The following is a 115,343-nucleotide window of genomic DNA, read 5'->3' on the forward strand; positions in this document are numbered from 1 at the left end:
TCGGCTGAGGCTTCGCCGACGAGGACGATGTCGGGGTAGGAGGACACGACTGCGCGCAATTCCCTCATCACCTCGTGGGCGAGCGGCCGATCGCGATCGTGCTGATGGATTTGTCTGGTATAGCCGCGCCAGCCCAATCGCACAGGATTGTCGGGCCAGCGCCGATCCTTTCCGAGCCAGTTGATGGCGTCGAGCCGGAATCCCTGCACGCCACGATCGATCCAGAATCGCACGATGTCGAACATCTTGGCGCGCAACGTAGGGTTATGCCAATTCAGATCCGGCTGGCTCGCCAGGAAGGAATGCAGATAGTACTGGTGGGCCACGGGATCCCACGTCCATGACGATCCGCCGAAGCGCGCGTTCCAATTACTGGGACGGCGTCCGAATCCTTTGCCGTCCGCCCAATAGTACCAGTCTCGTTCAGGCGCCGAGCGAGAGGCGCGGGCTTTTTGAAACCACGGATGTTGATCAGACGTGTGGTTGAGGACGAGATCCATGATGACTCTGATGCCACGCCGCCTGGCCTCGGTGACGAGTCGATCGAAGTCGGCGAGGGTGCCGAAGCGCGGGTCCACATTGCAGTAGTCGGCCACGTCGTAGCCGAAATCCTTCATGGGGGAAGGATAGATCGGCGACAGCCAGATGGCATCGATCCCTAACGAATCCGTCGTTCCGTCGTTCAGGTAATCGAGTCGGGAGATGATGCCGGGGATATCGCCGATGCCGTCTCCGTTGGAGTCCTGAAAGCTCCAGGGATAAATTTGGTACACGATGGCAGTTCGCCACCAAGGCGGATTGGCAGTCATACAGGCGTTTCTGGTTGAGACGATGACGGGGCAGGACAGTATAGGCCTCTGTCGTCAAATTGCAATGACGCAATGACGGACACATTATCGTAGTACCGAACTCAGTGCAGTCCAGGTCTGCGGTCCGACCATGCCATCCGGCTCGATGCCGTGTTTCTGTTGAAATCTGGTAACGGCGATGTCGGTCGCTGGTCCGTATTGACCATCGAGGGGGATGCGATAGCCCGCGCGTCGCAAGGCCCGTTGAACGGTGGAGACGTCTTGGCCCATGAGAGGAGGTCGCTGGAGCGAGAGGTGTCGAGCGAGTCGCGCCGTCGGCGCGACGCGACGGAGCGCCCTGTAGGTCGCTGGTCCGACAGTGCCATCAGTCTGGAGTCCGTGGACACGTTGAAACGACCGGATCGCAGCTTCCATGTTGCGTCCGAAAATACCATCTACACGAATAGGCAACTCATGGCGGCGCAGCAGTTTCTGCAGTTGCACGACTTTCGGTCCTCGGAGCGCCGGATGCTCCAATCGCAATGTGGTAAAGGAGCCTTTTGAAATGGATGCGCGTGAGGATTCGGTCTTGCCGGAAACGGTATGGATTGGGGCAGGCGAGGCGCTCTGTGCAGTTTCGGCCTTGGCCGATGACCGTTGTGTGTTCCTGTGCGCCAGGACCAAGAGACGCCGCTCTAACTCGTCGTGGTTGTCGGTCTTGGTCTTCGTCTCCTGGACTAGCGATTGATTGACGGATTGTAGCTCTGCGAGCTCAAGGGTCATCCGTTGCCGTTCATCCATTGCGTCGTCGAGGTCGGCCCGCAATGTCTCAATTTGGGATTGAAGGGCCGGCGGCCAGTAATCGCAGCCGTTGAGCCAGAGCAACGCCGGCATCGCGAGCATCATAACTCCCTTTCTTACGGTCGGAGCGAACGTCTGTGTTGTTTGCATTGATACAATCTCCTTCCGATGTTCTCGTTCTTGAGCGCGGGCGTCTTCCCACAACCATGGACGATGGTTGTGGGGATTGCGTCGCCCCCGGTGTCTGTCGGGCATGTCACAGGGCTTCTTCCGGTACGGGACCCGATTGCATGAATGCCCGGTCATGGTCTGGCGCGTTGATGCCAGGGATGATCACCCGCTTCAGAATGGCGATGGCCTGGCGGATGAATCTCATAGCCTGATGCTCGTCCTTGTCGAGGATGTCGGCAGCATGTCTCAAGAGGGCAGCCGCACGTGTGAGCGACAGGCTTGTCGCGTGCGAAGCTGGCGCGATGGATTGATGGGTCGGAGGGAAGGCCGTGGTTTGGGCCAGCTGAGATGTCGCATAGGCCGATGCAGGAAGGGAAGAGATGTCAGGCGTCGGCTTGCACCCTTTCTGTGAAAAGAGCCATACACCTATGACGAGCAGCGGAGTGATAAGAAGCAGTCGGCGCCATGATGGTGTGGTGAAGGTGAGCATCGCTCTTTCATTTCCTGTCTGGCTCAATGAGGTGTTCAGCTATCCTGGGTTCCCACCTGCGGATTCTCTGTTGTGCGAGATGCAGGCCGTTTAGAAGACATGGACAGAAAGATGTCGCAGCGGCTTGTTTTTTCTGCCACGGACGGACCATCGACGTTTGTGTCTCCACCTGAACAAGAGCCACAAGAGCAGCGCCGCGACCGGTATCGTCAATTCCAGCATGGCCTCACTTTCGCTACGCAGCAGGAGGCGGCGTGGCCCAACTGTCTGGATCGGCTCGATCCAGTACGTCCAAGAGATCCACTTGCACGATGACATTTTTTCCCGCTAACCGGTGATTCGCGTCGAGCGTCACTCGGTCGCCGTCCAATCCGGTGATGGTCATGTGCACCAACGTTCCATCCGTCTTGCGTATTTCGAGTCCCAGCCCTACCAGTAGCGCAACATTTTGAGCCAGGAGCCAGGCGCTGCTTACCTGACAGCACAGTTCGGGACGGTATGGCCCGAACGCTGAATCGGAGGAGATTCTTTCCGTAACGGACTCGCCGACACACATGCCGACGACGAGTGTGCCCAATCCATGAAGCATTGGATGATTCCCTGCAGTAAAAATATGCGGCTCGCTGTCGATCGAGGAAAAATAGATCAAGGTTCCGTCCTCCAGCCACGCCATGAGGTTCACATGCACGATATCTCCCCATTGGACGGGACGGGTCTGATGAGCGCCTGCTAGAGTATCGGACAAGCCTGCCATGTCCATGGATCACATCCTTTCACCTGAGCGACTATCCGAGAGGATCGGTGCTGTTGATGTTCGACGGTATTGTGCAAGTATGCCGCGCATCGGAGAACTGGGAGAAGTCCTAGTCGTGGGGAGCACTTTCCCTGGCTGGGAGCCGATTCAGAGCCTGTCTTCGTGCGGCGCCGGAGCGAACGTAGATCAGATGTTTGGAGAAGATTGGAGTCGACGGTCTGTGCCAGTCAGAGGCTGGCGTCCGGCACATACCAGCTTTGCGCGTAGAGAGGAATTGGCCACGCGCAGCTCCTCAGACAAGATATCAAGTCCTGGTAGCGTGATTTCGCACCACATGTAAGTGGAGGGCAATGGGCGAGTGAAGAATAAGCCTCTCCCAGGATTGACCAGCCGGGATGGAGACCAGATTGTGAGAGTTAACGGCACCGTTCACCCTCCGTCGAGTTTCAGAAAGGATGGCCCTGCCTGAGCAGGGCCATCCGGCCATCACTGTCGCGCCTTCGCAGGTTACTTGCCCTTCAAAGTGAACTCCACCTTGACGGTTTCGCCTTCCTTCACGTCAACCTCCTGTTCAAGCAGTCCGGCGATTGGATGCCATGCCGCCACCTTCTGCTTCCCCGGTGGCACATCGGTCAATTCAAAGGACCCATCCTCCTTCACTTTCGTAAAGTAGGGATTGGTCACAGGGAGAAACCAGGCTTGCATGAACTCATGCTGATCGCATTGAAGTCGGACCACCGAGCCAGCCTTGACCTGGCGTAAGGTAATTTTCTTATTCATCGAGTCTCCCTTTTGGGCCAGCGCGATGTTAAAAATAGTTGAAGCACTGTTGTTTTTTTTGACTTCAAACGCATGCGGGTTGTGGAGGACCCCCGAAGCCGACTTCGGATCATCGGGATCGGCATCATTGTTTTCGACGATAAACCGTCCTCTATTGACGGCCACCCCCGTGAATTCTGACCATTCACATAGATCGGCAACGACCTTGGTTCCGGGGTACGCTTTCATCCAGGTGTCGTCATTGAGCCCACGGACGGCCACCAGGGCATCCTGCAGGCCCCCGCCCTTGGCAAGCCGGACTCGCGTGAGGAGGCGAATTTTCCCGTCCTCTGATTTGTTCGGGTTCTTCGAGCAGAATGCAGTATTAGGGAATTTCTTGAAGGCAAACTTCTTGGGTGGCGGAACCTTGCCTGAGTACAGGACCTGCCCGATGATGGTGCCCCCGGCCTCGGCGGGGAGGGGAGCCGCTCCGAAACTCCAGAACCCCAACGCCAGGAACGACACAACCATCGACAGCGGAGCCATTGCATGTCGCTGTGTCAGGCGGTTGTCATGAAGGGATGGCCCTCCTCGTGTCTTGATGTCGTGTCGCATGCTCATGGTATACCTCATTACGTAAAGGTGTAGCGTAGGTGTCTCGTCTCTAGCCTGCTGAAGCAGCAGGTCTCGGTCTGAGGCCTCCTTTTACCTTACGAGCCTGCAGAAGCCTATGCAAGTAATAAGAAACCCTGGTTATGACCGTCGCCTATCGCTGCGAACCGCGAAGAGAAGAGGTTCGCGCCAGAGTGAGCCGACGACCGTAGTCGTGAAGTGGGATCAGACAGAGACGAGCCCGTGGGTCACGGCATACTTGGTGAGGTCGGCGGTGGTGCGCAGCCCCAATTGCTTTGCGATGCGGGCCTTGTGGAATTCTATGGTTTTTGACGAGACGCAGAGGATGGACGCGATCTCCTTCAGCGATCGTCCTTCGGCGACCAGTTGGAGGACTTCGCGCTGACGCAGCGTGAGGGTGGCTTGTGCGCTTGCAGGGGATGTCCGCTGATGGAGCAGCGGATCCAGGACGCCCTTTGCCAAGAGCGGCGATACGTAGAGGTGGCCACGCAGGGAGGCGCGAATCGCTTGCACGAGTTCCGTGGCGCTTGCCCGCTTAAGCACATAGCCCGAGGCGCCGGCGCGAAAGGCTTCCGTGACATAGGTCGGGTCGCCGTGCATGCTGAGGAACACCAGTTTCGCATCGGGGACGAGACGGCGAAGCTGCTGGGCGGCATCAATGCCGTTCAGCAGCGGCATCGACAGATCGAGGAGAATCACGTCCGGTTCCAGTCGTGGCGCAGCTTCAATCAGGGCGCGCCCATCCCCAACCGAACCGACTAAGTTAAATTCAGGCTCCAGCACTTTCTGAAGAGCCTCGACGAACATCGTGTGGTCGTCTGCCAGGAGAATGCTCGGTTTCGTCATGATGGCTCCTTTGGCCATGGAAGGCGGGCAACGACTTCGGTCCCTTCGATCGGCGTCGAATGCCACTCCACCGATCCGTTCAGCTGTCGTACCCGCTCCTGCATGCTGAGCATGCCGAGTCCCGGCCTGCCTCTGCGGACTTCTTCGAGGTCCATGCCGATTCCGTTGTCTAGAATGGTGAGACACAGGGCTTCCGGCGTCACCGACAACTTGACGGCCACTTGCGACGCCTTGGCATGTAGTCCGACGTTTCCCAAGCTCTCCTGCGCAATGCGATAGAGACAGGTTGCGAGGCGTAGCGGGATGGGCATGCCCGAACGCGGCTTCGTAAATCTAGCTTTGATGCCGGTGCGTTTGACGAACTCGTTGATATAGCGCTGAAGGGCCACGACCAGCCCGAGATCATCCACCGTGGTCTGGTGAAACCGGTAGGCGAGTTGACGGACATCGTCTGATAGCTCGCTGACATGTCGGCGGATGCCGCGTATCCGGCGGCGAATGGCTGCGGGAGATTCAGGAAGATCCCGGCACAACGAGTCCAGGTGGAGCCCGATCGCGCCCAGTCGCTGATTCACATCGTCGTGCAGATCACGAGAAATTCTTCGGCGCTCTTCGTCCTGAACTGTGAGTAATTTCCCAGCCAGCGTTCGCAGATCGTTCTGGGTCCGATCCATGTCCTCAATGTGAGGATCAACTCCTATAGGAAGAACCTTCTGAGTTCGCATTTGTCCCAGTGTCCCCGACATCGCATGCGTCACATGAATTCAATCGCCCACGGAAATTACCAGTCCACAATACTTCCTTCACCATACTGCGCCGCCAGAGCGTACACAACCCTGGGATGCGGGGGAATTCGCCACTGCATGGACGTCTATGACAGCGAGTCAATTGAATAGTCCTGAGCTCGGCGGGGTCGTAGTCTGTTGGTTGTGGTGGTAATCAGCAGGAGCTCTGATCGAAGCGACTCTGCTGCCTATACAATTCATGGTCCCAGTGGTTCGATTCCGATCTGTCCGTTCTGTCGAACTGCCAATCTGGGCCGAGCCTATTCCTTGGTCACAATTGTGAAAGGCGAATGACATCAGGGTTGAGCCACCTGTTCAAGATATTTCTTCTGTCGCATTTTGCGACGGGCCTTAGTCGTAATCAGGCCTGAAATGCCCCACAGGGCTTCTCCCTTCCCGGCATGATCTTGATAAGTTCGCAGTAAACGTTGACCCGATCATGCCCCCACCTGGTTGCCATCTTGCAGAAGAAACCAGAGACGACCGGGGGACAGGACCTGACATGAACAGGTTGTCCAAATTCTGGAGGATGCAGGTGAGCCAAGAGTTTTATCCTGCCCTGACGAAGTTCATGGTCTCTGTTAGGTTGAAATGTGTCGAGCAAGGCACTTCTCGTCTGACCAAGTGGCTGTCGGCCCCAGGTGCTGACCTGTTGTTTGAGAGGCCAGGTGTGGACAGATGATGCACGAATAGAGAGACGGAAGCACAGGCTGGGGGGCCTGACCGTTTCCACGTCGTTAAGGAGAAACCGTGGGTAATGTCACGCAGGATAAGCAGTTGGTGAAATGGTTCGAGGAGCTCGGTATCGAGGACGTTCCGCTGGTCGGCGGAAAGAATGCGTCGTTGGGAGAAATGTATCGTGAGCTGGCCGCCAAAGGCGTGAAGGTGCCCAACGGTTTCGCCGTCACGGCTGAGGCCTATCGACTCTTCCTGAAAGACGCGAAGCTCGATGCCGTGATTCGGTCGATTCTCAACGACTTAGATACGCACGATCTGACCAACCTTCAACAGCGTGGGAAGCAGGTACGGCAGGCGATTCTCGCCGAGACGCTTCCGCCTGAGTTGGCCGATGCGATTACCGACGCCTACGACCGGCTGAGTAAAGGACTTCCCGAGCCAGCGGATGTGGCGGTGCGCAGCAGCGCAACGGCGGAAGATTTGCCGGATGCCAGTTTCGCCGGACAACAAGAGACCTACCTCAATGTGCAGGGGCATCTGTCACTCCTGGAGCATTGCAAGCGCTGTTTTGCCTCGCTCTTCACCGATCGAGCCCTCTCCTACAGGGCGGACAAGGGCTTCGATCATTTGAAGATCGCCCTTTCCATCGGGGTGCAGCGGATGGTGCGATCGGATCTGGCGACCTCCGGCGTGATGTTTTCCATCGACACCGAAACCGGTTTTCGCGAGGCCGTCTTGATCAACGCGGCCTATGGCCTGGGCGAAAACGTCGTGCAGGGGACCGTCAATCCCGACGAGTATTATGTGTTCAAGCCGACGCTCAAGCAGGGCTATCGGCCGATCTTGCAGAAAATGCTCGGAACCAAGGAGTTCAAACTCATCTACGATATCGGCGGCGGCAAGATGGTGAAGAACGTGCCGGTGTCTCAGGGTGACCGATCGAAGTTCGCCGTAACCGACGAGGATATCCTGACCCTCGCCCGCTGGGCCTGCGTGATCGAAGATCATTACAGCGCGAAGCGAGGCACTCCCAGCCCGATGGACATGGAATGGGCCAAAGACGGACTCACCGGAGAACTGTTTATCGTCCAAGCCAGACCGGAAACGGTCCAATCCCTTCAACCGCGCGATACGCTGGAGACCTATCGCTTGAAGGAAAAGGGGAAGGTGTTGGTGGCGGGCCGCAGCGTCGGAGAAAAGATCGGGCAGGGCCCGGTTCGTGTGATCAGGAGCGCCCGGCAGATTCACGAGTTTCAGTCAGGTGAGGTGCTGGTGACCGATAAAACCGATCCTGATTGGGAGCCCATCATGAAAATAGCCTCTGCGATCGTCACCGATCGTGGCGGACGGACCTGCCACGCCGCGATCGTCAGCCGCGAATTGGGCCTGCCGGCCATCGTCGGGACCGAACAGGGGACAGATGTGCTCCTCGACGGACAAGCGGTGACGGTCTCCTGCGCGGAGGGTGATACCGGTTTTGTGTATGAAGGGCAGCTCCCGTTTCACGTCGAGACGCTGGACGTGAAGGGCCTCGGGCGGCCCAAGACTAAAATCATGATGAATGTCGGGAATCCACAAGAAGCCTTCGGACTGTCATTCATTCCCAACGACGGCGTCGGGTTGGCCAGGGAAGAATTCATCATCAGCTCCTACATCAAGGTCCACCCCCTGGCGTTGCTCAACTTTGACCGGCTGGAGGATCAGGCGCTCAAGGCTGAGATCGGGCGGATCACGGCCGGGTACTCGGACAAACCCAGATTCTTTGTCGATAAACTGGCCCAGGGCGTGTCGATGATCGCGGCTGCCTTCTACCCGAAGGATGTGATCGTCCGGCTCAGCGACTTCAAGAGTAATGAGTATGCGGACCTGCTCGGTGGCCGCGGCTACGAACCGAAGGAAGAGAACCCGATGCTGGGCTTTCGCGGGGCGTCACGGTACTACGACCCGCGCTATCGGGAGGGGTTTGCGTTGGAATGCCGGGCGATGAAACAGGTGCGGGATGAGATGGGCCTGATCAACGTGAAACTCATGGTCCCGTTCTGCCGGACGGTCGACGAAGGGCGGCGTGTGATCGCGGAAATGGAGCGACATGGCCTGAAGCAGGGCGAGAGGGGCCTTGAGGTCTACGTGATGTGTGAGATTCCGAGTAACGTGCTACTCGCCGAGCAGTTCGCGGAGATCTTCGACGGTTTTTCTATCGGATCGAACGACCTGACACAACTTGTCCTCGGCGTGGACCGGGATTCAGCAATCGTCGCGCACCTGTTCGACGAGCGGAACGAGGCCGTGAAGAAAATGGTGGCAAGCGTCATTCAAGCGGCCAAGGCGAAGGGACGAAAAGTCGGTATCTGCGGACAGGCGCCGAGCGATTATCCAGAGTTCACCCGGTTCTTGGTGGAGCAAGGCATCGACAGCATTTCGCTCAATTCTGACGCCGTCGTCAAGACCACGCTGGCCGTGTTGGAGTTGGAGCGTAACCGGGTTGGATGACGGAAAAGGACAGCTACACCACTGAAGCGCCGCCGCAGCACCGCTGCTTCAAGATGGCCCTACTGATAGGGATAGTGCGGTGTTCTGCCCCTCGTGCCAGTTGCTCACTGTAGCTAAATGTCCCTTCCCTCTCACCCTGAGCATGTCGAGTGGTGTGAAAGTCGTGAAATTTTCGCCGGTCGTTGAAGAGCGATCAGGGCATTGCTCTTGCTGACGTTGATCACTGTGTTCCTGCCTATCGCGAGTTCCTGCAACCGGTTCAGCTCGGAATTAGGTAGGCCTACGCAGGCGGAATATCATGCCGGATGTTCAAGCAATCGTCAGGGGGCAAGAGCGTATGGAGCAGCCTAAGAAGAGCGACGGCTGGTTGGCCACATTCCTTCGTGAAGTAATCAGCATGCCGCGCCGGCATATGTTGGTTTTTGTTGTCGCGACCCTCTTGCTCGTTGTCGTGGAGATCGAGTTGGTCGAAGGATGGCACCTAGTTCATCTCGTCGAACTCGTGGGCCTGATGGTGTTTCTGTTTCTTCTCTGGGCGGCCTGGCGGGTCCGACGTTTCAGAATGAGCAGGTGAGAAGGTGGGCGTGGCTCAATCCCGGCTGAAAAGAAAGGGCGGGCACTGATGATACCCAATCGAAGTGTTGTCGGTCTGCTAGAGAGAGATGATAGCTGATTTGTCATGGCCTCCAAATCTAACAATCAGATTAACGTTATACCGAAAGTTTTGCTTCAACAGTTGATCGATGTGCTTTCTGCACAAGGCTATCGCACGGTCGGTCCGGTCGCGCGCGACGGAGCTGTCCTCTGGGACACCATCCGACAGGTATCGGATCTGCCGATCGGTTGGCGCGATGAGCAGGCGCCTGGACGCTATCGCATAGAACAGACCGGCTCGGCCAGGATTTTCGGTGTGGTCCATGGGCCGCAGTCTGTGAAGCCGCTGGCATTTGCGCCGCGTGAGCCGTTGCTGACGATCGAACGGAGTCAGGGGCGGGTTTCGGTTCAGCCGACAATGCCGAAGAGCGAGAAGGTTGCGGTGCTCGGGGTGCGGGCCTGCGATCTGGCAGGGCTCGCGATCCAGGATCACATCTTTCTGAAAGACGCCTACCGGGATCCCTATTATCGTACACGTCGTGACGGCCTGTTTCTGATTGCGGTGAACTGCACTCGCGCGCTCGCCACCTGTTTTTGCGCCTCGATGGACACCGGTCCGCGAGCGGGCGCAAGTTTCGACCTCGCCCTGACCGAATTGGACGAAGCATTTCTCGTGGAAGCAGGCAGTGAAGCTGGCCGAGAGGTGGTGCGCGCATTATCGCCTGCGCCGGCCTCGACCGCGCAGACCCGCGAAGCCGAACAGCAGATCGAGGCCTGCGCCGGTAGCCAGACGCGGCAGTTGGACCGATCGCAGCTCCCACAGGCCCTGTATGACGCGCATGAGCATCCACGATGGGACGATGTCGCGGTGCGCTGCCTCGCCTGCGGGAATTGCACGATGGTGTGCCCGACCTGTTTCTGTCATGCGGTCGAGGAGGTGCCGAACCTCACGCAGACAGGTAGTGAACAGAGCAGATTGTGGGATTCCTGTTTCACCCAGGACCATGGCTATATTCACGGCAAGAACATTCGACCGACAATCAAGGATCGTTATCGCATGTGGCTCACCCACAAGCTGGCTTCCTGGATCGATCAGTTCGGCACCTCCGGCTGTGTCGGCTGCGGACGGTGCATCACCTGGTGCCCGGTCGGGATCGATCTCACCGAAGAGTTGCCGACGTTACTGAAACCATCGAGTCCGGCCAAGGAAAAATCTAGCCAATCATGACACGCTTCTCACAGGTCACGGAGAATGGCGCACTCAATCCCTATCTGATTCAGCCTGCCACGATTGTGGAGAAGATCAGAGAAGCGGAAGATATCGACACCTATCGGTTACGTTTCGTCGATGAACAGGCGCGGCGGAGTTTTCGATTCGCGGCCGGGCAGTTCAACATGGTTTATCTCTTCGGCGTCGGCGAGGTGGCAATCTCGATCGTGTCGGATCCTGATGAGCCGGAGTCCCTGGCCCACACCATCCGTGCGGTAGGGCGAGTCACCAAGGCCATCGCGCAACTGCAGCCTGGCGATGAGCTGGGCATCCGTGGGCCGTTCGGACAGGGCTGGCCGCTCGACGACGCGCTGGTCAAAGATGTGCTGATCGTGACCGGCGGGCTGGGCTGTGCGCCGGTCGTCGGCGCCATTGAATATATCTTTCGTCGACGCAACCAGTATGGAGCCGTGAAGATTCTACACGGGGTCAAGACGCCGCACGACCTGCTCTTTCGGGAGCGGTTCGATGCCTGGCGAAGACATCCCGATACTCAGGTCTTATTGACCAGCGACCAGCCCGATAAGACCTGGCATTACCACGTCGGCGTGGTGACGGAACTTTTCGAGCAAGTGGCGTTGGACCCGGCACGGACCATGGTCTTGATGTGCGGACCGGAGATCATGATGCGTTTAGGCGTGCCGATCTTGATGCAGCGAGGGATTCCGGCGACCGCGATCTACGTCTCGCTGGAGCGGCACATGGAATGCGGGATCGGCCTCTGCGGCCATTGCCAATTGGGCCCCTATTTTCTGTGTAAAGACGGCCCGGTCATGCGGTACGACCGGGTCGCGCCGTGGTTGGGACGGACTGGTGTGTGATCGGTGATGGGATGCCGTCGCTATGAATGACAAGAACACAATTAAACCGCTCGTGACGCCCATGCGGCCCAAGCTCGGTGTCTTTAAATTCGCCTCCTGCGACGGATGCCAGCTCAGTATTTTGAACCTCGAAGATGACCTGCTCGCGCTGGGGCAGGCCTTGAACATTGCCTATTTCCCCGAAGCTTCCAGCGACATGAGGGAGGGGCCCTACGACATCGCCTTGGTGGAGGGGTCCATCACGACGCCGGAAGATGCGCATCGAATTCTGTCCGTGCGGAAGCAAGCCGCCATGTTGATCACGATCGGCGCCTGCGCCACGGCAGGCGGGATTCAAGCCCTGCGTAACTGGGGGGATGTCGAGGCTTTCAAACGAGTGGTCTATCCGAGTCCTCAGTATATCCAGAGCCTCAGTACCTCGACGCCGATCTCGGAACATGTGCATGTCGATTTTGAGTTGTGGGGCTGTCCGATCGATAAAACTCAATTACTCCTGGTGATCACCGATCTATTAGCCGGCGTGCAGCCGCGACTGCCAACACATAGTGTATGCATCGAATGTAAACGCCAGGGGAACGTCTGCGTGATGGTCGCCAAGGGGATTCCCTGCCTCGGGCCTGTGACACGTACCGGTTGCGGTGCGATTTGTCCGAGCATGGGTCGGGACTGCTACGGCTGTTTCGGCCCGGCCGAAGGCCTGCATGAAGGTCCCGGACTCCCTCCGAATACGGCCGCGCTGGCCAAGGAGTTTAATCAGGGACTCCAACTTATTCCCGCTGAGGTGTTGCGCCGGTTCCGCGGCATCAACGGCTCTGTCAGGCCGTTTCGAGAGGAGAGCCAGGCATGGGAGCAGAAAGACCGTGACGCGTGACGAGTACTATATAGCGCGAGCCTGTACGTCATGAGTGAATCAAACGACAATAAGACAAGAACCATCTCGGTCGGCATGATTGCGCGCGTCGAAGGCGAAGGCGCACTCCGTGTCTCTGTGAAAGAGGGCGTCGTGCAGGATGTCGAGCTGAGGATCTTCGAGCCGCCGCGGTTCTTCGAGGCCTTCCTGGTAGGGCGACATTACGACGAGGTGCCGGACATCGTGGCGCGGATCTGCGGCATCTGCCCCGTGGCCTACCAGATGAGTGCCGTCCATGCGTTGGAGCAGATCTTCGGTGTGACCGTGGAGGGGGCGCTGCGGGATGTGCGGCGGATGATCTACTGCGGCGAATGGATCGAGAGCCATACGCTCCACGTCTACATGCTCCACGCGCCGGATTTTCTCGGCTATGCCAGCGCGATCGCGATGGCCAAAGATCATCCGGAGATCGTGACCAGGGGGCTGCGATTGAAGAAAGCCGGCAATGCTTTGATGACCCTGCTGGGTGGCCGCTCCGTGCATCCGGTTTCGGTGAAGGTTGGTGGATTTTCTCGCGTGCCGTTGCGCCGTGAACTGGAGGGGCTGAAAGATGAATTCCTGTGGGCACGCGATGCAGCGGTGGAGACTGTCCGCTGGGTCGCGGGGTTCGACTACCCTGATTTTGCGCAAGACTATGCCTTCGTCGCGCTCCGTCCTCCCGATGCGTATCCCTTCAACGCGGGGCCGATCCTGTCCAGTGGCGGTTTGAATATTTCTGCTGAGGAGTTCGAACAGTATTTCAGGGAAGAACAGGTGCCCTATTCCACGGCGCTTCAATGCAGACTCAATGGGGCCAGTTATTTGGTGGGGCCAATGGCGCGGCTGAACCTCAATCATGACCATCTGTCGCCGCTGGGGAAGCAGGTATTGGCCGACACCGGACTGTCGGTGCCTCTGTGCAATCCTTTTCACGCGGTCGTGGCCCGCTCCGTCGAAATCCTCTATGCGATCGAGGAAACGCTGCGGATCATCGACCGCTACGAGCCGCCACCCAGTCCGTCGGTCCCGGTGACCGTGCGTGCCGGTATCGGTATGGCCTGTACCGAAGCGCCGAGAGGAATTCTCTATCATCGGTATCGGGTGGATGGCGACGGCCTGATTCGCGAAGCCAAGATCGTTCCGCCCACCTCGCAGAATCAGCGGCGGATCGAGGAGGATCTGCGAGCCTATCTGCCTCGTCTGCTGGATCTCTCGAACGAGCAAGTGGCGTTGGGATGTGAAAAAATTATCCGTTGTTATGACCCTTGTATCTCCTGCGCGACGCATTTCTTGAAACTGGACATTCAGCGTGACGGGTAACGTATGACACACATCGGAGCGCAACATTCCGTCCGCATCATCGGAGTCGGCAATCTGTTCAGGGGCGACGATGCAGCAGGAGTCCTGGCCGCACGGCGGCTGAAGGCCCTGGTGGGAGACCGCGCCGACGTGATTGAAGCGGAGCTGGCTGGTCTCGACGTGCTGGACTTGATGGCAGAGGCGTCAACGGTATTCCTGATCGATGCGGCAAGGAGCGGTCAGCCTGCAGGGACCATTCATCGTCTCGATGCGTCTGCCGGGCCGATCTCAGCAGACCTGTTCCCTCATTCCACGCATGTCCTGAATGCGGTAGACGCGATCGAGATGGGCCGTACCTTGGGCCTCCTTCCATCTCGCGTGATCGTATATGGACTGGAAGTCGGGGACACCAGGGCCGGGAACGAGCTGTCTCCGGCGGTTGCCGCAGCGTTGGATCAGGTTGTCGAGCGAGTCGTCCATGAGTTGGAGGCGCTTTCGTGCACGAGTGGCAGCTGATGGCCCAGGTGGTCAAGATGGTAGAGGAGGCGCTCAGCCAGGCTCCCTCTGCGAGACCGTCGGTCGTGCGGCTCAAAGTCAGTACGCAGTCTCATATCTTCGAGCACGATGCGGCGACCTTGCAATCGGTCTTTGCTGCGGCCGCAGCGGGGACTGTGGCTGAGCAGGCCGCGCTGGAGATTCTGCCGGTGTCGGTCACGGGCCACTGCCGGCTCTGCGGGACGTCCTGCGAGATGCATGAGTTGCTGCAATGTTGTCCTGGTTGCGGGTCGGCAAGTGTGGAAGCGGAGCCAGTCCCTGAGGTGATGCTGTACGAAGTCGTGGTGAAGGAATGAAACAGGACACCATCGTTCGCCTGCGCATCACCGTGGAGGGAACGGTCCAGGGGGTCGGATTCAGGCCGTTCACCTATCGCGTAGCGCAGGAACTGGGAGTGGCCGGATGGGTGATGAACAGCGCTCATGGGGCAGTACTGGAACTTGAGGGGCCGGTTGCTGTGGTGGAGACCTTTCTCGCGCGCCTGCAATCAGAAGCGCCGGCGGCGGCGAAGGTGGACCGGCTGACCGTAGGACCCGCGAATCCGATGGGAGCGACTGTATTTGAGATTCGAGCCAGCGAAGGTGCTGGTGTGCGGCGTTTGGTGGTGCCACCGGACCTTGCGACCTGTGCCGATTGTCTGGGCGAGATGCGCGATCCGATGGATCGGCGCTTCCGCTATCCCTTTCTCACCTGCACCCAATGTGGCCCACGATTCAGCCTCATCACGGACATTCCCTATGACCGCGCCAACAGCACGATGAGCGGGTTCCTCCTGTGCCGGGATTGCCAGGCTGAGTATGACGATCACCGGAATCGTCGCTTTCATGCCGAACCGATCGCCTGTCCAGTGTGTGGTCCTCGATTGGCCCTGTGGAATATTCAGGGAGAAGAGGTGGCCCGTGAGCAGGAAGCGTTGCAGCAGGCCTGCGAGATCATTCGGAACGGCGGGATCCTCGCGGTCAAGGGAGTCGGAGGATTTCAGTTGTGGGTGGATGCCTGCTCGGAATCAGCGGTGCAACGGCTACGCCTGCGCAAAATGAGACCGGATAAACCCTTTGCGGTCTTGTTCCCCTCTATGTCCGCTGTGCAGACATCATGCGGCCTGAGTCAGGAGGAAGAAGGAGTACTGCTCTCTCCCGAATCGCCGATTGTGCTGCTGCGACAGAGCGAACCGTTCGGACTGGCTCTATCTGTGTCGCCGGACAATCCTTACGTCGGCGCGATGGTGCCCTACAGCCCGCTCCACTGTCTGCTCATGACTGAGTTGAACGCTCCGGTGGTAGCCACCAGCGGCAATCGTTCAGACGAGCCGATTGTGATCGATGAACAAGAGGCGTTGGTTCGACTTGCTGGAATTGCCGATGCGTTCCTCGTGCACGATCGAGCGATCGCGCGGCCAGTTGATGATTCAGTCGTACGTGTGATCGAAGGCGAGCAGTTGATCATCCGGCGAGCGAGGGGATACGTGCCGCGATCAATCAGGATACAGGCGCCCCTGATGAACGGACGCGCGATGGTTCCGATCCTGGCAGTCGGGGGCCATCTCAAGAACACGATTGCACTGATGTCCGGCGATCAGATCATGCTGAGCCAGCACCTTGGCGATCTGTCTACCCTGGAATCCTTCGAGGCGTTTCATCGCGCCGTTGATGATCTGCAACGGCTGCTCGACGTACAGCCGAAACTCGTCGCCTGCGATCTCCATCCCGACTATCGATCAACCCTGTTTGCGCAGGAATTCGCCGAGCGCCACGCGGTTCCGCTCGTTCGAGTGCAACATCATCATGCGCATGTCGCCGCCTGTATGGCGGAACATGGATTGGATGGCGAGGTGCTGGGCGTCGCCTGGGACGGGTCCGGGTACGGAACGGATGGCAGGATCTGGGGAGGGGAGTTCCTTGTCGCAGGGTATCAAGGCTTCAGGCGCCTTGCCCATCTTCGGCCCTTCCGCTTGCCTGGCGGAGAGCTGGCCATGCGTCAACCCTGGCGTTGTGCCTTCTCAGTCCTATGGGAAATCTATGGCGAGAGGATGGCGGTTCAGGAACTTGCGGTCCGGCAGGGTGATAGAGAGGAACGCGACGTGCTATCGGTCCTCTTGAGGACGGGCATGGCCTCTCCCGAGACCACCAGCATGGGACGACTGTTCGATGCCGTATCTTCACTTGCTGGCTTCCGTGATGTAGCCAGTTTTGAAGGACAGGGGGCCATGGCCCTTGAGTTTGCCGCAGAACGGTATGAACAGCTTGCTCCAGGTAATGAGACGGGTTATCCATTTCCTCTCGCACGGGGTGAGGACACCCACGCAATGTGGGTAGCTGACTGGCAGCCACTGATTGAGTCGCTGATACAGGAGAGGCGCACAGGAAGCAGTCCCGAACGAATCGCCTATCGGTTTCACCTCGGCATGGCCGATCTGATCGGCCATGTGGCGAAGCAAGCGGCGTTACCGCGGGTGGTGCTGACCGGTGGATGCTTCCAGAATGCCCTGTTGCTCCGGCTTGCGCGTCGCCGGTTGGAGCAAGCGGGGTTTACCGTCTATACCCATCGCCTGGTGCCGCCCAACGACGGGGGGCTCTCCCTTGGACAGGCGGTCGTGGCGGCGCATCGTTCCGGCGGGAAGTGCGATTCAGACGTATGAGGCGGAAACGCTTCGTGAGAAATTGGCCGATGTGAGGGTCGACAAATGTATCGTCGTGTGATGGCGTTTGATTTTGACGGAACGTTGGCGGTGGATGGGGTGGTGCCCCGTGATCTCGAAGAGGCGCTCGAACGATGCCGTGCTGCTGGTTATGCGCTCTTTCTTGTCACGGGTCGGCGTTTCGAGGCCGTCCAGCTTGGCCGCCTCAGCAAGCTGTTTACCGGAGTGGTCTGGGAGAACGGCGCGGTCTTGGTTCACAGCGCGACCGGTGAAGTCTATCTGCCATTCGGGCAGCTCGAGGATCGCCTCGTGAAAGCAATGAAGGACGCGAAGATTCCCTTCGAGGAGGGGTTGGCGATTGCGGCCACCTGGGTGCCGCACGACCAGGTGGTATGGCAGGTCCTCGGCGCCCATGGTGGGGGTGCAGTTGTCGAGTATAACAAAGGGGCCGTGATGATTCTGCCGGCTGGTGCGGCGAAGGGGGCGGGGTTAGAGCGATTGCTTACGATCTGCGGGTTTTCAGCCCACAATCTAGTCGCGTTCGGCGATGCCGAGAATGATATCTCGATGCTGCGGCTGGCGGAGGTCGCGGTGGTGGTCGGGGATGCCGTGCTGGCAGTTCGAGAGATGGCCGATGTGGTCGCGGCTGGTCCGGGGCCGGCAGGGGTGCTGGAAATTCTGAATCGGTATCCTTTGGCTGGTAAGTATTTCGATATTCCATTGCGACGCGAGCGGCGGATTGTGATCGGCCGGGACGGATCGAACAGCGAGGTGTCTCTGCCGGGGTCTCGCCTGGCCGGGCGGAACTTGGGTGTGTTCGGTGACTCAGGCACAGGCAAGTCCTGGGTGGTTGGACTGTTGGCCGAAGGGCTGCATCGCGAGGACTATCAGGTCCTCCTTGTGGACCCTGAAGGAGATTTCCGCGGGCTCAGGGCTCTTCCGCGATTCGTCGCATTGGAGGGAGATGGTGTGTCCATGCCGGCACCATCGGCCGTGGCGGCATTGCTGGATACCGGTGGTGTGTCGGCGGTGGTCGATCTCAGCCGATACCCGGTCGCCATGCGGATCCCCTATGTGGCTGAGCTCCTGCGCGCGCTTCGTCCATTGCGGGAGCGAAAGTATCGGCCACATTGGATTGTCTTCGATGAAGCGCAGCAGCTGTTCCCGCCGAACGGTGGAGAGGCGGCAGGCTCGGTGATTCCGCTGTTGGACCATGGCGGATGGGCCTTTGTGTCCTATCGGCCTGACCGCCTTGACCCGATGGTGCTTGGATCCGTGCACCATTGCCTGGCAACTCGAATGGTCGAGCCGGAAGCGGTTCGGGCGGTGAAAGAGCATTGTGGCGATTGCGGGATTCGTGACGTGAACTTTGCCGAGATTCCTTCCGGTGAGATTCTCTTGTGCGAGGGGCAAGTGGCCCGTTTGCGCCCGGCCCTCCGCAGGATTCCGCACATCAGGCATTTCTATAAGTATCTTGAGGTTCCGTTGCCGCCTGAGAAGCGATTCTGGTTCCGGGATGCGCGGGAGGCTGTGGGGCACGAAGCGGCCAGCCTGTACGAGTTCTTACAGATTATCCAGACGGTGCCGCACGCGAGTCTGGAGTATCACGACCATCGGGAAGATTTTTCACGGTGGGCGGTGAGCGCGTTGGGCGATGCGGACCTTGCCGCGCGTCTGCGGAAGCTGGCGCATCGACAGCTCAAAGGGAAGCAGCTTCGAGAGGCCATCCGGCAAACCGTCGCGGCGCGCTATGAAGAGCTGAATGCGTTACGCTGACCGATTTCGGTAAGACAGTTGGACGAATTGTCCTTGCCCTCTTGGCCGTCAGTCACGATACCGGATGCCGTCCGACGACATGCGGGGCTTTCTCGGTCAGGCGATCGTTGCGGTATCTTATACGTTTAGCCGAGGTGTCAGATATGTGTTTAGCGATTCCCGGGCAGGTTCTCAATATCAAGGACGATCAACTCCGTACCGCGACGATCTCGTTCGGCGGCACCATGAAAGAGGTCTCCCTCGCGCTCGTGCCGGAAGCAATGGTCGGGGACTATGTGATCGTGCATGTGGGATTTGCCATCAGCAAATTGGATGAGGACGCGGCGAGAAGGTCACTTGAATTGATAGCGCAACTCGATAAGGGAGAAGCGCAAGGCAAGGGGCCTGAGGCACTGGGCAGGGTCGAGAGATCTGGCCTGTTGCCGTAAGCCACTCGCCGCATACCGAGGCAGCGATGAAGTACGTTGATGAATACAGAGAGCCTGCGACCGCTGCGGCATTGGCCGAGACGATCAAGCGAACAGTGACCAGGCCTTGGACGATCATGGAAGTCTGCGGCGGGCAAACCCATTCGATTGTGCGGTTCGGCCTCGATGCCCTGTTGCCGGCGAAGCTGACCCTCGTGCATGGGCCTGGCTGTCCAGTCTGTGTCACCCCGATCGGCTTAATCGATCAGGCGCTCCAGCTTGCGTCGTTGCCACGAGTGATCTTCTGCTCCTTTGGGGACATGCTGCGCGTACCTGGCTCGCAGGGCAATCTGTTCGACGTCAAGGCTGCCGGGGGAGATGTACGCATTATCTATTCACCGCTGGACGCGCTGGAGTTGGCCCGCGAGAACCCTGACCGTGAGATTGTATGTTTTGCAGTGGGATTTGAGACGACCGCGCCGGCCTATGCGATGGCGGCGATCCAGGCGCGACGCCTGGGTCTGACCAACTTCAGTCTGCTCGCGGCCCATGTGTTGGTGCCGCCGGCCATGGAAGCCATCTTGTCTGCTCCAGGCTCGCTCGTGCAGGGTTTCTTGGCGGCCGGTCATGTCTGTACCATCATGGGCTACGAGGAATACGAAGACCTGGCGCGACGCTATCGCGTGCCCATCGTCGTCACAGGGTTCGAGCCGATCGACATTCTGGAAGGGATCGCGATGCTCCTGTGCCAACTCGAAGAAGGGCGAGCAATCGTCGAAAACCAATATGTGAGATCCGTGCGTCGGGAGGGCAACGTGTCGGCCCAAGCGGTTGTGCGAGAAGTCTTCGAGCCAACGTTGCGCGCATGGCGTGGCATCGGCGACATCCCTCACAGCGGCCTGAAGCTCACATCTGCCTATGCCAACTTCGATGCAGCGATGCGATTTCGTGAGGCACTCTCACAAGCCGGTCCGGTGGGCGGAGAAGATCCAGACTGTCAGAGTGGTCTGGTCTTGCAGGGCCTGCTCAAACCGCCGGACTGCCCGGCCTTTGCCACGCGCTGCACGCCGGAGAAACCTCTCGGCGCGCCGATGGTATCCAGCGAAGGGGCCTGCGCGGCCTATTATCGGTATCGACGAAGGAGCGGAAGTGAGTGCTGACGAGAGTGAGAGACGAATGAAGGACGAAGAATTTCAACTTCAATGCCCGCTGCCGGTCTCCGGTGACCGCGTACTCCTGGCGCATGGTGGCGGTGGCAGGCTCATGCAGGACTTGATTCGCGAGATCTTTCTCCGTTCGTTCGACAACGAGTTGCTCCGCCAGCTCCACGACGGCGCGACATTCCCGGTCGGGAAGGGCACCCTTGCCTTCACCACAGATTCCTACGTCGTGTCGCCCTTATTCTTCCCAGGCGGGAACATCGGAAGCCTGGCGGTGCATGGCACAGTCAATGACCTTGCCATGTGCGGAGCGATGCCCCTCTATCTCAGCGCAGGGTTCATTCTGGAAGAGGGACTCTCTCTGGACATGCTCAGGAAAGTGGTGGAGTCGATGGCGAAGGCGGCGGAAGGGGCGGGGGTGCAGGTCGTGACCGGAGATACCAAGGTGGTAGATCGGGGTAAAGGCGACGGGATTTTCATCAACACCGCGGGAATCGGCGTCGTATCCCCTGGTGTTCGCATTGGCCCACAAGAGATCAAAGTCGGGGATCGAATTCTATTGAGCGGCGACCTTGGTGCACATGGCTTGGCCGTGATGAGTGTGCGTGAAGGGTTACGCTTCACCGGCGAGATCGAAAGCGACTCGGCGCCGCTGCATCTGCTTGTGCGTGATCTGCTGGAATGCGGAGCATCAGTCCATTGCCTGCGCGATCTAACGCGCGGAGGATTGGCGACGGCGCTCAATGAGCTCGCTGCCGGAGCGAAGGTGGGCATGACCGTTGAAGAACGTCGCATTCCTGTTCGAGAGTCCGTGCGCGGAGCCTGTGAGCTGTTGGGCCTCGACCCCCTCTATGTTGCGAACGAAGGGCGGTTCGTCGCCTTCGTGCCGGACGCGCATGTGGAGGCATCGTTGGCCGCCATGCGCCGGCACGCAGTCGCACAGCAGGCGGTGCAGATCGGCACCGTCACGGCGGAGCATCCCTCGTTGGTGGTGCTGCGGACCGTATTAGGCACGCATCGTATTCTTGATCTCTTGTCCGGCGAGCAGTTGCCGCGCATCTGCTAGACGTCACGACCGTATCGCCTGGGAACGAGAGGGAGAGCTGCCAATGCCGAGAAAGGGAACTTCATGGAAGGATTAGGCCTTCTGGGATTGTTAGCGGTCATTGTGGGGCTTGTAGGGTTGTTTGTGCTCTATAAGGGTTGGCGTAAACCGCAGTAACCGGTTCAAGCCGGGAAGAGAAAGGTGAGGTATGGTAAGACGATTGCCATGGAGGGCCTGGGAAGCTACAGGCTCCGATGCGACCTCCATCCGCAGGCGAACGGCGAGTTTCTCACCCTGGATGTTCAGGCATTGTAGCCCATGAGTGGTAGGACGAATGGATTTTGAAGAGATCTTCTCGGGGTTTCTGATCGCGCTGGGGGCAGGGGCGCTCATTGGGCTGCAACGCCAGCAGTCCAGGGGCGGCGAAAAAGGGCCAGGCGTAGGCGGCGTTCGGACTTTTCCTCTCATTGCGCTGGCGGGCGCCCTGTCCGCATTCCTCGCTCAGACCATGGGAATGTGGCCCCTGCTGGGTACCATGCTTGTTGTCGGAGCCTTTTTGGCCCTGTCACAGTATCAAGAGTCGAGCCGGAGCGCAGATCCTGGAATTACCACGCAAGTGGCGGGCCTGATCACCTTTCTTCTCGGGGTCCTCGCTCTTGCGCCGGACCTTCCACTGGCGGTCGGTCAGCGCTACCTCCTGATTGTCGCCAGCGCCGGCGCAGTAATGGCCCTGCTGTCGTTCAAGGAACCGCTGCACCAGGCTGTGGCGCGCATCTCGGACGACGACCTCTACGCAACGGCTAAGTTCGTGGTCCTCACATTGGTCGTCTTACCGCTGTTGCCCAATCGCACATATGGGCCTTTCAATGTGCTGAATCCCTTCAACGTGGCGCTCATGGTGGTGTTGATTGCAGGGATGAGTTTTCTCGGATACATCGCGATGCGGTTGGTCGGTCCGCGGCATGGGCTTCTCGCAACTGGTATTTTAGGCGGCGTGGTCTCCTCCACGGCCGTCACGGTCAGTCTGGCGATGAAAGCACGGGAGGCGCCGTCGGTGGTTGCGCTTGCTGCTGTGGCCGCGCTGTTGGCATCGAGTACCATGTTTCTCCGCATGCTCGTGGTGATCGGAGTCGTCGGTCCTGAACTCCTCCCTCGTTTGGTGTGGCCGTTGGGAGTCATGGGGATCGGCGGCTATGGCACGGCGCTGATACTCTATCTGAAGTCGCGGCGAACTCCTCAGGAAGCTCCTCCTGTGGCCTATCAAAATCCGCTTGAACTGCGCACCGCTTTGCAGTTTGGCCTCTTCTATGCGGGAGTCATTGTCGTGGCGAAAGGTGCGCAGGTCATGCTCGGAGACAGGGGACTGTACGCCTCCAGCGTGCTGGCCGGAACGACGGATGTGGACGCCATCACGCTCTCGGTGGTCCGGTTTCACCAGGATGGATTGGACCCCGGGACTGCCGTGAGCGCCATCATGGCAGCGGTGATGATGAACACGATGGTCAAAGCAGGTCTTGCCGCCTGGTTCGGCGGGTGGGATTTAGGTGCGCGTGTCGGCCTGGGCTTAGGGCTGGCCTTAGCCGGAGGCATCTTGACGCCATTTTTCAGGCCTTAACCGGACGATCATCTGAGAGCTGACATGCGCACAGATTCGGATGGCGTGGCGTCAGCGTACAGAGGGCATGGCTCTCGCGTGGTCGCCCCTGGCGGTAGTCATTCAGCAAAAATGTTCCGGCTTACGACGTGACGGTTGTGGGGGGCGGGGTGTGAGGGATACAACGAAACTGACTTATGCCGGTTTTTGAAAGTGTCTTTTACGAAATCGCAGCGCTATTGATGATCGCAGCGGTGTGCGGCGCGATCGTGATTCGAGACGTGAATCTGGCATTGATGTCTGCGTTGCGCCACCATGGCTATACGGGGCGGGTGGCGGCGACGGCCACGACGGTCGAGGAGCAAGCAGTGCTGGAACGCGCCGGGGCGCATCTTGTCCTCGTTCCCTATGCAGACGCGGCAGCGCGGGCAATCGATGCGGTGGCCGGCTCGGTCCCGCCGCCGTCCTGGATGCAGACATCCGCACGACAAGCTCCCGAGAGCATTGTGCCAGAATCGAGCGGGCCGCGACCGGATGAACTCAGTCAGTCGATCCTGCATCCGGTCCGCAGGACGGTCCCTCAACAGCCGGAGGAATGATGAAGCAACAGGATCGATCTGTGAGTACGATTGTGCTGGCGACGGATTTTCTGAGACCGGCCCAACGAGCCTTCGCGTATGCCATTGCGCTGGCGAAGGCGCTGCGCTGTCGCCTGGCGATCCTCCATGTCATCAAAGGGGTGGCGGATGCGCAATTGCCGCACCCTCATGAAGGCTGCAATCTACAGTCGATGAAGACCGCGGCGCTCTTGGAATTAGGACGCCTCGTCCGTTTGGCACAGGACGCCGGAGTCCGAGCCGAGCCGTTCCTGCGAGTGGGTCACCCGGCGACCTGTATTCGGGACAGGCTATTGGCCGAGCCTCTCTCGCTCATTGTCATGGGCACACATGGACGAACCGGCTGGGACCGGCTGGAACTCGGGAGCACGGCAGAATCCGTGATCCGGGAGACGCCTTGCCCTGTGATGGCTGTTCGAGAACTGGTGGCCGGAGATGCAGTGCGAGGGCCGACACATGTCCGGCTGAAGCGCATTCTTGTTGCCACGGACTTTTCCGTCTGTGCTCAAGCGGCTGTTCGCTACGCGGCGATGCTGGCCCGACAGCTTAAAAGCGAGCTGATGGTCCTCCATGTCGTCGAGGCCTTAGATCGGAGACCGGATTTCGGTCGCTCCGGTGCCAGGAATGCAGTCGAGATAAGTGTGGGGCAGGCACGAAGCCAGCGTCGGTTAGACCGGGCCCTGTCCCTTCTGAAAACAGACGGCGTGAGGACTGAGGGGCGTTGCGTGACAGGCGTCCCGATCGACATTATTTTAGCCATGGCTGGAGAATGGACTACCGATGCGATTGTTGTCGGGACGCAGGGGCGGCGCGGGCTGCGCCGACTGATGCTGGGTAGTTTGGCTGAACAGGTGGTCAGACGCGCGGGCTGTCCGGTGCTCGTCGTGAATCCGTCGGCAGACATGTCCGGTTGTGAAAGGGATTGAGTGGCGAAGTTTCGTGAGTCCACCCAGGTCATGATTTGCGTGACGAAGGAGCGCGGGGGGTAATTGCTGGAGCAGATCAGTAAGGTCGTGACGCATCACGGCCTGCCGATCCATCCCGTGCTGAGTGCGAAGGTTGCACGGCATGCGCCGTGCTCGGTGCTCATGGTGAGACCAACTCGCCGCTGAAGGAGGAGGACAGGATGGTTTGGTTTGAAGGGCTCGTGCCGTGGGCGATCTTTCTGTTGAGCGCGGCGGTGATCGTCTATGCCGGAGCAAAACTATCTCGCTATGGCGATCAGATCGCCACCCTCACCGGTCTGGGTGGGCTGTGGATTGGCGTCGTGCTGATGGCGGGAGCGACCTCGCTCCCGGAAATCTTCACCGACGTCAGCGCCGCATTGATGGACGCGCCGGATCTCGCCGCAGGCGATTTATTCGGCAGCAACATGGCCAATATGCTCATCCTGGGCATTATCGACCTCATGCATCGACAGAAACGTGTCTGGCAGCAGGCCGCGTTCGAGCATGCCTTGAGTGCCGGCTTAGCCATCTTTCTCACCGGGCTTGCCGCGTTTTTCGTCCTCTATGGATCGGACGTCAAACATGGCGGTGTTGCGCTCGGGAGCATGATCTTGCTGCTCTTCTACATCTTCGGCATGCGGCTGGTGTTCAGGCAGGAAAGCAGCAAGTGGCGGAAACAGGAACAGGAGAAAGTCGTGGAAGGGCAGAGAGCGGATGAGCGCACTCAACCGAACATGCGTGATGGCCTCAGGCAGGCTTCCTTTCGATTTGCCATGGCAGCGCTGGCGCTGCTCGTGGCGGCGCCGTTTCTAGCCGGTTCGGCCAGCGAGATCGCGAAGCAGTCCGGGGTGACGACGACCTTCATCGGCACCTCGCTCGTGGGCATTGCCACGTCTTTGCCGGAGCTGGTCACGGCGACGGCTGCGGTTCGGCTCGGGGCATTCGACCTTGCGGTGGGGAATTTGTTCGGGAGCAATGCCTTCAACATGGCGGCGTTCTTCTTCGTCGATGTGGCGTTTCAAGGCGGCCCCCTCTTCAATGTCGTCTCAGACGCCCACGCGATGACCGCTCTGTGGAGCATCCTCCTGATGAGCGCGGCCCTGATGGGTATCATCTATCGCGTCGAAGAGCGCTATCTGCTGATCGAACCGGATAGTTTCGCGATCATCCTGGGCTACTGCCTCGGCCTCTGGTTCCTGTTTCAATGAAGAAGACGGGGGTGATGCTCATGGCAGCCGTGACAAGACCGTGAGTCAGGTAGGACTCGGGATTTACGGCCTGACGGATGAGATGTTCAATCAGCGAGGATGTTGAACGAGAGGGACATACATGGTTTCGAGTATGCCTTGCCCTGCTGGGGAGCGCGCAAAGTCAACGAATGCCCGTGCCAGTGCGGTTGCCTCTTTTCTCATCAGAAGGACGACGGGCCGTTTGAGGCGGTATTGTCCGGACTCCACGGTCGGTGTTCCCGGTTCGACACCGTCGATGAGGAGCGCGCGCACGGACATGCCGTAGGTGACGGCGTCCTGCGCCTCTTTTAGTGACAGATAGCCCACGGCATCCAGTTTTCCCGACACGCGACTCAAGACTTGTTGATTTGATCTGATGTGCTCAGCGTTTTTGGGGGATCTGCCGACGATTCCGAGCGACTGTTCGAATCCATCGGTCATGTTTTGATCGTCCGGGCGGAGCACCAGATGAACAGGCCCCCCAGCCCTTTTGTCCAGATTTGACCAGTCTCTGACCGTACCGGAGAACAGGGAGGCGACCTGTTGTATCGTCACCTCCTTTATCGGATTTGAGAAGTTGACGATCACGGCCAACCCATCCCAGGCAACCGTCGTCGCCACGAGATCTGGCTCCTCCTGGCCGACGACACCTATATCGACCTCGTTCGAAGTCACGAGGTCTCCAATGCGGAAGTTCCGGTTCCACTTGATATCCACCACTGTGCCGAGATGGGCCCTCTCGAAAGCTCGGGCCAGCTCCTCCATCACCGGGCGTTCAGGCCCTCGGCCGGCCATGACCAGACTTCCCAGAAGTTCTTCTGCCAGAGCTGCCGAGGCGATGAGCGTAGAACTCAGGAGGATCGCCCAACATACCAAGAACCATTGAGGCCTATGTCGTATGGGCCGAGCCATCTCGTCCCGCGCTAGATCTGTCACGATGCCGCTCCCATTTTCATCTCCATGATCTTCTGGATCCCTGCTTTCTCTGTTGTCATGGTCGGAATTGAAGAGGGCTGAACATTGCGAGGTGGCGTCGCCACTATGTCGGTCGCCCATCGAGGCCGTGATAGGCCTCGGTATCCCCATGGAGTTCAGGCCGCCGCTTTCCTGCGATTGGAATGTGTCTGGCTATGTCTTGGCCTGCTCGGGAAGCTCGACAGACAATAATCTATTTTCACAGGTCGCTGTGACCTTGTCCAGATCCAGATAGTCAGGAAGCTCGATCAGCGAGACAGGGTGTCGTATGCGATCTCACGAATAGAATAGTCGGCCTCAGTGTTTCCCTCCTTCAGGACGGCGGATGGATGCCTGTGCTGAGCCAAGAGACTCCGGAAGCACCGCCTAGTAGATTTTCATGTTCGAACTAGCAGGAGCCCTAGTTGGGAGACTGCCAGTCATGGAGTAGGGTATTGAAGGGTTTCGGTCAAAGCACCACCGAATATCTATTCCCTTTTCAAATTTCAACAGGAGGTGACGCGATGAAACGATCTTTAGTTCTACAATCCGTACTCGCGAGTGTGCTGGGCGTAGTATTCGCTGCCTCATTCGCATTCGCCAATCCTGCCACGCTGCCGACCCATCCTGGGTATCCCATGGGTAAGGCCGTGGATCCTGTGCGCGGGCAGTCCCTCGCGAACGATGCTGGCAGAGTCAATGCGGTCGGCGACGAGGCCTTACTCGAATCGCAGGGCTTCGGTGACGATATCTACAAGCAGGACATGTCGAATAAGGCAATGAAGAAGCAGGCTAGGGAGAAGCCTGCCGCGAAAAAAGAAGTCTCCAAAACGGATTCCGACGCGAAGTAAGGAGTCATCATAACGGCACAAAGGGCGACATTGGGGTTGTGGAGGGAAGACTCAGCCTGGCGCGGTCGCCTATACCGAGATGATGATGGTATGTGCGACCGTCGCTGAAACATGACCGGAATGGTCACACCGATCAGCGCCAAGAGAACACCGATGGCAATTCTTTTAGCGCGCGGTGGAGCTGTTAGGGGAGGTCACCCATTCCTCGCCGCGGATGTACCCCATTGCGATAAAGGATCCGGACCAGAGCTACGGGCCCGTGTAGGCTAAAGCCGCAAAGAAGGTTTCATTCAGGAATGAGTAGGCCAAAGATACCGAGATCGCATATTCACGGATCCATGCAATCTCCATCTCCAGGGGATCTTACTCCATTCCAATCGCGCGTCATGCACTAGCCCTCCTTTTATGCAGGGTGGCGGCTGGCTTCGGAAGCGAAGCAACTCTGGAAGGCGTTTCTGCTGGTTCAAGCCGAGGCAAAACTCCCAAGCAAAGCAGAACTATATTGAACGCGCCGCAACAACCCGGATTGAAATGCGTCAAAAGCCACGCCAGATGCTTGCAATAGTCTCGATCCGAGGATAGGATCCGGAAGTGTGCGTCTTCGGAATGGGGAGTAGGTCAACAACTTTACTTCCAAAGGGTAAATAGATTTACTTCCACGGACATGTCCGTGGAAGTAAAAGTCTTTACATCACCTCCTACACAAGTCCCTGTAATTCCTACAGTCTGCTCCCGTCAATATAGTGCTATCTTGGATCAGATCGCGAAGTAAATGTATTGACAGCGGCGCGGTCGGAAGTAAATCTGTTTACTCAGGCGCGGAATCAATACAGTGTTTAGAATTGAGGCCGATCGACTACATGGCGTGCTGGCTACTGTTTGCTCCGGTGGTGGTTGGTGATCCCGTTGCCATGATGTGTATTCTGCTGCTTAAGAGGAATAATGGCAGTCGGCGGCGATGGGCGAAAGGTCTCAGGAAGTTTCCTGAAAATCCATCTGACGGTTCGCGCGGCCAGTATTCCCCCGACGGCGCAGCCTATCAGTCCGACCACAAGCAAGCTGGGCGAGAGGGAGGACATCGGGCACCTCCAAGTGATCGGATCGCATGAGATCCGTGTCGTCAGGTCTGCAGGCTACTGGTTCCGGCGACCGAGCATGATTCGATATCGCTGCAGACGAAAATACAGTCGAGTCATCACGAGATCAAACTTTCGTCTCCAGTCATGCTCCGAAGGATCAGGCTCCGCATCGCGAGCCAAGAGTTCGTCGAAAATCAGGACTTGAAGCTGTTCAGGACATGTCACGAAGTCGTCCGTGAAAAACTTCGTCACGGCCTCAGGATCGGCCCCATCGACTCCAAACCTGGCGGCGATCTCCTCATACACATGCATGGGCGTTGGCATAGTGCGGTCTTCAGAGCCTGCAATCGAAACTAGAGTGAGGTCGGAGCGTCTTCTCCTCGAAAGGCCTGTATCTCGATCATGATGGCCCGATTTTTCGCCAGGGCTGCATCATGCTGACACGGTAATCGCATCCCTCTCTCAAGCGTACCGCCAAACGCCTTCGCCAGGCGAATCGCCACATCCCACGACAGATCTGCATTTTCGTTCACCAGGCGATTATGTTGCTTCCGGCGGTTCATCTTTGACAGTCCCTTAAGCCGTGCGCCGCTAGAATTCTCTTGGGGTCGAGTGTGACAGGGGCCTTGTGTTCGGGAGTCGTGGCACGGACAAGCGGTCAAATTCACATATCGCGCCCTGATCCATCACGGGCTGTCTTTCCTTTCTCAGCTTATTCATCGAGAGATCCGCTTCTTCTCGTATCGGTCAATCGCCCGCTGCAAGTACTGCCCCGTTCGTTACCAGACCACTCTCTCTGTCACGACAAATGGCATCAGCTTGTCACCCGTTGCCCCCTGCTCAATTAATAGTCGAAACGCAACTGAGCCTCATCATCTGCCGGCCGTAGATTGTAGCGACGCATGAGCTCGTGGATCTCTGGGAGCATCTGCGCCTTCTCCTCTGGTGAGAGCGGCTTAGAGGAAAGGCGAATATTGATAATAGCTGGAGAGATGCTCGTGGCGCATAGCTCTTCCCTCGTCATCGTGACGATCCTTCGTGGCGTGGCACGGCATGTGTCCTTCGTTTGAGGAGAGTTTCGACACGCGTGAATCCCGACGCACCGGTCAAAAGGCTGAAGGGGGTGCGCTGACCCAGCGCCTTCTGTGGGCGTTGCAACCAGGCATAGGCCTTGTCGGCCGACCCGAACGCGTCCAAGGCCAAGAGTCCGACGGCCGCCGTGTCTACTCGATCCAGCGCCGCCATCCGGCGTTCACTGGCCTTCACGCGCGCGAGGGTGCGATCAATCTGGGCATTGGTCTTCTTGAGTTTCGCTTGCAGGGTCGTGAGATCAGGGAGACCCTTCGGGGCGTTGTCTTTCAGCACTGTGAGGAACGCGGCTTCGATCTGCTTGGAACCGGCCAGGTACTGTGTGATCGCCCGTTGGATTTCGCTGGCTATCGAGCCTTTCTCGGCACGAGTGATGTTCCGCTTCAACGCCAGATGCTGTTTCGCTGTGATGGAGATGCGCAGTATCGGCATGTGGAGCTCCTCTCGCCATTACCGAGGACTGTTAACCCATGCGCACGTCTGGATGGGCAGACCTCGTGCCTCTCTGTTGAACGACCATGTGTCACGAAATCGATCGCGACACTCATTCCTTGTCTAATCCCCTTCATCGGGTCCTCCCTCAGACAGATAACCTCTTCACGCGACGCTCGAGCCCCTCGGGCAGTCCTGTAGGTTGGGAACAGACTGGATCGAAGATCTTCTGCTGCTGAGTGAGCAGGGGGGTTGCATGGATTCAAAGAACTGCTGCATCGCGTGGTCATCGGTCTGGTCGATGTGCCCATAGCTTGGCCGCTACGTCCGGGAATAGGTTATTCTTTCTGGTCATCAGTGGTGCGCCTTATATATACGTCTCATGCCGTTGCGGGCGGGCATCCTCTGTCACCATTCCAGCGATGGAATAACAGGATTTTCAACAACTCTGCCTACCAGGCGTGTTCCTTCGTGAAGAACATATAGTCGCCGTGTTCATCTTCTATCCACGCCTCCGATACTTGCGGCTCTAAATTATCCTATGCCCGCCTAAACAATCTAGGTGGGTCCGCCAGTATTTTTACTCCTTACTGTCAACCACGCGCTGTTCTCATTTTATGGACTGTGCGCTGCCTGATTGTTCTCTCTGTGTTGAACGACAGTCAGACGGAAAAGAAGATCACGGCGGGAATCTTGACAAACCCAGGAGTGCCCACATTTCTACATGAAGGCTCGTCGAAGGGTTCAGAGATAGTGGTGAGAATGAACCTCAATACAAGACCGGCACGAGATGAAAATCGGTCTACCAGAGGCGCAGGAACCCAAGGCAATCTCTTACGTGACATTTACCGAGGCAAGGTTTCGTGACAAATCCTCGCGGAGGAAGCTTCAAAGAGGTTTTGTAAAACTCTCGATCACCTGGTGAAGCTGTTGGATGAGGAACCCATGGTCAAAGGTTGAGGTTCGGTGCGATGCCCAGTGGTATCCCCATAAACACCACTGAGTGATCGCCTGTTCACTCGTAGGGGCAAAAATGCTAACAATGCGTCCAGGGACAGGAAACGGAATGAACCTGAATTCGACAATGTATTGAAATAGATGTGGCACCAATGGCCAGGATGGAACTATCGGCGTCAGTCTTTTTAGAACGTAACCTTTCTTTGTAGAGATCAGAAAAGGTTTGCAGTTTGCCCCTACGGTGAGCAGAGGCAATTAAATGGACAACCAGCTACTTCTAATTTATCGAGCTGAGGTGACCACATCCTGGACAATAGACCACTTACTGCTTGCGATCCAAGCAAGGTCCGTCAGTTAGGCTATTTGTGGCCAAGATTTAGGTTTTGGCTCAGGTTGAATCGAGCCTGTTGAGTTTAACTTTATTGAAAATGATAGGGGTCGAGTCAGGAGTAGGTGAGATCGAGATGAAAGTCCCCTTCTATCCTAAAGCATGTTCTCCCTGCTTCAACAGCCCTTCCCAGAGCCTCCGCATCTCTTTGCTCGCCTTTGCGCGACGCTCTCGCTGACGTTCGACCATGCGCCCGGCAACGAAAGCCGCCCTCACGCTGGCCGATTGCTTCAAGAAGGTTCTGACGTAGGCTTCGGCTTGAACGGCATCCTGATACATCCCTAAGACATCCTGGACGACTCGCGCTTTTTTGATGAAGCGGGTTGCCGGTTTACCGACGACCGGCTCCGCCAGTTCTGCTGCGTAGCGGGCCCGTTTAGTTTTGATTCTGATCTCGTGGATGATGGCATTGGTGGGTGACGCACCGACCAAGCGAAGCACCTTCCGCAGTTTCTTGAAGGTGCCTGCGGCGAGGTTGTGCAAGGTCAAGGCAGATTCAACGGCGGTTGGATTCACCGTCGCGTCCTGGAGTCGCCTGATGAGGTCGAGATATCGTGCGCTCTGTAACTCCCGCAGCAGGACGTCGTGGGCATGGTGTCTCTGGACTTCCAGGTGGGCGATGAAGGGCGCCAGCGGTCGGCGGTCTCGTGCATCGAGTGCCGTACTTTCTTTCTGAAAATAGGCGAGTTGGACATCGAGATCGCGAGCCGGTCCCAACAGTTGGCCGAGCCAGCGCAGCTCATCATGCAACGAGTCTGCCCATGCCGGCAGGAGTAGGGGCCTGGCGGTGCGCAGGACAACGCGCAATTGTCTCGTAGCCACGCGCATTTGATGCAGGCTTTCAGGTTCCCTTCCGAGCCTGGCGCCTGGGTCATGCGCCAGCAGCCATCGGACATGACGTGCAAGAACCCACTTCACATGATCGATCACTGGCGCATCCGGTGTCGGCAGTGGCTCAGGACTGGGTGCAGGCAGGGCGAGCGCGCGAAAGAGCTTGGGATGCCCGTCATGATCTCGGGCTCCCGCTCGACGGAGCTGTCGTTCGAGGTCAGACAGCACGTCGTTCTTCCCGTTCACCTGTTCAATTTCGAGTTCTCGAAAACGATCGAGCAGGCCTCCGTCCTTCACGACCGACACCTGGTCGATCGTGACCGCTGCGATATCGATCTTGTTTATGCGCACGCGGACGCCGGCGCGCCAGACCCGTAGTGTTGCGACCGGCAACAGTTCTCGTTGCCCCAAATGGAGAACAAGCAGGTCGAGGAAGGTGGCAGGTGGAAGAGTCTGGCGATCGACCAGCTCGATTTCCTGTCGGCCTTTCATCAGAGGGAGTTTCAATTGCCATGCCTGTTTTCCTAGCGCGATGCGACGGCGGAGGGTGATTCCCGCATGGGCCAGGTCATATTGGGAAGTGTCGTAGTAGATCGAGGTCAGGAGGCGGCGAGGTAGCGGGGTACCGGGAAGAGGGGGGAGTCGAAATTGGTCATCGACGGTCAGTTTGATTTCGTGTTCAACAGTTGAAATGAAGGTGCGGGAGTGACGACGAACAGGTTGACGGCTATTGGATCGAGTCATCGATAGATTCCTCCTGCCGGGAGCGGCCAAGCCGAGAAATCATACTCCGTCTTTCTCCAGATGTCGCGTGCAGGAACTGTGTGAGTCTCAGAGCCTTCGCAGCATGCCGGAACGGCATGCCATGGTGAGCACGGGATCAAAAGTGGTAGGCCACTCCGGCCACAAAGTTAAATGCGCTGTATTCGCCACTGAGGCCATAGTTAGGATCAAAGTTGGTGAGCGTGGCGCGGTTGTATTTTCCCTCCAGAAAGAGTCCCCATTCTTCCGTCGCCAGGACTTTCAATCCGACCATCGCATTCAGGCCTGGCACGATCTGTCGACCGGAAATCGGTCCCGAACTTGTGAAATAGAACGCGCCGGCTCCCACCCCCACGTAAGGTTGGAAGATTGTTCCCGGATAGCGAGCAACTACGTTGACTGCAACCGTGTAGAGGCGCATTGACGCCTCAGGCAGAGACGTCGTGCCCGTGAAGGTTCGTTGCAATTGACAGTCGACCCCCAGCGTGCAGTTCGGGGGAGCGGCGGGAGGAGGAGGATTTCCGTTGGGGGAGAACGGTATGTAGGTAATGTCGTGGATCGTTTTGACTGTTTGGTTTCTTATCGTAGGTTGGGAGGTAAAGGCTTCAACCTCGACGCCAAGCCAGGGGGCACCTTCGTCGTTAAAGAAATAACCGGCTTTCCCTCCATACATCGGAGATTGCTTGAGGTTGGCGTCGGAGGTGCTGAGAGTTTGAGTGTAGGTGCCCAGTTTCGGGTTGCTGAGTCCTCCTTGGAAGTATGAGGTGTCGAGCCGCTCCCCTAATTGATCCATCTTGACGTTTGTCAAAGGCTGCGCGGCGCTGTAGCCACCGTATCCGCCGGCGTACCACTCGCTCTGAGCCGTGGGCGGCAGCATGCAGACAAGGAACCAGATGAATGCCAGACAGGCGCTTGTGTTTGCGAAAATGGACCTGCTGCGATTGCCCCATGAATACATCGAAATCCTCCCGTATTAAGACACGGGGGCACAATAATCTGTAGGGCGTGACGACCCCATTACGGTCTGATTAAGTTCCCGTTAACTTGGCCCGGACATGTCAGCATGGGAATACGTTCAGGTCTCATCGGCTGGATTCGAAGAGTGGAATGGAAGACCAGTCAGCGGATTTCGTAGAGGAGAGTTTGTCGTTGAGCATTGCGAACGAGATCCACGCGCACGGTCCGCTCTTGCCTGAGTTGTTGGAAGAGGGACAGCATCACGCTGGGGTCTCGGATGTCCACCCCGTTGATCCGTTGCAAGAGGTCGTTGGTCTGTAATCCGATCTTGTCGAAAAAACCTTGCGGGACTACGTTGTACAGCCGGAACCCATCGAGTTTGCCATCCGTCAGGTAGGGCACGGCTTGCGCTTGCGTGAGAAGACGCGTCGTGTCTTCAAGGGCGGCGGTCACTTCCCGGCGGTCGAGCACCTTGCGGTGAGGGCCAGCAGGAAGCCGGGCGGGTACAGGAGGTACGACCTGAGGGGCGCCGGCTCCAACCTGCTGTGCCAACGCGAGATTCAGCCATTCTTCCTGTGTGCCTTCCCGGAACAACACGCGATTCTTCTCGATTCCAGCGAGCGTGCCGGCGTTTGGAACCTGGTTGCCCAATCGGTACAGACTTTGTCTCTTGGTCGCCAGGTCTTCCAGCACGGCCATCATGCCGCCCTCTCGGCCCATCACGGTTCCGAATAACGCCACCTTCTTTGCCGTTTCAAGCGGAGGAGCCTGCGGCGCAACGGTTTCGCTCGATGATGCATCCGTCGTTGGAGGAAGAAGAAACAGTTTGCTCTTGAGAATCGTGTCGACTAATTGCTGCGGCGGCTCGACCGGGGTAACCGTCTCTGTAACGACCGTCGATGCCACGCGATGTTCTAGCGGAACATCCAGTGTGTCTGCGACAAAGGCGTTGGTGGTATGTGCGACGACAAGCACAATTGAAGAGAGATACGCGGCAACTGCGATACGCCTGTTTGTCGATGTCCATTTCATAATATGAGCGGCGCACACATTCACAGTCTGTGGCGCGCATCCTAGTCGGCGCGGAGCGCACGCACAAGGGGGTGAGAGACGGTTTGGGACAAATTAACAACTCACCAACTTCTCGATAACAATTCCGTAACATCCCACTCGTACCGTTCTCTCCAGGACGCTGTGAGAAGGGGATTCCTGATACGTGCTGCAGGCCAGCGTAAGGCCGACCGTTCAGGATTAGGACCGGCGGTGAGTTCTGTCGAGGAGTAAGAGACTGGTCATGGAAGTTTTCACAGAGGGATCTCCCGAGAAAAGCGATGGCGTATGAGCATGTTTTTCCGGGCAGTGGGGATCGTCCTGTTCGGGACTGTGTGTCTTACGCTCGGGCATGAGGCCATCGCGCAAGACGGTCGCGGGAATACCAAAGGGAGAAGGATGCTCGCTCAATCACCACGATCGGGCACCATTGCAGAGCCAGGCCCCCGGAATCCTGAGGCACAGGCAGCGAGAGATACTTTGACATCGCCCACAAGGGAGTCACGTGCCGTGGCGGAAGCTGAGTTGACTCCCACCGAGGATAAGCAGGCCGTCCGTTTCCCCATCGAGACCATTATCGTCGAAGGCAATACCCTTCTCGATCAGACCAAGATCGAGGCAGCGCTCCAGCCGTTCAAGGGGAAAGAGCAACAGATCTCCGATGTCGAGCGAGCCAGGGCGGAGTTGGAAAAGATCTATCATGCCGCAGGCTATCCCACCGTTGTCGTCAACCTGCCCGAACAAACGATCGAAGGCGGAGTCGTACGGCTGCAGGTCCTCGAAGGGCGTCTGCTGGAGATCGCGGTGACGGGGAACGACCATTACAGTTGGGGGAACATTCGAGGGAAATTGCCGTCGCTCACGCCGGGCGCATTACTCTACGAACCGACCTTTGTCAAAGAGTTGAGCGCCGTCAACGGCAATCCAGATTTGAACGTGACGCCGGTCCTGAAACCGGGATCGGAACCGGGAACGGTCAACCTTGAACTCAAAGTGAGGGACCGCCTTCCCGTCCATGGGAAACTCGAAGCGGACAACAAGGGATCGGTGTCCACGCCGCGCGATCGTCTGGTTGCGGAAATCCAGCATACCAACGTGTTCGGAGGGGACGAAATCCTGACGGTCAATACGGTGCAGACACCGACGGATTGGGGAGCGGTGCAGAACTACGGGATGAGTTTCGTCTATCCGGTAAGCTGGCCGAGCCATCTGCTGGCGGTCTACGCATCAAAATCCAAAAGCAGTTCGGTCCTGGCCGGAGCCGCCATTTCCGTGGGTGGCGCGGCCGACGTTGCGATTGCCGGTAACGCGACGGTGGCGGGTGTACGGTACATGTTCCCGATTTTCTCCGGAGGGACATACACCCATCAACTGTCGTTGGGGGTCGATTACAAACGACTGGAAAAAACGACCGCGTCCTTTACCGACGGCGGAACAGCCGTCGTATTGAGCCCGGTGCAATACACGCCGGCCTCATTGGGATATGCGGGCTTTTATCCCGATCGACTCGGCTTGACGAAAGCGTCCGTAACCGCCAAGGGCTATGTCGCAGGTCTCATTCCCGGCGGGGACAGGAATGATTTTGGGGGAGATCCGAATGATCCTTTCGAGAAGCCGGGTAATCGCAGGGGATCCACGGGAACCTTCGCTGTGCTCCAGGGCGGCCTCGATCGGCTGCAACCGTTGCCCATGGACTTTGCGCTCACGTTGCATGCCGACGGCCAGTGGGCCAGTCAGCCCCTGATCCCGGCTGAACAGTATTTCGCCGGAGGAATGGATACGGTGCGCGGGTATTTCACCAATGAAGCCATCGCCGACCATGCGGTGCGGGGCCGCGCCGAACTCACGACCCCGGAGGTCCTGACCATTCCGGTCGACCGGATCTGGCAGCGCCGCCGCAGTTCCGATTATACGCTGAGGGTGCGGTTCGCCGCGTTCTACGATGCCGCGCAACTTTGGGTCGCACAAGCCCCTCCCGGACAGACGGCGCAATTCAGGCTCGAAGGCGTGGGCGGAGGCATTCGCGTCAAATTTCCCAAAGACATGGGCTTTCTCACCCTAGATCAAGGGTTTGCCCTGCGCGAAACGTTGCGTACCAAGCGGGGCGACACCTTTGTACATTTCTCGGTCGGTCTCTCGTTTTAACAGGAGCATAACCGACATGAAGCACCAACGATTCTTCGCGAGCCTCATCCTGTGCTTCTATCTGGTTCATCTGGCGATCCTCCCGACCGTGCTCGCCAATCCATCCGGCCTGAGCAGTTCGACGCCGGGTGTGTCGTTTTCCGGTGTCGGCACGTCGAACGTGACGATCACATCGACTGCCCTCAGGTCGATCGTCAACGCGCAAGGGTTCAATATCGCGCCTACTGAAACGACTAGGGTCCTTCAATCGGCCAACGCGGCGATGCTGGTCAGGATCGGCGATTTGAATCCCACAAGCATCAACGGACATCTCAATGCAATCGGCCAGCTGATCCTCTTGAATCCCAACGGGATCATCTTCGGTCCGAACGCGCAGATCAATGTCGGCGCATTGATCGCGTCTTCTCTGAATCTCACCAATGCCAACTTTCTGGCCGGCCACTATCTCTTTGCAGGAACCGGCATCGAAGGGGCGGTCAGGAATATGGGAGCCTTACACGGCGCGGACGGTGTGTATTTGCTGGCGCCCAATGTCGAAAACAGCGGGGTGATGACGACGGCGGGAGGGAGCATCGTATTGGCAGCCGGGAAGACGGCGTATCTGTCGAATCGTCCGGACGGTAACGGCTTTCTGGCTGAAGTCTCCGCGCCGTCCGGGGAAGCGTTGAATCTCGGGCAAATGATCGCTGATGGCGGGAACATTACGATGGCCGGCCGTGTCGTCAACCAAGGGGGCTTGGCGCAGGCGAACAGCGTGCGGGAACGCAACGGCAAGATTGAACTGTATGCGAGTGAGACGCTCACGCTCACATCCGGCAGTCGGACCATCGCCAAAGGCGGCAACGACGGTCGCTCCGACGGCGGGACGATTCTCGCGGTCGCGGATAGATTCACGGGATCGGCGACGTTCGAGCGAGGGGCGACTCTGGATGTCTCAGGCGGAAGCATGGGAGGTCACGCGGGGTTCGTCGAATTAAGCGGGAGCCGGGTGGCGCTCGGTGGCAAGTTCATCGGCACAGCGAACCCTGGTTTCCGGAGCGGACGACTGCTCATCGATCCCACCATGGACCTCGACCTGACCGGATTTGCCGCAACGGACTTTGCCGATATCGCGATCGAAACCCCGCGGGATGCGTCTGGAAACTTCTTGCCGGATTGGGACCTGCGTGTGACCGGATATTTTGATTTGAACGCGATCCAGCCGCCTGCCGGAGGGGGCACCATCCGATTCGAGGCGAGCCGGGACCTGATCTTTAACGATCTGCTTCTATGGAACAATCCGTTCGGTACGCCGACGAGGTGGAATATCGTTGGAGTGGCCGACCGCAACATCCTGTTTACCGGATTCACCGGCACGACCCTTCAGACGGCCTATGGAGGGGGCATCGATCTTCAGGCGAGAACCGGCAACGTAAATTTAATCGATCCCCAGACCGGGGTCCTGGCCACTGTTCGGGCCCAAGGCGGCGGAGGAATCTCGATCAGGAGTGGACTGGATCTCATTGCGAGCACGGGGTTCGACCCCAACGGCGGGCCGCTGGGTCTCTTTAACATTCGAGGCATCAACATCGATGGTCCGGGCCGGCTCAATCTTGACGTAGGAGGAAATTTCATCGGCGGATTGGCGGATGGTGTGCCGACTGGACCAGGCTTCGTACTCTGGAACATGGATCCAACGGTCACCCCGCAACATACGGTGACGGTGGCGGGAGCGGTCGGCGAGACGAACCTCACGTTGGGTCCCAACGGGTTACCCCTGACCCCGGCCGAACTGCGGGCTCGAAATCTGCCGCTTGAAACCGAGTCATCGTCCCGCTACGCCGATTTCGCCCTGTCCGGCGGGGAACTGACCCTGTCGGCTGGAGGAAATGTGCATCTCAGCCGCGTCCGCGATGCGGGACTCGTCGGAGGAATGGATGCCCAGGGCAATCCTCTTGAGCCACAATTCGCAGCCGGTTTGGAAAACAACAGGGTCACGATCGTGTCGCGCGAAGGGAACATTCTGCTCAATACCAACCCTGTCGACGCCGGGCGTCAGACGACGCCTCTGGAAGTGTTGAGTGCCCTGTTGCCTGCGTCGTTCGAAGCCAGGGCCGAGAGAGGGACGATTCAGATCCGCTCCAATCTGAAATTCCTCCCCTCGCCCACGGGATCGGTGAGGTTTCAGGCGCAGCAGGATATTCAGGGCGTCCCGAAAGTGGGACGGGCCGACGACTCTAACTTTGTCTGGCTCTTCGTGGGCACGGCAGGGTTGCCGGGAGGGAGATGGGTCGCGGTCGACCAGCGGACGATCGCGGACCGTCCGGAGTATTGGCCCTTCTGGAATCGCAATCCGCCGCTGGAGTCGAATTTCATCAGCCACCCGAATATCTTCCCCGAGTACGCGCGAGTCGACGTCGATCTCAATCCTCCCACCGTAAAACTGTTGGAGGTGAACCCCGCCGATCTCATCGGCAACCCGGCGTTGACTCAGGTGGCGTCACTCGTGAGTGACAATCGCCCGATTGCGCTGAATAACGCGACGTCGTTAGGGCAAGTGAGTTTCATCGCCCAGCTGGGCAACATCAGCAAGCTGTTCCTGGATTTGGTGAGCCGTCCGTTCCGGAAGGAAATCACGATCGAGGCCGGCAATCGTATCGAACAGTTTGACGCCAGCATGTATCTTCCCGATCTTGGCAGCCAGACAAGGACAGTGCCGGAGCAGGTTCCGCTTTTTGTAGACCCGGTCACGAATCAGCTCCGGCCGATTACCGCATTCGATGTGGTCCTCATTCGTGCGACCGACCCCGTTACTGGAGGTCAAATCATCCGGCCCTGGGATAGGGCTGAAGCGGTGGATCCCGCCAACCTGGTGAATGTCGTCGTGAGGGATGCCACAGCGACGGTGTCGGTGCCGAATGTGGCGGCAACGATTAAGGCGCAGGACATCCTGTTGAATCAGAGCGCAAGCGGCAACGGTGGACTGCAATTCTCCGGGCCCGGGACGGCCAGCATTATTGCGAAAGGCACATTGGATCTGGCCGATGGGCGGGGCATTAATTTGATTCGGAGCGGCCAATCCGGTCAGGGGCTTCTGGACGTGGCCGTGGGCGGGAATCTCGAGATGGTGCAGTCGCGTATTTTAACCCAGAACGGCGCCGGTGTGTCCATCCATGGGTACGACGAGTCCAGGCCGTATGTGCTGGGTTACGATAATAGTGCCCTCTATCCATCGGAGTTTCCGGATTCCGTGCGGGCAGGTCTTAATCTTCCGGCGGTTGGAGGCCGGGTCAATGTCGGCGAAAACAGCACCCGTTCACAGGGTGCTTCCGGGCAGCCCACCGGCATACAAGTCCAGCGAGGCGGTTCGGCCGGATACATCGCGCAGGAGCCGGTCGTCAATCAGGACGGCACCGTCACCGTCAATGTCGTGAGGGATCCGGCGGCTATTCTGATCCGAGCGACGGGTGACATCGATGTCAATCAATCGCGGATCGCCACCTTTACCGGCGGCGACATCCGGCTGACCTCGTTGCGAGGCAACATCAATGCCGGCAGCGGAAGCAAGGATGAGCGGGTGCTGTTCACCATCGAAGAAGATGTATTGGATGCCCAGGGAAATCCCACGGGTAACAAAACGCGGACCCTCTACGAAGTGCCCGGCAGCGGAATATTTACCTTCCACCCGGACGACCCGCAGCCACTGGTCTTTCCGGCCTTCAACGATCCGCAAATCAACGCCTTGCTGGCAGAGGCGGCTCGACAGAGAGTGTTCGGCCGGGATGTCACGCAACTGGAGGCGGAGGCGAATCGATTGCGGGATGAGCGGGAGCCACTGTTCAATCAATCGGCTCTGAATCCCTTCATCGATCGGCTGAGGCTCGGGGATGTCACGTTGATAGCCGAACGGGGGCGCATCATCATTCCTCCGGCTGGGATCCGCGGCCGCAACGTCACGCTGAAAGCTAGATTTATCGATTTTCAAGGCGGAGAGGTTGTCGGTCGAGTTCGGTTACCCGGGGCGCCGGTTTTCACCGGGACCCCGAGCATCCCGGTCCTGGCACCGCCCGGTGTGGCCCCTGCGCCCCCTCCGCTGTCCGGCGGCGGCACCGCCGCGGCGTCATCGGCGACCGCCGCAGCCAGCAGCACCTCGGCGAAAAACGCCGACCAGGTGCAGGAAAGCCTGAGCGAATCGACGAGTGAGCAGTCAAGCGGCAACAAGGTGGCGTCGAAGAAAGACGATGAGAAAGACGGCAAGAGCCAACTGATGAAATCAGTCCGTGTCAAACGAGGCGTAGTCATTCAAGTCGATGTGAAACCGCAGGTCCAACCCGCAAGCTGATAGAAGGAGATCGACAATGGAAATGAGTTCAGGAGGCGTGGCGTTTGCGCTCAACCACGCGACGCTCGAAGGCAAGATTACCATCGGAGTGTTGCTGTTGTTTTCGCTCGTCAGCTGGACGGTGATCATTAACAAGTTCCGCCAGTTGGGCAAGGCCAAGAAGCGGAATGGCTTGTTTCTTGGCTATTACTCCAAGGCCAAAGGCCCGTTGGTGATATTCGGTAAAGGCCCGATCAAACAGTTGCAAGGCTCGCCGATGTACGAGGTCTATTTCGGAGGATGCGAGGAACTGAAGGTGCAGCAGGAAAAGTATGGGGTGCAACAGATCCCGCATCATGGCATGAGCGCGGTGCGGATCGCGCTCGAACGGGTCTTGGGTGAAGCGGCCGTCAGCCTCGAGTCGGGCATGATCGTGCTGGCGACGGCGATCAGCGGCGGGCCCTTTATCGGATTGCTCGGGACGGTCTGGGGAGTCATGGACACCTTCGCCGGCATCGGCAAGGCCCAGTCGGCCACTCTTGCGACGATGGCTCCAGGCGTCGCCTCCGCGCTCATCGCGACGGTCGCGGGGCTCATGGTCGCGATCCCCTCCCTCTTTTGCTACAACTTCCTCGTGACGAAGACGAAAACGCTCACCATGGAACTCGATAACTTCGCGGCCCATCTCGAAACCGTCTTCATGACGGACTATCTTCAAGAAAAGAAAGGCGCAGCCGCGGCGGACGAGATCGAAGACTATCGCCCTGGCGGTCACCGCCAAGAAGCCGAACCCTCAGCTGCGGCGACCGGGCACTAAAGTTGGAGAAGTGCTGAGACGAGAGTGCTGAGTGCTGAGTTGGCCGGGCGACTCAAGGTTGAGCACTCAGGACTCAGCACTCAGAACTTGATTCAGGGAGCAAAATGAGACGATTTTCACGAAAGAGTCACGGTGCGGTTGCGGATATCAACATGACCCCCTTGCTCGACCTCGCCTGGGTGTTGCTTGTGATCTTCATCATCACGACGACGGCGGCGGTGCAGGGGATCGAACTCAAGCTGCCGGAGTCCACGCCGCACGAGACAGAAATGGAAACCACCACGCCGACGATTTCCGTGAAGAAGAACGGCGATATCTATATGGATGAAGAGCGCGTCAAGATCAACGAACTGGAACAACTGATTCGCGATTTGAAAGCCGCCAAGGGAGGCAAGTTGCCACTTGTACTGCGTGGGGACTCCGGCGTCGAATATAAGTATGTGGTCGCGGTGTTGGACATTTTGCAACGGATTCCGGTCGAGGATCTGGCGATTGCGACGAAACCAACGAATGAACCTTAGCCGGAGGCTGAAAAAGCCCGCCAGCTTCGTTCTCGCATCGTTCAGACCTTCAACGTACCGCAAGGGTACACCTCAGGTCTTCACTCGCCGCGGCCTTGCTGACGAACTTTTTGAGCCTCCCGCAAGTGGTTCGTGACGTGCAGTGAACAGACATGATACCGATCACATCAGTCCAGTCTCGCTTTTCGCGCATGCCGCGCGTTTCCCGCGCGGAGCAACGCCTCACGTTTCACCTTTAACGTTTCACGAATTGAAGAGATGGCAGGCTACAAAGGTTTTGAGAAAAAGAAGAGCAAGCTTGGCACGACGCTCCTGATCGTGGGCATTGTGCACCTGGGCATAGCGGGTGGTTTGTATTGGGTGTCTCAAACCCAATGGGGACAGGACCTCATCAAGGTCTATAAGCTGAATGCGTTCAAGAAAGAGGAACCGCCCCCGCCACCTGAGAAAGAACCAGAGCCGGAGCCTGAACCGGAATCACCCAAGCCGGAACCGAAACCGCAAGAGGCGCCGCCTCCTCCGCCACCGATTGCTGAAGCGCCGCCTCCCCCCAAGGCGTCGGATGCGCCAGGTCCGCCGCCGGTCAGCTCCGATCCCTTCGCCATCGGCAAGGGCCGGGGACGGTTCGCCGGCTATACGGATATTCTGACGGCCTCCATTCAATCGAAGTATCAGCAACCGCCGTCGCTCCAGGACGATCTGGAATATGCGGTGATGTGTGAACTCGTCATCGATGAGCAGGGCCGTGTGTTGCAATATCGCCTGATGAACTCTTCCGGAAGTTTACTCTTCGATCAATCAGCCCTCGATGCCCTTGCGAAAATGGTGGAAGTCCGGCCTCCCCCTCCCGGCATGGACCGCACCATTGTCGTCAAGTTCTTTCCGCCCACGTGAGGCGACGGGTACGAGACGGTGGTGTGAGCGAGCCGGGCGGCATCAGCACAGAAAGCAGACTCGCTGGAATCGCAGGTCACGCCTCTCTCGCACGTCACATCGGCCTTGCAATCCTTGCCTCTCACCTTCGTAGTCCGCGCCCGTTTCTTAACCGGTAATTTACTCCCTTCAGACCCTCTTCTGACCCGTCCGTAATACTACGTCGATATAACGGAGCCGAGTGAAACACAGGGTGCCGAGCAGGCCCGTGTTTTCGGCTTCAGCAAGCAGAAAGCGATCTTTGTGGCCGAATGAGGAGAGCCGGAAATGTTAACGGGCCTCGAATAAAGCCCTGATCCCTCCGTAACACAGTAACGAGATAAGAGAACGTGCAGCCCTGCGTTCCTTTCTCGAAACGAATGAAAGGAGGTGGGCGGACTCAGGAGGGCACAGACGGTCAGCGAAGAGAAGCAGAGCGCGGTCATCATCACCATCAAGGAGGAAGTCGATATGAGAGTTACACCATTCAAACGGACCGTCATGGCGACGGCTCTGGCGGTCGCAACAGCAGTGGCTGGCATCGCGGGTCAAGCACAGGCCTTCTCGTTCGGCGAGAACGATCTGGTGCTTGCGATTTATGGGAATAACACCGAAGCGCTGATCAACTTGGGGAATGCCAATACAGTTCTTGCGCCTGGCGGAGCCGGTATCACGAGTCTTGATCTGTCGGTGGCGCTGGGAACTGCGGGAATCGGCACGAATCCTGTGAGATATACGCTCTTTGGTCACGATAGCACTCTGGGGTCATTGTATGCGGCGACCTCCTTCTCCAGCGGTTCGATTAATCCTAATCTGTTGGCGCTGACGTTTCAGTTTGAAGCATCGATCGGCATGCAGGGGCTCGGCGGATTTACGGGCGATACGATCGCGAGAGCTGACTCAAGATCCTTCACCTCGAACCTTAACCAGAACGGGGGCGGCAACTTTGGAGGTACCTGGCCTGTGGCTATGCAAGGCAGCTTGGATCAAATCCTCAATTTAATGCAGGGTGACGTGAATACCAATACCTTTACCCAAGTAGGCCGTGTGCTGTTGACGGCCAATGGGCTCTTGACCGTCGGCAATCCAGGTCCCTCAGCGGTCCCGCTGCCTGCCGGTGTGGTGCTGTTCGGCACAGGGTTGGTTGCGCTCGTCGGAATCGCTCGGCGATCCTTCAGCCTCAAAGCGGCGTAGTGTTTGAAAACCATTTTCGCGTATTACCTTTTAAGAAGGAGACTCTAGCATGAGATCCAGTACCCCATATCTCTCGATTCTCGCCAGCGCATTGGCGCTGGCCGAACTGGCTGGGACGGCCCAAGCCCAAACCGTACTTAATATTGGCGGATCGTCAGCCGGACGAAACTTTGCGACCGATGTCCCGCTTAATATCTGTGACGTAGGAGTAGTCGGTTCTCCGAGCACGTATCCCAACCGCTATTCCAGCGCGGATGGAAATAAGATTACCTGGGTGTGCAATCGAGGTAGTCTGCCAGTCATCATGCACTACTCGGCCACCGGCTCGAGCGACGGGGTCAACAAGTTGCTTCAACCTGCCAGTAACCCCGCTTCAAACATGCTATTTCTTGATCACACATTGACGACCGGCTGTACCGGTCCGGTAGCCACTTTCAGGCCATCGGATAACAGGCCTTACAACAACAATACAGGATGCAACAACGCCAATACGATCAGCCTGCCAGCTCACATGGGCGCATCCGATGTGCAGGGCGCATCTTTTCACCAAGTTGGTCCGGTTGGAACTACCATTACACCTTTGGATGACAGCACGCTGAATAGTGTCCAGGCGGCGATCGTTCCGTTTACTCTCTTTGCGGGAAAAGGTGTTGTGAAGGATGTTGCCGGTGCGCCGGGTGGACCGATCACCGGACTTTCAAGAATGGAGATCGAAGCGGTCTTCAATCGAGCGGTGACAGACTGGAAACGACTCGGATTTGGCACGATCACGGATGTGGCTCCTGGTACCTTGGAAGCGACTTCGCCGATCGTCCTGTGCTTGCGGAACGCTGGTTCAGGAACCAAAGCAACATTCGATGAAACGGTCATGATCAACGCGAATGAAACGTCCGTGCAGAACGCCAGCGTAGTATTCAGCTCGAGCAGTTCGGGTGTGCTGTCCTGCCTTTCGACCAATCGCCGGTCCATCGGCTATATGGACGCAGATGCGGTGGTGAACTTCAACGTGGGTGGAGCACAAGCAGGAAACGCGTACACAATTCGCATCGATGGCGGTCTCGCCAACGATCCGTCTCTCACCGATCCGAAGCGCGATCTCAAGTGCGGCAAGTATCCGTATTGGGCAGGCTGGCGGTTGAACCGCCGGACGACTTCCGAGGGTGCGGCCATCGATGCCTTGGCCCAGGCCTATATCGATAACGCTGGTCTCGCGGTCACGATCGGGCAAATTCCGACAGGTGCGTACTGGGCGTCTGATGAAGAGATGGCCGTGTTCAAGAATGCAGATCGCGGTCCGATCGCCTGGAAGGCCGGCAATCATCCTGAGTGCCGCTAGTCGACTACAATACATAGCAGCCGTGTCGTCCAATCGGGCAACCGCTTGGACGACACCGGGAGAACTAATCAATGAAGCTCAAGCCTAACAGCACAGTCAAGGGGAGCGTGATGGCTCTCCTGATGGCGTTGCTGCTCTGGTTCTTGCCGACGCCAGCCCAGGCTGCGGTCGTGACGCAGCTGGACATCACCGGTGGCTCAATCAGTCTGAACTTCGGTTCCTTGGGAAACATTGCCGGCAGTTTTATCGCCAACGGGCAGTTGCTGATGGACCAGTTTCAGCCCCCACCGAATATCTTCGATCCGATTACAATCTCTCACCTCACATTTTCAATCTTTTCGAGCAACGGGGGCGCCCTCAATCTTCCGGCTCCGACCGGTCAGACGTCGGGGGCCACCCTGACGGCGGATCTCCAATCGCTCTTCGCAGGGGTCACCAGCACTGGCTGGGGATGGGTCAACACGAACCCATTGATGGCGTCGTTGAACATCGGCGGCGATGCGGCCGGCTCGTTCAACGAACTGACGAATGCCTTCGACATTTCCTGGACCCGCTCGTTCTCGGGCGTGCCGTTTCTGACCTCCGGGACCTTCACCTTGCAGGGAACGGCGCAGGTAGCGGCCGTCCCGCTGCCGGGTGCACTGCTCCTGTTCGGCAGTGGACTCCTCGGCCTCGCCGGGGCCATGCGAAAAGGGTTGCGTTTCGTCTAGTCCGTTCAAAGGCCTGATCGGCCTATCCGCCAGTCGAGCAGCAGCGACCCTGCGGCTTGGTTGGCGGATACTTTTGTGCGGGGAATTCTCAGCGGGAGAGGACAGCGATGATCAGACCTGAACTGTTCGGTCCGACGAATAAAAAGCCCACCGTGCTCGTCATTGATGACGAAGCGGGACCGCGTGATGCCTTGAACGTAATTCTCCGCCCGTATTACAACATTCGAGCGGTTGAGTCAGCCAGGGCGGCGATCGAGGTACTGAACTCCCAGCCCGTCGACCTCATTACGCTCGATCAGAGACTTCCGGATCGACGGGGCCTGGATCTCCTCTTGGACATCAAACATCACCACGCCGACGTGGAGGTCATCATCATCACCGGGTACGGGAGCGTCACGTCGGCCATGGAAGGAATCCGACATGGCGCGGCGGGCTACCTGCTCAAACCCTTCAATGTCACGGAATTGCTGCTGCTCGTGAAACAGACCCTTGAAAAGAAACAGCGGCTCGATTTTCTGAGAGAATTCACCAGGGCAACCCCCGGCCTCTGGGGATCGGAACTCGAAAGTGCCTTCGCATGGCAGGAATTGCTCGCCAGGCACCGGTCGATCGGAATCGCGACGTTGGACCATCCCTCCAGCACTGAATCTATTCCAGGCCTTCTCCCGCTGTTTACCGATCTGCTTGAGGCCAAGGACCGCCAGCTGCTCAACCATTGCAGCCGAGTCAGTTGCTACGCCACGCTCCTGGCCAATCGCATCCACCTCACACCCGCAGAGCAGAAATCACTGGCGCTGGGGGCTTTCCTCCATGACATCGGCAAGATCGGGCCTGAGACCTATTACGCTGCCGACGATGAAATCCTGAGCACCGGGAAATCGGGCAGTCATTGGCGCCATCCTGATCGAGGGGCCAAACTGGTGTTACCGCTGGGCCTTCCGGCGGAGGTGGGACAGATAATTGCCTATCACCATGAACGGTGGGATGGCTCGGGCTATCCCTATGGACTGCAGGAAGAAGGCATTCCTCAGTTGGCCAGGATCGTCGCTCTGGCCGAGTCATTCGACCATCTTACGGCGGAACTTCCCGGACGGAAGCTCTTTTCGATAGACGATGCCTGCCAGTACCTGCTCTCGCATGCCGGCACCCACTTCGACCCGCAGTTGACCGAACTCTTTGTTCGCGTTATCCAGGAATGTAAGGGACTCCTTCCTGCTCTGGGGGTTGCGACCGTCTCGATCGGTCGATCCGACTCCTAGCCATTGCTGTTCACAACGGTTTCTCCTGAAACATGAAGACGGTGCTGCGATAAGCATGGGGCGGCCCAGCTGGCTCGCCGACACGGGGTATGGACGCGCATAGAGCAGGGCTCTGCGTGCGACCTGACTGTATCGAACAGGTGACTGAACGGACGTTCTGTTTCCCCAAGATGCCGCTCCTGGAGAAAAGAGCCAGGTGCGACTGCTCCTCCGACTTTGTATTCCCAACAGGGTTCCGGCCTTCCGTACTTCGTCGGCATTCCCGGCCACAATATTTCAATGGGTGATGCAGAATGATGCCGCCTGGCATGTGAATGTTCTCTAACTGTTCAATTCAGACCAGTAGTTTGCCGATCTTCGAGCTGGACTTAAAGGTTGAGCTAATATTCTTGATGCGTAATTAATCTAAACCAAACAATGAGTTTACACCGATGTTCTCTCAGGCTCGTACCATCGTGAGGCGGGCAGAGGTTTTATTAATAATCAGAGAGACGTGTTAACAAGGAGGATTGTTATGGCACCTATTCCTGTTCTACTCGCATTCGGACTGACTGCGATGTTGGCGATATTCGGATCCGCCGGTCCTGTACAGGCCATGGTCGTCCCTCAATTGGAACTCACCGGGGGGGGCACGAGCTACGATGGACGATTCTATCGGGTAGTAGACCGGCTACTGGATCGAGACGGCACCATCGCGAGGGGGCAGTATCAATCCATGCAGGAAATCGTCTCGCCGATTTCGACGAGACAGAGGACCTTCTCGCTCTTTACCTCCGGTCTGCAGGGTGCGACGGCGCCCTCGGCCATCATCAATGGTTCATCAATCACTCTGGACCTCTCGTCCTTGTTTTTCGGTGTCAGCCGAGGCGATTCGTTTCGGGCCTGGAATATCGGTGGTGTTGCCCAGGGAATCTTCAATCCGGATACGTCCGAGTTCAGTCTTTCATGGACTCATGTCTTTGTCCCTGAGTGGGGCAGGGAAAAGCATGGATGGTCGCACGACGATCGAACCGCCAGATTCTTCCTGCAGGGAAAGGCTATCGGACTCGCGCCGACACCAGTGCCGCTTCCGGCCAGTCTCCTGCTCTTCGCCGGCGGTTTCGCAATGATGGGTGGGTTGCTCTGGCGGAAACGGCCCTCTCTGGCAACCGTTGTAACGATCTAACGGGAACGGCTTCTGCGGGGATGGGCGTCCGTCCTCGCAGCACCCATTCTGGTCATATCTTCTTCCCCCTGCCTGAAGTACAGGACCAGGAGCCTTCAGGGAATAAGGGCTTCCATCTTTCCTGATCCACCTTTTAACGATTTGTTAACACAAACTTGAGACTTGCGTGGCCGTTCCCTCGCACACCCAGCAGTAGACTATTGCTCTCGAAATAGCGCGGTTGACAGCGGTGTCATGCTCTCATTGACTCCTGCATGTTTTCGTAGCTGCGACACTCGCGTCTGAGGAAAGGCTGCTGTACTAGCATGAAGATCAGCTGTCTAGAATCGATTATCACACCCTACAGCATCCCTCGGTTCAAGGCTTTTCAGTCCATCAGACGAGCCGATGCCGTGCAGGTCATGGCTCTGGGCGCCACTGAGAGAATCCGCGAGTGGAAAGTCCGCAAAGCTGGCCTGGGGTTCGATTATGCCGAAGCATTTCCTGGAGAGACAGTAGAAAACATCGAGCCCTGGGCTTTAACCGCACGTGTTACTCGTTGGCTCGATGACTCGGATCCTCAAGCGGTGGTGATCGCAGGCTATTACCATGCCGCCATGCGGGCTGCTGCTCGATGGGCCAGACGCCATAAACGCGTCAGTATCTTCTTGGGGGATTCTCACTGGGAAGATCGGCCTCGAACGGCAATCAAAGAATCCATTAAAGGCTGGTGGGTTCGCCGGCATTACGATGCGGCATTTGCGGCCGGAGAGCAGACTGCTTCCTACCTAGTGCGGTTGGGTGTTCCTCGTGAATGGATCTGGACCGGCTATGACGTAGTGGACAACCAGGCTTTTGCGGATGGGGCAGCGGCTGCGCGCTCGCAGGGTGATTCGCTTCGGAGAAAGCTCAACCTCCCGGAACGCTATTTCTTGTTTGTCGGACGGTTTGCGCCGGAAAAGAACGTTCTCCGCTTGCTTGAAGCCTATGCCAGGTATCGGCAGACAGCAGGGTTGCAGGCTTGGGGCCTGGTGCTGGTCGGCGGTGGACTTCAGGAGCCGATGTTGCGCGAGAGGGCTCAAGAGCTGCGCGACGTGGTATTCGCCGGCTACCAACAGGCAGATGCAGTCTCAGCCTACTACGGGCTTGCCTCCTGTCTGGTCCTTCCGAGCGTGAGCGAAACATGGGGGCTGGTGGTCAATGAAGCGATGGCGGCGGGATTGCCGGTGCTCGTGTCACATCGCTGCGGATGTGTGCCGGAACTCGTGCGGGCCGGGGTGAACGGGTACGTCTGTGATCCGTTCGACATCGACGGTATGGCGCGACTCTTGGGAGTGCTGTCGTCTGACAGCGTCGATGCAGGCAAGATGGGCGAAGCATCCAGGAAGATTGTAGCCCTCTATACCCCGGAGACTTGGGCCCAGAGCCTCGGTGACTGTATTGAGCGAACGTTGGCCTGGAAGCAGGAACAGGTGAAGGTGCGGGCGTACGGGTGGTTGAGTCCAGGATTTCGGCTCCAGAAGCAGGGTGTCGAACCACAAATCCTGAAATGATGTTCGATGCCATGACCTCTGTTGGAGGTTGTTGGCTTGTTCGCAAACAGTGGTGGTGCCCATGTCGATATCGCAAAAAACGTTAATCTCGCCAGGCCGAGCTGATCAGGACCTGGGCGTGTTGCCGTTGAGGACAATGCAGCGGGCGTTTGCCGATGTGCTGGGCCCTCTTCGTCAGGCCTCAGGATATTCTCTGCTGACGGGTATCGGTCTTGTGCTCGGCTTTGTGCGGGAACTCACCGTGGCATCCACGTTCGGTTTGAGTCCACAACTGGATGTCTTTGTTGCGGTCATGAGCCTTCAGTTGTTTTTTGGGGCACAGATCGGAAACGCACTGGAGTCAGCGTTCATCTCTCGTGTGGCGAGAGGGGGTGGAGCCGCCGCCGTCAGCCGAGCCGTGCAACCAGCACTGTGCGGTCTTCTGCTCGTGAATCTAGGCGTCGTGCTCTTTCTATTGGGAAGCGCCGGGCTCTTGCTGAGCGCTTTTTTCCCACACTTCGATGCGGCGCAAGAGGCGCTCGGCGTCCGAACATTGCATTTTCTTACGGCGCCGATCGTGTTTGCGAGTACAGCAGGTCTATTGCGCGGCGCTCTCTCGGTGCTGGGGTCCTTTGCTCCAGGATTTGCGGCAGGGTCGATTATCTCGCTCTGTTCCATTGTATCCATCACGCTCTGTTCCGAGAGGCTCGGGGTCGATGCGCTGACGCTGGGCGTGGCTGCGGGAAACTTGCTCGTCATGCTTCTGTTTACGAGTCGGCTCGTCCGGATGACTTGGTCCGTTCCCTCGGAATCCAGACCTCCTGCTCGTGAAGGATGGTTCCTGCTCTGGGGAGCCGCGGGGACCATTCTGGTCGGTGAGCTCATCTATGCGGCCGTCTCGGTCACTGAGCGAAGCCTCGCGTCCTGGCTCCCGCCTGGTTCCATCGCCGGGTTCTTCTACGCCAGCACGATTGTGTCCGTGCCGCTCTCCCTGCTCGTCATGCCGCTCACGACGATGGCGTTTCCTCGCATGGTGGAAGCCTTTGGCCAAGACAAATCAATCGGGTTCGCCATGCTGTGGAAACAAGGGCTCTTGCTACTCGCGGTCAGCGTCACAGCCGTGGCTGTCGTGTCCGTTTTTGCGGAGTCGATCGTCGAGCTGATATTTGTGCGCGGAAAGTTCTCACTTGAGCATGCCCGCTTCACCGCCTCGATCCTTTCGATCACCGTATGGGCGCTTCCCTTCATGAGCCTGGGCCGGATTTTCCGCAATTCCTGTTTTGCGCTATCGGATTATCGCACGCCTCTGGTGGGGCTCACCATGCAGTGGATGCTGCTGGCCGTGCTGGGGGCGACGCTGGTGCCACGCGTCGGGGTACAAGGGCTGGCAATTGCCATCGTGGCGGGTGAGGCGGCGACTACCGTGACGATGGGGAGTCGACTCGCGATGGCATTGAGGTCTGCATGAGCCTTCAGCTTGAAGAGGATTTCGACGAAACATCCACCCCTCCGCGTGGAACCCAAGTAGGCCTGGTTCTGGGGCTCTGGTTAAGCGGGGTCTTTGCCGCGTCCCTTGGAGGTCGGATAGAAGCGGGCCATGAGGGGACGACACCCATGGTGTTGCTCGCCACAGCGGTGATGTGGCCGCTGCTGTACTTTGCGATAGGCCGCTGTAACTTTGTTCCGTACGCGATGTCGCCTGCGGCGACCGGTGGATTGATCCTGTTCGGGATCGCATCGGCATTATCCAGTGTGATGAGTCCGGTTGCTCTCATCTCGACAGGATACGTGGTCATCACGTTGACCGGAATCTGGCTGGCGCTGCAATTCAACTCCAATCTCAACGGCGACCAATACGAGCGGGGTTTAAAGGTGTTTGCCGTGCTGACGACCGGCTTACTCGTTGGATTCGCCTGGTACGACTATGTGCCGGGAACGCGTCTCGGGAACGGTAAAAATGTGCTGAACCCGAATACGATCGGACTGGTATCCGTGTCGGTATTCCTCGCGGCGATGTCGATCAGGACCTGGGTGTTTCGTCTGACGGTGATGGGCTCGATTGCCTGGATCATCATTCTGACAAGTTCGCGTGCAGCGGCTGTCGCCGCGGTGGTGGGGCTGGCCATGATCGTCTGGCTGCGTTTGCGTGCCAGACGGCAACCGGTGCTGCTGTTATTTGCTATTGGCCTCCTGCTGGCAGTCGGAGTCATGCTGGCCTACGGCGACGTGATGTATCGAATGTTGGATCAGCTCTATGGGCTCAGTACTTCCGATCGTGGCTTCGGTTCAGGGGCGACTGGGCGTATGGAAGCCTGGAAGGGTACATGGGAACTATTTGTGCATAATCCCATACTCGGGGTGGGATTCCGAGCCCATGAATTTCTGCTGAAAACCGATTCATCGTCACACAACGGCTATCTCGCAACGTTGGCGGAAGTCGGGTTACTTGGGTTTCTCGGAGTTCTACTCCTGCTCACGCGAGGCTTGCACCTCCTCTGGACCGGCTCTAGAGAACCAGGGCCAGGGTTCAGCCAAAGCATTCTGTTCGGACTCTGCGCCGGGTATCTCCTGCTTGCGCTCTTCGAACGGTATTTGATCAATGTTGGTAACCCGACCTCACTCTTGTTTCTCGTGAGCATCATGAGGCCGAGGGCGATGGAGGAGACTGAGATCGAGCCGGAAGAGCAGCGACTCGATCCAGTGGATGAGTTGACTGCTGAGGAACTAGAGGAAGGAGTCTGCGGGCATGGCTGATCTCACGTCCGTGATAACCGACGAAACGCGGGAAAGTGCAATACGTGGGAGGGCTGATGCTGTCCTGTTATCCAGAGACGGTGGGTATGAAATGGCCAGCTCCCACGGTCAAGCGGTTGATGGTATCCATGCTTAGCTCGTGGCGATCGAGTGCATGTGGTCCCAGTGGACTGGTGGCACGTCAAAAAATCAACTCTCACTCACTGTTGGTTGCATTTAGCTTGATGTCGAACAACTTAGATAGCGAGAGCAGGCAATGAAACTCGGGATACTTACAGCCTCGTTGTCGCACGATGGGGGAGGGGTCTACGAAGCCGTCCGGAGAAGCGCGCAGGAACTACATCGAGGGCTTCTGCCGAATCTCGAAGTGCTTGGGCTGGAGGATGAACGGTTGCTCGAGGATTTGCCCACCTGGGAACCGATCTGCGTCACCCCCTGTTCTGTGCGGGGGCTTCGATCATTCGGTTATGCGCCAGACATGGCAAACAAGCTCCGTGAGGCGCAGATCGACTTGCTGCATGTTCATGGGTTGTGGATGTATCCATCGCTTGTATCGCTTCGATGGGCTCAGAAATGGAAGAAACCGTATGTCATTACAACACACGGCATGTTGGACTCCTGGGCCGTTCGCCGCAGCCGTTGGAGAAAATATATTGCTGCCAAGCTATATGAACGTCATCATTTGAACCAGGCGAGTTGCTTGCACGCACTCTGCGGCTCAGAGCTGCGGTCTATCCGCACGTATGGCCTTCAGAATCCCGTCTGCGTTCTTCCGTTCGGAGTTGATATTCCTGAGCCGTCTTCCATTGTAAAAGACGGTGGTAAGCAGGAGAGAACCATTCTCTTCCTCGGACGTCTACACCCCAAGAAAAATCTCGTACGATTACTAGCGGCCTGGCGGAAGGTACAGCAAGCCAAGTCTGGCCGAAAATCAGGGTGGGTCCTCACAATTGCCGGATGGGATCAAGGCGGTCATGAAAGAAACCTCAGAGTATTAAGTGGCGAGCTTGGTCTTGAGGCAACAGTTCGTTTTGTTGGTCCAAAGTTTGGTGCCGACAAGGCCGCGCTTTTATCTACGGCAGATGCTTTTATCCTTCCTTCCGTAAGCGAGGGCTTGCCGATCAGTGTTCTGGAAGCTTGGTCCTATGGGCTGCCTGTCCTCATGACGCCGGAATGCAACATACCTGACGGGTTTCAGGTGAAAGCAGCCATATCCATAAAAGCGGATGTTGAAAGTATCGCTCAGGGTCTAACCGAATTGCTGACGATGAGCGAGGATGAACGTATTTGTATGGGCATTCGTGGACGACAGCTCGTTCAGAAGAGCTTCTCTTGGACCGCCTATACGTCCCAGATGCATGCGGTTTATCTCTGGCTTCTAGGAGGTGGTGACAAACCCGATTGTGTGGACGAAGCATGAATACCTGCTGGGCAGGGATAGTAGTGATTCTGGAAGGGCCAGCTGTCTGCATGTGAAATTGTAAGAGCCAAGCAATGAAGGAGGTGTAGTAAATGGCCAATCCATTAGAGTTAAGTTCAGACCTCAGCGCAGGGGAAACCAGTGCAGGCGTGACAGTGACGGGCGCAGCCGTAACAGTCGGACACCGTGTCGAAGTGTCTGCGCCTTACACCTTCAGGGCATCACCTGCACCGGATATGTGAGCGTTGCCGATACGGTGCGAGTCCGATTGTAAAACGACACGGGCGGAGCGATCAACTTAACAAGCAGTACCTAGCATGTTGTCGTGCGACGAGACTAGTTCACAAAGACAGGAACCATTCTATGGGTTGCGCTGGGCTAAACAAAAACATGACAAGCTGGTACGTGTGGAGCCTACGGCACGATGATCGATGCTGCTGAGGCCACAGTAATGAATAGGAAATTCCCGGCAAGAGACGATTCGACCTTCGGAACGATGGCGCATTCTGATTGCCCCTCTCCGCATTCCTATCTCAATCGGGTTGGCAGAGTTGCGTGGGGAATGGTTTGGTTGCTGTTATTTCGTCCCAGCCCTCGACCGTTTCATGCCTGGCGACGGTGGCTACTGCGATTGTTCGGCGCGAAGGTGGAGCAAGGGGCGCATCCCTATCCCTCAGCCAGAATCTGGGCCCCCTGGAACTTGACCATGAGGGAGGGTAGCTGTCTTGGTGACCATGTGGATTGTTATGACGTCAATCAGGTGATCCTTGAACCCTACGCAACGGTCAGTCAATACGCGTTCCTCTGTACAGCCAGTCACGACTATACGTTGAGTGACATGCCGGTCATCTCGTCCCCGATCAGGATCGGGCGTCGGGTATGGGTGGCTGCGGACGCGTTCGTCGGGCCCGGTGTGACGATCGGCGAGGGGGCCGTGGTCGGCGCCCGTGCGAGCGTCTTTCGAAACGTCGATCCCTGGACAGTCGTAGGCGGGAACCCCGCCCGCATCATCAAAAAATATGAATTGCAGCAGGAAGAGTCATGACGGAAACAGCGGTCGATATCTCCGGCTACACCTACGAAGACCCGGAACTGAACGCGTCGCATGATTATCTCGTGCCGGCGCTCTTGGACGATCTTGCGGCGCTGCGGCTTCCCAGGGATCACACACCTGTATTCGAGCTGGGGTGCGGAAATGGATCAGTCGCGGACGTGTTGACGCGACAGGGCTATCAAATCACCGGTGTCGATGCGTCCGCCCAAGGCATCGAGCAGGCCAAGCGGCGCTATCCCCATTTGAATCTACAACTCGGATCGGCCTACGACTCTCTGGCCGATACCTATGGAAGGTTCCCGGTGGTGGTGAGCTTGGAGGTCGTCGAACATCTCTACGCCCCGCGGGTGTTTGCGCGCACGCTGTTCGATCTTGTGGAACCGGCTGGAACCGTAATCGTCTCGACGCCGTATCATGGTTACTGGAAGAACCTCGCCATGGCATTGACCGGCAAGCTAGACCATCACTTCACCGCATTGTGGGATCATGGGCACATTAAGTTCTGGTCAATAGGGACGATAAGTATATTACTCCAGGAAGCCGGATTTCATTCCATCACGTTTCGTCGGGTAGGGCGTGTGCCCGCGCTGGCTAAATCCATGATCGCGATCGCGAAAAAGTCATAACTATGAGCGTGTCGATTCTCATCCTGACATTGAATGAGGAAGCCAATCTGCCGGAATGCCTTCAATCCATAAAATGGTCCGACGACATTGTGGTGCTGGATTCCTTCAGCAATGATCGCACGGTCAAGATTGCCGAGGGCATGGGCGCGCGTGTGGTGCAGCGACGCTTCGACAATTGGTCTGCCCATCAGAACTGGGCGCTCGCAGAGATCCAGTTCAAACATCCCTGGGTCTTTTATCTCGATGCCGACGAACGGATGACGGAAGAGCTGAAGGAGGAGCTGGTTTCTATAGCGGCAGATTCGAATCGGGTCGACGTCGCCTACTACTGTGGCCGCCGGAATATGTTCATGGGACGCTGGATCAGGCATGCCATGCCGCCCGGGATGATCATGCGGATGTTCCAGCCTCGCCACGTGCGATTTGAACGGTTGGTGAACCCGATTCCCGCCATCGACGGCTCGCATGGCTACTTGCGGGGCATGCTGGTCCACTACAACTTCAGTAAAGGTTTGACCGAGTGGTTCGACAAGCACAACAAGTATTCTCTGCTCGAAGCGATGGAGGGGCACAAGATCCGGCATGGCGCCACCGGACCTCCTCCGTCACTCTTGTCTCGAGATCCGGCTGCAAGACGGATTGCGCTCAAATACCTGTCTTTCCGCCTTCCCTTCCGTCCCGGCTTGAAATTTATCTATATGTATATCTGGAATCGCGGATTTCTTGATGGTCGCCCTGGTTTCATCTACTGCGTTCTTCAAGCCATTTACGAGTATATGATCGTGGTTAAAATGATTGAATTACAGCGTAAGAAAGTAGGTTGTTCCGTCTAACCATCCGGTGAACGAAAAGTTCCTTCCCTCCATCTGCCCGTTCATTGCAGGAGGCCAAAAGGCTGGCGTACGTTCGCCATTGGCCATCCTGCAAAATCCATTGCGTCAGCACGGGAACCCCCATTTCCCATTTTCTCTGGCCCCAACACTACCTGTGCAACGTCCTGTGAGCACAAGACGATTCCGGAAGCGTTTTCGCCGACTGGGACTTGGGCGTCATGGCGTCGCGACCGCAATCATACTTCAACGCTCATTTAACGTTGGCTTAATACAAACTTGAGCTTGGCGATGCCATCGCGTGACCTGCCAGCAGTAAACTCCAAAGCCTGAAGGATCTCTAGATTTGATGCACGCGCGACTCGCCTGAGTCGGTCGACCTGAACCTAGAAGCGGTGTATGGACGAAGAGGCAACGGGAGAAGAACATGAAAACTATCTTCATCAATCGTTATTTTTCCCCCGACCACTCCGCGACGAGTCAGCTCCTCAGCGATCTGGCCTTCGACCTTGCCTCCCGGGGTCAGGACATTCACGTGATTACCGGCGGGCAACTCTATACCGACCCCCAGGCCTCGCTTCTCTCCGAGGAAGTGATCAGCGGGGTGAAGGTCCACCGGGTGCGCACATCGCGGTTCGGCCGCGCCCGTCTGTGGGGACGGATGCTCGACTATCTGACCTTTTACCTCGGCGCGACCTGGCGGTTGCTCCGTTCGATCAAGCCGGGCGATGTGGTGGTGGCCAAAACCGATCCCCCGATGATGTCGGTCTGTGCCGGGTGGGCGGCAACCATGAAGAAGGGCATTCTGGTCAATTGGGTTCAGGACCTGTTTCCTGAAGTGGCCACCTCGCTGGATGTCTACGGAGTGCGCTTTGCCGCACCGATGCTGAAACGATTGCGCAACAGGTCGCTCCAGCAGGGTCGGTCGAACGTCGTGCTAGGGACAATCATGGCCCAACGTCTGCGGGATGAAGGGGTCCCGTCCGATCAGATCACGGTGATCGAGAACTGGGCAGACGGCGACCTCATTCAGCCGGTTCCCAAGGAAGCCAATCCGCTGCTGCGCGAATGGGGATTGAAAGGGAAGTTCGTCTTGGGTTATTCCGGCAATATGGGACATGTCCACGAGTTCAAGACCATGATCGATGCGGCGGAGCGATTGAAAGAGGAGACCGACATCGCCTTCGTATTTATCGGCGCCGGCATCGCGCGTCCATGGCTCGAAGCGGAAGTCGCGGAGAGGGGCCTGCCGAACGTGCAGTTCCGCCCCTACCAGCCGGCCGATCGTTTGCGCTGGAGCCTGAGTGTGCCGGATGTCCATTTCATTTCGTTGAGACCGACGCTGGAAGGAATGATTGTGCCGAGCAAGTTCTATGGCATTGCCGCCGCTGGACGGCCGGTGATTCATGTCGGCGATCCCGATGGAGAGATCGCCCGTATCCTGGAGCGCGAACAATGCGGGTGGAGTTTCTGTATCGGTGAAGTCGGTCCCATCGTGGATTGCATTCGAGAGCTGTCGTATAGCCGTAACAAGGTGACCGAGGCTGGCCAGCGCGCGCGCCGCGCGTTCGATCGGCAGTATGCCCGTATTCATGCGCTGCAGACCTGGCGGACGCTTCTGGAATCCGTGTCCGTTCCCGTTTCCCGCTTCGAGCCAAAAGCCGAACCGGCATTGCTGGTCGTGGCTGGAAAAGAATAATGCGTCGGCAGAAGATCACGCTGCTTGTGCTGATCTTGCTCGGTGTGGCCGCTGCTTTGATCTTGCTGTCTCGCACTCCCTCTCCGATTGAACAGACGGCTGTGGCCGCGGTCCCGCGTCCGTTCGTCGTGTTCGACGCCACGCTCTTTAAGAATAAGCCCTCACTCGCGGCCTACCACGTCAGGCCCCTCACAATTCTGTATGAGTCGCGCCTATTTGTCGCGAACCAGCCACCGACCGCCGTGCCTTCCGAAGTCATTGTGCGGTCTCTCGCGTATGAGCTGCGTGCGTCGACGGACCCGGTAGTCCTTGACATCGAGCGATGGCCGCTCACAGGAGATGGTGTGGCGGTGGCATCGACTGTGGCCAAGTATCTCTCCGTGCTCTCGTGGGTCAAGGGCGAGGCACCCGCCGTTCGATTCGGACTCTATGGCGCAGTCCCGATACCGGACTATTGGCGTGCATCCAGTGGTCCGATCAGTCCTCAATTCCTGGCCTGGCGCAAGGACAATGATCGACTGGCTCAGATCGTCGATCACGTCGATGCGCTGTATCCATCGATCTACACATTCTATCCAGACCGCCAGGTCTGGGTTGCCTATGCCAAGGCACAAATCGCGGAGGCCCGCCGTCTTGCAAAAGGCAAGCCTGTCTATGGTTTTCTTTGGCCGCTGTATCATAATCAAGGCAATGAGTCACTCGGTCCACGGCCGATCGAACCGGACTATTGGGACCTGCAATTGACCACGATGGCGCAACATGCGGATGGCGTCGTGATCTGGGGAGGGTCGGGAGATCACGGACCGGAACCATGGAATGAAGAGGCCCCCTGGTGGCAGGTGACAAAACGGTTCATGCAGCGACTCGACCCCTCTTCTCTCACTCCTCCTACCGACGTCAGGGCCCAATAGTATGGTGAAGCGGTTTATTTCATAGCACTATTTCGGCCTGGCCTCGATCAATCTTCGTCGCCGCATACGATCCAGAGCCCTCCGATTCACCCCTGTATCCCCCGGACCTGTTTTAACATTTTGTTAACACAAACTTGATATTGGCGATGCCATCGCTCTACCGGTGAACGATAGACTGGGTCTCCTACACATCGCCTAGTTCCTATGTTATGTGAGGGGTCGTCCGGTGGACGAGCCCTATTGAGAGGACCCGGATGAAGAGTCACCCCACAACGTTCGAAGCCCCGCTGCCTTCTGTTTCCGTGATGTCTCAGACTCGACTGCTGGTGGGCATGAGCGCTTGGGTCTTCTGGGGCGTGCTGGCCGTTGTGCTGGCAGCTCTGGGCTATCTCTACGCAGACAGCCTGGGCGTGCTGGCGCAGTCCTGGTTGGAAGATGACAATTACAGTCATGGGCCGTTCATTCCGCTGATCTCGCTGTACCTGATTTGGCTTCGACGGAATCAGTTGCATATTGTCGAGCGACGTGGCGCCTGGTGGGGGCTCCCGATAACCGCAGTAGGACTCATTGTGTATGTCGTCGGCGAGTTTGCCTCCATGCATGCGGTGGTCCAGCTCTCGTTATGGGTTGTGATCGTGGGGTTGCTGACGTGCGTTATCGGACTGTCCGGGATCCGCCTGCTGGCCTTTCCCTTGCTGTACCTTCTCGCCGCCATTCCGATGCCGGAGTTTCTGCAGGGGGAACTGTCCAATCGTCTCCAGTTGTGGTCTTCGGCCTTGGGGATCGGATGTCTCCAATTCATCGGAGTCATGGCCTACCGGGAAGGCAACGTAATCGATCTGGGGCCGATACAACTGCAAGTCGTCGAGGCCTGCAGCGGACTCCGGTATCTGTTCCCCCTCACGGCCCTCACCTTGCTCGTGGCCTATCTCTATCGAGAATCCCTCTGGAAGCGGGTGCTGCTTGTGCTGTCCAGTATTCCCATCTCGATACTCCTCAACGGTTTCCGGATCGGCACCATCGGCCTGTTAGTCGAGACCTATGGCAAGAGTGCGGCAGACGGCTTCAGCCATTTCTTTGAGGGTTGGATCTTCTTCGTGGCAAGTTTAGGCCTGCTCTGTGCCGAGATGTGGCTCTTGTCCCGCGTTGGGTCGACCTCACCAAGGCGTCCATTTAGCGAATTGATCGGCCCTCCCTCAGTGAAGGCGGGTGGATCGGAGAGGACACATGCAGACGCATCGGCTGATCGCGTGTCTCCCGCTCCTCTGCTGGCGGGAGGCGTCTTGCTCATAGTGGCGGTCTTGGCTGCTCCATCAGTCGCCCCGCACGAGTTTCCTGCTCCTGCGCGGCAGTCGTTGCTCGACTTTCCCTTGCAGCTCGGTGAATGGGCCGGCGTTTCTTCTGTCATGGAGCGACAGTACCTCGACGCCTTGCAATTGGACGATTACGTGCTTGCGGACTACAGCGCGGGGGAGAAGGTTCCAGTCAACCTGTACGTGGCCTATTATCGCTCGCCGAAAAAAGGCCGCTCGTCGCATTCCCCCCGGCAGTGTATTCCCGGCGGGGGCTGGGAGATTACCTCCTTCGAGCCGTTGAGGCTGGACCAGCGGTTAGACATGGCCAAGGCGTTGGAGGTCAATCGTCTGGTGATTCAGAAGGGCGGCCAGAAACAGATTGTGTACTACTGGTTCAAACAACGTGATCGCTGGTTCACCAGCGAGTATGGCGTGAAATTTTATCTTTTTTGGGATTCCTTGACCCGCCACAGGGCAGACGGCGCGCTCGTGCGTCTCGTGTCCGGCGTCAATGCCGGCGAGACGGAGGCCAGAGTCGATGCGCGTCTACAGACCATGGCCGGTCTCGTGACACCGCTGTTAGACCGTTATGTTCCAGATTAAGGAATGACGGATATGGGCACGGCGATATTTTTCAGCTTCATGGGATCGTTGATCATCTGTATGGCATTGATTCCGGCGTTGACGGCGTCAGCCTGGCGGCTCCAGTTCGTCGATATTCCCCGCGAACGGCATGCCCATGACGCGCCGATCGCGAAAGTCGGAGGTATCGCGTTTGCGGTCGCGACCTTTGCTGCAGTTTTGTTGTGGTCGCCCAAGGAACAGTTGATTTTGATCAGTCTGCTTGGCGGCGCGGTCATTCTTCTTTTCGGCATGTGGGATGACCGGATCGGTCTCAACCATCGCATGAAGTTTTGCGGGCAAATGCTGGCTGCAGCGATTGTCGTCGGGTTGGCGGGTGTTCGTCTGACAACAGTACCCTTCATGGATGAGACCCTGCTTCCCTTCTGGTTAGCCGTTCCACTCACTGTTCTGGTGATCGTGGGAGTGACGAATGCCGTCAACCTGGCGGACGGACTCGATGGTTTGGCCGGCGGGTTGTCCTTGCTCAGCTTTGCGGGCATTGCCTACCTCGCGTACCAGGCGAACGAGCCGCTGCTGGTGCTGTTGATGGTATCGGTCCTGGGAGGGCTGTTGGGATTTCTCCGCTTCAACACCTATCCGGCCAAGATCTTCATGGGCGATGCCGGGAGCCAGTTTCTGGGCCACTATCTGGCTGTGGCCGCTATTTTGCTGACCGATTCCGGCAGGACGCTCTACAGCCCCTTGCTGGCGCTGTTTATTTGGGGCGTGCCCCTGCTGGATACGATCGGGGTGATGGGGCAACGTTTGTTGGAAGGCCGGTCCCCGTTCATCGGCGATCGCAACCACATCCATCACAAGTTGCTGGCCAGAGGGTTGACCCATGGACAAGCCGTCACGGTGATCTACCTCGCTCATGGCGCGATGGTGAGTTGCGCCTATTTATTACGGTGGCAGTCGGATGCCGTCCTATTGGGTATCTACCTCTTCTGTGCCGCGGCGATTCTCTCCATGTTCGTTCGATCGCGCCAGCCGACGACGTTGGCGATCAAGCCCACAAAAACGAACGGCTCCACACAAGCAACGGACCAACGATCGCAGGTCCGAATTGGAGTATGGGCACTTGCGGCGATTCAAGTGGCAGTGCCTCTCTATCTCATCGCATCGGTGGCGATGCCGAGGGAGATTCCCTGGGACGCCGGGATGATCGCTGCGGGATTGCTGGTAGCCCTGTTAGGTTCAATGGCGGCAGGCCGCGGAACGCCATGGGCCGTGCGGATGGGTTTGTATGTCGGGAGCACCTGCCTGATGTATTACAGCGAAATCTCCCCGCGCCTTTCCGGCCCCGAGATGATGACGCCCGTCAATATCGGGTTCGTGATCTTAGCGGGACTCGTCGTGTTGACCATTCGATTTGCCGGGGAGGACCGGTTTCAAACGACGCCGTTGGACTACTTGATTGTTTTATTGGCCGTCGTGATGCCGTTCTTGCCGGACATGACTGCGGGCGAAGTGCCGGTCAGTCTTCTTGCGGCAAAACTGATTGTGTTGTTCTTTTCATTTGAGCTGCTGCTCCATATCTATGCTTCAGCGGCCACCCGCTTGGGTTGGGTTTCTGCCTGGATGTTGGGCGGGTTGGTGTTACGAGCCTGGTGGTTATGATCGGATCGTGGAAGGGGAGGCAGATGTCATGAAACAGGGGATAGCTCTCGTACTGGTCGTTCTGATGATGAGCGGGACTCTCGGCTGCGGGGGTCCCGAAGAGCACAAAACCAAATATCGCTTACGCGCGCAAGAATATTTTGAGCAGGGCAATTTCCCCAAAGCCCGCGTGGCGATTCGAAACGTCCTGAAGATCGATCCCAAAGACGTCGAAGCCTATTTCCTCTATGCACAAGTGGAGGAAAAGGAGCGCAATTGGCGCAACGCCCTGGCAGGGTATCAACAGGTCGTGGAATTGAGTCCGGAGCATAATCGCGCATTGATTAAACTGGCCAAATTTTATCTGGAGGCGCGCGCCCTTGAGCAGGTGACCCAAATCACGGACCGGATTCTGGCGAAGGCGCCAAACCATGTTCCTGCGCAGGCGTTGCAAATCGCTGTGACGGCGGTCACCGGCAAGCTCGATGAGGCCATCGGTCGAGCCGAGCAGTTGATCGCAGCGGCGCCGGCCGACACCGATGCCGTGCTGCTCATTGCTTCGCTCTATACCGCCAATCAACGAGGGGAGGAGGCGGTGCCGCTGCTTAGGCGATCCCTGGAGACTCAGCCAGGCAATCTCGAACTGCTCGATGCTCTGTCCTCGACTTTGATCAAGCAGGGCCATATGGACGAAGCGGCGGCGACGCTGCAGCAGATTACTGAGCTGGAGCCGACGGTTCTGAATCACCGGTGGCGACAGGCAGCGGTTTACGATCAACAACAGCGATACGACAAAGCCGAAGCCGTGCTCAAGGAAACGGTGCAACTCGACCCTGAGGATGAAACACGCCGATTGGCGCTTGTCGAATATGTGGCCAAGCGCCGTGGAGTCGAGCAGGCGGAATTGTCTCTGCTTGAGGCGCGCAAGGCATTGCCGCGTGCCGGCAAACTCTGGTTTGCCCTTGCGAATCTCTATGAATCGACTCAACGGACGGATAAAGCCCGCGAGACCTATCAGGCGATTCAGAAAGAGTATCAAAAGAAACCCGAAGGGCTTGAGGCGCAGGTCAAACTCGCCGGGCTCGATTGGGCAGCGGGTAAGACGGACGAGGCGGAGCGGCAGCTTCAAGACGTGTTGAAGGAAAATGCCCGATCGACGGATGCCTTGCTCTTGCGGGGAAAGATCGCTTTGCAGCGCGGGAACGGTAAGGACGCCACACAGGATTTCCGGTCCGTACTGAAGGACCAGCCTGAGTCGGCTGACGGGCATCTGTTGCTTGCGCGAGCCTACTTGATGACGGGTGAAACGACGCTCGCCCGCGAGAGTTTGGGTGGAGCGCTCAGCTTGAAGCCGGCGTTGATGGAAGCCCAGCTGATGCTGGCGGGACTGGATGCGTCCGTTGGACATACCAAAGAAGCACGAGAACGCTTGGAGCCGCTCGTCGCTCGCAATCCCGGTAACGTCACCCTGTTAGGCATGATGTTTCAGTTGCAGACACAGGAGAAGGATTGGGGACAGAGTCAGGAGACGTTGACGAAACTGAGAACAGCCGGTGCGGACCAGACAGCCGCTGATTTAGCGGAGGGGCATGTCGCCTTGGCCCAACAGCAATGGGACAAGGCGGAAGCCGCCTATTCCCGAGCCGCCGAGCAACGGCCACTCGCACCGGAACCGCTCCTGGCCCTGGTGCAGCTTGGGATCAAGCGTGGACAGGTTGCTCAGGTGCAATCTCGACTTGAAGCATTGATAGCGGCCCATCCCGATCATCCCTTCGCGGATGGATTTTTTGGCGAGCTGTTGCTGACGAGGGGAGATACCGCTGCGGCCATCGCGCATTTTGAGGCTGCGGCGCGTCTGAATCCGAAATGGAGTACCCCTTGGGTTCACCTGGCCCGCTATCACTACGCGGGAAAACGCCTGACGGAGGGGGACGAGTTCCTGCGCAAAGGGCTTCAAGAGAGCCCGGACAATGAACAGATGCGCTTGCTGTTGGCGGTGAGTCTCGATGCGCAGCGCCGGTTCGACGAGGCCATTGCCCATTACGAGACGGTGTTAAAGACGAGTCCGAAGTCGATGCTGGCGGCGAACAATCTCGCAGCGACATTGATCGATCACAAAAGCGATTCGAAAAGTCTTGAGCGAGCTCTGACGCTGAGCCGGGCCTTTGAGTCGCAGACGCCGAATCCCTATCTGCTCGATACCTTGGGGTGGGCACATTATAAGCTGGACCATGGGAACGATGCGGTGCGCTTGCTGAAGCAAGCCACGGCCTTGGCACCGGACCATCCGGTGCTGAACTACCATCTTGGCGCGGCACTATCGAAGTCTGGACATCCTGGCGATGCGCTCGTGTATTTGAAAAAGGCGGTGGCGGCAGGAACCCCGTTTGAGGGATTGGACGCAGCCAAAGCATTGCTGGCGGAGGTGGCGGGATGAGAGCGTTTCTCCAAAATATGTTGGCGCAGGGGTTTGTCAGTGGGGCGATCGTCATAGGAGGACTCTGTCTGTTCGGAAACAACCAGGTCTTCGCGGCAGAGACGGCGGTCGCCGAACCCAGCTACCTGCTCGGCCCGGAAGACGTGCTGAAGGTCGCGGTGTGGAAGGATGAACAGCTCACGCAGGAAACGGTGGTGCGCCCCGACGGGATGATCACCTTCCCGCTCATTGGAGACGTGTCCGCAACGGGCCGTACAGCAGAGGATGTGCGCCTAGAAATTGCGAAACGGCTGAGCAAGTTTCTCCCGAATCCCAATGTCACGGTCTCTGTGCTCAAAGTGCTGAGTAACCGCATCTATGTGCTCGGGCGAGTGAACAAGCCCGGAGAGTATCTGGTCGGCCACTACACCGATGTGTTGCAAGCGTTGAGTATGGCAGGAGGCCTCACGCCCTATGCATCTGAGAACGACATCAAGATCATGCGGCGTGGCGGAGCCAATCAGCAGGTCTTTCATTTCAGATATGGAGATATGCAGAAGGAGAAAGACCTGAGGCAGAATATTTTGTTGCAGCGTGGCGACGTGGTGATGGTGCCGTGACCGAATGGAACCACCGAATGTCGGATTCAATCGTTCGTCCCTGGGAACCCGACTGCGGGTACGCCTGTTCGCGTGCCTGTGTGTTGCGATGCTGACGGCAGCCGGTGTGCAAGGCGAAGCAGGCGCAGCAGAGTGGTCGGCGGAGCCGTCGTTGAGTGTGAAAGGCGAGTACAACAGTAATTTATTGTTGTTCAACGGCAACAATGAAGTGTGGGGCCACTGGGTCAGTCCCGCCTTGAAATTCAAGGGCTCCACCGAATCCTTGGAGGTGGAAGGGAACGTGAAGAGCGACTTCGTTCAATACTACGGTCAAGAGGACAGAGGCCTGACGAATCTATATTTTCCGTTACGGTCGTCCTATCGCTCGGATCGCCATACAGTAGGATTCGAGGGAGGTTTCACCAGGGACAACACGTTGATGACTGAATTGAAACAGACCGGACTCGTCTTGGGTTTCACCCAACGAAGTCTGTGGACGGCCATGCCCAGTTGGAAGGTTGGCATCACCGAGCGGCTGTCCTGGCAAAGCAGTTATCAATTCATGGATGCGCAGTACGAAAACGGACGTCGTTTAGGCCTCGTGGATTATCAAGTTCACGGGGGGACGACGGGGCCGACCTATAACCTCGGTCTGTTGGATCAAGTCCAACTCACCGGCGAATACACGTTGGTTCGCACGCCCTTCATCAAACAAGACTCGACGTATTACGGCCTGCAAGGCGGATGGACCCATGATTTCGGCCACGAGGTCACCGGCTCTCTATCTGGAGGCATCCGGTTCGTACGCTCGACGCAGGAGATCCCGGGAGGAGCCGTGACCGATCGTGAAACCGTGTGGGTCTATAAGGGGACTCTCCGAAAACAGTTTGAGCGCACGACGATGCAAATGGACGTTAGCCGCGAGATCAATCCCAGCGGGTTCGGCCGATTGCTGCAGAGCGATCACGTGGGCGGATCGCTGTCGCACAACGTGACCGAAACCCTGAGCGCTTCATTGAACGGAGGCCTGTATTTTGTGTCCGGGGTCGAGACCAATGCCTCGAGCGGCTCCGTGTCTCAGTCGAGGTTTTCCTCTATCAGCCCGAGCCTGTCGTGGAAGTTCAGCCCCTGGTGGACGCTGGATCTCTCGTACACCTATGCCGAGCGTGCCGTCGGCAGTCTCAACCAATGGAATTTTGCCAATTCCACATTCGTCATGGTGACGTACGGAGGGCAGAAATGGTCGGTGTCCCAATGAACAGCGGACGTGCGCCACAGACTCCACGAGCCGTGGCGGCTCCCACAAAAGATCTCTACGACTATCTGGCCCTGCTGCGACGTCGCAAGACCTTGATCCTCATGGTCGCCGCAGCGCTCTTGGCGGCCAGCGCCGCGCTGGCGTTTCTGCTGCCGGCGGTGTATCGGTCGACCGCGACGATTCTCATTGAAGAGCAGGAAATCCCGCCCGATCTCGTCCGGTCGGCCATCGCGACCTACGCCGATCAGCGCATCGAGACGATCAAGCAGCAAGTCTTGAGCCGTTCGACCTTGTGGCACATCGTCGAGCAATACGGCCTCTACAAGGATCTTCGGAAGCGAAACCCGACGGAAGAAGTTCTCGCTCGCTTCGTGAAGGATATCCAGATCGACGTGATGAACGTGAAGGTGATCGATAAGCGCACACAGAATCCTACCCAGGCGACGATTGCTTTTACACTGTTGTACGATGGCGAGAGCCCTGAGCTGGCACAGAAAGTGGCGAATGAGCTGACCAGCTTATTCCTGGGGGAAAATCTCAAGACCCGCGAGCGGCATGCGCAGGAAACCACCGCGTTCTTGAAACGCGAAGCCGAGAGTCTCTCGCATCATATCCAGGATCTGGAAGGCAAGCTGGCGGAGGTGAAGCAGCGAGCCGCCGGGGCGCTTCCCGAACTGGTGCAACTGAATATGCAGCTCCTGAGTTCGACCCAACGGGAAGTGATCGAGTCCGACCGGGATATCAGAAGTTTGAAAGAACGGAAAACCTACCTGGAAGGAGAGTTGGCCTCGCTGAAGCCGCATACACCCCTCATTAATGCGAGTGGCGACCGGATGCTGGACACGAGCGAGCGCTTGAAAGCGCTGAGAGCGCAATATGCCAGCGCCTCGGCCTACCTCGAACCAGAGCATCCCGACCTCATCAAGATGAAACAGGAGCTGTCGTCGCTTGAGAAAGAGCCTGGCGCGACGGACGGGCGTGAGGAGCTGTCGAAGCGTCTGACGGCGGAGCAGGCGTCGCTCGCGGCACTGCGCGAGCGGATGGAAGCTTCGCACCCCGATGTGGTGAAAACGCAGAATGTCGTCGCCTCACTCGAACGAGAGCTGCAGGCCGTCTTAGCCATGCCGCCCAAGCCACTCACCGTGAAGCCGGAGAATCCAGCCTATATCAATATTCAGTCGCAGTTGGCATCGACGACGGCGTCACTGCAATCTCTGGAAAAAGCACGGGTAGATCTGAAACGGCGATTGGAGGAGTATGCCAAGCGAGTGGAGACGACACCGACGATCGAGCCCGAATATCTCGATCTACTGCGTGATCGTGAAAACTCCGTGCGCAAATACCAGGAGATCACTTCTCGCTTAATGGAAGCGCAGGTCTCAGGTGAATTGGAAGTGCAGCGGAAGGGCGAGAGATTCTCATTGATCAATCCGCCAGAGCTGCCGGAAAAACCGGACCGGCCCAACCGTCTGGCGATTCTGCTGCTGGGTGCGTTTCTCGCCATCGCCGGAGGAGTGGGAACCGGTGTCGTTGCGGACAATGTGGATCGCACGATCTATACGTCCGACCAGCTTGGCCGCGCGATGGGGATGGCTCCGTTGGGCGTGATTCCCTATCTGCCGTCGGAGGACGAAGTCGTGCAGCTCGGACGCCGTCGAGCAGTTGTCGGCCTTGCCGGACTTGGTGTGGTGGTGGTTGGCGCAGTCGTCCTCCATCTGACATGGATGCCTCTGGATGTGTTGTGGTACACGATCATGAGAAAACTCGGCTGAGCGAGAGAGAAGGGGAGCGTCCGATGGAGTATTTGCAACAGGGGTTGGAACGGTTCAAACAAGAGCACGGATCGGAGGTGCCGCCTCAGAGGCGGCAAGCCGGCGCGCCTCGACCGGTGCCCCCGCCCATCGTCTATACTTCGACGAAAACCGTTGAACTCACTGATGAGACGATGCGGACCCAGCGCTTGATCTCCGGGTTCGAAGGGGGCGGCTTTGTCGACGCGTTTAAAATGCTTCGAACTCAGGTCGTGAAACAATGCCGTCAGAACGGGTGGAATGTATTGGGAGTGACGAGTCCTATTCCACACGAAGGGAAAACGCTTACCGCCGTCAATCTGTCACTGGCCTTGGCGATGGATTTAGCTCATACGGTTTTGCTCGTCGATGCCGACATGCATCGGCCAGCCGTTCACCAGGCATTTGGGATGGAGAGTTGTCCCGGCTTGACCGAGCATCTCTTCGATGAGGTGCCGCTCGAACAATTGTTGATTCACCCAGGGATCGGCCGATTTGTGTTCCTCCCCGGTGGACGCGTGATCGCGAATTCCGCAGAGGCCCTTGCCTCGCCCAAGATGGCGGTCTTGGTGGAGGAACTGAAGCACCGGTATCCCGCAAGGCTTCTGGTGTTCGACTTGCCGCCTCTGTTGTCGCGTGCCGATGTCCTGGGGTTTGTTCCACACATCGATGCGCTGCTCCTGGTCGTCGAAGAGGGCCGGACAGCCTCGACAGATGTGAAGCGGGCCATGGGGCTGCTCAAGGGAAGCGTGCCGGTTCTTGGCGGCATCTTGAATAAATCCTGTCGAGGGGCACTCACGCAGCGTCGGGCAAACGAGCTTCTCATGACCAGTTCAAGGTAACGGACAGATGTACGAAGCCTATTATCGATTGCAGCTCAAACCGTTCACGCTGCTGCCGGACCCCGGGTTTCTCTTCCTGGGAGCTAAGCACAAGATGGCGCTGAGCCTGCTGGAATATGGGCTGGTCAACGGTTCTGCCTTTATCGTGATCACCGGTCATCCGGGCACAGGAAAAACCACGCTCCTGAACCGCTTGTTGGAACAATCGCGCCATCAATGGACGATCGGCCTCTTGGCGAATACGCATGAGGGGCTGGGAGGGCTCATGCCGTGGATTACGGCGTCCTTCGGCCTGGACACCAAGGGCAAGAGCGAAGTGGAGCTCTATCATGAGTTCGGAAAGTTTCTGGAAGGGGAGCAGGCTGCCGGACGACGCGTGCTTCTGGTCCTCGACGAGGCGCAGAACGTCGGGTCGGTGATGCTGGAAGAACTGCGTTTGCTCTCGAATCTGAACGATGGGCGGCGGCGTTCGTTGCAGATTCTGCTGTCGGGACAACCCGCGCTTCGAGATCTCCTGGAGGGGCCTGGGATGGAACAGTTCGCCCAGCGCATCGCCGTGGAATATGCGCTCGAGCCGCTGGCCGAGGAGGAAGTCATCGCGTATATTGCCCATCGAGTTCACGTAGCCGGTGGACGGAGACCGTTGTTTTCCAGACTTGCCTGTCTGAAAGTCTTTGCGTTGACCGGCGGGGTTCCACGGCTCATCAATCAGCTCTGTGATCATGCCTTAGTGTATGGGTATGCCGCACAGGCCGAGACGATCACAGCACAGGTCATTCTCGATGCCGCGCGTGTTCGTGACAAGAACGGGTTTTTGCCGTTTCGGGCAGATCCCGATGCAATCGAGCCGAACCAGAGCGAGCTCGAGGCGGAAGCGGAGGAAATGGCCGCACAGACTTCAGCGCGGTCTGAGCCGAATGCGCCCCCGTCGATCACAATCCCGGCATCCTCGCCTGATCCCGCAGTTCTCTACGGAAAGGCCCTTTCATTAAAACAGGCGGGAGAGTTTTCTCAGGCCCTCACACTCTTGGACCGGCTGACTGACGATGGAGTATGGGGCATCAAAGCGCTCGGACAGAAGGGACTCTGCTTGAAGGCGATCGGTCGATACGAGGATGCGTTGACCGCTTTTCGCACGGCGCTTGACCGTCCGTCTGGATCGACGCAGGACCTGGTCTCGCTCCGGTACCTCTTTGCTCGGACGTTGGAATCCATGGGCCGGTCCCAAGAGGCCGTCGAATGCTATCGCACGATCAGCCGTGAGAGCCGGCAGTATCGCGATGTAGCCGTGCGGCTCGACCAGTTGGCCCCCTCTACTCCGTTCGATGACGATGCGATGGTTTCCCCACCAACATGGTTACAGTCGTTGGTCAGGAGCTGTAGCCAACTCCTTCGCAGCACCAGCTGACCGACCCCCTCGAAGCAATGACAGGTCTGAGTCAGGGCTCGTCATCGACCCCTGTGCACGATAGTGTGCCCGCCCTCCTCTTCTGCGGGAGTTAACCATTACCGGACTCTGTCGTAACCTGTTTGTAATCCACCGACCCTATCCTGCCCTCGTATGCTTGTGCTTGTACATCTCTGAGCGGCGGAGGGCGAATGAAACGTGGATGGCGTCGGGCGGTCTGTCTCTCGGGAGGCCTTGTCTTTTCGGTCCTGTGCTGGTGGTCCGACGGTCACGCAGGCAAGCTGGAGGATCTCTTGTTGGAAAACAAGCAGATCACGATCGATCAATGGATCAAGCTGAAGGCGGAAGAGGAAAAACTCCAGGTCAAGGAATTCGAAGAAAGTCGCGGTGTTGGCGACGTCCCGGTTCGCGAGCGTTGGTACGAGAAGATCAGCATTCGTGGCTATGCGCAGCTCCGGTATAACTATACGATCAATAACGATCTGTTGCGGAGCAACCAGGCCGATCGTTCGATCTCTGGTTACAACGAATTATTTCTTCGGCGCGGCCGGGTAATCGTGAGCGGGCAGCCGCATGAGCGGGTATTCATCTATGTCCAGCCGGAATTCGCGAGCCTGGTGGGCGGGACGGAACAGGCCGTCGCGCTCAGAGATATTTACTCCGACCTCTTTCTGAGCGAAAAGAAAGAATGGCGCATCCGGGCCGGCCTGTCGAAGGTTCCCTTTGGCTTCGAAAACATCCAGTCGAGTCAGAACCGGCTCGCGCTCGATCGAAACGATGCGCTGAACAGCGGGGTCCCGAATGAGCGGGACCTCGGGCTGTTTCTCTATTACGCACCGACGGCGGTACGCGAGCGGTTTCGAAGACTTGTGGACAGCGGACTGAAAGGATCCGGCGACTACGGAATGCTGGGCCTCGGCATCTACAACGGGCAGGGTGTGAATACGAGAGAACGCAATAAAGACAAACACACCGTCTTCCACTTTACCTACCCCTACGAGTTTCCAGACGGACAGATCGTCCAAGTCGGCATGGATGCCTACCGGGGCCAGTTCAATGTGCAGACCACTCCTGTTGTTCCGACAAATGTCAATGCGGCTCAGGGCCAGGCATTTTCACCAAGGGTGACGAATAGCGGAAACTATCTGGACGAACGGGTCGCCTGGCACGTCGTCCTGTTTCCACAGCCCTTCGGCTTTCAGGCGGAGTATATGATCGGCCGTGGGCCAGAGTTGAACCAGGCCAGGACCGAGGTGGTGCTCGGGACCGTGCGGGGCGGCTATATACAGGCGTACTATAACTATCAATGCGATTTCTATTGCCAGAACATCATTCCATTTCTTCGGGTGCAGGAGTACTTCGGAGGAAGAAAGGCCGAACTGAATTCTCCCAGGAATTCCGTGCGCGAATGGGAAGTGGGTCTCGAGTACCAGTTTAACCGTGCATTGGAATTGACTGTGAGTTATGCCTGGGCCCAGCGGACGTCAGATCAGGCCAACTTTGTACCCGCCGGCTCTCCGTCCGGCGCTTGTGCGGTGGCGGGCTCGCAACTCGGATGCGTTCAGTCTCCCTATCAACTGCAGAGCGGGAATCTTTTGCGCTTCCAGCTGCAGTGGAGCTTCTAAGCGGAAGCTCCTGGTCGTCATGGGGACAGACACGTGTATGGGTAGAGAGTGGTTCTTACTCTCTTGTGATCTCTGACTTGGGGCAGTCCGATACCAGGTGGTTTGGTCATTCGAGAGGTGAGGGGACGGCGGGGCCTGGCGACGGATACGATGCAGGCCTGCGCGGTGACAGCGCGCGATACAGTACAATCAACTCGCGATTGTCCCGATGGAACAATCTTGTAAGTCCGGTGACCGCCGTTTCCCGCCTGGCAGAAGGAGGGTCAAAGTCCAATCGTCCTCGTTGAGGTGCGAGCGATCGCATGGGGGTCAACCGATCGTCGGTCGTATCGGCCACGCCGATGTCAGCACTGTAGTGTGTGGGTGAGCGGTAGTTCGCCAGGACGATGTGCAGTTCATCTCCCTGGACGAAGAGTCCTCCGGAGGTTACTTCCCGGCTGGTGCCGGACAGGTACTTGGATTGATAGAAGGTGACGATTTCTTCCGCCGTCGCTTTGCCCAGTGCGATCGCCAGTACTGGTGCAAAGAACTGGACTTCGTGCTCCGTGAAGGCGGGATGGCGAGGGGGTAGGCTGGTATCGTCGTAGATCGGCAGTTTTGCCCAGGGCTCTTCGACGATGATCCCGCTCAGCACGGCTGCCAACTGTTCAGGAGTCAAGGACAGGGGGTGGGTATGTCCGTTCCCCTCGTTTACAGAATGGTCGATTTCCAGTCGGACGAACGCTGTCGGTGTTTCGAGGATCGTGATTGTCGTAAATTCGGTTGGAGCGCATCCGGAAAGGAGCGGCAGGCTCAAGGCAAGAAAGGTACAAGAAATAAGTCGAATGGTCATAGGGGGTAGTTTCTATTTTCCGACTATAGCAGGATGGTTACAAGGGCCACCAGCCCAGTAAGGCATAACGGTGAGCGATGAATGATGAACCGAAACACGATGGTCACTTCAGCCACACACCGCGGCGGCTAGTTCGGCTGAAGTGGGCTAGTCGCGAAGTTTGATCGGCTGTTCCCCGGCGGCGGTTCGGACTGGTGTCGACCACATCGCGATTAAACGAGTGAGTTCCATCGTCTGGAGAGCATAGTAGCCCTCGTCCACCACGATCTGCTGGCCTTGCTGACTGAGCGCGAATTTCACGTACTCCGCGAGTGAGCCTGGCAGTGCGACTTTCGGAGCCCGGTTGACGTAGAGGTACAGCTGGCGTCTCAGAGGGTAGGATCCATCCATCGCCGTTTCAAATGTGGGCGCCACATACCTCCCGCCCTGGACCGTCGCCAGGGGAACCGGACGGAGTCCTGAGGTTCGGTAGCCGATGCCGCTGAATCCGATGCCATATCGATCCTTCATCAATTCAACCACGACGGATGCCGAGCCGGCGCCTACCGTCATGGTCTTCTTGAAATCCGCCCCGTTTAAGACGTGCTCTCTGAAGAATGTTGCAGTGCCGGAATTACCATTCCGTCCGTAGATGTGGATAGGCGCCTCCACCCACCCCTCTTCCAACAACATGGCGTCGCCCCACGAATTGACAGGATATCTCAGTCCGCGTCGTCGTTCTATGGAGAAGATGGCATCAACTTGTGCGAGGGTCAATCCTTCGATCGGGTTGTCTTTGTGCACGAAGACTGCCAACGCATCGACGGCGACGGGTACCTCTGTGGGTTCGTATCCGAATTCACGCTTGAACTCGACGATCTCTTGAACGGTCATACGGCGCGATATGGCGGCGACCTGCGCTTTCCCTTCCATGAGCTGAGCCAGGCCTGTCTCGGAGCCCGCACTGGAGACTTTGATCGTCAATCCAGGATACAGCTGCCGCAGATCATTCGCCCAGGATTCCGTCAGGGGCTTCATGGAATCGGAGCCTGCGATGGCAATCGTTCCGCTAAAACTCCCGACAGGCTGGTAGGGGAGGATATTCGAATCGAGGCCAGGCTTTATCTGAGCCTGTGCAGGACAGGCCATGGCCAGGATGACGGAGAAAGGGAGAATGGTTCGCGAGAGCATGGCCTGAAAGTATTTCAATAGTTGCATGAGCCTTCCATAGGGTTGATCCAGCAAATACGAGAAGCGAGTCTTCTCTTCACTGAATGGATTGAATGTAATGGCCGAAGATTTCTTGAACATCAATAGATTGTTAACTCGGCGTTAACTCCGGAAAATCGCAATGGCGCAAGAATTGCCATACGTCCAGAAATTTACCGACAGTTAACACCACCCTAACGACCATTTTCCCTTGTCCGATCTATAGTCACCTCGTAATGTTGGCTACCCCACCATCTATGACCGTCGCGCGGAATACGATTCTGATCTTCATGGAGGCTGAGCCATTCGCTCGGTCGATCAAGAAGGCCTTCGACGCGAGCGGATATCAGAGTACGATCGTGACGACCGAGTCTGCTGCCTATGCGGCAGCCAGGACATCCCTGCCCTCGCTGATCATCATCGATCGTCTCCAGAGGACCCTTACCAATTTGCGCCAACTCCAGACTCTCGTTGCCGTACCTATTGTCGCGGTGCAAGAGGGGACAGCCCCTTGTACAGACGACGATTGTATCCAAGATTACGACCACGGCATCGATCTCGTCATCTGCAGCCAAAGTCCTCGTGAACTCGTCGCGCGTGTGCGGGCCATCTTGCGGAGGCGGGAGCCGCGGCATGAATCAAATTCCTACTACAGTGCGGGCGCCGTTCGCATGGATCTGGATCGTCACGAAGTAACTGTTACCGGCCGATTGGTCGAACTCACCCCGAAAGAGTTTCAGATCCTCCACCAGTTTCTTGAATCGCCCAGCCGGGCCTTCTCCCGTCAAGAAATGCTCAATCGGGTTTGGGGCGATGGATTTGCCCTGGAGGAACATGCTCTCGACGTCCACATCCATTCCCTCCGACAAAAGATCGAAGTGGATCCTGCCTGCCCCAAAATCATCGTCACCGTGCGTGGTATCGGCTACAAGCTGCGGGCCTGATCTGGTCCATCTGGTCTAGCCCGTCTATCTGGTTGTGTGTTGAACGACACCAACCGGATAAACTAAATCCACCAGAGAGACCCAATAAACCAATTAGACAAGCCTAGACAAAAGAGCTCCCGTCTCTGCCGCATTCCGTGCGGCAGAGACGAGGACTGGAGAACGTCGCAGAGGAGGGGCAAAACCTAGAATTCGTCGATGGAGACCGGTCGGAGTAAATCGCGAACGGAGAGGATTCCCACCACCGATCCATCCTTGGTCACACCGAGGTGCCGCGTCTGGTGTCTATTCATCAGGTCTGCCGCTTCGGTGAGAGGGCAGCGCTCTTCGATCCCGACAATCGGGCTGCTCATGATGTCTTCGACGGGAATAAAGTAGGGGCCGCGGTCAGAGCCGACGACCTTTCTGACGATGTCCGATTCGGTGACAATGCCGATGACGCGGCCTTCATGAGAGATCAGCACGCTGCCAACATTGCAGGCCTTCATCAGCTTGGCCGCCTCGATCACCGAGGTGCCCGTATCGACGGTCACGAGATCTTTCTTCATCAATTGTCCGACTGTGATCATCTGTTCCTCCATTCAATGTAATTGTATTTTATTAAGATGATACTACCTGGTCTGCATAGCGCCCCAGTTAGAGGTGTATTACCGGTGCGTAAATTTCAGTCCTGCCATGGAAACCAGGCACTGTGCCTGCCGTGCTGGCGATCGCTCTGTTCCTTTCAGCCATCTTGAGACTGGTTGGGTCTATTATTGCAGCGCGAGGCTCGACGACACCTGCAACTATTCTTCATGTTGGAATTGAGCTTCCATGGACAGCTTCATGTCATTGAGCAGGAAGAGCCAACTTATAAGCTGTGGACGCAGATTGCCAAGACCTACCTAGTCCTGGAAGACGATCTGCCGACGGATCAGGAGAAGCGATCGTAGGCGTATCAGGAGGGGCGAAGGCAGTGCAACGCACACTAACACTTGGGAGCACAAGTTCAAGCCAGAAGCGGAACGGTTGTTGCGGAGTATCCTCAAGAGTGGACCTTCGGTGCCGTAATTCAGGCCAGCCATCCCCCCTCCTCTAGGCAGGCGGCAACGTGCGACCGATCAGAGCCCATCCTGGTTCCAGGTTCCAGCCTGTTCGAGCATACGCTGTTGTGTGTCCAGCGGGGGCTCACCAAGCTGGGGAAGCACTCGTTCATACATGCCTTTCTCGTCCATTCGGCGCAGCTGTGCCGTGTCGCGCAGATGGGCGAATAGAATATCATCGCGAATGGCCCGGCGAAGGTGCGGGGCATTGACGGGGAACAGCACTTCTACCCGACCGTCCAGGTTTCTCGGCATCAGGTCGGCGCTGCCTAGCCATAACTCCTCCTCATGGCCCGCTCGAAAGAAGAAGATGCGGCTGTGTTCGAGAAAGCGGCCGACGATCGAGGTGACGGTAATCCGTTCGCTCACGCCGCTGACTCCTGGCCGCAGGCTGCAGACACCCCGCACTTGCAAATCGACCGTCACTCCGGCTTGCGAGGCACGGTAGAGTGCCTGAATACAGGCCGGATCTGTGAGAGCATTGAGCTTGAAGGCGATATAGCCCGTTCCGCTGTCGCGATGGAAGGCGATCACCCGCTCGATTCGATCGAGTATCCTGGTACGCATTTCCTCCGGGGCAACAAGGAGACAGCGGTAATGGCTCTGTCCGGCATAGCCGGTTAACGAATTGAAGAGCATCGCCACATCGGAGGAGATCGCAGGGTTGCTGGTGAAGAGCGCCATGTCTGTATAGACCCTGGCCGTGGCGGGATTGTAGTTTCCCGTACTCAGGTGGACGTAGCGGGCAAGTCGGTCTCCTTCGCGCCGCACGACCAGACACATCTTGGCGTGCGTCTTGAGTCCGACGAGCCCATACACTACGTGGACTCCGGCCCGTTCGAGCTCCTTGGCCCAGAGAATGTTGTGCTCTTCGTCGAACCGCGCCTTGAGTTCGACCAGCGTGGCGACTTCCTTGCCGTTGGCCCGCGCCTCCATGAGGGCTTCGACCACGGGAGAATCGGGACCGACGCGATACAACGTTTGCTTGATGGCCAAGACCTCGGGATCTCTCGCGGCTGCGCGCAGGAAATCCACGACCGGCAGGAAGCTGTCGTAGGGATGATAGAGCAGGATATCGCGTTGACGTATCGCCGAGAACATGTCGGATTGGGTTAGGATCGGGGAGATCTTCTGCGGCATCGGCGGATCTTTTAGATCGGGCCGGTCGAGCTTAGTCAGCTCGATCAGATCGGATAGGCCGAGCGGGCCGGAGACAGCGTTGAGCTGGTTGGCCGAGAGACGGAGGTTCTGTGCGAGGATTTCGCGGATTCGCTCCGGCATCTGGGCGCTGACTTCCAGCCGTACGGCCGATCCGAAGTGGCGTTGCCGCAGGCTTTCTTGAATCGCCAGTAGGAGATCGGCGGCTTCGTCGATTTCAAGGTCAGGATCTGCGTCGCGAGTAACGCGGAATGGATAGGCCTCCGCCACCTCGCACCCGGGAAATAAGAGATCCAGGTTCGCGGCGATGACCTCTTCGATCCACACGAAGGTGCAGGGGACTTGGTTGGTGCCTTCTTGGTTGAAACACTGTTCGTACGGCATCCGGAGGAGGCGTGGAAACAGGCGCGGTACCTTCAGGCGTGCAAACCGCTCCCCGTGATCTACCTGTGTCACGACGATTGCGAGGTTCATACACAAATTGGAGATGTGGGGAAACGGATGAGCGGCGTCGAAAGCCAGCGGGGTGAGTGTCGGGAGGATCGTTTCTTGAAAATACTCGCGTAGGCGCCGCGCGTCGGAGGCCGGAATCTCCGCATAGGACAGCACCTGAATTCCGGCTTCTCGCAGGGCTAGCTGAAGGTCCTGCTCCCAACAATCCATCTGTTGTGCCAGCAGCGTCGCGAGGGCTTCTTGAATGGCCCGAACCTGCTCCTCTGGCGTGTGGCCGTCCGGCGGAGCCTCGACCGAGCCGGTTTGCATTTGCCAATACAAGCCAGACATGCGGATCATAAAGAACTCATCCAGGTTACTGCTAAAAATGGACAGGAACTTGAGCCGTTCGAGGAGGGGATGGCGGCAATCCAACGCTTCGCCGAGTACCCGTTCGTCGAAGCGAACCCAGCTCAGTTCGCGGTTGATATACAGGGAGGGATCTGTCAAATCCATTGCTCGTCGACCTCTCCTCACGAGGACTCGCATGGCAGTTTGCCGTCCAGTGGCCAGCTGGCCACTAGCATAGTCAGGTCTCGTCCATAGGCTCAAGGGCCTGAGGTTAACTTCGTGTAAACTTACCTACCAAGAATCAGGCCACTCCCCACGACATCCGTTAACAGAATCCTAACTGGTATCGTATCGCCTTCCTCAGTATCTTCACCCCACTGAGGTGTGCTTATTTCATGATGGGAGGTGGTGGTTATGAAGTGGACGACTTGTGCCTGGACCTTCGCAGTCTGTCTGTGGGCCATCCTAACTCATGCCGCCGTTCTCGATCCCTGGCCTTCACGCGCTGGGGACGCTGAACGCGTCTGATGCCATCTCCACCAACACCGACACGTTGCAACTTACGGGTGGAACGTCCTACACCGGCGTGCTTGATCCGGTTTCCGGTGCAAGCAACTTCGCGTTCGATGACATTACCGGCACGAGCCTGTCGATCTTCGCAACCCGCACCTTGGGCTTGCTCTCAAGAGGAAATATCGCATTCACCGGAACGATCGACCTGCTCGGAAGTGGCGGATTGGACATGGTGGGGTCAGATTCCATGACACTGGCTAACGTAAATGCGCTGGGCGATGGACAGACTGTGTCGCTTACGGCCAATCAGATCAATCTTGGCGGAACAGTGAATTCCGGCAGCCGGGCTCTTAGCGTCAGCGCAGTGGAACCGATTAACCTGTCCGGAGACATCGGGAGCGGAGTCATTAGCCTGTCAGGCAGGGAAGGTTTGGTCCTTTCAACAGGAGCAGGAGCGACTAAGGGAACGGTAGTCTTGGGCTCGGGGCTGGTCACTCTGACCGGCGGGAGCACCTCGGGGCAGATCGTCATTTCCTCCACCACGGGCCAGATTGTGGGCTCTCCGGGTGTGACCGTCGTTGCCCCAGTTCCGGTACCTGCGGCATCTCTCTTATTCGCCACCGGGATTGCGGTGCTTGGGGTCGTGAAGCGGCAAAGAAGTTAGTCTCAAGGCTCTCATCTCAGCCATACGTGAAGGTAGTACCTGCTAGTTCCTGACATGCACGTATGACGCGCCCCATTCAATGCAGGCTTGCACTCCAATACTTCGTTGTGTACGGACGCGTTGTCATTTGGTGCAGTGCATTCCAAATGAGAATGTTTTGTTTTCATAGAAGGGTCAGAAGTAGAGGGGCAGGGGTTAGAATAAATCGAACTGAATGGGGCTGGCTGGTGGGCTTTCTCCGGCGGCATTGTAGGCCGTCACTGTAAGATCGTATCGCTCACCGATCGGCAGGTCTATTGTAAGCCGGGGCTCGGAGCCTGCATCGATTGTCTGCCGGACCGAGGTGGACAGGGCGGTGATGTACGCTCTGTATCCAGCCGCATTGCCAGATGAGGAAGGGCTCCACATGAACGTTACGGTTCTTGTCGGGGACCTGTTTCCCAATCCAAACGGTTGAGCTGCAGGTCCATTCACCGGCGTATCGCGCTGAGATCCTCCTCCGATTGTTTCATTAGAAGCTGGAGCCTTATCTGCTGGAACTGGCACATTCACCGGATCGACCGTATCCCCAGATGTCGAAGGCGTGAGCGGGCTGTCGTTTTCCCCGATCGGTTGTTGTGGCGTCTGTGATACGGAAGGATGTGAAAGGATCGTCCCTTGTGAGCCCGTGGCAGGATCTTGAAAGTCGCCACAGGAGGCTAGCAGCAGACATGAGCAGCTGATCCAGAGCAATGTCGATATCGATGAGCGTCGGTGCATCAATCGTACTGAAAGACTGGAGGATGGTGCGGAAAGGTCATACGCATCGTGTATCGGCAGAATAGACGACCAACGATTACAGGTTTCTCGGAGTTCCTGTAACCGAACTGTTAAATATCCTGTACTGGTCCAGGCAACGACAACGGCGATAGGCCTGCCTTCGGTATCGATCGTTTACACGACCTTGAGCCCGCTGAAATCCATTGGTGACACCGTATGGATAGTCTCAGAGAATCAGACCGTGAGGTGTGCTGAATCCTGTTCCGGATTCCACCGGCTATGCCATAAACCGACAGCAGACAATGTCAGGGCGAACGGGCGTTGAATAAAAGGGGAGGTAAGTCCACATGTTTACCGAAGTGCGGGGAGCCTTCTTCTTGTTCGTCTCTCTCGTCTTTTTCCTGATGATTGTCAGCCTGCTTGGGTTGGGAGCCGTGATGAGACCAGTCCGGTGGAGTGAGCGACAGAAGCCAGCAAGTTGAGCGTGCTCGCGACAACGTGTGCCCTCAGTTCTCTGTGTCGAGCCGCCTCGTCCTCCTTCCCCAACGGTACGTGCGTCTCTCGCAAGTCATTGACGCCCCAGGCCATTCGGATCGCGAAATACAATCGTAACAGTGGTTTGCCATACTTTCTGAAGAATCAATGAGACGGAATGTGAGCGAGCGGAGAAGGAGGTGCCCGTGAAAGACAACATTGTGATGATGGCCGAGCAGAAGACGATTGCTATCGTGGCGCATGACAATAAGAAGCAGGATCTGCTGGCCTGGGCCACGTTCAATCGTGAGGCGCTCGCGGGCCATCACCTCATTGCGACCGGGACGACCGGAAAACTGCTCGCGACGGAACTGGGCCTGCCGGTGATTCGGCTCCAAAGCGGACCGTTGGGAGGGGATCAGCAGATCGGAGCCAAGATCAGTGAAGGCGAGATCGACGTCTTGATCTTTTTCTGGGACCCGCTGGAACCGCACCCGCATGACCCTGACGTGAAAGCGCTGTTGCGGATTGCCGTGGTGTGGAATATTCCCATCGCCTGCAACCGGGCGTCGGCGGACTTTCTGATCTCATCTTCTCTCATGCCGCAAGAATATCAGCGCCTCGTCCCGGACTATGACGGTCATCGCAATCGGCCTGTCCATCTGGATGCGGCGTAGCCTAACAACAGAATGTTCAGTATTTACCGCATGCTAGCCGTGAATTTACCTCCCTGTAACGTGGGTCGGCGAAGCTTATAGCAGGCGCCACGAACGACAAGAGTCATTGGCGACACCGGTCGGCTGGTTGCCCGGTTTTCTCAATTGAAAGGACGGCATGTACAAAGGAAAGTTGTCGACGTTGCAGGAATTTATGAGCGAGGTCAGCGCCCTGGCGTTTCATGCTGTGATTGTGGCGCTTAGCGCTGGGATTGCCTGGTCGCTGCCGAGCATTGCCCGGCAATTTCTTATATTCTGGTCGCGTGTCGAACAGGAGAAAGTTCTGCTGCTGACCATTGAGGTGGGCGTGGCGCTGGTGCTCATCGTGATTTCCAATTACCTGTGGCGCGCGCATCAAGACCGCCGGCAGGCCGTGATGGCAAGGGGCGCGGGACTGGTCTCATTTTTTCCGTTGCACGATCCTGGGGCTGGCAAAACCATCCGTGACCTGAAACAGCAGCAAAGCTTGGGTCGCACAGTCCTCGCTATCGGGGTGACCGGCCATGGCACGGTCGTGGGCGATAAGGCTGAGATGCACGTCTTGTTGGAAACCTGTCTCGAAGCGAAATTGATTCTCTTGAATCCCTTCTCGGAAGAAGCGGCCCGGCGAGCCCAATCGCTCTCGCATCCGGACATTTCTCCGAATCGATTCCGGCAGGAACTGCAAGAGACGATTGCCCTGATCAAGCGCTTTCGCGCCAGCGGAAAGGTCATCCGGTTGAAGCTCTACTCCGACCGACCGCATCTGAGAATGGTCATCCTCGGCGACTATCTCTGGCTCCAGCATTACCACACGGGGCTCGATGTCCGCTGGATGCCCGAATATGTCTTTCAGCACAACCTCGACCATCACGGGCTCTATACGCTCTTTTATCAGTACTTCACGAAACGATGGGAGAACCAGGAGATTCCCGAATACGATTTTCAGACGGACGAATTGGTCTATCGGGCGAGAAACGGCAGCGAGTTACGCAGAGAATCGTTCGGGCTCGGAGATTCAGCCGACTTGATGGCCACGGCAGCGGCGTTGGCTGAGCCAAGTCTGGCGGTAGCTCAAGCCGGAATCTAATGCGCGGGCTATGAATTCGCGCCTGGCATCGGTGAGACGTGAATCGCCACATGTGAGGGGTTGCTGAATCGATCCCTCGGCAGTCCTACGCTACGGTCCATGTTTCACCGTTCACGTCTTATCTTCGTCAGTGCCCGCCCATCGGGAAGAACGACACGGCGATCGAGATGGTGATCAGCACGATGATGATCCACTCGAGCACTTCCATGCGGCGGGTGGTCGCCCGGTCCGACATCTTCCCGTAGATGCTTTCCAACGCCTCCAGCTTGCGCAGAATGCTCGCATCCCAGGCTTCCAAGTGGAACCGTTGGGGCGCGAGGCGGTAGACGCGAGCCAGGTACTGGTCGCCTAAGAGCTTCAAGGTATTCGTCACCCGCTCGAAGAGGAGCGCGCCATCGACTTGCAGTTGCGCGATATGCGTGGTGTCCTTGTCGTGCGAACCGGGGGGGGGAGCAGGCGAGGCTTTCGCGCGAGCGCGGCGTACCCTTCGTTCAGCGCTGTGTGATTGAGATCGTGGGTGAAGGTGCAGACATTGGAGGTTCTTGTGCAGACGAAGTTCGTCGCATTCCGATGGGATATACTTGTGGTTCTCCCGGTATGGATCGAACAACTACCGCCATCGACACTGTTCCTGAAATCTGCTCTGCTCTGGTGTGTTCCGCGCTTGCCTCTTTCCTCGGCTCACCCCATCCCATAGTGCTTGACACGATGCCATCGTGTGCAACTGCATGATTTCTTAACATTACCGTTACGAGTTCTTTAGAACAAACTGATCGAGACGTAACGGTTTGCGGTGATACTGCTTACCGTGGGATTGCCGAGAGCTGGGAGGCAAGAAGGAGACTGCAGCTTCTTGATGCTGTGCGGTTCCCGGCAGAAAAAGGGCATCAGGACAGTATGTGATCCTGCATGTCTCTCAGTCTGCGACCGTCCGTAGCCGTTCATACATTTAATAGGAGGAGGGCGGAATGGCACAGTCGTTCGGGCAGAGTAGGCTCAGTCCATCACGAGTGGCAACAATCACAACCGCACGCTCGCTGCAGCTGGTTTGGTCCGGCGCGGTGAGGAAATGTGGGAAGGAGTCGATGATGGCAAAACTCAGAAAGCGAATGATGAAATGGGGGCTGTCGGCGGCCCAGGTCGGCCTGGCTGCGATCATCATGGTAGGGCCAGGGATATCGGCGCAAGCGAGCGAGTTCGATGGGTTTGACGGATTGGACTTCGGGACCCTTGTCCAGCGCGGCCTCGAACATTCTTCTTCTGTCTGGTTCGGAGTCGGGAGACCACTAAAAGATTCCGCGGCTCCGACAACTGGTGATTATCGGACACCGACTCAAAAGGCCTCTGACCAAGTGCTTCTCGCCGAGGGTCTGAAAGCCGAGTATGTGACTCGAACTGCCGCCAACAATGCGGATATGTTTGCGTTCTGGCCCTCCGACGAGAGTCCGACTCACCTCATATTTTGCATCGAAGGTGGTCGACAGGATCTCGGCACGTTTCTGCCAGGCGGTTTGATCAAGAAGTTCAATCCTGCTGTGCAACGTATCAAGCTGTCGGATGGTTCGGTGGAGACGATCCTCCGCGGTACGATTTCCTGTGACGGCATTCGCCGGACTCCGTGGCAGACGATTCTGGCGACCGAAGAAGCCAGCGACGGCGGAGCCTATGAGATTATCAACCCGATGAATGTGACGAACCATACCATCACCGATCGTACACTGGGTTCCATCGTCGATGAGAACGGATTACCCTCCACCTCGATTGTGAAGCGAATGGCATTACCGAAAATGGCATGGGAAGGGCTCGGCATCACGCCAGAAGGCGTTGTCTATGCCGGAGATGAATTGCGGCCTGGCACCCCTGCCAATGCCGACGGCGGCGCGATGTTCAAGTTCATTCCGGCCATCCCCAGGACGGCCAGCGGCCCCATCGGAACACTTTCCGAGTCCCCGCTGACTGCCGGTAACGTCTTCGCACTTCAGATTTCCTGCCAAACCACGACACAGCAATTCGGTCAAGGGTGCGAAATCGGCAACGGTGCCTGGATTAGCGTCAGCGCGGCAAATGCCAGGACCGATGCCAATACAGCTGGTGCAACTGGGTACTATCGTCCGGAAGATTTGGAGCGCGATCCCGACTTTGCCGGTCCCGGTACTCGATTTTGTTGGACCGATACCGGCCTCGAAGAGGGCGGCAACTATGGCGAAGTCATGTGCGCCGTTGACTCCGCGCCCCTCGTGGCCGATCCGGCACAGCGGACAGTGGTCGTGAACCGGTTTGTCGAAGGCAATCCCGATATGAACCAGCCGGACAATTTTGCGTTTCAACCGAAGACAGGCAATCACTATGTGATCGAGGATCACCCGAACGGGGACATCTTTGCCTGCCTGCCGGATGGCTCGGACCGAGACATCAAGACGGACGGTTGCGTGAAGATTCTGTCGGTGAAAGACACCTCTGCCGAGCCGACCGGCTTCAAGTTTTCAGGTGACGGTAGAACGGCGTACCTGTCGATTCAGCACAGCAACGACGGCTTGATGACGAAGTTCGACGATTATGCGACGGACGACATTATCAAGATCACCGGGTTTAAGATTCCGTTCCGGTTTCAACACTGAGACGCGGTCATCCACGCGTCTTCTATTTAGCCAACTAGACGTGCGCGCCGGAGCAATGGGCGCGCACGTCGGACCTACACTATGCACCTCTCTCCCGATCGATCTTTGGTCACACCCCTTTCCGACCCGGATCTCGCGCTGCGTCGTGAAGTCTTGGTGACGGGACTGTTCAAGTATGTGGCGGAGATTCAAGCGCTGGAGGACGGCTATGCATTCAAGTTTCGCCGCTCGGGATTGCTCAACAGGCGAATTGCGGATTACCTGCTATTCGAAGGCTTGCATGCGCCCCAACTGACGTTCGCATTGATTGAGGAATCGAACGAAGGCACGTTGTGGTTGCAGGTGCGAGGATCGGTGAGCGAGAAGGCGAAGGTCACAATGGGTTATGTGCCGAACCACCCACTTATGCCATCTCTGGCCTAGGTTCTGGTCCCATGGCTTTACCAATCCCTGGCTCGATGAGGTCGAGCCTAGGCGAGGGCCGGTTTACTCTTTTTCCACCGGTCGCTTCCGTAGATGGGCGTGCGGGCTCGGCTTGGGTGGGGAGGACGGCGGCGTTGGCGATTGAGGACGATCACGCGGTCGATGACATCCCCGCAGTGGAGGCAACGAAAAGCCGGAATCCTGGTTCCTCCCTCGCAGATGATCTCAGGCACTCTCAATCCGGCACAACGGGTACAGGGCATAGATCACTCTTTGGTTAGACGGTCGTGAGTAGCGGCGACTCCTCTTGGGAATCACATGGTTCTGAATTGAGGGCTGTGCGGACGGGCGCGCTCTGAACCTGGTCGCGAATCGCAAGTACGACCTTGCAGGCCGGTCCAAACTGAAAATCTGTGAGCAGCAGATCAAGCCGGCCGGCTGTCTTCTCCAGATTGAAGTAGTGACAGAATTCTGAAAAGACGGTGCCCCGCATGCGCGGTTGTGCGGCATCGATCTCCCAGGTCCGCATGGAGAGCACGATCGGTTCGTTGAGCGCTTCGATTCGAGAGAGGAGGGATTTCAATATCGGATACCTGAACGCTCTGAGATATCCGCCACTGCCTATCGCCTTGCGGAATCCTCCAAGGTTCATGGTGGAGGGTGGGATTTCCCAGAGACGGATGCCTTCCAACGTAAGCCTATGGATCCATGGGCTTGCTCCTGGTATCCCTGCCAGGTCATGGCGGATGGGAAGCACGCTGCTATCGTACAGAAATCCTTCTTCGGCCACGATCGGCAGAGCCCAGGGTGTGTGCGCGGTGATGCTCAGGCTTGGTGCGCGATATCCGACGACCTGGTGCCCGGTGACATCCTCCAGAATATCTTTGGCTCGACGAATATCCTCTCGAAAACGCTGCGGAGTTTGTGCGGCGACCAATTCATGCCCATACCCGAGACAGGCAATCTCGTGGCCGGCGGCCGAAACTGCGCGAATGATTGCGGGGTATTGTTCGGCCAACCACCCGAGCGAAAAGAACGTCGCTTTCGTTGAGCGGTGACCCAGCAACTCGAGGATTCGCTCGATGCTTACGTGGACCCGGCTCTGAGATGTTGCCCAGGAGCGCCTCCGCATAGGGGAGTCGAACCGAGACGCATGGAAATGCTCCTCGAGATCGAAGGTGAGAATATGGTGCGGTCGTTGGTCGATACCCTGCATCGAGGTCTCCTTCATGGCATTGCGGCCCGGGGCTTGTCCCTTCTCCTGGCGGGAAGGGACAAGCGCGGGGAGCCAGGTGCACGGCGAGGTAGCAGCTGGACTCCAAGGTGCGGGCGTGGCGGTGGTGGTGTTCGGCATCGGGTTAATTTCCGGCGGCTTCTTGTTTGACGAGGGAGAGACAGGGGACGCACAAGAGCGAATCCGGCTGCACCTTCAGCCTGGCCTCGGGGATCTTTTGAGCGCAGCGGGAACAGATGCCATATGAATGCGCATGCATAGACGTGAGCGCCTGCTCAATCCGTCGAAGCTTCTCGATCGCGAGAATATTCACGGACAAGGCGACATCGAGCTCATGCTCAGCCGCGGCCTGGTCGATAGGATCGGGGAAGAGTTCCGGTTCTGTCATGAACATATGGGAGATCATGGTTTCGCGTGTGAGCACCGCTCGAAGTCTATTGAGTTCTCGCAGAAGATCCGCGAAGTGTGTGCTGGTCCGCGGCTGGATCTTCAGGTGTTTCGTCTGAGCCATTTTTTGGGTGCGGTTTGAGGAACTTGTGTGTGGCATCGGCGTGACCTCCCTGTGGCGATACTTCTACTCTCCCCAAGACACGGGGCGATCAGCAACGGATCAAATCTGTGTAACGCGGGTCTGCTTTCTGTGGTGAGTGAGGAGAAAGGTGCCCGTGATCCTCGCAATTCGTGAAGAGCGAAGGTGTTCTTTGCGGATGACTGTCTCTGAGTGGAGGAAGTTAACGAACTTGTAACATGCCCTTGTGTTAGGCGTAATGGTGCAAGCCCAGAATGCTCAAGTTGAAGGATGACAGGCTTTCGATGTGCGTGTTTTCCGGAGTGACAGCCATGACCCTGGAGATTCGAGTGGGAACGACGAGGATGCGGACGTTCTGTCTGTTGGTGGTGGGTGCGCTGCTGTGCGTCACGGTGGGTTGCGTTCGCCCCCAGAAGTTCATCGACGTCACATGCGGACATATGCCTGGCGAGACGCTGCTCGATCGGGAAGCCGCAATCCAATGTCAACAATTCAAGCAGGACGAAGCAGCCACCGCGGCGTATAGCGAAGCCAGCTTGCTCCTCAAGTCTTACCGGGCCTGTTTGGAGAAGTACGAGCAGGCCCCAGCGCGTGCTCGCGAATATTGCGGCCAGTACGGAAAAGCGCTGCAAGACATCGGGCTGAAGATCAAAGAGCCCGTCGACAGTACCCCTCCGGCAAAAAATGCGAATGGGCCTCCGCCGAAAACCAAGTATTAATTCTTTCTTCCCTATGGATGGTTCGTCTGTTCCCCTCTGCGGCAAAACCGTGGCTCCCAGTGCGTCGACCGCCGATCTTCGTTAAAGTAGACGCGATATCCCACACAGCGAGAACTTCCTGACAGAAATTCATAGTCCCAAGCCTCTATTCCAGTCGGAAGCCGTTTGAGCCGTTGTGGATAGCCGAATCGGCGGATCATGTCGTCCTGACCGATCTGTCCGATGCTGGCTTCGAACTCTTCCACTCGGGGATGACTGCAAGACAGAAGGGACAACAGGAGACAGCAGGAAAGGAGCAGAGACAACGTCTTAGTCATGTGCAACGGTCGCCCGTTAGCGCTGCTTCTCAGTCGCGTGGTCCGACAGTTTGTACCCCAACGATTTGACCGAGATGATGGCGTCATCGAGCAGCGGGATTTTCATCTTCAGCCGGCGGACATGCACGTCCACGGTTCGCGTGGTCCCATAGTAGTCGTAGCCCCATATGGCATTCAGCAAGACATCCCGTGTCAGCACACGCCCAGGGTGCCGCAGCAGGTGTTCGAGCAGGCCAAACTCTTTGGCCGTGAGTGCGACCTCTTTGCCCTTCACGGTCACTTCGTGCCGGGAGAGTTCCATGACGAGCGGCCCGAAGCTAAAGGATGATTGCTTGGGATCGTCTGTCCGTTCGAGGCGACGAAAGAGCGCTTTGACCCTGGCGATCAATGCTTTGGGACTGAACGGTTTCGCCACATAGTCGTCGGCGCCGAGTTCGAGTCCGACAATGGTGTCCGACTCCTCGGCTTTGGCCGTCAGCATGATGATGGGAAGCAGAGCGGTGTCCGGCGCGTTGCGGACTTTCTTGCAGACTTCAAGGCCGTCCATTTCTGGCAGCATGAGGTCAAGAATCAGAAGGTCGGGATGCCCGGACTTAATGAGCATCAACGCTTCGGCGCCAGACTGCGCAATACTCGCGTGAAACCCTTCCTTCTCCAAGTAGTGTTTCACGAGTTGGGCGATGTCCGCCTCATCTTCGACGATCAGGACCTTCTTGGGAGCAAGAGGCATGGGGTCTCCATCTCTGCGGCATGATGGGCTGAGTCCTAAGGCAATCTGGCCATGCCGTAGGATAAACCTTCAATGTTACGGTTGTATTAACTCAGAATAGGTACGAGAGAGGGCAGAGAGGTGACAGTTGAGACAGGCGAGGTCGAGGAGACAAGCGGCTATGCCAAGACATTGGGTGAGGACATCTATCGGCGGCAGCGTGAACGGTTGACTCCTATCGTGGCCGCGAGCGATGTCGTCGTGACGACAGCGGCGGTTCCTGGCCAACGAGCGCCGATGCTCATCACGGCCGACATGGTGGCGCGAATGGCGCGGGGCTCGGTCATTGTGGATGTGGCGGCTGACCGCGGCGGCAACTGCGAACTCACCCGTCCAAATGAAGTGGTGGTGCATCATGGGGTGACCGTGCTGGGACCGACCAATCTGCCGAGCACGGTGCCGATGCACGCGAGCCAGATGTATGGAAGGAACCTTGCCAATGTCCTTCTCTGCCTGTGCAAAGACGGTTTCCTGCGCGTGGATGTGGCGGATGAGATCACGCGTGAGACGCTGGTAACGCGAGGTGGAGCAGTGGTCCATCCGAGGATCGGCGCATTGCTCAGTGCCACGCATAACGACGTTGCCGAAGAAAGGAACGCGTGATGGAGACCGCCGTGCTCGGGTTGACGATTTTCGTGCTGGCCCTCTTTGCGGGATTCGAAATCATCGCGAAAGTGCCGCCCACGCTCCATACGCCGCTCATGTCCGGCGCCAATGCGTTCTCAGGCATCACGCTGGTTGGGGCCTTGCTGGCTGCCGGGTCTGAACGGGACCTGCTCATGAGCGCGCTGGCTAAACGGGGCTGAAGATTATGCACTGGGAAGTTGAATCTGCGGAATTTAAAAACGGTTGGCCAACAAACTATCCTGTCCTTGCGACTGCGGGCGGCGTCTGGGTGTATGCATTTTGAACCGTCGCCTTCGAATCTTTCGACTGCTTGCTCAACGGAATTGGTATCGGAAGCTTCTTCTTGAATTTCTCAGAGAAAAGACAGATGTCGTGGACCCGTAGTCTGACCAGAGACGATGTGGCACTCTTCGCCGACAAGCGATGCGTCATCACCTGCAGTGGCATCAATGGCCAATTCGAGACGGCAGATAGCACACCGATTTCCAGACCGTCCCCAAAGTAATTTTCTTGTCTTGTCTGTCATCGCCGACATAAAGAATCAGAATTGTGATGGCGTGGATGGCGCCCAAGAGAGGCTCCTTTCTTCTCTCCCCATCAAACTGAATTAAACGGACGACAGTTGACTCGCTGACGGCGACAGAGCCTGCCAGGAGAGGAGTGTCAAAACAAGGTGGGTGGTGACAGGAATCGAATCCTCTATGACCTGCGCAATTTTGGCCTCTTCTCCTCCAAACCAAACTGACGCTGGGAGTGTCACCGGGCCACAAGGCTCATCCTCTCGATGAAGCAACCCGTACGCACCGGTTTCAGGTCGAAGCGTCCGTCGCGGCCATTGTTCAGCTGCTTTCATGGCCGCGCTGGGGATGAATTGCGTCCGGCGGTCACGCGTTGAATACACTGCCATGCAGGGACTCGTTGCCAGCTCGACCAACCGAACAGCCGTTGCCGTCAGGCTGGTGTGGAACTGTTTTGCAAGGCTTCTGACCGTGTCGAACGTAATCGGCTTGCCTGCCGCCATAGGTTGGAACAGATAGGCCGGCATCAGCAGTTCGGCCGCATAGCGATTCGCGGCCACTTCTTTATTGTTCCCGGTCCATTCGCGCGTCAGTTGATCATGGTCGCAGATCAATGCCACCTTGCCTCGATGCCAAATCCAGTGTCCAAGTTCATGGGCCGCTGTGAATCGTTGTTGCTCAAGACGAGCTGACCGATTCACTGTAATGATGGCACGGTCTCGATTGCCAATTACACGCCCCGCACAGCCTTCCAGCAGTTCATAGACGATAGTCGCTCCGCAATGCTGGGCTACGGTCTCAATCTCGATCTCTTGAGGATTCGCAATGCCTAGCTCCTGCAGCAACGTGTCAGGATTTCTGTAGCGTGTCGGTTCAGTGGACATGAGCTGGGAATTAATCCTGTTTCGCTTTTTGCTCCAGCAGCCCCAAATGGTGGAGTTGTCGAAGGAAACTATCCAAATCTTTGTTTGTGAGATGGCTAAATCCACGATAATGGGCCGTTGCCATGGCATGGCGCAGAAGATGGTGTTTCGTGAGACACGCCTTGACTAGCGCAATCTTGTCCTTATAGAGGCGTGGGAGAAGAGGGGTTGCACGCTCTAAGTCCTGTCGTGTTACTTCATAGGATTGGCGCGCCTGCTCTCGCAAGCGTGTCCCGTGTCGCCGGATGGCTTCTTCAATGACAGCCCTTCCGCGTTGGGCAATGAGTGCTGGATCGTCCCCGTCACGACGAGTGGCCTCGATAATGTCTTCGTCTGATGCATCCAGCACATCGTCGGCATAAATATTCCAGAATTGCTCGACCTGTTCGGGCGATATACTCCTCGCTCTACTCATCATTTTTCCCCTGTGCTTTCAATTGCTTCATGCTGTCATATACACGACGCAATCGCTGGTCTCGTCTGACGTATTCTTTTTTTGACATATTCAGTTTCTGTTGAATTGCTGGCCCCTTCAAGCCCTGACACTTCAGCTCATACAGCTCAGCCGCCACAGGATCCTGATCAAGCATGTCATAGAATTTCACGCTAAGAGCGGTACGCCATTCCTTCTCTTGTCGCGCCTCAAGTTCACCATCTGGAGCCATTATAGAAGACGGGTAATTGGCGAGTGCACTTTCTGCAGCTTCCCCCCTGAGGTACTCCGGCCGATGATTGACCTGTGTCGCAACCTCGTTGCTGGTCATACTTCTGATCACACCGCAGAGGTACGGTACAACTTTGACACGATCTGGATCCCATGGTCGATCATTGGATGCCAGCATCTTAATGATGGCATCGTTAACCAGATCCCATTCTGCCAAATCTGGCAGTGAAAGACCGTCTGCACATTTCCGAAGACGCCGATACGCAAATCGGCGCAGCTGATTGAGCTCCACGTCGGAAAGTGACCTAAGGACCTTCTGCTTGTCTGCGAGTGTTGCAATCAAGGACAGTCAGAGACGCATAACCTGGTGAAAAACAGCTCAATAGTGGTCAGCAAGAACAGTATGCAAAATTTATTTGCGTTTGGCCCGTCAAAATCCGCCGTCAGTTTAGCATACCTTTAATAGAGAGTCAGAAATTCTCAACCATCATGAGGAAACACCGTGGATCAGACATTTTCGCTTCAGAGCCCGGTATGGAAGCAGCCCCGTGGATGTTATGGGAGCAACTACTGGACTGTGTACAGCCCCAAACTCAAACGCGACGTAAACTTATACAGCAATCTTGAACGAGACAATTGGGTGCTTGTTGAAAGCAACCCGCAAATTATTTGGTTCTGTGAGGCGCCGGTTCGTATCCGAATAAAGATTGCGGGGCACGATACTCAAACCATTCCAGATATGTTTGTCCGATTCAGGGATGGTCGTGAAGAATATCAAGAGATTAAGTACGCACGGGACCTTGAGCGACTCGAAATGAACGGACAACGTACCCGTCAGATTTTGGGACAGGAAACCTGGTGTGCACTTGCGGGTGCCAACCACCGTGTCGTCACCGACCTGGTGATACGGGCGAATCCCCTGTATCTGACGAATTGGAAATGCGTGCTCGCACATCTAGCTTCAGCTGCGAGATTGAATGATGTGCCTGAGCGGGACAATGTGATTTCAACCATCGCTGGACGTTCAGTTTGGCGGTTAGCTGAGTTGGAACAGGCCTGTTTCCCTCTTCAGCCACAGATGGCTCGTCTTATTGTGTTCCAGCTCCTGCACCAGGGCGAAGTGGTCGCCCCCCTTGATACGTGCCCACTCAACGGAGCACTCGAAATCCGGAGGATGAATGGAAACCCAGTTGCGGCATGACCGGGAAGCTATTTCTGCTCAGCATCGAGACGTTTCGACTTGGCCTCTTGTCGACACAAATCGATTAGAGGGTAGGGCGGTAGAGCGGTATGAAACACGTGATCGGGCGGTCCGAGCATACATGGAGGGCCGCTCGATGCAATTGATTACGAGTGAAGTAAAGCTTTCACGACAAGAAATTTTGCGCCTTTCCAAACGCTGCTTGACGCTTCACTCAGACGGAAATATTTGGGGGTTTCGTGCGTTGCTTCAGCATCAGCACCAGAAACCCTATATACGCACTCAAGAAGTGAGAAAGTCGCGTCATCAGCACAAGGGCGGTGCGGCCGGTGCGCTCATGCGTTTATTTGATTGCCATCCGAGCATCCGAGAAACTGTGGATCAACTGTTTCTTAAACAAGGCCCTAAAGAGGTGGTGCAGGAGTCTCGCATTCAGGTGAAAGCCATCCATAAACGCTTCATTGCTGCGTGCAAAGCCAAGGGGCTAACCGCTGGGGACTATCCGTTGAATATGAACCACCGGGGCCGACGGGCGCTGGGCAGTTATTTGCGTCGACTGCTGAAGCAGAATCTCCAGGAGGCTGCGAAGGCCCGATATGGGAAGGATGCAGCTCGACGCCTAAGCCTAGATGGAGGAGGGGACGCCAACATGGTCAGACGACCCTACGAACGAACTCAATTTGATGGGCATCGCATCGATGCGTTCTTTACCATCGAACTCCCTCATCCATCCGGAGGGACACAAATCCTCACGCTTGATCGTTTGTGGATCTTACTGATTAAAGATGTGTTTTCGCGTGCAGTCTTGGGATACGTGATTTGTATCAGTAAAGAATATTCGCAGGTAGACGTGTTGCGGTGTGTGAAGCGCGCAGTCCTTCCGTGGACACGCATGGACCTTACGATCAGTGGGCTTCATTATCCTGAAGGTGGCGGTTTTCCTTCGGCCGTTCTTCCAGACTATGTCTGGGCCGTCTGGGACGAATTTTGGATGGACAACGGAAAAGCAAATCTTGCTGAGGCCGTACGGACGACTTTGACGCGTACCATTGGCTGCGCCGTAAATGCGGGGCCGGTCAATGCGCCCGAGCGTCGGAGTATTATTGAACGGTTTTTTCAGACGTTGGAGGAGAACGGCTATCATCGTCTCCCATCGACAACAGGAAGCGGGCCAAAAGATCCGCGGAGGAATGACCCGGAAAAGGCGGCCTTGCGGTATCACATTAAATTCGAACACCTCGAGCAACTCACCGACGTCATGATTGCGCAATATAATGGCGCCCCACATAGCAGTCTCGGATGTTCTCCTTTGGAGCGCCTGGCCTATTGTGTCAACGACTCATCATTGCTCCCGCGGACGTTATCGGAACATCTACGGTCAAACCTCGCCCTGCTGGGCGTGCCGGCCCTCCGTACAATCCAGGGGAGTCTTAAACATGGAAAATGTGCATATGTTGAGTTTGAAGGTGTGCGCTATTCCAATGACGTGCTCCGTCGAAGTCCAGATCTGATCGGGCAGAAACTCTCTCTTCGTATCGATCTGGAAGACCTTCGATGTATCACGGCGTTCCTCGCGAGTGGGCAGGAATTTGGTGTACTCACCGCTCATGGCCTATGGGGACGTACCCCTCACAGTTTAGAAGCACGCAAAGCCATCAATCATCTTCGCATCCGCAAGTTGATCCATTACACGGATCAGGACGATCCGATGCATGTGTACATGGATTATCTGTCACACAATGCGGCAACCAGTAAAGAAGCACGCAGCCGCTATGTGAAAGTGAAAACCGCACTAGAGACGACACCCCCGCCAACGCTCATGCTCACACTACCATCTGCTACTCCGCGAGAGGAGGAGTCATCGGATTCTGACTCACCAGTCACGCGGACCACCTTCCTGTATTAACCCGCCTCGAAAGGAGCAGTCGACATGTCTCAGTCCAGCACTACCAATAGGCCTCGTGTTCCCGAAGGGGCCCACCCTGTCTATACAGGGAAATATCTCCTCCCAACTCCGCCATTGGCACGGCTCTGCGATGACATTCGGCGATGGCTCGATATGCGGGCACCAGGGGCCATGGTAGAAGGGCCGCAACGCTTCGGCAAGACAAGATCTGTCAGATTTTCCATCAAAGAGTTGAAGCATATCTATGGGGACAACTTTCCCGTCTTCTCCTTTGACTGTAGGGACTACCGGTTTCCATCTGATTCCGTGTTCTTCGGTGACATTCTGGATGATCTTGGACACGGCATGAGTCGAAGCGGCACTGCGACGGCAAGGCGTGCACGTCTGATCCAGTATCTCTGCCATCGGGCTGCAGAAACGGATCATCGACGGTTGGTGCTAATTGCTGATGAGGCCCAGAAACTACGAGAGTTTCATTATAAATGGTTGGTTGATCTCTATAACGAATTAGAGCGGAAAGACATCACTCCTACTATGATTCTCGTTGGTCAACCTGAGTTGGTGCATCAACGGGATGCGTTCGACAAGGCCAAACAGAAGCAGATTGTGGGGCGGTTCATGGTTCATCATCACCATTTCGACGGCATCCAGAGCGCGAAAGACTTGAAGTACTGTCTTCGTGGATACGACGAAGGGTCGGAATTTCCTGCGCAAAGCGGATGGTCCTTTACGCGATACTTTTTCCCATCTGCCTTTGAACAAGGATGGCGTCTCGCCGTGCAGAGCACGACGCTGTGGGAGGCCTTTCAGGAAATACGGACCGAAACTCAGTTGCCAGGAAAAGCCGAACTTCCTATGCAATATGTCGCGAGGAGCATTGAATATGCCCTCAGGAAGTTCTCAAACTTAGACGATGATGTCGCAAAGCTATCCCTCAATCAGTGGAAAGAAGCGATCGTCGCGTCAGGATATTGCGATGCGGGCCGGTATTTATGACTCTGCATGAATATCAAAAGGAGGACACGTTGTTGATGAGCGAAGCGAGCTTTACCTGGAACCCCCAATGGAATCATCCATACGAATCACTCTATTCTCTCTTGCGCAAGTTTGCGCTCGCCAACGTCTCTACCGTGCGGGAACTTCAGCGGACTTTCAGCGTCGGGATAAAACGTGAAAAGCTTCAAAACTGGTCTAACGGTGACAGGGACCTTTATGGATTCGGTGCCCTGAATCCATTAGCTTTGGCACAGGCTTTTCGGATGTCAGCGGAGGCCATGCATACAACCGTCGCAATATCATACCTTCGGGGACAAGAAACAAAAGCCCTGACAAGCTTACAATGGAGAATTTGCCCGGCCTGCATTACCGAAGGGTTCCACGCGACTCTCTACCAGCTAGCCTTTGTTGCCACATGCCCATACCATAAGGTTTCACTTATTACGTCATGTCCAGACTGTAACGCTCAGTTACCGCTGTATCTGTTGACGAAAGAGAGTTTTACGTCAACCTTTGGTTGCCATGGATGTGGGAAAAGCTGGTGGCAGCCAGAGAAGCCGTTCGTTCCAAACGCTGATGTGTCAAACGAACGAACCGCATTGCTACGAGTAGCGCATGACTGGCTAACCAGACGACGCCAGTTGCCAACTGTGGAACCAGATCTGTGGCGACTAACCCGCTTCGGCTATGACGCCCGTGGTCTATCTGAGAACGTCCGTAGCTTGCCGCATCGATGGGCCGATCTCATGGGATGTCCAGTCCCTCAACATTTCAGCACCGAGCGTATACCTGTCGCGCATCTTAAGTTGCCAATTGTGCGATTAGGATTGTCGAACCAGCTCGGGCTAGACGACACCGGTGCCACTCAAATCTACCGGACATTTCGTCGACATCTGGAGCGATCAATCCTCAAACACCATCGGCACTGTATTCGTAGTGTCGGTAAAAGACTTTGGTGGAATGCGGTCCACCGAGAAGTGGAGGTCACCGGAATATGCCACTATGCGTATGCCTACCTTCTGTGGAGAATGTTTTGGGAGCAAATTGAAGTCCCGCAGCAACTCTTCTCACGGCAACGACGGCTGTGGCATCAAAATCCTCGTATTTCATGCGATTGGCTTCCGCCCGAGTTGCCCGTTGTGGCAGCTTCTCGATTGTTTGCGTTAGAATGCCTCCAGAGCTATCATCGATGCCTGCATATCGCTAGGAAAATGCACGGCGAGGGGCGGCTGTTATTTCCTGTATGGCAGGTTGCGGCCGGTCGGAAAGTCGAATGGACGCTAGAAAATAAGACAGAAACAGGATGCACCTGGCTTCACTGGTGGTGGCGCGCTGACTATCCATTCTTAGGAGTCGCACCGAAACACCTCGACCAATCCTTTAACAAGACTTCCAGCGAGTTGTATTGTATAGCATGTTAAGGTAAGAAATGTTTTTCATAGAGTTCGGGAATTATTTGTCAATCTGTCCAAGATTTACTGGCAAGTCAGTAGTTGAATCAAAAACCATATCGATGAATTTTGCCGTTTTCTCATGGCTCAGGGCTGGCAGGACGGTTTCGAAGATCTGCCAGCGGCCAATGAATTAGCTGAGTCGATCTGGTAGATAGGACCAGCATAGATGTCTCTATTGTTAAAAACAGACCAAGAGGCTCGTGACAACAGTTTTACTTCGAGATAGACAAGAGTTTTACTTCCCCAGACAGGACAGCTTGAGAGCGATAATATCGATCAGCGTATGAGTTTACATAATAGTTCTTATCAGACGTAGGAGATATTCAAGAATGTCGCTTGAGCTCCTTGGCCGTATTCAACAAGAATTGTCCATCACAAGTAGCGCACTCTATGAAACCGTGTTGGCCATTGCTGAGCGAGTCAACCGCAAGGTGCAAGTGCTACGCTTGCATAGCCAGGCCTCGAGCTTACTAAGCCAAATCGAACAGGTTCAGGGTGAGCTCGGACATCAGATTGCGACGCTGTGCGCTAGACGACCTCCCTTCAGTCATGAGTCAACCCTCCCATCCGATCAACTGGAACGTCTCCTGAATCAGGCTGGCGAACGCATTCAGCAGCTCAAACGAACGTTGCTTGGCGTCGACAGTCGTATCCGTGAGCTCAAACAGGAGACGATCCACCATGAGCTTCTGACCCTGCAACAGGACCTGAATACTCGTACTGCGGCCATTGAACGGTTTCCTTTGGTCCAGGGATCGCCAGTCATCGGAAAGACGCTCGCCGAGATGGCGCTTCCTGTATCGATTCGTTTGGTTACGGTCCTTCGTGGACCATTTCTCGTACCGCCAGATGATACCCTCATCCTTCGCGTCAATGATGTCCTGGTCATAATCGGACTGCAGGGTGATCTCGCCAAAGTGGCTTCATCGTGTACTCCTGTTCGGCATGCTCAATCGGCGTAAGTCGACGCTCCCTTCCTCTGTGCCGGCGTGAATCACAGAGAGCGAGTAGGCTTCTCCCGCTTCCATCATGTACAATCTCTGAAAGGAGAGGTGCAGGATCATGCTTGTACGGCTCATCGTCATCGGCCTTGTGTTTTTAGCCTGGCTTGACCTCCATCCAGCCTTCGCCGCTGGGTCCGTCGCGCCAAAGTCGACCGATTCTCCGGGCCTCCGCCTACTGGAAGAAATTCAAACCGTCTTTACCGATCTGGCCGAATCGGCCAAACCCTCAGTGGTCAATCTTATTCCCTTGTCTGGAGCCGGACGTGGTCGAGAATTGCCTCAAGAACGCGTGCCGAATGCATCGGGGTCGGGTTCCGGTGTCATCATCGATCCCGAAGGGCACATCATTACGAATAGCCATGTCATCGGCGATGCGACGGAAATTGAGGTCCGTTTTTCCGACTCTACCAAGTTGATTGCGCAGGTCGTTGGAAAGGATTTGGATACAGACTTGGCCGTCCTGAAAGTGACCGCCACCCATCCCCTCCCCAGCGCGAAGTTCGGGGACTCGTCGGCTGTGCGCGTGGGCCAATGGGTCCTTGCTGTCGGGAACCCGTTCGGACTCGATCGAACGGTCACCCTCGGCGTGGTCAGCGGGATCGGACGGGAGAATATCAATCTCTCGCGTTATGAAAACTTCATTCAAACGGACGCCTCGATCAATCCCGGCAACTCGGGCGGTCCGCTGTTTAATTTGCGCGGTGAAATCATCGGCATCAATACCGCCATTATTAACTTCGCCCAAGGGATCGGGTTCGCGATTCCCTCGAACATGGCGAAGCAAGTGATGGAGCAATTAGTGAGTCAAGGGCGGGTCACACGTGGTTGGTTAGGCGTCGGCATCCAGCCGCTCACGGTGGAGTTATCACGCAAGTTCGGCGTGAACGAAGGCGAAGGGGTGTTGGTCAACGAAGTCTTCGAGAAGGATCCAGCTGCCGCAGCTGGCATCAAACCAGGCGATATCCTGACTCGTATCGACGGCACCTTGATCGACACGCCGAGCCGGCTCTCGCGCGTCGTGGCAGGATTGCTCCCGGGCGCCACGGCGAAGGTTGAAGTCGTCCGCGATCAACAGCGGCTGGTCCTAGACGTCGCCCTCATTGAACGTCGAGACCACGCGGTCACGACGTCGCTTCCTCACGCTCGTACCGATGTCAAGTTAGGCCTCGATGTGCAAGACCTCACGCCGAGCCTCGCCGATAAATTCAAACTGCGGGAAAGCCGTGGGGTGCTGATTACGAAAGTGGAACCTGGCAGTCTTGCCCAATCGGAAGGGCTTCACGAGGGTGATCTCATCAAAGAAGTGAACCGTGTCGATGTGGGATCGGTCGGAGAATTCAGTAATGCGGTCTCTAAAGTGCGGCGGGGCGAAACCGTCCTGCTCCGCATGCTGCGAGAGGGCCGCGCCTTCTATGTGGTGCTCAAATCGACCGATCCCTGATCAATTACTGCGCGGCCGTGTGAGTCCCTGCTTTCTGTGCCTCAATGATTTGAACTGCGAGCTCGTGAGGCACTTCGTCGTATCGCGCGAATTCCATCGCATAACTGCCCCGTCCCGCTGTGAGTGAGTTCAAGGCTGTGCAGTACGTCAGCAGCTCTGCCATTGGGACAAGAGCCGTGATTTGCTCGATCTGGTCTCGTGCCTCGACGTGGAGAATGCGCCCTCGACGCGCATTCAAGTCCCCGATCACGCTACCGATGTGATCCGCCGGCGCCTCGACTTCCACTGTCATCATCGGCTCCAATAAAACAGGATGAGCCGATTCGACAGCCTTTTTGAGCCCCATCGACGCGGCGATCTTAAACGCCATCTCTGAGGAATCCACGGGATGATACGACCCATCGTACACGGCCACTCGGCAATCGACGAGAGGAAATCCCGCAAGACTTCCATGGTGCATGGCGTCGACCGCCCCTTTCTCCACAGCCGGAATAAAGTTTCGTGGGATCGCTCCGCCTATGACCTTGCTCTCAAACTTGAAACCCTCCCCTCGCGCCAGAGGCGAAAGTTCCAGCCAGCAATCTGCATACTGGCCATGTCCTCCGGTTTGTTTCTTATATTTACCCTGCGCCTGTGACGTCGTGCGAATGGTTTCCCGATAGGGAATTTTCGGCACGTGGAGGGTCACCGCCGCACCGTATTTGCGGTGCAATTTTTCGAGCGCGAGATCGATGTGTATCTGACCCATCCCGCTCAAGACCATTTCCTTCGTGTCGGCATGTCGCGAAAACTCAAGCGTCGGATCTTCTTCGATCAACTTATGCAGCCCGAGACTGACTTTTTCAATGTCGGCGTTCGTCTTCGGCTCGATCGCAAAGGACAGTACAGGTTTTGGAAGCACCGTCTTCGGATAACAGATGAGCGCATGTTCATCGCAGAGCGTGTCGCCGGTTTGCGTATCCTTGAGTTTCCCAACGGCTACGATCTCCCCTGCTTCGGCCAAAGGCACGACCGTATGTCTCTTCCCCAGCACCCAGTACAGATGTCCGCTTTTCTCTTTGCTACGCTGAGAACTATTGAAGACGGGCGAGTCTGCATGGAGCACCCCCGACAAGACCCGCAGATAGGACAGCCTGCCGACAAACGGATCGATCAATGTCTTGAAAACGATCCCGGAAAATGGGTTCTCGTGAACGGCATGGCGACTCACCGTTTCGCCTGTATCTGGATGCAGTCCTTCCAGCGGAGCGTTCGACGCCCGGTCCATTGGCGAAGGCAGAAAATCGACGATCCCATTCAGGAGTGGAACGATCCCGCTATTCTTGATCGCGGATCCGCTGTAGAGCGGAACAATCGTGCCTGCCTGGACGGCGAGGCGAAGTCCACTCATGAGGTCTTCCTGCGTCAACTCTTCCTCAGCGAGGTACTGTTCGAGTAAACGATCGTTACGTTCTGCTACTGCCTCCTGAATAGGCTTCCGTGCGTCCTTTACCAAAGCCCTTACTTGTTCAGGTATTGCCAGATGCTGAATCGTGGAGCTGTCTATGCTCGAAATGATGATGCGCTGTTGCAGGAGATCCAGCGCCCCCTCTAGCTGGGTACCGCGCCTATAAGCCAGCGACATCGGTAATGGCAGGATGCCAAGATCGCGCTGACACATTGCGACAATCCCCTCGAGGGAGACATCGTCTTGATCCATTTCGTTGAGGAATAGAAGGCAGGGTAAGCCGAGGGCTGTAATGCGAGACCAGACTTTAGTGAGGTCGTTCCGGATCCCCGATGAAGCGCCGACTACCAGAATCACAGCATCCGCCGCCCGCAAGGCCAGGGCCGTTTCCCCGGGCATGTTCAGCAGGCCGGGAGGATCGATTAGATTGATGGTGGTGTGATTCCAGGAACAACGGAGAAGACTGGTACTCACGGAACCACGTCGGTGTAATTCTTCCGGCTCGAAGTCCGAGACGGTCGTGCCTTGTACGATAGATCCGAGGTGAGGCACTGCGCCGGCGGTAAAGAGCATGGCCTCAGCCAGCGAGGTCTTCCCGGCACCGGCACTCGAGATCAGGACGACATTTCTGAGTGACTCCTTGCGTCGTTCGCTCATGGGGCCCTCCTTTGGAATACCGGAAGTCAGTCGTATACTTCCGGACATGCAATGGCTTGCTTACGTCACAATAACTCCCCTTTCGCTCATGCGTCGGCACAATGGTCTGCCAGCCAACCTTGATCGGCAAAACTGACATAACGCCCATCGCCGACGACGAGATGGTCAAGGACTCGAATGCCGAGCACTTCCCCTGCCGATACTAATCGAGCCGTCAGAGCTCGATCTTCCTGACTTGGTGTCGGGTCTCCACTGGGATGGTTATGAAGAAATATGACTGCTGCCGCAGATTCTTTGACCGCGAGGGTGAAAACTTCTCGTGGATGGACGATGCTGAGGGTCAGGCTACCGGTCGAGACCGTCGCATCACGCAAGATGGCATGTTTGGCATCGAGTAACACCACTTTGAAGATTTCGTGACGCAGATCACGCAAGGTGGGATGGTAATGGTTGAAGAGGTCACGACTGGAGGTAATTTTGGTCCCTTTTATCAGGGGGCCAGCAAGGGCACGTCGCCCCAGCTCAACCGCGGCTTTTAATTGAGCCGCTTTCGCTTCTCCAACACCGGGAATCGCGCAGAGTTCTTCGATCCCACATTGTGCCAGTCCAGCCATACCACCGAGCCGATCAAGGATTTCCATTCCAACATGTACGGCTGAATACCCCTGACGACCCACTCGAAGAAGAATGGCTAATAGTTGGGCGTCGGTCAGTATCTGTGGACCTTGAGCTAATAATCGTTCACGGGGTCGTTCTGTTTCGGGCCATTGAGTGATGCCATGCCCTGCTTTCTTGCTGGCCATTCATCCTCCCTGGACAAAAAGTGACAGTCCGAACGTTTTTGTACCGGCTATTCCTGCTCAGTGTCCCCTTCGTGACAAATACGTAGCCTCTAACATGTTGAAATTACGTACAGTGACAAATTGGTGTAGTACTTGCTTTGTCAAGCCTACAGCAGTACACATCACACCGGGAGGATTCGATGGAATGTCCAAAGTGTAAAGGTCTCATGATGTTGGAGCGGTTCTCTGATTTCTTTTTAATATTTTATGCCTGGAAATGCATCAACTGCGGCGCGATCATCGATCGCACCATTTCAAATAATCGGCGGAAGAGCTTGGCCGCTCAGGTCCCGCAATCTACTGTGGAGAGTCGCTAAGATCAACGAGCTTGGCACGTCGGTGGCTCGACCATCTTGGTCGCCGCAGCTATTGAGCCGATATCGCCACCATGATGTGCCGTGGCACGAATCCGTGCCGCCACAGTACCGCCGGTCAGTATACCCCTCGGCGTAAAAGTCGTCAAAATCCTTCCATTTCTCACAGATCGCGCACTAGCCGTTTCGGGCCATATCATACTTGTCAGTATCGCATATTGCTCCCGCAGTACTCACCTTGACCCCTTCAAAAACGCTATGTTAGATTCATCTGCTTCTACAATGACTCTCACCTGAAATTATGCGTATCATTGCCGGAACCCACCGAGGTCGACGCTTGAGTGGGCCAGCGGGGACAGCACTCCGTCCCACGTCAGATAAGGTTCGCGGGGCTCTCTTTTCTATTTTAGGGGCCCAGGTGCTAGGGTGCCGTTTTCTCGATTTGTATGCTGGTACGGGAGCCGTCGGTATTGAAGCGCTCAGCCGAGGAGCTGCAGCCGTCACGTTTGTGGAGTCAGATCCTAAGGCTGTGCAACTGCTACGAAAAAACCTTCAAGCCTGTCAGCTCCTTGACCGAGCCCACGTATGTGTGGAGCGGACTGCGACCTTTCTCGAGCGGAAAGATTGGTGGCAGGGTCCCTATGACGTCCTCTTTGCTGATCCACCCTATGCGGCTCATGATGAGTTCGAAGTCCTGACGCATGTCTGGAAACCAGGGCTGTTGTCGGAAGAATCCACGATGATGATAGAACACGAGTCGCGTACGCCATTGTCTGCATCGATCGACCATGCGGAGCTTGTGCGGCGGTATGTGTATGGCGACACCGCACTGTATTTGTATGGGGTATCTCCTTCAGCATCAACTGAGTCATCCGCATGAAAATTGGCATCTATCCAGGAACCTTTGATCCCATTACCCACGGGCATACCGACATCATCACCCGAAGCCTGAAGGTATTTGATACCGTCGTGGTTGCCGTCGCGCCGAATCCAGCCAAGCACCCACTCTTCACTCTGACCGAACGGCTGGACATGATCCGGATCGTGACGAGAGATATGAAGCAGGTCGAAGTGACCCATTTCGATGGCCTGCTGGTGGACTATGTTTTGCGCTATGGCGCCCATGCCATTATCCGTGGATTGCGGGCCATCTCGGACTTCGAACATGAATTTCAGATGGCTCTCATCAATCGAAAAATCGCCAAGCAGGTCGAGACGGTGTTTCTCATGCCCAGCGAAGAATATTCGTATTTATCGTCAACCATTATCAAAGACGTGGCGACTCACGGCGGGCCGCTCATGGAGTTTCTGCATCCTGAAGTTGCACGCCAGCTGCAGGAACGAATCAGGAGTTTAAAATCATGAAGCTTGCTGCACGTGTGGGGCGAATTACCCCCTCTCCCACTTTGGCCCTGGCCGCCACCGCGAAGGCGATGGCCGCCCGTGGAATCGACATGGCCGACTTTTCATCCGGAGAGCCGGACTTTGACACACCAGAACCGGTAAAAGCTGCGGCTGAAGCCGCAATCCGTGCCGGATTTACCAAGTACACGCCTTCATCCGGCATTGATGAACTGCGCCAGGCGATTATCGACAAGTTGCAAGCTGAGCAAGGACTCCGGTACGAGAAGTCTCAAATATTGGTCTCCTGTGGCGCCAAACATTCCCTCTACAACCTGGCCGAAGCCCTTCTGGAAGCAGGCGATGAACTCATCATTCCTGTTCCCTATTGGGTTTCCTATGCCGACCAAACTCTGCTGAACGATGCCACGCCGGTGTTCTTGCAGACCCGTGAGGAGGATGGCTACGCCATTGACGCGCAGGCATTGGAACGGCTGATCACACCAAGGACCAAAGCGATTATCGTCAACAGTCCATGCAATCCAACCGGCGCAACCTATAATCGAGCGACGCTTGAACGGCTTGCCGAGTTGGCCGTACGCCGTGATCTTCTGCTGATTTCCGACGAGATCTACGAGAAGGTTCTCTACGACGGAGCGACCCATACGAGCATCGCAGCCCTTGGACCGGAAGTCGCCGCCCGCACCGTTGTGATCAACGGTGTGTCAAAGGCCTATGCCATGACCGGCTGGCGGATTGGCTATGCAGCAGGCCCCAAAGAGCTTCTCAACGCCATGGCGAACATTCAAAGCCAAAGCACGTCCAACCCCTGTTCCATTTCACAGAAAGCCGCCGTCGCGGCCTTACGCGATGGCGAGGCATTCACGAAAAAAATGGTGACGGAGTTCGATCGGAGACGGCGTATGATCGTCGAGCGCCTCAATGCCATGCCGGGTGTTCGTTGCAGCATGCCCAGCGGAGCATTTTATGCGTTTCCCAATGTCAGTGGACTGCTCGGAAAGCGGAGTCCAAGTGGAGTACTCTCCACTCCGACCGATCTGGCTAACTATTTGTTGCAGGAGTTTAAGGTCGCCGTGGTTCCCGGAGAGCCGTTCGGAAGTCCCCAGCATATTCGACTGTCGTATGCGACCAGCATGGAGACGATTCTTAAGGGCATGGATCGTCTCGACGCGGCATTCAAACAGCTCACCTAGCCAGGGAGCGTCCCTCAGCATGAGGGCCCCTCAACGTGATCTCATCAGATTGTTGCTCTAGCAGGAGGAAATGAATCGTGCCAATTTACGAATATCAATGTGATGGCTGCGCGGATCGGTTTGAAGTAAAGCAAAGCATGAAGGATGACGCTCTAACCACTTGTCAGAAGTGCGGAAAGCATGTGCAGCGACTGATTTCATCGCCCGCTATCATGTTCAAGGGCAGTGGATGGTACGTAACAGACTACTCCGATAAAATGAAACCATCCTCAGGAAGCGAAGCGCCGGCACCCAAGACCGGGGAGAAAAAAGAAGTCGCGGCGAACACATCTGAGCCATCGACGACCGCAAGCCCAGCTCCCGCGACTCCGGCACCTGCCCCAGCGGCCGCGCCGGCAAGCCCCCCTTCGAGCACGGCAGCAACAACTTCAACGAGCACCACCACGAGCACGCCATCGTCTTCCGCTGCCAAGTAGGCAGCGGAGACGAGCGAGGCTAGTGTATGGCCTTGGTCGAATGTTTCTTTTTAACCGGTGCCTTCGGTGCAACTTTCGAGGGCGTCTTGGCTGCAGCCGCCTTCGTGGATGCGGACTTCGATGACTTCGCCAGCCGTTCCTGTGCAGCAGCCAAACTATTCTGAAGGCCGCTGATCATCGAAGACTTATCGCGATTCTGCCGGGAGAGGTCGTCCACTTGTGTCTGCAAATCGTCTCTCACTTTCGTCATCGAGGCGAGTTGATTTTGCAGCTGGGTCTTTTCCACTGTCGCGCTCTGGAGTTCTGCGCGGATTTGCTCTATTTGTGTTTGGAGCGCCGGGGGCCAGTAATCGCACCCGGATAGACCGATTGAAAACAAGGTGATGGTGGCCACCGCCACCACGTTTCGCACCATCAATGTGTGACCCATCTGCAGGCTCCTTTCAGTGTGAACTGCTACGACGAACTTCACCGACTCTCCCCGTCGAGATACAGACCATGAGCCGCTAACTGGCGCTCGATACTCTCGCGTGCAATGGCTCCCTCACGAACGATGCGAATCGGGCCCTGAACATCGATCACGGTGGATGGTTTCCCGCCAGGGGTCGGTCCCGCATCGACGATCAGATCGACTGCGTCCCCTAGGCTGCGTTGGACATCTTCTGCCGTGCGTGACGGCAGCAAGCTTTCACGATTGGCACTGGTGCCGGTCACAGGCCCGACTCGACGCAAGAGCTCGGCCAATGGTTGCCAGGCACTCTGACGGATGCCGACTGAGCCAGATCCCGCCGTGACCATATCGGAAAGCCCCACGGCGGCAGGAAAGACGATCGTGAGAGGCCCGGGCCAGAACGCATTCATCAATACGGTGGCCGCCCTGGGAACGCTTTGCACAAATGGCTCTAACTGAGATCGCTCTCCAATCAAGAGCAAAATCGGTTTTCCCTCAGACCGGCCCTTGATCTCCCATAATTTAGCGAGGGCCCGTTCGTTGAAAGGGTCGACTGCAAGTCCGTAGAAACTTTCCGTCGGCAGGGCAAGCAGTCCACTCTGACCCAGCAAGCAACGCATTCGATCAGCCAGCGCCGGAACGGTGGCGGCTTTGTAATACGCGATCGCTGGCATGGCAGGAACCATCCGTCCCATTCAGCGTGACGCACGGCGGGCGAACGCACGATGCGCAATATCCGTCCGATAGTGCGCGCCCTCAAATGCAATAGACCTGGTCACCCGATAGGCCTCCGCTTGCGCGTCGGCTAGAGTCTTTCCGCACCCAGTAATGCCCAGCACCCGTCCCCCAGCCGTGACGACATCAGCATTCTTTCGTACCGTCCCGGCATGAAACACCATCGCTGTCGCTTCTAATGTGGCAGGCAATCCATGAATTGGTCGACCGGTCTGGTAGGCAGCGGGATAGCCTTCAGATGTCATGACGACACAGACGGCCGTCTCGTCATGCCAATGCACTGTGAGCTGATCGAGCCGATGTTCCACCACGGACTCAATCACCTCTAGCAAATCAGTCTTGAGCAACGGAAGCACGACCTGCGTTTCTGGGTCCCCCATCCTGGCATTAAACTCCAAGACGTATGGAATCCCGTTTACCACCATGATCCCGGCATACAACACACCTTGAAATGGACAGCCCATCCGAGACATGGCTTCGATCGCGGGATAGAGCACCTGCTTGGTGACCTGCTCGCGCAGCGCCATGGTGCCGAGCGGCGCAGGACAATAGGCGCCCATGCCTCCAGTATTCGGCCCCGTATCGCCATCCCCGACTCGTTTATGGTCTTGCGCCGGCAGCATCGGAACCACTGTCCGGCCATCGGTGAACGCCATGATCGTCAGTTCTTCACCGTCAAGAAACTGCTCGATCAACACGCGCTGACCGGCCTGACCGAATACCGCATGCTCCAATGAGTCGCGGACTGCCTGCTTGGCCTCCTCACGGGTGGTCGCCACCACTACGCCCTTCCCCTGCGCCAGGCCATCGGCCTTCACGACGACTGGAAGTTCATGTTGATCGAGATAGGCTAAGGCCGGAGCGACCTGGTCGAAACTTTGCGCCTTGGCCGTGAGGATCTTCGCGCTGGCCATGATTTCTTTGGAAAAAACTTTACTGGCCTCGATCCTGGCGGCACCCTTCGTCGGTCCGAATATCTTCAACTTGGATTTACGGAATTCATCGACAATGCCTAACGCAAGCGGAGCTTCCGGCCCCACGACCGTCAGATCGATCTGTTCCGATTGTACGAATGTTTTCAGCCCGGCAATATCGTCGACTTTGATCGGCACACAGGTCGCGAGGGATTCGATCCCTGCATTGCCTGGCGCGCAATAGAGCTGAGGCTTGCGGGGGCTTTGGGCGAGCTTCCATACCATGGCATGCTCGCGACCTCCGCTCCCGATGACCAGAATCTTCACCCTCGACTCCTCAGCTGTTTCATGGGGCAGTACATGCGAAACGGATGTTCAAACCAGCCGTCCAGCAAGGCCGCAGGCGAAGGTAAACCCGGAGGCGTAGCCTCTGGCTACGTTGAGGATTTTGCCAAGCCGAGAACGAAGCTGGAGGCCGGTTTCAACATCCGTCAATGGCGGAAGTGGCGCATGGCCGTCATTATCATCGCCAAGCCTTGCTCATCCGCGGCTTTGACAATTTCGGCATCGCGAATCGAGCCGCCCGGCTGAATGACCGCCGTAATCCCCGCTTGCGCGGCGGCATCGAGTCCATCCCGGAACGGAAAGAATGCGTCAGAGGCCATCACACAACCCTTGATCGGCATCTGCGCTTTCATCACGGCCAGCTTCACCGAATCGACCCGGCTCATCTGACCGGCCCCGATCCCCACCGTCTGCCCAGGTTTCGCATAGATGATCGCGTTCGACTTCACATGTTTGCAGACCTTCCATGCAAACGCGCAGGCCGCATATTCCTCATCCGTCGGTTTACGTTGGGTCGGGACGCTTAGTGCTTTGAGATCGGTTAAAGTGCCGAGATCCCGATCCTGTACGATCAAGCCACCGACCAACTTCTTGAGATCGAAGCCCTCTTGTTTCACCTTCGTGAGCGGCCCGACATCCAGCAACCGCAGATCCTTCTTGCGCTTGAGTTCGGCCAGAGCATCCGGTGCAAACCCTGGTGCAATGACCACTTCCACAAACGTGGACGTAATTTCCTTCGCGGCTGCCAAATCCACGGGGCGATTGAATGCGATCACGCCGCCAAATGCCGAGATAGGGTCGGTCTCACGGGCTTTGACATAGGCCTCGACGGGCGTCGCACCCAAAGCCACGCCGCAGGGATTGTTATGTTTGATAATGGCCACGGCGATTTCATCATATTCTTTCGCCAGCTCGAGCGCCGAATTGGCGTCGAGGAAATTGTTATACGACATCGCCTTGCCATGGAGGATCGTTCCCCGGGATACCGATGGTTCGACCGAATGGAGCTCTCGATAGAACGCGCCTTGCTGATGGGGGTTCTCCCCGTAACGCAGCATCTCTGCCCGCTCGAACTGCAAGGACAATATTTGAGGAAATTTGACCTCGCTGCCCTGTACCTGTTTTTCCAGATATCCGGCGATCAGACTGTCGTAGCGCGCCGTATGTTGGAAGACCTTCATCGCCAATTCTCGCCGCAACTCGTGGGATACCGCTCCGGCCTTCGCCGCCTCGAGCACGCGCTGATAGTCGGCCGGGTCTACGACGACCAAGACGTCTTCGTGGTTCTTAGCCGCAGAGCGCAGCATCGACGGTCCGCCGATGTCGATATTCTCGATGGCCTCTTCAAAGGGGCAGTTCGGCTTCGCAATCGTCGCCTCGAACGGATAGAGGTTGACCACGACGACGTCGATGGGGCCGATTCCATGCTTCTCCATCTGCTCGACATGGGCCGGCACCGAACGCCGGCCGAGTAACCCGCCATGAATCTTGGGGTGCAATGTTTTAACGCGGCCGTCGAGAATCTCCGGTGAGCCGGTATAGGCCGCTACATCCGTTATGATCAATCCGGCCTCTCGCAACGCCTTGGCCGTTCCTCCGGTTGAAAGGATCTCGGCGCCTAACGCGGCGAGACCTTTGGCCATCTCCACCACACCGGTCTTGTCTGATACGCTGATGAGTGCCCGCTTGATGCCGGCCATAGATCTCTCCTTGGAAAACGATCGATAGAAATTATGTGAATCGAAAGGCGGGCGAAGAATAACAAATGAATACCCGCCTTACAAGAGGAATGGCGCCTCAGCATCGAGGAGCAACACATCGCGGCTCACTCCAACGCTATCCGGCGTAGTTAGATGAATACGCCACACAAATCCTGCCTGGCATGCGCTCTCTCAGTATGGTAGGTTCATGAGTCCCGCCACCTACCTACAGCCCAGAGTTGACTCATGATGCGTGCCGTGATCCTAGTCGCAGGTGCCGTTGCACTCGGGCTCCTTGCTATGGTCTGTCTGCCGCGCCACCTGACGCCGCCAGCCGCAACGGGCCCCCTCTCCCCCGCAATGTTGCATGCACGGGTAGAGCAGGGCATCCTGACCCTCCGTGGCTCGCTTCCCAGTCAGACCAGTAAAACTATCATCCTTCAACGAGCCCACGAGCTCTATGGCGCGCAATCTGGTCGCGTAGTCGATCAATTGGCCGTGGATCCGAACGTGGGTCCTGCCGCTTGGGCCGTCCCCATTTCCAAGATCCTTCCCGTCCTGGGACAGATGACAGAACATGGCTCGATCATCATCGACGGCCGCTCGGTGGTCCTTAGCGGCCGGGTCGACAACGAACAGACCAAGGCCTCCCTGTTGCAAGACATGGCTCCCCTTGCGCAAACAGGACTTGCGCTGGAGGAACATATCCTCGCGGAGCCACTTTCCCCAGTCCCGCCCGTACTGCAACAGAAGTTGAACGAAATTCTCGCGCATTCCTCCATTGAGTTTGATTCCAATACGACGGTGATGCCCCCGCGCAGTCGTGCCATATTGGACCGCTTGATCCTTGTGTTGCGTACGGCCCCCCGGGCCATCATCGAGATCGGAGGTCATACGGACAAGTATGGCGCGTCAGACTATAACGTACAGCTCAGTCGCCGCCGCGCCGATGCCGTGCGGCATTATTTTATCAGCCACGGTCTCGCGAACCAGTTCACCGCCGTCGGTTATGGCGCCTCACGACCTCTCTCAGTGGCAAAGACCAGGGCCGGCTTCCAACGCAACCGGCGTATCGAATTACGCGTGAAAGGACAGTCCGACCTATGACTATGCTGCTCGGCCAAATGCTGGGGTGCCTTCTCGTCGCCGCGGGCATCGGCGGGGTCACTGTCTGGCTCTTACAGCGTCTGTCGGTGAAAGAGGTGCAACAACAGCTCTCCGATCTTCTCAATACCGTGCAGGTCAAAGAACAGGCGTTGGAATTGGCTCAGCTTGAGTTCGAGGCCACTGCCTCGACTGTCCAACTCTATGAAAGCAAGTTCACTACGTCGGACGCATTCGCGCGATCGGCGCAACAGGAACTCGCCTCATGTACCGCGCGGCTCCATGCCGTGCAAGAAGAACTCCGATTAGCCACACAGTGCCGGTCAGATATGGAATCCGAATTAGCCGCATTTCGTTTGCAGGTCAAGGAGAACGAAGCCGCAACCGTTGTGCAAGCAGACGCACTTCTGCAGTCCCATGCCGCGCTTGAACTGACGCAACAGGCCCTGGCGCGTAAGGCGGAAGAACTATCGCCCTTGCAAGAACGCATTGCGGCCTTGGAACAGCGCCCATCAGAGACCGAAGAGACCGATCGACTCCAGGCGAGAATCCAGGAATTGGAGCCGGCACAAGGACGCGTCCATTGGCTCGAAGTGCAACTGAGTGAACGGGAGACGCAGCACCGAACCGCGCTTCATGACATCGAACGGCAATTGGCAGAGCGGGACCGCCGCCTCGGCGAACTCGAACAGCTCCATCAATCCGACAGGGCGCCATTGCAGTACAGCGGAAGAGACGTCGATGAACGTCAGGCAGAGCGGCTCGCTCACGAGCAACGGCTCAAAGAAAAGGACGAGCACATCGCGGCCTTGCAGCAACGCATCGACTCCATCGAGTCCGTTCAGCGAACGCTCGCGGGGCAGGCAAAAATGGTCGATGAACAGGAAGAAGAAATCAGCCAACTCCGGAAGCGGCTCGTCGAAGTCCGGGCCGCGCTCAGGATTCGCACCGACGGCGGTGTCGCTCCACGCCCGATCCAGCCGACCGGCGATCAACTGACGCTACAGATCGTCCCGCCCGTCTCTTCTAGCTCACCGGAGAAAGATGACCTCTCGGAAATTCGCGGCATCGGACCGGCGTTCGAACGAGCCCTCAACAACATGGGCATCGTGACGTTCCGACAGATCGCGCAGTGGGACGCCACGAACTTGAAACAGATTGCAGACCAACTCGAAACGCTTCCCGAACGCATCACCCGCGATCAATGGATCTCCCGCGCCAAAAAACTCCACGAGCAGAAATACGGCAAGGGACTCTGACGCACCGGGCACGCGTCTGAAACATATTTCGCAAGCGACGCCTGTAGCGCGTTCCCGGCAGGCTCACCCAGTACCACCCTCATCTTCCTTGGTAGCATTGTGGTAGCAGAGTTTGTAGCACCTTGATTATCAATCTGTTTTAGTAGGCCTTCGGTTATCTAAACCGCCGGTTCTGCTTTGCATTGCCTCTCAACTCCCTGCCTGTCTTCTGAGATGAGAAGCCCCGTTGTTTCATTGGCTCAGCCTCACTGGGATTGAAACCAGTATCGAAGTGTTTCGGCCAAAGCGCCGAGTTGGGGGCCATGCTCAAGTACCCAATCCACGCCATCCTTTATCAAGCTGGATTTTTCCTTCCCTCTCGCATCCTTCACTTGGTCCATGATGGTTTCAAGTTTACTTCGATCCGCTTGAGGAATGCCAAGGCGCTTCAGTTCCGCGTGGATACTGTTGTAGTCCCCAATCTGGAGAACATCGGCATGAACCGTTCCCATAACCCCCGTAAAGTTCTCGATGTTGTAGGTCGTCGAACTTGCCTGGGTTTTCTCTTGCTTCGAAAATGTCATTCCAGTACCGAGAATGTTGTCCTTTTCTAGCTTGAGCGTCCACTCAAGTATGACGTTTCGGACCTCGTCAATTATGCCGGAGATAGACGCTCGGCCTACAATGAACGCAGGTGGCATACCGAAGGTGCTACGCGACAGCCTGAGAACCAATTCATGGGGGAGAGGAACATACAAAATTCCTTTTCCATTTTTTAATAGACTTTCTAGTTCCCCAATCGCCTGACCGATGGGTTTTTCTGAGAATGTCTTTGCTGCCTCAGGGTCTTCAAAAATTACGGGCTGCCATCCATGGTATGGGTTGTTAACCTGTACCTCACCCTGCACATGCCGATAAGGTGGCGGAGTGTTTTCGTATCCCCGCAGCTCGTGTTCGATCCAGGTCAGAAATTCATTTAGATCCAACTTAGTGGCAACAACAAGAGCCTTTCGGAGAAGATCCGTCACGTTGAC

Annotated in this window: 99 protein-coding genes and 2 pseudogenes (2 of these 101 only partly in view); 67 read left to right on the top strand and 34 right to left on the bottom strand. The window is 56.9% G+C overall.

Features of this window, described 5'->3' with window-relative positions:
* The 7 genes from Q8N00_01650 to Q8N00_01680 all read right to left on the bottom strand — a co-directional run.
* On the bottom strand, window positions 1-809 hold the 5' end (the start) of the coding sequence (locus Q8N00_01650; GenBank protein MDP2381487.1) for an alpha-glucosidase. It extends 832 nt beyond the left edge of the window; 809 of the gene's 1,641 nt are visible here — the first part of the coding sequence; it begins with the start codon at window positions 807-809; the stop codon falls past the left edge of the window.
* Between the two features lie 84 nt (window positions 810-893).
* Window positions 894-1,739, bottom strand: a complete 846-nt coding sequence (locus Q8N00_01655; GenBank protein MDP2381488.1) for a peptidoglycan-binding protein — start codon at window positions 1,737-1,739, stop codon at window positions 894-896.
* Window positions 1,740-1,845: 106 nt separating this feature from the next.
* Window positions 1,846-2,250: a hypothetical protein gene (locus Q8N00_01660; GenBank protein MDP2381489.1), complete on the bottom strand. Its 405-nt coding sequence runs from the start codon at window positions 2,248-2,250 to the stop codon at window positions 1,846-1,848.
* Window positions 2,251-2,485: 235 nt separating this feature from the next.
* Entirely contained in the window at window positions 2,486-3,010 is a 525-nt protein-coding gene (locus Q8N00_01665) for an FKBP-type peptidyl-prolyl cis-trans isomerase (protein MDP2381490.1), read from the bottom strand.
* Window positions 3,011-3,511: 501 nt separating this feature from the next.
* On the bottom strand, window positions 3,512-4,384 hold the full coding sequence (locus Q8N00_01670; GenBank protein ID MDP2381491.1) for a hypothetical protein: 873 nt from the start codon (window positions 4,382-4,384) through the stop codon (window positions 3,512-3,514).
* Between the two features lie 216 nt (window positions 4,385-4,600).
* Window positions 4,601-5,242: a response regulator transcription factor gene (locus Q8N00_01675; protein ID MDP2381492.1), complete on the bottom strand. Its 642-nt coding sequence runs from the start codon at window positions 5,240-5,242 to the stop codon at window positions 4,601-4,603.
* On the bottom strand, window positions 5,239-5,916 hold the full coding sequence (locus Q8N00_01680; GenBank protein ID MDP2381493.1) for a sensor histidine kinase: 678 nt from the start codon (window positions 5,914-5,916) through the stop codon (window positions 5,239-5,241). The genes Q8N00_01675 and Q8N00_01680 overlap by 4 nt, the downstream gene beginning before the upstream one ends.
* A gap of 861 nt (window positions 5,917-6,777) precedes the next feature.
* Between Q8N00_01680 and ppsA the strand changes: the two genes are divergently transcribed.
* The 17 genes from ppsA (at window position 6,778) to Q8N00_01765 (ending at window position 26,015) form a co-directional block, all read left to right on the top strand.
* Complete coding sequence (ppsA, locus tag Q8N00_01685; protein ID MDP2381494.1) at window positions 6,778-9,195, top strand: phosphoenolpyruvate synthase; 2,418 nt, start codon at window positions 6,778-6,780, stop codon at window positions 9,193-9,195.
* 298 nt (window positions 9,196-9,493) lie between these two features.
* Window positions 9,494-9,769 carry a hypothetical protein gene (locus tag Q8N00_01690; GenBank protein MDP2381495.1) on the top strand — a complete coding sequence of 92 codons (276 nt, stop codon included), beginning with the start codon at window positions 9,494-9,496 and terminating at the stop codon, window positions 9,767-9,769.
* A gap of 105 nt (window positions 9,770-9,874) precedes the next feature.
* On the top strand, window positions 9,875-11,017 hold the full coding sequence (locus Q8N00_01695; protein ID MDP2381496.1) for a 4Fe-4S dicluster domain-containing protein: 1,143 nt from the start codon (window positions 9,875-9,877) through the stop codon (window positions 11,015-11,017).
* Window positions 11,014-11,880: an FAD/NAD(P)-binding protein gene (locus tag Q8N00_01700; GenBank protein ID MDP2381497.1), complete on the top strand. Its 867-nt coding sequence runs from the start codon at window positions 11,014-11,016 to the stop codon at window positions 11,878-11,880. The genes Q8N00_01695 and Q8N00_01700 overlap by 4 nt, the downstream gene beginning before the upstream one ends.
* Window positions 11,881-11,902: 22 nt before the next feature.
* A complete protein-coding gene (locus Q8N00_01705) occupies window positions 11,903-12,751 on the top strand; it encodes a hypothetical protein (GenBank protein MDP2381498.1) in 849 nt (282 codons plus the stop codon).
* A 30-nt stretch (window positions 12,752-12,781) separates the two neighbouring features.
* On the top strand, window positions 12,782-14,089 hold the full coding sequence (locus Q8N00_01710) for a Ni/Fe hydrogenase subunit alpha (protein MDP2381499.1): 1,308 nt from the start codon (window positions 12,782-12,784) through the stop codon (window positions 14,087-14,089).
* Between the two features lie 3 nt (window positions 14,090-14,092).
* Window positions 14,093-14,584, top strand: coding sequence for a hydrogenase maturation protease (locus Q8N00_01715; GenBank protein ID MDP2381500.1), 492 nt, complete (start codon window positions 14,093-14,095; stop codon window positions 14,582-14,584).
* Window positions 14,566-14,919, top strand: a complete 354-nt coding sequence (locus tag Q8N00_01720) for a hydrogenase maturation nickel metallochaperone HypA (protein ID MDP2381501.1) — start codon at window positions 14,566-14,568, stop codon at window positions 14,917-14,919. Before Q8N00_01715 ends, Q8N00_01720 begins: the two co-directional genes overlap by 19 nt.
* Window positions 14,916-17,261 (top strand): carbamoyltransferase HypF, encoded by a 2,346-nt coding sequence (gene hypF, locus Q8N00_01725; protein ID MDP2381502.1) that lies wholly within the window; start codon window positions 14,916-14,918, stop codon window positions 17,259-17,261. Before Q8N00_01720 ends, hypF begins: the two co-directional genes overlap by 4 nt.
* 45 nt (window positions 17,262-17,306) lie before the next feature.
* The gene (locus tag Q8N00_01730) at window positions 17,307-19,037 is read left to right on the top strand and encodes an HAD-IIB family hydrolase (protein ID MDP2381503.1); all 1,731 of its coding nucleotides are present in this window, start codon (window positions 17,307-17,309) and stop codon (window positions 19,035-19,037) included.
* A gap of 143 nt (window positions 19,038-19,180) precedes the next feature.
* Window positions 19,181-19,465 carry a HypC/HybG/HupF family hydrogenase formation chaperone gene (locus Q8N00_01735; GenBank protein ID MDP2381504.1) on the top strand — a complete coding sequence of 95 codons (285 nt, stop codon included), beginning with the start codon at window positions 19,181-19,183 and terminating at the stop codon, window positions 19,463-19,465.
* 26 nt (window positions 19,466-19,491) lie between these two features.
* Window positions 19,492-20,604, top strand: a complete 1,113-nt coding sequence (hypD, locus tag Q8N00_01740; GenBank protein MDP2381505.1) for a hydrogenase formation protein HypD — start codon at window positions 19,492-19,494, stop codon at window positions 20,602-20,604.
* A 16-nt stretch (window positions 20,605-20,620) separates the two neighbouring features.
* The gene (hypE, locus tag Q8N00_01745) at window positions 20,621-21,670 is read left to right on the top strand and encodes a hydrogenase expression/formation protein HypE (GenBank protein MDP2381506.1); all 1,050 of its coding nucleotides are present in this window, start codon (window positions 20,621-20,623) and stop codon (window positions 21,668-21,670) included.
* 313 nt (window positions 21,671-21,983) lie between these two features.
* The gene (locus tag Q8N00_01750; GenBank protein MDP2381507.1) at window positions 21,984-23,264 is read left to right on the top strand and encodes an MgtC/SapB family protein; all 1,281 of its coding nucleotides are present in this window, start codon (window positions 21,984-21,986) and stop codon (window positions 23,262-23,264) included.
* Between the two features lie 176 nt (window positions 23,265-23,440).
* Complete coding sequence (locus Q8N00_01755) at window positions 23,441-23,842, top strand: hypothetical protein (GenBank protein ID MDP2381508.1); 402 nt, start codon at window positions 23,441-23,443, stop codon at window positions 23,840-23,842.
* A 20-nt stretch (window positions 23,843-23,862) separates the two neighbouring features.
* On the top strand, window positions 23,863-24,786 hold the full coding sequence (locus Q8N00_01760) for a universal stress protein (GenBank protein MDP2381509.1): 924 nt from the start codon (window positions 23,863-23,865) through the stop codon (window positions 24,784-24,786).
* 200 nt (window positions 24,787-24,986) lie between these two features.
* A complete protein-coding gene (locus Q8N00_01765) occupies window positions 24,987-26,015 on the top strand; it encodes a sodium:calcium antiporter (GenBank protein ID MDP2381510.1) in 1,029 nt (342 codons plus the stop codon).
* A gap of 90 nt (window positions 26,016-26,105) precedes the next feature.
* Here the strand turns inward: Q8N00_01765 and Q8N00_01770 are convergent, their stop codons facing one another.
* A complete protein-coding gene (locus Q8N00_01770; protein MDP2381511.1) occupies window positions 26,106-26,972 on the bottom strand; it encodes a substrate-binding domain-containing protein in 867 nt (288 codons plus the stop codon).
* Between the two features lie 542 nt (window positions 26,973-27,514).
* Between Q8N00_01770 and Q8N00_01775 the strand changes: the two genes are divergently transcribed.
* Window positions 27,515-27,841 carry a hypothetical protein gene (locus Q8N00_01775; protein MDP2381512.1) on the top strand — a complete coding sequence of 109 codons (327 nt, stop codon included), beginning with the start codon at window positions 27,515-27,517 and terminating at the stop codon, window positions 27,839-27,841.
* Window positions 27,842-28,974: 1,133 nt separating this feature from the next.
* On the opposite strand, the gene Q8N00_01780 is transcribed toward Q8N00_01775, so the two are convergent.
* From Q8N00_01780 to Q8N00_01805, 6 genes are all read right to left on the bottom strand, one after another.
* Window positions 28,975-29,244: a hypothetical protein gene (locus Q8N00_01780; protein ID MDP2381513.1), complete on the bottom strand. Its 270-nt coding sequence runs from the start codon at window positions 29,242-29,244 to the stop codon at window positions 28,975-28,977.
* 29 nt (window positions 29,245-29,273) lie between these two features.
* Window positions 29,274-29,483, bottom strand: a complete 210-nt coding sequence (locus Q8N00_01785) for a hypothetical protein (GenBank protein ID MDP2381514.1) — start codon at window positions 29,481-29,483, stop codon at window positions 29,274-29,276.
* Window positions 29,484-29,940: 457 nt separating this feature from the next.
* Entirely contained in the window at window positions 29,941-30,441 is a 501-nt protein-coding gene (locus Q8N00_01790) for an MbcA/ParS/Xre antitoxin family protein (protein MDP2381515.1), read from the bottom strand.
* 1,435 nt (window positions 30,442-31,876) lie between these two features.
* Complete coding sequence (locus Q8N00_01795; protein ID MDP2381516.1) at window positions 31,877-33,361, bottom strand: CYTH and CHAD domain-containing protein; 1,485 nt, start codon at window positions 33,359-33,361, stop codon at window positions 31,877-31,879.
* A gap of 136 nt (window positions 33,362-33,497) precedes the next feature.
* A complete protein-coding gene (locus Q8N00_01800) occupies window positions 33,498-34,337 on the bottom strand; it encodes an outer membrane beta-barrel protein (protein ID MDP2381517.1) in 840 nt (279 codons plus the stop codon).
* Between the two features lie 161 nt (window positions 34,338-34,498).
* A complete protein-coding gene (locus tag Q8N00_01805) occupies window positions 34,499-35,368 on the bottom strand; it encodes a type II secretion system protein N (GenBank protein ID MDP2381518.1) in 870 nt (289 codons plus the stop codon).
* Between the two features lie 528 nt (window positions 35,369-35,896).
* On the opposite strand from Q8N00_01805, the gene Q8N00_01810 reads away from it, so the two are divergent.
* From Q8N00_01810 to Q8N00_01945, 28 genes are all read left to right on the top strand, one after another.
* Window positions 35,897-37,531: a POTRA domain-containing protein gene (locus tag Q8N00_01810; protein ID MDP2381519.1), complete on the top strand. Its 1,635-nt coding sequence runs from the start codon at window positions 35,897-35,899 to the stop codon at window positions 37,529-37,531.
* 16 nt (window positions 37,532-37,547) lie between these two features.
* The gene (locus Q8N00_01815; GenBank protein ID MDP2381520.1) at window positions 37,548-41,852 is read left to right on the top strand and encodes a filamentous hemagglutinin N-terminal domain-containing protein; all 4,305 of its coding nucleotides are present in this window, start codon (window positions 37,548-37,550) and stop codon (window positions 41,850-41,852) included.
* 16 nt (window positions 41,853-41,868) lie between these two features.
* A complete protein-coding gene (locus tag Q8N00_01820) occupies window positions 41,869-42,648 on the top strand; it encodes a MotA/TolQ/ExbB proton channel family protein (protein MDP2381521.1) in 780 nt (259 codons plus the stop codon).
* Between the two features lie 104 nt (window positions 42,649-42,752).
* Window positions 42,753-43,169 carry a biopolymer transporter ExbD gene (locus tag Q8N00_01825; protein ID MDP2381522.1) on the top strand — a complete coding sequence of 139 codons (417 nt, stop codon included), beginning with the start codon at window positions 42,753-42,755 and terminating at the stop codon, window positions 43,167-43,169.
* Window positions 43,170-43,427: 258 nt separating this feature from the next.
* Window positions 43,428-44,063, top strand: a complete 636-nt coding sequence (locus Q8N00_01830) for a TonB family protein (GenBank protein MDP2381523.1) — start codon at window positions 43,428-43,430, stop codon at window positions 44,061-44,063.
* Window positions 44,064-44,552: 489 nt separating this feature from the next.
* Window positions 44,553-45,275: a hypothetical protein gene (locus Q8N00_01835; protein ID MDP2381524.1), complete on the top strand. Its 723-nt coding sequence runs from the start codon at window positions 44,553-44,555 to the stop codon at window positions 45,273-45,275.
* Between the two features lie 49 nt (window positions 45,276-45,324).
* A complete protein-coding gene (locus tag Q8N00_01840) occupies window positions 45,325-46,611 on the top strand; it encodes a substrate-binding domain-containing protein (protein MDP2381525.1) in 1,287 nt (428 codons plus the stop codon).
* A gap of 71 nt (window positions 46,612-46,682) precedes the next feature.
* Window positions 46,683-47,321, top strand: coding sequence for a hypothetical protein (locus tag Q8N00_01845; GenBank protein MDP2381526.1), 639 nt, complete (start codon window positions 46,683-46,685; stop codon window positions 47,319-47,321).
* 107 nt (window positions 47,322-47,428) lie between these two features.
* On the top strand, window positions 47,429-48,580 hold the full coding sequence (locus Q8N00_01850) for a response regulator (GenBank protein ID MDP2381527.1): 1,152 nt from the start codon (window positions 47,429-47,431) through the stop codon (window positions 48,578-48,580).
* A 514-nt stretch (window positions 48,581-49,094) separates the two neighbouring features.
* Window positions 49,095-49,745: a hypothetical protein gene (locus tag Q8N00_01855; GenBank protein MDP2381528.1), complete on the top strand. Its 651-nt coding sequence runs from the start codon at window positions 49,095-49,097 to the stop codon at window positions 49,743-49,745.
* A 305-nt stretch (window positions 49,746-50,050) separates the two neighbouring features.
* The gene (locus Q8N00_01860; GenBank protein ID MDP2381529.1) at window positions 50,051-51,277 is read left to right on the top strand and encodes a glycosyltransferase family 4 protein; all 1,227 of its coding nucleotides are present in this window, start codon (window positions 50,051-50,053) and stop codon (window positions 51,275-51,277) included.
* 61 nt (window positions 51,278-51,338) lie between these two features.
* Window positions 51,339-52,724, top strand: a complete 1,386-nt coding sequence (locus Q8N00_01865; protein ID MDP2381530.1) for a lipid II flippase MurJ — start codon at window positions 51,339-51,341, stop codon at window positions 52,722-52,724.
* A complete protein-coding gene (locus Q8N00_01870) occupies window positions 52,721-54,010 on the top strand; it encodes an O-antigen ligase family protein (protein ID MDP2381531.1) in 1,290 nt (429 codons plus the stop codon). The genes Q8N00_01865 and Q8N00_01870 overlap by 4 nt, the downstream gene beginning before the upstream one ends.
* 256 nt (window positions 54,011-54,266) lie before the next feature.
* Window positions 54,267-55,430, top strand: a complete 1,164-nt coding sequence (locus Q8N00_01875; protein ID MDP2381532.1) for a glycosyltransferase — start codon at window positions 54,267-54,269, stop codon at window positions 55,428-55,430.
* A gap of 562 nt (window positions 55,431-55,992) precedes the next feature.
* The gene (locus Q8N00_01880) at window positions 55,993-56,475 is read left to right on the top strand and encodes a putative colanic acid biosynthesis acetyltransferase (protein MDP2381533.1); all 483 of its coding nucleotides are present in this window, start codon (window positions 55,993-55,995) and stop codon (window positions 56,473-56,475) included.
* The gene (locus Q8N00_01885; GenBank protein MDP2381534.1) at window positions 56,472-57,110 is read left to right on the top strand and encodes a methyltransferase domain-containing protein; all 639 of its coding nucleotides are present in this window, start codon (window positions 56,472-56,474) and stop codon (window positions 57,108-57,110) included. Before Q8N00_01880 ends, Q8N00_01885 begins: the two co-directional genes overlap by 4 nt.
* Before the next feature lie 2 nt (window positions 57,111-57,112).
* A complete protein-coding gene (locus Q8N00_01890; GenBank protein MDP2381535.1) occupies window positions 57,113-57,943 on the top strand; it encodes a glycosyltransferase family 2 protein in 831 nt (276 codons plus the stop codon).
* 424 nt (window positions 57,944-58,367) lie between these two features.
* Window positions 58,368-59,639 (top strand): glycosyltransferase family 4 protein, encoded by a 1,272-nt coding sequence (locus Q8N00_01895; GenBank protein MDP2381536.1) that lies wholly within the window; start codon window positions 58,368-58,370, stop codon window positions 59,637-59,639.
* Window positions 59,639-60,550: a hypothetical protein gene (locus Q8N00_01900; GenBank protein ID MDP2381537.1), complete on the top strand. Its 912-nt coding sequence runs from the start codon at window positions 59,639-59,641 to the stop codon at window positions 60,548-60,550. The genes Q8N00_01895 and Q8N00_01900 overlap by 1 nt, the downstream gene beginning before the upstream one ends.
* A gap of 254 nt (window positions 60,551-60,804) precedes the next feature.
* Window positions 60,805-62,448 (top strand): VPLPA-CTERM-specific exosortase XrtD, encoded by a 1,644-nt coding sequence (gene xrtD / locus Q8N00_01905; protein MDP2381538.1) that lies wholly within the window; start codon window positions 60,805-60,807, stop codon window positions 62,446-62,448.
* 12 nt (window positions 62,449-62,460) lie between these two features.
* Window positions 62,461-64,089 (top strand): MraY family glycosyltransferase, encoded by a 1,629-nt coding sequence (locus tag Q8N00_01910; protein MDP2381539.1) that lies wholly within the window; start codon window positions 62,461-62,463, stop codon window positions 64,087-64,089.
* A gap of 28 nt (window positions 64,090-64,117) precedes the next feature.
* Window positions 64,118-66,505: a tetratricopeptide repeat protein gene (locus Q8N00_01915; protein ID MDP2381540.1), complete on the top strand. Its 2,388-nt coding sequence runs from the start codon at window positions 64,118-64,120 to the stop codon at window positions 66,503-66,505.
* On the top strand, window positions 66,502-67,104 hold the full coding sequence (locus Q8N00_01920; GenBank protein MDP2381541.1) for a polysaccharide biosynthesis/export family protein: 603 nt from the start codon (window positions 66,502-66,504) through the stop codon (window positions 67,102-67,104). The genes Q8N00_01915 and Q8N00_01920 overlap by 4 nt, the downstream gene beginning before the upstream one ends.
* 4 nt (window positions 67,105-67,108) lie before the next feature.
* A complete protein-coding gene (locus Q8N00_01925) occupies window positions 67,109-68,341 on the top strand; it encodes a hypothetical protein (protein ID MDP2381542.1) in 1,233 nt (410 codons plus the stop codon).
* Entirely contained in the window at window positions 68,323-70,113 is a 1,791-nt protein-coding gene (locus tag Q8N00_01930; protein MDP2381543.1) for a Wzz/FepE/Etk N-terminal domain-containing protein, read from the top strand. Before Q8N00_01925 ends, Q8N00_01930 begins: the two co-directional genes overlap by 19 nt.
* A 23-nt stretch (window positions 70,114-70,136) precedes the next feature.
* A complete protein-coding gene (locus Q8N00_01935) occupies window positions 70,137-70,973 on the top strand; it encodes a CpsD/CapB family tyrosine-protein kinase (GenBank protein ID MDP2381544.1) in 837 nt (278 codons plus the stop codon).
* A gap of 7 nt (window positions 70,974-70,980) precedes the next feature.
* Entirely contained in the window at window positions 70,981-72,381 is a 1,401-nt protein-coding gene (locus tag Q8N00_01940) for an AAA family ATPase (protein MDP2381545.1), read from the top strand.
* 191 nt (window positions 72,382-72,572) lie between these two features.
* Window positions 72,573-74,006: a porin gene (locus Q8N00_01945; GenBank protein ID MDP2381546.1), complete on the top strand. Its 1,434-nt coding sequence runs from the start codon at window positions 72,573-72,575 to the stop codon at window positions 74,004-74,006.
* A 106-nt stretch (window positions 74,007-74,112) separates the two neighbouring features.
* On the opposite strand, the gene Q8N00_01950 is transcribed toward Q8N00_01945, so the two are convergent.
* Window positions 74,113-74,838, bottom strand: coding sequence for a hypothetical protein (locus tag Q8N00_01950; protein MDP2381547.1), 726 nt, complete (start codon window positions 74,836-74,838; stop codon window positions 74,113-74,115).
* A 147-nt stretch (window positions 74,839-74,985) separates the two neighbouring features.
* Entirely contained in the window at window positions 74,986-76,035 is a 1,050-nt protein-coding gene (locus tag Q8N00_01955) for a PstS family phosphate ABC transporter substrate-binding protein (protein ID MDP2381548.1), read from the bottom strand.
* A gap of 248 nt (window positions 76,036-76,283) precedes the next feature.
* Between Q8N00_01955 and Q8N00_01960 the strand changes: the two genes are divergently transcribed.
* Complete coding sequence (locus Q8N00_01960; GenBank protein MDP2381549.1) at window positions 76,284-76,970, top strand: response regulator transcription factor; 687 nt, start codon at window positions 76,284-76,286, stop codon at window positions 76,968-76,970.
* Window positions 76,971-77,155: 185 nt separating this feature from the next.
* On the opposite strand, the gene Q8N00_01965 is transcribed toward Q8N00_01960, so the two are convergent.
* Window positions 77,156-77,539, bottom strand: coding sequence for a CBS domain-containing protein (locus tag Q8N00_01965; GenBank protein ID MDP2381550.1), 384 nt, complete (start codon window positions 77,537-77,539; stop codon window positions 77,156-77,158).
* A 174-nt stretch (window positions 77,540-77,713) separates the two neighbouring features.
* Between Q8N00_01965 and Q8N00_01970 the strand changes: the two genes are divergently transcribed.
* Window positions 77,714-77,902: a hypothetical protein gene (locus Q8N00_01970; protein ID MDP2381551.1), complete on the top strand. Its 189-nt coding sequence runs from the start codon at window positions 77,714-77,716 to the stop codon at window positions 77,900-77,902.
* Window positions 77,903-78,070: 168 nt separating this feature from the next.
* Here Q8N00_01970 and ppk1 read toward each other — a convergent pair whose 3' ends face one another.
* Window positions 78,071-80,158 carry a polyphosphate kinase 1 gene (ppk1, locus tag Q8N00_01975; GenBank protein MDP2381552.1) on the bottom strand — a complete coding sequence of 696 codons (2,088 nt, stop codon included), beginning with the start codon at window positions 80,156-80,158 and terminating at the stop codon, window positions 78,071-78,073.
* A gap of 307 nt (window positions 80,159-80,465) precedes the next feature.
* On the opposite strand from ppk1, the gene Q8N00_01980 reads away from it, so the two are divergent.
* The 3 genes from Q8N00_01980 to Q8N00_01990 all read left to right on the top strand — a co-directional run bounded on the left by Q8N00_01980 (window position 80,466) and on the right by Q8N00_01990 (window position 84,188).
* Entirely contained in the window at window positions 80,466-81,170 is a 705-nt protein-coding gene (locus tag Q8N00_01980; GenBank protein ID MDP2381553.1) for a hypothetical protein, read from the top strand.
* A 1,457-nt stretch (window positions 81,171-82,627) separates the two neighbouring features.
* Window positions 82,628-83,080: a methylglyoxal synthase gene (locus Q8N00_01985; protein MDP2381554.1), complete on the top strand. Its 453-nt coding sequence runs from the start codon at window positions 82,628-82,630 to the stop codon at window positions 83,078-83,080.
* A 157-nt stretch (window positions 83,081-83,237) separates the two neighbouring features.
* The gene (locus Q8N00_01990; GenBank protein ID MDP2381555.1) at window positions 83,238-84,188 is read left to right on the top strand and encodes a hypothetical protein; all 951 of its coding nucleotides are present in this window, start codon (window positions 83,238-83,240) and stop codon (window positions 84,186-84,188) included.
* 127 nt (window positions 84,189-84,315) lie between these two features.
* Here Q8N00_01990 and Q8N00_01995 read toward each other — a convergent pair whose 3' ends face one another.
* Window positions 84,316-84,798: a hypothetical protein gene (locus tag Q8N00_01995; GenBank protein ID MDP2381556.1), complete on the bottom strand. Its 483-nt coding sequence runs from the start codon at window positions 84,796-84,798 to the stop codon at window positions 84,316-84,318.
* A 478-nt stretch (window positions 84,799-85,276) separates the two neighbouring features.
* Here Q8N00_01995 and Q8N00_02000 point away from each other — a divergent pair, with 478 nt between their 5' ends.
* Together Q8N00_02000 and Q8N00_02005 are read left to right on the top strand one after the other, a co-directional pair.
* Window positions 85,277-86,806: a DUF839 domain-containing protein gene (locus Q8N00_02000; GenBank protein ID MDP2381557.1), complete on the top strand. Its 1,530-nt coding sequence runs from the start codon at window positions 85,277-85,279 to the stop codon at window positions 86,804-86,806.
* 81 nt (window positions 86,807-86,887) lie between these two features.
* Window positions 86,888-87,229: a hypothetical protein gene (locus Q8N00_02005; GenBank protein MDP2381558.1), complete on the top strand. Its 342-nt coding sequence runs from the start codon at window positions 86,888-86,890 to the stop codon at window positions 87,227-87,229.
* A 277-nt stretch (window positions 87,230-87,506) separates the two neighbouring features.
* Here Q8N00_02005 and Q8N00_02010 read toward each other — a convergent pair whose 3' ends face one another.
* Window positions 87,507-88,445: a DUF3473 domain-containing protein gene (locus Q8N00_02010; protein MDP2381559.1), complete on the bottom strand. Its 939-nt coding sequence runs from the start codon at window positions 88,443-88,445 to the stop codon at window positions 87,507-87,509.
* Between the two features lie 142 nt (window positions 88,446-88,587).
* Entirely contained in the window at window positions 88,588-89,010 is a 423-nt protein-coding gene (locus Q8N00_02015) for a TraR/DksA family transcriptional regulator (protein ID MDP2381560.1), read from the bottom strand.
* Between the two features lie 293 nt (window positions 89,011-89,303).
* Here Q8N00_02015 and Q8N00_02020 point away from each other — a divergent pair, with 293 nt between their 5' ends.
* Window positions 89,304-89,711 (top strand): hypothetical protein, encoded by a 408-nt coding sequence (locus Q8N00_02020; GenBank protein MDP2381561.1) that lies wholly within the window; start codon window positions 89,304-89,306, stop codon window positions 89,709-89,711.
* 11 nt (window positions 89,712-89,722) lie between these two features.
* Here the strand turns inward: Q8N00_02020 and Q8N00_02025 are convergent, their stop codons facing one another.
* Complete coding sequence (locus Q8N00_02025; GenBank protein ID MDP2381562.1) at window positions 89,723-90,028, bottom strand: hypothetical protein; 306 nt, start codon at window positions 90,026-90,028, stop codon at window positions 89,723-89,725.
* 16 nt (window positions 90,029-90,044) lie between these two features.
* Entirely contained in the window at window positions 90,045-90,758 is a 714-nt protein-coding gene (locus Q8N00_02030) for a response regulator transcription factor (GenBank protein MDP2381563.1), read from the bottom strand.
* A 120-nt stretch (window positions 90,759-90,878) separates the two neighbouring features.
* On the opposite strand from Q8N00_02030, the gene Q8N00_02035 reads away from it, so the two are divergent.
* Entirely contained in the window at window positions 90,879-91,400 is a 522-nt protein-coding gene (locus tag Q8N00_02035; protein MDP2381564.1) for a hypothetical protein, read from the top strand.
* Window positions 91,400-91,579: pseudogene (locus tag Q8N00_02040) on the top strand (proton-translocating transhydrogenase family protein). The gene Q8N00_02035 and the pseudogene Q8N00_02040 overlap by 1 nt, the downstream one beginning before the upstream one ends.
* A 452-nt stretch (window positions 91,580-92,031) precedes the next feature.
* Here the strand turns inward: Q8N00_02040 and Q8N00_02045 are convergent.
* Genes Q8N00_02045 through Q8N00_02055 form a run of 3 tightly spaced genes read right to left on the bottom strand, consistent with a single transcriptional unit; the run spans window position 92,032 to window position 93,872 of the window.
* Window positions 92,032-92,826 (bottom strand): ImmA/IrrE family metallo-endopeptidase, encoded by a 795-nt coding sequence (locus Q8N00_02045; GenBank protein ID MDP2381565.1) that lies wholly within the window; start codon window positions 92,824-92,826, stop codon window positions 92,032-92,034.
* A 10-nt stretch (window positions 92,827-92,836) separates the two neighbouring features.
* Window positions 92,837-93,283, bottom strand: coding sequence for a hypothetical protein (locus Q8N00_02050; GenBank protein ID MDP2381566.1), 447 nt, complete (start codon window positions 93,281-93,283; stop codon window positions 92,837-92,839).
* Window positions 93,273-93,872, bottom strand: coding sequence for a hypothetical protein (locus Q8N00_02055; protein MDP2381567.1), 600 nt, complete (start codon window positions 93,870-93,872; stop codon window positions 93,273-93,275). Before Q8N00_02055 ends, Q8N00_02050 begins: the two co-directional genes overlap by 11 nt.
* A gap of 159 nt (window positions 93,873-94,031) precedes the next feature.
* Between Q8N00_02055 and Q8N00_02060 the strand changes: the two genes are divergently transcribed.
* The 5 genes from Q8N00_02060 to Q8N00_02080 all read left to right on the top strand — a co-directional run bounded on the left by Q8N00_02060 (window position 94,032) and on the right by Q8N00_02080 (window position 101,531).
* Window positions 94,032-94,730 (top strand): hypothetical protein, encoded by a 699-nt coding sequence (locus Q8N00_02060; protein MDP2381568.1) that lies wholly within the window; start codon window positions 94,032-94,034, stop codon window positions 94,728-94,730.
* 136 nt (window positions 94,731-94,866) lie between these two features.
* Window positions 94,867-96,636 carry a hypothetical protein gene (locus Q8N00_02065; GenBank protein ID MDP2381569.1) on the top strand — a complete coding sequence of 590 codons (1,770 nt, stop codon included), beginning with the start codon at window positions 94,867-94,869 and terminating at the stop codon, window positions 96,634-96,636.
* 24 nt (window positions 96,637-96,660) lie between these two features.
* Window positions 96,661-97,632 (top strand): ATP-binding protein, encoded by a 972-nt coding sequence (locus Q8N00_02070; GenBank protein ID MDP2381570.1) that lies wholly within the window; start codon window positions 96,661-96,663, stop codon window positions 97,630-97,632.
* 1,783 nt (window positions 97,633-99,415) lie between these two features.
* Window positions 99,416-100,048: a TrkA C-terminal domain-containing protein gene (locus Q8N00_02075; GenBank protein MDP2381571.1), complete on the top strand. Its 633-nt coding sequence runs from the start codon at window positions 99,416-99,418 to the stop codon at window positions 100,046-100,048.
* A 100-nt stretch (window positions 100,049-100,148) separates the two neighbouring features.
* Entirely contained in the window at window positions 100,149-101,531 is a 1,383-nt protein-coding gene (locus tag Q8N00_02080; GenBank protein ID MDP2381572.1) for a Do family serine endopeptidase, read from the top strand.
* A gap of 4 nt (window positions 101,532-101,535) precedes the next feature.
* Here Q8N00_02080 and fusA read toward each other — a convergent pair whose 3' ends face one another.
* Window positions 101,536-103,635, bottom strand: a complete 2,100-nt coding sequence (gene fusA / locus Q8N00_02085; protein ID MDP2381573.1) for an elongation factor G — start codon at window positions 103,633-103,635, stop codon at window positions 101,536-101,538.
* An 86-nt stretch (window positions 103,636-103,721) separates the two neighbouring features.
* Window positions 103,722-104,438 carry a DNA repair protein RadC gene (gene radC / locus Q8N00_02090; GenBank protein ID MDP2381574.1) on the bottom strand — a complete coding sequence of 239 codons (717 nt, stop codon included), beginning with the start codon at window positions 104,436-104,438 and terminating at the stop codon, window positions 103,722-103,724.
* Window positions 104,439-105,092: 654 nt separating this feature from the next.
* Here radC and rsmD point away from each other — a divergent pair.
* From rsmD to Q8N00_02110, 4 genes and pseudogenes are all read left to right on the top strand, one after another.
* A complete protein-coding gene (gene rsmD, locus Q8N00_02095; GenBank protein MDP2381575.1) occupies window positions 105,093-105,671 on the top strand; it encodes a 16S rRNA (guanine(966)-N(2))-methyltransferase RsmD in 579 nt (192 codons plus the stop codon).
* Window positions 105,668-106,156 carry a pantetheine-phosphate adenylyltransferase gene (gene coaD, locus Q8N00_02100; GenBank protein MDP2381576.1) on the top strand — a complete coding sequence of 163 codons (489 nt, stop codon included), beginning with the start codon at window positions 105,668-105,670 and terminating at the stop codon, window positions 106,154-106,156. Before rsmD ends, coaD begins: the two co-directional genes overlap by 4 nt.
* Window positions 106,153-107,346, top strand: coding sequence for a pyridoxal phosphate-dependent aminotransferase (locus tag Q8N00_02105; protein ID MDP2381577.1), 1,194 nt, complete (start codon window positions 106,153-106,155; stop codon window positions 107,344-107,346). The genes coaD and Q8N00_02105 overlap by 4 nt, the downstream gene beginning before the upstream one ends.
* Before the next feature lie 77 nt (window positions 107,347-107,423).
* Window positions 107,424-107,564, top strand: a pseudogene (locus Q8N00_02110) (zinc ribbon domain-containing protein).
* Window positions 107,565-107,590: 26 nt separating this feature from the next.
* On the opposite strand, the gene Q8N00_02115 reads toward Q8N00_02110, so the two are convergent.
* The 5 genes from Q8N00_02115 to purH all read right to left on the bottom strand — a co-directional run bounded on the left by Q8N00_02115 (window position 107,591) and on the right by purH (window position 111,967).
* The gene (locus tag Q8N00_02115; protein ID MDP2381578.1) at window positions 107,591-107,818 is read right to left on the bottom strand and encodes a hypothetical protein; all 228 of its coding nucleotides are present in this window, start codon (window positions 107,816-107,818) and stop codon (window positions 107,591-107,593) included.
* Between the two features lie 23 nt (window positions 107,819-107,841).
* A complete protein-coding gene (locus Q8N00_02120) occupies window positions 107,842-108,252 on the bottom strand; it encodes a hypothetical protein (GenBank protein MDP2381579.1) in 411 nt (136 codons plus the stop codon).
* A gap of 38 nt (window positions 108,253-108,290) precedes the next feature.
* Window positions 108,291-108,947: an L-threonylcarbamoyladenylate synthase gene (locus Q8N00_02125; protein MDP2381580.1), complete on the bottom strand. Its 657-nt coding sequence runs from the start codon at window positions 108,945-108,947 to the stop codon at window positions 108,291-108,293.
* A gap of 21 nt (window positions 108,948-108,968) precedes the next feature.
* Window positions 108,969-110,249 (bottom strand): phosphoribosylamine--glycine ligase, encoded by a 1,281-nt coding sequence (gene purD / locus Q8N00_02130; protein MDP2381581.1) that lies wholly within the window; start codon window positions 110,247-110,249, stop codon window positions 108,969-108,971.
* Between the two features lie 164 nt (window positions 110,250-110,413).
* Window positions 110,414-111,967, bottom strand: a complete 1,554-nt coding sequence (gene purH / locus Q8N00_02135) for a bifunctional phosphoribosylaminoimidazolecarboxamide formyltransferase/IMP cyclohydrolase (GenBank protein MDP2381582.1) — start codon at window positions 111,965-111,967, stop codon at window positions 110,414-110,416.
* Between the two features lie 258 nt (window positions 111,968-112,225).
* Here purH and Q8N00_02140 point away from each other — a divergent pair, with 258 nt between their 5' ends.
* Together Q8N00_02140 and Q8N00_02145 are read left to right on the top strand one after the other, a co-directional pair.
* On the top strand, window positions 112,226-113,074 hold the full coding sequence (locus Q8N00_02140; GenBank protein ID MDP2381583.1) for an OmpA family protein: 849 nt from the start codon (window positions 112,226-112,228) through the stop codon (window positions 113,072-113,074).
* Window positions 113,071-114,330, top strand: coding sequence for a hypothetical protein (locus Q8N00_02145; protein MDP2381584.1), 1,260 nt, complete (start codon window positions 113,071-113,073; stop codon window positions 114,328-114,330). The genes Q8N00_02140 and Q8N00_02145 overlap by 4 nt, the downstream gene beginning before the upstream one ends.
* 245 nt (window positions 114,331-114,575) lie before the next feature.
* Here the strand turns inward: Q8N00_02145 and Q8N00_02150 are convergent, their stop codons facing one another.
* On the bottom strand, window positions 114,576-115,343 hold the 3' portion of the coding sequence (locus tag Q8N00_02150; GenBank protein MDP2381585.1) for a hypothetical protein. 63 nt of this gene lie beyond the right edge of the window; the window shows 768 of its 831 coding nt (coding positions 64-831); the start codon falls outside the window, past its right edge — the gene reads right to left on this strand; the stop codon is at window positions 114,576-114,578.

The sequence above is a fragment of the Nitrospirota bacterium genome, assembly GCA_030684575.1.
In the GTDB taxonomy this organism is placed as follows: Bacteria; Nitrospirota; Nitrospiria; order Nitrospirales; family Nitrospiraceae; genus Palsa-1315.

Bases quoted from the DNA above. Each gene is read 5' to 3' on its own strand.
- Q8N00_01655 (MDP2381488.1), bottom strand. From the start codon at position 1,739: ATGCAAACAACACAGACGTTCGCTCCGACCGTAAGAAAGGGAGTTATG.
- Q8N00_01660 (MDP2381489.1), bottom strand. From the start codon at position 2,250: ATGCTCACCTTCACCACACCATCATGGCGCCGACTGCTTCTTATCACT.
- Q8N00_01665 (MDP2381490.1), bottom strand. From the start codon at position 3,010: ATGGACATGGCAGGCTTGTCCGATACTCTAGCAGGCGCTCATCAGACC.
- Q8N00_01670 (MDP2381491.1), bottom strand. From the start codon at position 4,384: ATGAGCATGCGACACGACATCAAGACACGAGGAGGGCCATCCCTTCAT.
- Q8N00_01675 (MDP2381492.1), bottom strand. From the start codon at position 5,242: ATGACGAAACCGAGCATTCTCCTGGCAGACGACCACACGATGTTCGTC.
- Q8N00_01680 (MDP2381493.1), bottom strand. From the start codon at position 5,916: ATGGATCGGACCCAGAACGATCTGCGAACGCTGGCTGGGAAATTACTC.
- Q8N00_01690 (MDP2381495.1), top strand. From the start codon at position 9,494: ATGCCGGATGTTCAAGCAATCGTCAGGGGGCAAGAGCGTATGGAGCAG.
- Q8N00_01695 (MDP2381496.1), top strand. From the start codon at position 9,875: ATGGCCTCCAAATCTAACAATCAGATTAACGTTATACCGAAAGTTTTG.
- Q8N00_01700 (MDP2381497.1), top strand. From the start codon at position 11,014: ATGACACGCTTCTCACAGGTCACGGAGAATGGCGCACTCAATCCCTAT.
- Q8N00_01705 (MDP2381498.1), top strand. From the start codon at position 11,903: ATGAATGACAAGAACACAATTAAACCGCTCGTGACGCCCATGCGGCCC.
- Q8N00_01710 (MDP2381499.1), top strand. From the start codon at position 12,782: ATGAGTGAATCAAACGACAATAAGACAAGAACCATCTCGGTCGGCATG.
- Q8N00_01715 (MDP2381500.1), top strand. From the start codon at position 14,093: ATGACACACATCGGAGCGCAACATTCCGTCCGCATCATCGGAGTCGGC.
- hypF (MDP2381502.1), top strand. From the start codon at position 14,916: ATGAAACAGGACACCATCGTTCGCCTGCGCATCACCGTGGAGGGAACG.
- Q8N00_01730 (MDP2381503.1), top strand. From the start codon at position 17,307: ATGTATCGTCGTGTGATGGCGTTTGATTTTGACGGAACGTTGGCGGTG.
- Q8N00_01735 (MDP2381504.1), top strand. From the start codon at position 19,181: ATGTGTTTAGCGATTCCCGGGCAGGTTCTCAATATCAAGGACGATCAA.
- hypD (MDP2381505.1), top strand. From the start codon at position 19,492: ATGAAGTACGTTGATGAATACAGAGAGCCTGCGACCGCTGCGGCATTG.
- hypE (MDP2381506.1), top strand. From the start codon at position 20,621: ATGAAGGACGAAGAATTTCAACTTCAATGCCCGCTGCCGGTCTCCGGT.
- Q8N00_01750 (MDP2381507.1), top strand. From the start codon at position 21,984: ATGGATTTTGAAGAGATCTTCTCGGGGTTTCTGATCGCGCTGGGGGCA.
- Q8N00_01755 (MDP2381508.1), top strand. From the start codon at position 23,441: ATGCCGGTTTTTGAAAGTGTCTTTTACGAAATCGCAGCGCTATTGATG.
- Q8N00_01765 (MDP2381510.1), top strand. From the start codon at position 24,987: ATGGTTTGGTTTGAAGGGCTCGTGCCGTGGGCGATCTTTCTGTTGAGC.
- Q8N00_01775 (MDP2381512.1), top strand. From the start codon at position 27,515: ATGAAACGATCTTTAGTTCTACAATCCGTACTCGCGAGTGTGCTGGGC.
- Q8N00_01780 (MDP2381513.1), bottom strand. From the start codon at position 29,244: ATGCCAACGCCCATGCATGTGTATGAGGAGATCGCCGCCAGGTTTGGA.
- Q8N00_01785 (MDP2381514.1), bottom strand. From the start codon at position 29,483: ATGAACCGCCGGAAGCAACATAATCGCCTGGTGAACGAAAATGCAGAT.
- Q8N00_01790 (MDP2381515.1), bottom strand. From the start codon at position 30,441: ATGCCGATACTGCGCATCTCCATCACAGCGAAACAGCATCTGGCGTTG.
- Q8N00_01795 (MDP2381516.1), bottom strand. From the start codon at position 33,361: ATGACTCGATCCAATAGCCGTCAACCTGTTCGTCGTCACTCCCGCACC.
- Q8N00_01800 (MDP2381517.1), bottom strand. From the start codon at position 34,337: ATGTATTCATGGGGCAATCGCAGCAGGTCCATTTTCGCAAACACAAGC.
- Q8N00_01805 (MDP2381518.1), bottom strand. From the start codon at position 35,368: ATGAAATGGACATCGACAAACAGGCGTATCGCAGTTGCCGCGTATCTC.
- Q8N00_01815 (MDP2381520.1), top strand. From the start codon at position 37,548: ATGAAGCACCAACGATTCTTCGCGAGCCTCATCCTGTGCTTCTATCTG.
- Q8N00_01820 (MDP2381521.1), top strand. From the start codon at position 41,869: ATGGAAATGAGTTCAGGAGGCGTGGCGTTTGCGCTCAACCACGCGACG.
- Q8N00_01825 (MDP2381522.1), top strand. From the start codon at position 42,753: ATGAGACGATTTTCACGAAAGAGTCACGGTGCGGTTGCGGATATCAAC.
- Q8N00_01830 (MDP2381523.1), top strand. From the start codon at position 43,428: ATGGCAGGCTACAAAGGTTTTGAGAAAAAGAAGAGCAAGCTTGGCACG.
- Q8N00_01835 (MDP2381524.1), top strand. From the start codon at position 44,553: ATGAGAGTTACACCATTCAAACGGACCGTCATGGCGACGGCTCTGGCG.
- Q8N00_01840 (MDP2381525.1), top strand. From the start codon at position 45,325: ATGAGATCCAGTACCCCATATCTCTCGATTCTCGCCAGCGCATTGGCG.
- Q8N00_01845 (MDP2381526.1), top strand. From the start codon at position 46,683: ATGAAGCTCAAGCCTAACAGCACAGTCAAGGGGAGCGTGATGGCTCTC.
- Q8N00_01850 (MDP2381527.1), top strand. From the start codon at position 47,429: ATGATCAGACCTGAACTGTTCGGTCCGACGAATAAAAAGCCCACCGTG.
- Q8N00_01855 (MDP2381528.1), top strand. From the start codon at position 49,095: ATGGCACCTATTCCTGTTCTACTCGCATTCGGACTGACTGCGATGTTG.
- Q8N00_01860 (MDP2381529.1), top strand. From the start codon at position 50,051: ATGAAGATCAGCTGTCTAGAATCGATTATCACACCCTACAGCATCCCT.
- Q8N00_01865 (MDP2381530.1), top strand. From the start codon at position 51,339: ATGTCGATATCGCAAAAAACGTTAATCTCGCCAGGCCGAGCTGATCAG.
- Q8N00_01870 (MDP2381531.1), top strand. From the start codon at position 52,721: ATGAGCCTTCAGCTTGAAGAGGATTTCGACGAAACATCCACCCCTCCG.
- Q8N00_01875 (MDP2381532.1), top strand. From the start codon at position 54,267: ATGAAACTCGGGATACTTACAGCCTCGTTGTCGCACGATGGGGGAGGG.
- Q8N00_01880 (MDP2381533.1), top strand. From the start codon at position 55,993: ATGGTTTGGTTGCTGTTATTTCGTCCCAGCCCTCGACCGTTTCATGCC.
- Q8N00_01885 (MDP2381534.1), top strand. From the start codon at position 56,472: ATGACGGAAACAGCGGTCGATATCTCCGGCTACACCTACGAAGACCCG.
- Q8N00_01890 (MDP2381535.1), top strand. From the start codon at position 57,113: ATGAGCGTGTCGATTCTCATCCTGACATTGAATGAGGAAGCCAATCTG.
- Q8N00_01895 (MDP2381536.1), top strand. From the start codon at position 58,368: ATGAAAACTATCTTCATCAATCGTTATTTTTCCCCCGACCACTCCGCG.
- Q8N00_01900 (MDP2381537.1), top strand. From the start codon at position 59,639: ATGCGTCGGCAGAAGATCACGCTGCTTGTGCTGATCTTGCTCGGTGTG.
- xrtD (MDP2381538.1), top strand. From the start codon at position 60,805: ATGAAGAGTCACCCCACAACGTTCGAAGCCCCGCTGCCTTCTGTTTCC.
- Q8N00_01910 (MDP2381539.1), top strand. From the start codon at position 62,461: ATGGGCACGGCGATATTTTTCAGCTTCATGGGATCGTTGATCATCTGT.
- Q8N00_01915 (MDP2381540.1), top strand. From the start codon at position 64,118: ATGAAACAGGGGATAGCTCTCGTACTGGTCGTTCTGATGATGAGCGGG.
- Q8N00_01920 (MDP2381541.1), top strand. From the start codon at position 66,502: ATGAGAGCGTTTCTCCAAAATATGTTGGCGCAGGGGTTTGTCAGTGGG.
- Q8N00_01925 (MDP2381542.1), top strand. From the start codon at position 67,109: ATGGAACCACCGAATGTCGGATTCAATCGTTCGTCCCTGGGAACCCGA.
- Q8N00_01930 (MDP2381543.1), top strand. From the start codon at position 68,323: ATGGTCGGTGTCCCAATGAACAGCGGACGTGCGCCACAGACTCCACGA.
- Q8N00_01935 (MDP2381544.1), top strand. From the start codon at position 70,137: ATGGAGTATTTGCAACAGGGGTTGGAACGGTTCAAACAAGAGCACGGA.
- Q8N00_01940 (MDP2381545.1), top strand. From the start codon at position 70,981: ATGTACGAAGCCTATTATCGATTGCAGCTCAAACCGTTCACGCTGCTG.
- Q8N00_01945 (MDP2381546.1), top strand. From the start codon at position 72,573: ATGAAACGTGGATGGCGTCGGGCGGTCTGTCTCTCGGGAGGCCTTGTC.
- Q8N00_01950 (MDP2381547.1), bottom strand. From the start codon at position 74,838: ATGACCATTCGACTTATTTCTTGTACCTTTCTTGCCTTGAGCCTGCCG.
- Q8N00_01955 (MDP2381548.1), bottom strand. From the start codon at position 76,035: ATGCAACTATTGAAATACTTTCAGGCCATGCTCTCGCGAACCATTCTC.
- Q8N00_01960 (MDP2381549.1), top strand. From the start codon at position 76,284: ATGACCGTCGCGCGGAATACGATTCTGATCTTCATGGAGGCTGAGCCA.
- Q8N00_01965 (MDP2381550.1), bottom strand. From the start codon at position 77,539: ATGATCACAGTCGGACAATTGATGAAGAAAGATCTCGTGACCGTCGAT.
- ppk1 (MDP2381552.1), bottom strand. From the start codon at position 80,158: ATGGATTTGACAGATCCCTCCCTGTATATCAACCGCGAACTGAGCTGG.
- Q8N00_01980 (MDP2381553.1), top strand. From the start codon at position 80,466: ATGCCGCCGTTCTCGATCCCTGGCCTTCACGCGCTGGGGACGCTGAAC.
- Q8N00_01985 (MDP2381554.1), top strand. From the start codon at position 82,628: ATGATGGCCGAGCAGAAGACGATTGCTATCGTGGCGCATGACAATAAG.
- Q8N00_01990 (MDP2381555.1), top strand. From the start codon at position 83,238: ATGTACAAAGGAAAGTTGTCGACGTTGCAGGAATTTATGAGCGAGGTC.
- Q8N00_02000 (MDP2381557.1), top strand. From the start codon at position 85,277: ATGGCAAAACTCAGAAAGCGAATGATGAAATGGGGGCTGTCGGCGGCC.
- Q8N00_02005 (MDP2381558.1), top strand. From the start codon at position 86,888: ATGCACCTCTCTCCCGATCGATCTTTGGTCACACCCCTTTCCGACCCG.
- Q8N00_02010 (MDP2381559.1), bottom strand. From the start codon at position 88,445: ATGCAGGGTATCGACCAACGACCGCACCATATTCTCACCTTCGATCTC.
- Q8N00_02015 (MDP2381560.1), bottom strand. From the start codon at position 89,010: ATGCCACACACAAGTTCCTCAAACCGCACCCAAAAAATGGCTCAGACG.
- Q8N00_02020 (MDP2381561.1), top strand. From the start codon at position 89,304: ATGACCCTGGAGATTCGAGTGGGAACGACGAGGATGCGGACGTTCTGT.
- Q8N00_02025 (MDP2381562.1), bottom strand. From the start codon at position 90,028: ATGACTAAGACGTTGTCTCTGCTCCTTTCCTGCTGTCTCCTGTTGTCC.
- Q8N00_02030 (MDP2381563.1), bottom strand. From the start codon at position 90,758: ATGCCTCTTGCTCCCAAGAAGGTCCTGATCGTCGAAGATGAGGCGGAC.
- Q8N00_02045 (MDP2381565.1), bottom strand. From the start codon at position 92,826: ATGTCCACTGAACCGACACGCTACAGAAATCCTGACACGTTGCTGCAG.
- Q8N00_02050 (MDP2381566.1), bottom strand. From the start codon at position 93,283: ATGATGAGTAGAGCGAGGAGTATATCGCCCGAACAGGTCGAGCAATTC.
- Q8N00_02065 (MDP2381569.1), top strand. From the start codon at position 94,867: ATGCAATTGATTACGAGTGAAGTAAAGCTTTCACGACAAGAAATTTTG.
- Q8N00_02070 (MDP2381570.1), top strand. From the start codon at position 96,661: ATGTCTCAGTCCAGCACTACCAATAGGCCTCGTGTTCCCGAAGGGGCC.
- Q8N00_02075 (MDP2381571.1), top strand. From the start codon at position 99,416: ATGTCGCTTGAGCTCCTTGGCCGTATTCAACAAGAATTGTCCATCACA.
- Q8N00_02080 (MDP2381572.1), top strand. From the start codon at position 100,149: ATGCTTGTACGGCTCATCGTCATCGGCCTTGTGTTTTTAGCCTGGCTT.
- fusA (MDP2381573.1), bottom strand. From the start codon at position 103,635: ATGAGCGAACGACGCAAGGAGTCACTCAGAAATGTCGTCCTGATCTCG.
- radC (MDP2381574.1), bottom strand. From the start codon at position 104,438: ATGGCCAGCAAGAAAGCAGGGCATGGCATCACTCAATGGCCCGAAACA.
- rsmD (MDP2381575.1), top strand. From the start codon at position 105,093: ATGCGTATCATTGCCGGAACCCACCGAGGTCGACGCTTGAGTGGGCCA.
- coaD (MDP2381576.1), top strand. From the start codon at position 105,668: ATGAAAATTGGCATCTATCCAGGAACCTTTGATCCCATTACCCACGGG.
- Q8N00_02105 (MDP2381577.1), top strand. From the start codon at position 106,153: ATGAAGCTTGCTGCACGTGTGGGGCGAATTACCCCCTCTCCCACTTTG.
- Q8N00_02120 (MDP2381579.1), bottom strand. From the start codon at position 108,252: ATGGGTCACACATTGATGGTGCGAAACGTGGTGGCGGTGGCCACCATC.
- Q8N00_02125 (MDP2381580.1), bottom strand. From the start codon at position 108,947: ATGCCAGCGATCGCGTATTACAAAGCCGCCACCGTTCCGGCGCTGGCT.
- purH (MDP2381582.1), bottom strand. From the start codon at position 111,967: ATGGCCGGCATCAAGCGGGCACTCATCAGCGTATCAGACAAGACCGGT.
- Q8N00_02145 (MDP2381584.1), top strand. From the start codon at position 113,071: ATGACTATGCTGCTCGGCCAAATGCTGGGGTGCCTTCTCGTCGCCGCG.